The sequence below is a fragment of the Citrobacter sp. CtB7.12 genome, assembly GCF_001297795.1.
Classification (GTDB): Bacteria; Pseudomonadota; Gammaproteobacteria; order Enterobacterales; family Enterobacteriaceae; genus Citrobacter_A; species Citrobacter_A amalonaticus.
Genome location: NZ_LIFT01000003.1, coordinates 56952 through 172294 on the forward strand (window position 1 = coordinate 56952; position 115343 = coordinate 172294).

109 protein-coding genes and 5 pseudogenes (2 of these 114 cut by a window edge) are annotated in these 115343 nt (G+C 53.4%); 46 read left to right on the top strand and 68 right to left on the bottom strand.

Annotated features, from left to right (window positions below; genetic code table 11):
* A protein-coding gene (locus AOY24_RS04270) for a VOC family protein (protein WP_044257856.1) crosses the window boundary here: on the bottom strand, positions 1 to 661 show its start. 683 nt of this gene lie to the left of the window's left edge; 661 of the gene's 1344 nt are visible here — the first part of the coding sequence; the start codon lies at positions 659 to 661; its stop codon lies beyond the left edge, outside the window.
* A 237-nt stretch (positions 662 to 898) separates the two neighbouring features.
* Here AOY24_RS04270 and pcaH point away from each other — a divergent pair, with 237 nt between their 5' ends.
* Both pcaH and pcaG read left to right on the top strand, forming a co-directional pair.
* The gene (gene pcaH / locus AOY24_RS04275; protein ID WP_043000624.1) at positions 899 to 1639 is read left to right on the top strand and encodes a protocatechuate 3,4-dioxygenase subunit beta; all 741 of its coding nucleotides are present in this window, start codon (positions 899 to 901) and stop codon (positions 1637 to 1639) included.
* On the top strand, positions 1636 to 2256 hold the full coding sequence (pcaG, locus tag AOY24_RS04280; protein WP_054176211.1) for a protocatechuate 3,4-dioxygenase subunit alpha: 621 nt from the start codon (positions 1636 to 1638) through the stop codon (positions 2254 to 2256). The genes pcaH and pcaG overlap by 4 nt, the downstream gene beginning before the upstream one ends.
* A 35-nt stretch (positions 2257 to 2291) precedes the next feature.
* On the opposite strand, the gene AOY24_RS04285 is transcribed toward pcaG, so the two are convergent.
* Entirely contained in the window at positions 2292 to 3200 is a 909-nt protein-coding gene (locus tag AOY24_RS04285) for a manganese-dependent inorganic pyrophosphatase (RefSeq protein ID WP_054176212.1), read from the bottom strand.
* A 125-nt stretch (positions 3201 to 3325) separates the two neighbouring features.
* Between AOY24_RS04285 and AOY24_RS04290 the strand changes: the two genes are divergently transcribed.
* A complete protein-coding gene (locus tag AOY24_RS04290) occupies positions 3326 to 4249 on the top strand; it encodes a LysR substrate-binding domain-containing protein (RefSeq protein ID WP_043000621.1) in 924 nt (307 codons plus the stop codon).
* Between the two features lie 44 nt (positions 4250 to 4293).
* Here AOY24_RS04290 and AOY24_RS04295 read toward each other — a convergent pair whose 3' ends face one another.
* From AOY24_RS04295 to AOY24_RS04310, 4 genes are all read right to left on the bottom strand, one after another.
* A complete protein-coding gene (locus AOY24_RS04295) occupies positions 4294 to 5982 on the bottom strand; it encodes a methyl-accepting chemotaxis protein (RefSeq protein WP_054176213.1) in 1689 nt (562 codons plus the stop codon).
* 166 nt (positions 5983 to 6148) lie between these two features.
* Positions 6149 to 7267, bottom strand: coding sequence for an S-(hydroxymethyl)glutathione dehydrogenase/class III alcohol dehydrogenase (locus AOY24_RS04300; protein ID WP_043000619.1), 1119 nt, complete (start codon positions 7265 to 7267; stop codon positions 6149 to 6151).
* A 32-nt stretch (positions 7268 to 7299) separates the two neighbouring features.
* A complete protein-coding gene (locus tag AOY24_RS04305) occupies positions 7300 to 7575 on the bottom strand; it encodes a metal/formaldehyde-sensitive transcriptional repressor (protein ID WP_003833178.1) in 276 nt (91 codons plus the stop codon).
* A gap of 225 nt (positions 7576 to 7800) precedes the next feature.
* Positions 7801 to 8382: a helix-turn-helix domain-containing protein gene (locus AOY24_RS04310; RefSeq protein WP_161804577.1), complete on the bottom strand. Its 582-nt coding sequence runs from the start codon at positions 8380 to 8382 to the stop codon at positions 7801 to 7803.
* Positions 8383 to 8680: 298 nt separating this feature from the next.
* Here AOY24_RS04310 and AOY24_RS25165 point away from each other — a divergent pair, with 298 nt between their 5' ends.
* Entirely contained in the window at positions 8681 to 8827 is a 147-nt protein-coding gene (locus AOY24_RS25165) for a hypothetical protein (RefSeq protein WP_155273634.1), read from the top strand.
* Positions 8828 to 8891: 64 nt separating this feature from the next.
* Here the strand turns inward: AOY24_RS25165 and cybB are convergent, their stop codons facing one another.
* Entirely contained in the window at positions 8892 to 9419 is a 528-nt protein-coding gene (cybB, locus tag AOY24_RS04315; protein ID WP_043000618.1) for a cytochrome b561, read from the bottom strand.
* 189 nt (positions 9420 to 9608) lie between these two features.
* Here cybB and gap point away from each other — a divergent pair, with 189 nt between their 5' ends.
* Entirely contained in the window at positions 9609 to 10610 is a 1002-nt protein-coding gene (gap, locus tag AOY24_RS04320) for a type I glyceraldehyde-3-phosphate dehydrogenase (RefSeq protein ID WP_054176214.1), read from the top strand.
* A gap of 39 nt (positions 10611 to 10649) precedes the next feature.
* Here the strand turns inward: gap and aldA are convergent, their stop codons facing one another.
* Positions 10650 to 12089: an aldehyde dehydrogenase gene (gene aldA, locus AOY24_RS04325; protein WP_044257845.1), complete on the bottom strand. Its 1440-nt coding sequence runs from the start codon at positions 12087 to 12089 to the stop codon at positions 10650 to 10652.
* Positions 12090 to 12286: 197 nt separating this feature from the next.
* Positions 12287 to 13081: a YdcF family protein gene (locus AOY24_RS04330; RefSeq protein ID WP_054176346.1), complete on the bottom strand. Its 795-nt coding sequence runs from the start codon at positions 13079 to 13081 to the stop codon at positions 12287 to 12289.
* Positions 13082 to 13472: 391 nt separating this feature from the next.
* Between AOY24_RS04330 and AOY24_RS04335 the strand changes: the two genes are divergently transcribed.
* The gene (locus AOY24_RS04335) at positions 13473 to 14792 is read left to right on the top strand and encodes an MFS transporter (protein ID WP_043000615.1); all 1320 of its coding nucleotides are present in this window, start codon (positions 13473 to 13475) and stop codon (positions 14790 to 14792) included.
* A 126-nt stretch (positions 14793 to 14918) separates the two neighbouring features.
* On the opposite strand, the gene hrpA is transcribed toward AOY24_RS04335, so the two are convergent.
* Positions 14919 to 18821 (bottom strand): ATP-dependent RNA helicase HrpA, encoded by a 3903-nt coding sequence (gene hrpA, locus AOY24_RS04340; RefSeq protein WP_054176215.1) that lies wholly within the window; start codon positions 18819 to 18821, stop codon positions 14919 to 14921.
* A gap of 201 nt (positions 18822 to 19022) precedes the next feature.
* On the opposite strand from hrpA, the gene azoR reads away from it, so the two are divergent.
* Entirely contained in the window at positions 19023 to 19628 is a 606-nt protein-coding gene (gene azoR, locus AOY24_RS04345) for an FMN-dependent NADH-azoreductase (RefSeq protein WP_043000613.1), read from the top strand.
* Here azoR and AOY24_RS04350 read toward each other — a convergent pair.
* The 5 genes and pseudogenes from AOY24_RS04350 to AOY24_RS04370 form a co-directional block, all read right to left on the bottom strand.
* Positions 19626 to 20074: pseudogene (locus AOY24_RS04350) on the bottom strand (GFA family protein); the annotation flags it as partial. The gene azoR and the pseudogene AOY24_RS04350 sit on opposite strands and share 3 nt — an antisense overlap.
* A gap of 14 nt (positions 20075 to 20088) precedes the next feature.
* The gene (locus AOY24_RS04355) at positions 20089 to 20964 is read right to left on the bottom strand and encodes an aldo/keto reductase family oxidoreductase (RefSeq protein WP_054176216.1); all 876 of its coding nucleotides are present in this window, start codon (positions 20962 to 20964) and stop codon (positions 20089 to 20091) included.
* A gap of 114 nt (positions 20965 to 21078) precedes the next feature.
* Positions 21079 to 21402 carry a YdbL family protein gene (locus AOY24_RS04360; protein ID WP_043000610.1) on the bottom strand — a complete coding sequence of 108 codons (324 nt, stop codon included), beginning with the start codon at positions 21400 to 21402 and terminating at the stop codon, positions 21079 to 21081.
* A 7-nt stretch (positions 21403 to 21409) separates the two neighbouring features.
* Positions 21410 to 21601 carry a YnbE family lipoprotein gene (locus AOY24_RS04365; protein WP_054176217.1) on the bottom strand — a complete coding sequence of 64 codons (192 nt, stop codon included), beginning with the start codon at positions 21599 to 21601 and terminating at the stop codon, positions 21410 to 21412.
* Positions 21601 to 24237, bottom strand: a complete 2637-nt coding sequence (locus AOY24_RS04370; RefSeq protein WP_054176218.1) for a YdbH family protein — start codon at positions 24235 to 24237, stop codon at positions 21601 to 21603. The genes AOY24_RS04365 and AOY24_RS04370 overlap by 1 nt, the downstream gene beginning before the upstream one ends.
* Positions 24238 to 24792: 555 nt before the next feature.
* Here AOY24_RS04370 and AOY24_RS04375 point away from each other — a divergent pair.
* Entirely contained in the window at positions 24793 to 25782 is a 990-nt protein-coding gene (locus tag AOY24_RS04375) for a 2-hydroxyacid dehydrogenase (protein ID WP_042318863.1), read from the top strand.
* 109 nt (positions 25783 to 25891) lie between these two features.
* Positions 25892 to 26311 carry a heat shock protein HslJ gene (gene hslJ / locus AOY24_RS04380; RefSeq protein WP_054176219.1) on the top strand — a complete coding sequence of 140 codons (420 nt, stop codon included), beginning with the start codon at positions 25892 to 25894 and terminating at the stop codon, positions 26309 to 26311.
* Between the two features lie 10 nt (positions 26312 to 26321).
* On the opposite strand, the gene AOY24_RS23495 is transcribed toward hslJ, so the two are convergent.
* Positions 26322 to 26594, bottom strand: coding sequence for a DUF333 domain-containing protein (locus tag AOY24_RS23495; RefSeq protein ID WP_043000605.1), 273 nt, complete (start codon positions 26592 to 26594; stop codon positions 26322 to 26324).
* 156 nt (positions 26595 to 26750) lie between these two features.
* Complete coding sequence (locus tag AOY24_RS04385; RefSeq protein WP_141227535.1) at positions 26751 to 27101, bottom strand: C40 family peptidase; 351 nt, start codon at positions 27099 to 27101, stop codon at positions 26751 to 26753.
* Between the two features lie 738 nt (positions 27102 to 27839).
* On the opposite strand from AOY24_RS04385, the gene nifJ reads away from it, so the two are divergent.
* The 4 genes from nifJ (at position 27840) to uspF (ending at position 33731) form a co-directional block, all read left to right on the top strand.
* Positions 27840 to 31364: a pyruvate:ferredoxin (flavodoxin) oxidoreductase gene (nifJ, locus tag AOY24_RS04390; RefSeq protein WP_054176220.1), complete on the top strand. Its 3525-nt coding sequence runs from the start codon at positions 27840 to 27842 to the stop codon at positions 31362 to 31364.
* 357 nt (positions 31365 to 31721) lie between these two features.
* Positions 31722 to 32846, top strand: coding sequence for a porin OmpC (gene ompC / locus AOY24_RS04395; RefSeq protein ID WP_043000602.1), 1125 nt, complete (start codon positions 31722 to 31724; stop codon positions 32844 to 32846).
* A 156-nt stretch (positions 32847 to 33002) separates the two neighbouring features.
* Positions 33003 to 33215 (top strand): KTSC domain-containing protein, encoded by a 213-nt coding sequence (locus AOY24_RS04400; protein WP_043000601.1) that lies wholly within the window; start codon positions 33003 to 33005, stop codon positions 33213 to 33215.
* A gap of 81 nt (positions 33216 to 33296) precedes the next feature.
* Positions 33297 to 33731, top strand: a complete 435-nt coding sequence (uspF, locus tag AOY24_RS04405) for a universal stress protein UspF (protein ID WP_043000600.1) — start codon at positions 33297 to 33299, stop codon at positions 33729 to 33731.
* Between the two features lie 70 nt (positions 33732 to 33801).
* On the opposite strand, the gene AOY24_RS04410 is transcribed toward uspF, so the two are convergent.
* Both AOY24_RS04410 and AOY24_RS04415 read right to left on the bottom strand, forming a co-directional pair.
* Complete coding sequence (locus AOY24_RS04410; protein ID WP_054176221.1) at positions 33802 to 34995, bottom strand: zinc-dependent alcohol dehydrogenase; 1194 nt, start codon at positions 34993 to 34995, stop codon at positions 33802 to 33804.
* 33 nt (positions 34996 to 35028) lie between these two features.
* Entirely contained in the window at positions 35029 to 35937 is a 909-nt protein-coding gene (locus tag AOY24_RS04415; RefSeq protein ID WP_043000598.1) for an SDR family oxidoreductase, read from the bottom strand.
* A gap of 378 nt (positions 35938 to 36315) precedes the next feature.
* Between AOY24_RS04415 and AOY24_RS04420 the strand changes: the two genes are divergently transcribed.
* The 4 genes from AOY24_RS04420 (at position 36316) to cydB (ending at position 39593) form a co-directional block, all read left to right on the top strand.
* Positions 36316 to 36501 carry a general stress protein gene (locus tag AOY24_RS04420; protein WP_054176222.1) on the top strand — a complete coding sequence of 62 codons (186 nt, stop codon included), beginning with the start codon at positions 36316 to 36318 and terminating at the stop codon, positions 36499 to 36501.
* Between the two features lie 92 nt (positions 36502 to 36593).
* Complete coding sequence (locus AOY24_RS04425) at positions 36594 to 37091, top strand: ferritin-like domain-containing protein (RefSeq protein WP_054176223.1); 498 nt, start codon at positions 36594 to 36596, stop codon at positions 37089 to 37091.
* Between the two features lie 85 nt (positions 37092 to 37176).
* Positions 37177 to 38583 carry a cytochrome ubiquinol oxidase subunit I gene (locus AOY24_RS04430; protein ID WP_044257789.1) on the top strand — a complete coding sequence of 469 codons (1407 nt, stop codon included), beginning with the start codon at positions 37177 to 37179 and terminating at the stop codon, positions 38581 to 38583.
* A complete protein-coding gene (gene cydB, locus AOY24_RS04435; protein WP_043000594.1) occupies positions 38583 to 39593 on the top strand; it encodes a cytochrome d ubiquinol oxidase subunit II in 1011 nt (336 codons plus the stop codon). The genes AOY24_RS04430 and cydB overlap by 1 nt, the downstream gene beginning before the upstream one ends.
* A gap of 33 nt (positions 39594 to 39626) precedes the next feature.
* On the opposite strand, the gene AOY24_RS04440 is transcribed toward cydB, so the two are convergent.
* Positions 39627 to 40145, bottom strand: a complete 519-nt coding sequence (locus AOY24_RS04440) for a 2-oxo-tetronate isomerase (protein ID WP_044267134.1) — start codon at positions 40143 to 40145, stop codon at positions 39627 to 39629.
* A gap of 11 nt (positions 40146 to 40156) precedes the next feature.
* Positions 40157 to 40261: pseudogene (locus tag AOY24_RS25600) on the bottom strand (DUF421 domain-containing protein); the annotation flags it as partial.
* A gap of 89 nt (positions 40262 to 40350) precedes the next feature.
* Between AOY24_RS25600 and AOY24_RS25605 the strand changes: the two are divergent.
* Both AOY24_RS25605 and ttcA read left to right on the top strand, forming a co-directional pair.
* Positions 40351 to 40560 (top strand): annotated as a pseudogene (locus AOY24_RS25605) (site-specific integrase); the annotation flags it as partial.
* Positions 40561 to 40607: 47 nt separating this feature from the next.
* Positions 40608 to 41543 (top strand): tRNA 2-thiocytidine(32) synthetase TtcA, encoded by a 936-nt coding sequence (gene ttcA / locus AOY24_RS04445; RefSeq protein ID WP_043000592.1) that lies wholly within the window; start codon positions 40608 to 40610, stop codon positions 41541 to 41543.
* 43 nt (positions 41544 to 41586) lie between these two features.
* Here ttcA and dbpA read toward each other — a convergent pair whose 3' ends face one another.
* The 4 genes from dbpA to AOY24_RS04460 all read right to left on the bottom strand — a co-directional run bounded on the left by dbpA (position 41587) and on the right by AOY24_RS04460 (position 45654).
* Positions 41587 to 42960: an ATP-dependent RNA helicase DbpA gene (gene dbpA / locus AOY24_RS04450; RefSeq protein WP_054176224.1), complete on the bottom strand. Its 1374-nt coding sequence runs from the start codon at positions 42958 to 42960 to the stop codon at positions 41587 to 41589.
* Positions 42961 to 42983: 23 nt separating this feature from the next.
* A complete protein-coding gene (locus tag AOY24_RS25570) occupies positions 42984 to 43163 on the bottom strand; it encodes a hypothetical protein (protein WP_309295137.1) in 180 nt (59 codons plus the stop codon).
* A gap of 284 nt (positions 43164 to 43447) precedes the next feature.
* Positions 43448 to 44431: a zinc transporter ZntB gene (gene zntB / locus AOY24_RS04455; protein WP_043000590.1), complete on the bottom strand. Its 984-nt coding sequence runs from the start codon at positions 44429 to 44431 to the stop codon at positions 43448 to 43450.
* 89 nt (positions 44432 to 44520) lie between these two features.
* Positions 44521 to 45654: a methyl-accepting chemotaxis protein gene (locus tag AOY24_RS04460; protein WP_043000589.1), complete on the bottom strand. Its 1134-nt coding sequence runs from the start codon at positions 45652 to 45654 to the stop codon at positions 44521 to 44523.
* A 645-nt stretch (positions 45655 to 46299) separates the two neighbouring features.
* On the opposite strand from AOY24_RS04460, the gene AOY24_RS04465 reads away from it, so the two are divergent.
* On the top strand, positions 46300 to 47532 hold the full coding sequence (locus AOY24_RS04465; RefSeq protein WP_043000588.1) for a sensor domain-containing diguanylate cyclase: 1233 nt from the start codon (positions 46300 to 46302) through the stop codon (positions 47530 to 47532).
* A 44-nt stretch (positions 47533 to 47576) separates the two neighbouring features.
* Here AOY24_RS04465 and pcaC read toward each other — a convergent pair whose 3' ends face one another.
* Genes pcaC through AOY24_RS04495 form a run of 6 tightly spaced genes read right to left on the bottom strand, consistent with a single transcriptional unit; the run spans position 47577 to position 52640 of the window.
* Positions 47577 to 47966, bottom strand: coding sequence for a 4-carboxymuconolactone decarboxylase (gene pcaC, locus AOY24_RS04470; protein ID WP_043000587.1), 390 nt, complete (start codon positions 47964 to 47966; stop codon positions 47577 to 47579).
* Positions 47956 to 48720 carry a 3-oxoadipate enol-lactonase gene (pcaD, locus tag AOY24_RS04475; RefSeq protein ID WP_054176225.1) on the bottom strand — a complete coding sequence of 255 codons (765 nt, stop codon included), beginning with the start codon at positions 48718 to 48720 and terminating at the stop codon, positions 47956 to 47958. Before pcaD ends, pcaC begins: the two co-directional genes overlap by 11 nt.
* Complete coding sequence (locus tag AOY24_RS04480; protein WP_054176226.1) at positions 48698 to 50062, bottom strand: 3-carboxy-cis,cis-muconate cycloisomerase; 1365 nt, start codon at positions 50060 to 50062, stop codon at positions 48698 to 48700. The genes pcaD and AOY24_RS04480 overlap by 23 nt, the downstream gene beginning before the upstream one ends.
* Positions 50063 to 50071: 9 nt before the next feature.
* On the bottom strand, positions 50072 to 51274 hold the full coding sequence (pcaF, locus tag AOY24_RS04485) for a 3-oxoadipyl-CoA thiolase (protein ID WP_044267149.1): 1203 nt from the start codon (positions 51272 to 51274) through the stop codon (positions 50072 to 50074).
* A 9-nt stretch (positions 51275 to 51283) separates the two neighbouring features.
* On the bottom strand, positions 51284 to 51940 hold the full coding sequence (locus AOY24_RS04490) for a 3-oxoacid CoA-transferase subunit B (RefSeq protein WP_054176227.1): 657 nt from the start codon (positions 51938 to 51940) through the stop codon (positions 51284 to 51286).
* A gap of 10 nt (positions 51941 to 51950) precedes the next feature.
* Positions 51951 to 52640, bottom strand: a complete 690-nt coding sequence (locus AOY24_RS04495) for a 3-oxoacid CoA-transferase subunit A (RefSeq protein ID WP_044257772.1) — start codon at positions 52638 to 52640, stop codon at positions 51951 to 51953.
* 170 nt (positions 52641 to 52810) lie between these two features.
* Here AOY24_RS04495 and AOY24_RS04500 point away from each other — a divergent pair, with 170 nt between their 5' ends.
* Positions 52811 to 53617, top strand: a complete 807-nt coding sequence (locus AOY24_RS04500) for an IclR family transcriptional regulator C-terminal domain-containing protein (protein WP_054176228.1) — start codon at positions 52811 to 52813, stop codon at positions 53615 to 53617.
* On the opposite strand, the gene smrA is transcribed toward AOY24_RS04500, so the two are convergent.
* Positions 53614 to 54177, bottom strand: a complete 564-nt coding sequence (smrA, locus tag AOY24_RS04505; protein WP_043000580.1) for a DNA endonuclease SmrA — start codon at positions 54175 to 54177, stop codon at positions 53614 to 53616. The two genes, AOY24_RS04500 and smrA, sit on opposite strands and share 4 nt — an antisense overlap.
* Positions 54178 to 54601: 424 nt before the next feature.
* Between smrA and ogt the strand changes: the two genes are divergently transcribed.
* The 3 genes from ogt (at position 54602) to uspE (ending at position 57165) form a co-directional block, all read left to right on the top strand.
* Positions 54602 to 55117 (top strand): methylated-DNA--[protein]-cysteine S-methyltransferase, encoded by a 516-nt coding sequence (ogt, locus tag AOY24_RS04510; protein WP_043000579.1) that lies wholly within the window; start codon positions 54602 to 54604, stop codon positions 55115 to 55117.
* Positions 55118 to 55311: 194 nt separating this feature from the next.
* Positions 55312 to 56064 carry a fumarate/nitrate reduction transcriptional regulator Fnr gene (fnr, locus tag AOY24_RS04515; protein WP_003020397.1) on the top strand — a complete coding sequence of 251 codons (753 nt, stop codon included), beginning with the start codon at positions 55312 to 55314 and terminating at the stop codon, positions 56062 to 56064.
* A gap of 150 nt (positions 56065 to 56214) precedes the next feature.
* Positions 56215 to 57165 (top strand): universal stress protein UspE, encoded by a 951-nt coding sequence (gene uspE / locus AOY24_RS04520; RefSeq protein WP_043000578.1) that lies wholly within the window; start codon positions 56215 to 56217, stop codon positions 57163 to 57165.
* A 46-nt stretch (positions 57166 to 57211) separates the two neighbouring features.
* Here the strand turns inward: uspE and AOY24_RS04525 are convergent, their stop codons facing one another.
* Positions 57212 to 57472 carry a DUF2534 family protein gene (locus AOY24_RS04525; protein WP_043001925.1) on the bottom strand — a complete coding sequence of 87 codons (261 nt, stop codon included), beginning with the start codon at positions 57470 to 57472 and terminating at the stop codon, positions 57212 to 57214.
* 243 nt (positions 57473 to 57715) lie between these two features.
* Here AOY24_RS04525 and AOY24_RS04530 point away from each other — a divergent pair, with 243 nt between their 5' ends.
* Positions 57716 to 58735, top strand: a complete 1020-nt coding sequence (locus tag AOY24_RS04530) for a mechanosensitive ion channel family protein (RefSeq protein ID WP_044257829.1) — start codon at positions 57716 to 57718, stop codon at positions 58733 to 58735.
* Positions 58736 to 58819: 84 nt separating this feature from the next.
* On the opposite strand, the gene AOY24_RS04535 is transcribed toward AOY24_RS04530, so the two are convergent.
* Entirely contained in the window at positions 58820 to 59203 is a 384-nt protein-coding gene (locus AOY24_RS04535) for a VOC family protein (protein ID WP_054176229.1), read from the bottom strand.
* Positions 59204 to 59301: 98 nt separating this feature from the next.
* Here AOY24_RS04535 and AOY24_RS04540 point away from each other — a divergent pair, with 98 nt between their 5' ends.
* Positions 59302 to 60072, top strand: coding sequence for a DeoR/GlpR family DNA-binding transcription regulator (locus tag AOY24_RS04540; protein ID WP_043000575.1), 771 nt, complete (start codon positions 59302 to 59304; stop codon positions 60070 to 60072).
* A 35-nt stretch (positions 60073 to 60107) separates the two neighbouring features.
* Here AOY24_RS04540 and AOY24_RS04545 read toward each other — a convergent pair whose 3' ends face one another.
* Positions 60108 to 61721, bottom strand: a complete 1614-nt coding sequence (locus AOY24_RS04545) for an ABC transporter substrate-binding protein (protein WP_054176230.1) — start codon at positions 61719 to 61721, stop codon at positions 60108 to 60110.
* 183 nt (positions 61722 to 61904) lie between these two features.
* On the opposite strand from AOY24_RS04545, the gene mpaA reads away from it, so the two are divergent.
* Positions 61905 to 62633 (top strand): murein tripeptide amidase MpaA, encoded by a 729-nt coding sequence (gene mpaA, locus AOY24_RS04550; protein WP_054176231.1) that lies wholly within the window; start codon positions 61905 to 61907, stop codon positions 62631 to 62633.
* Here the strand turns inward: mpaA and ycjG are convergent.
* Entirely contained in the window at positions 62608 to 63573 is a 966-nt protein-coding gene (ycjG, locus tag AOY24_RS04555; protein ID WP_054176232.1) for an L-Ala-D/L-Glu epimerase, read from the bottom strand. The two genes, mpaA and ycjG, sit on opposite strands and share 26 nt — an antisense overlap.
* Before the next feature lie 121 nt (positions 63574 to 63694).
* Here ycjG and tpx point away from each other — a divergent pair, with 121 nt between their 5' ends.
* Positions 63695 to 64201, top strand: a complete 507-nt coding sequence (tpx, locus tag AOY24_RS04560) for a thiol peroxidase (protein ID WP_043000571.1) — start codon at positions 63695 to 63697, stop codon at positions 64199 to 64201.
* Between the two features lie 43 nt (positions 64202 to 64244).
* Here tpx and tyrR read toward each other — a convergent pair whose 3' ends face one another.
* The 4 genes from tyrR to AOY24_RS04580 all read right to left on the bottom strand — a co-directional run bounded on the left by tyrR (position 64245) and on the right by AOY24_RS04580 (position 69343).
* Complete coding sequence (gene tyrR, locus AOY24_RS04565; protein WP_043000570.1) at positions 64245 to 65786, bottom strand: transcriptional regulator TyrR; 1542 nt, start codon at positions 65784 to 65786, stop codon at positions 64245 to 64247.
* 149 nt (positions 65787 to 65935) lie between these two features.
* Positions 65936 to 66997, bottom strand: a complete 1062-nt coding sequence (locus AOY24_RS04570) for a YcjF family protein (protein WP_044267155.1) — start codon at positions 66995 to 66997, stop codon at positions 65936 to 65938.
* The gene (locus AOY24_RS04575) at positions 66994 to 68391 is read right to left on the bottom strand and encodes a YcjX family protein (protein WP_043001924.1); all 1398 of its coding nucleotides are present in this window, start codon (positions 68389 to 68391) and stop codon (positions 66994 to 66996) included. The genes AOY24_RS04570 and AOY24_RS04575 overlap by 4 nt, the downstream gene beginning before the upstream one ends.
* Before the next feature lie 154 nt (positions 68392 to 68545).
* Complete coding sequence (locus AOY24_RS04580) at positions 68546 to 69343, bottom strand: alpha/beta fold hydrolase (protein WP_150547014.1); 798 nt, start codon at positions 69341 to 69343, stop codon at positions 68546 to 68548.
* 118 nt (positions 69344 to 69461) lie between these two features.
* On the opposite strand from AOY24_RS04580, the gene AOY24_RS04585 reads away from it, so the two are divergent.
* Positions 69462 to 70472 carry a LacI family DNA-binding transcriptional regulator gene (locus tag AOY24_RS04585; protein ID WP_043000568.1) on the top strand — a complete coding sequence of 337 codons (1011 nt, stop codon included), beginning with the start codon at positions 69462 to 69464 and terminating at the stop codon, positions 70470 to 70472.
* 38 nt (positions 70473 to 70510) lie between these two features.
* Here AOY24_RS04585 and AOY24_RS04590 read toward each other — a convergent pair whose 3' ends face one another.
* The 16 genes and pseudogenes from AOY24_RS04590 to pspA form a co-directional block, all read right to left on the bottom strand.
* Positions 70511 to 71416 carry an OmpG family monomeric porin gene (locus AOY24_RS04590; protein WP_043000567.1) on the bottom strand — a complete coding sequence of 302 codons (906 nt, stop codon included), beginning with the start codon at positions 71414 to 71416 and terminating at the stop codon, positions 70511 to 70513.
* 76 nt (positions 71417 to 71492) lie between these two features.
* Positions 71493 to 72572, bottom strand: coding sequence for an ABC transporter ATP-binding protein (locus AOY24_RS04595; protein ID WP_043000566.1), 1080 nt, complete (start codon positions 72570 to 72572; stop codon positions 71493 to 71495).
* 10 nt (positions 72573 to 72582) lie between these two features.
* Positions 72583 to 73245: a beta-phosphoglucomutase gene (gene pgmB / locus AOY24_RS04600; protein WP_054176234.1), complete on the bottom strand. Its 663-nt coding sequence runs from the start codon at positions 73243 to 73245 to the stop codon at positions 72583 to 72585.
* Positions 73242 to 74720, bottom strand: a pseudogene (locus tag AOY24_RS25610) (glycosyl hydrolase family 65 protein); the annotation flags it as partial. The pseudogene AOY24_RS25610 and the gene pgmB, both read right to left, overlap by 4 nt.
* A gap of 90 nt (positions 74721 to 74810) precedes the next feature.
* Positions 74811 to 75518: pseudogene (locus AOY24_RS25615) on the bottom strand (glycoside hydrolase family 65 protein); the annotation flags it as partial.
* Positions 75515 to 76570 carry a Gfo/Idh/MocA family protein gene (locus tag AOY24_RS04610; protein WP_044257753.1) on the bottom strand — a complete coding sequence of 352 codons (1056 nt, stop codon included), beginning with the start codon at positions 76568 to 76570 and terminating at the stop codon, positions 75515 to 75517. The pseudogene AOY24_RS25615 and the gene AOY24_RS04610, both read right to left, overlap by 4 nt.
* Before the next feature lie 9 nt (positions 76571 to 76579).
* Positions 76580 to 77368 (bottom strand): sugar phosphate isomerase/epimerase, encoded by a 789-nt coding sequence (locus AOY24_RS04615; RefSeq protein ID WP_054176235.1) that lies wholly within the window; start codon positions 77366 to 77368, stop codon positions 76580 to 76582.
* Positions 77369 to 77387: 19 nt separating this feature from the next.
* On the bottom strand, positions 77388 to 78440 hold the full coding sequence (locus AOY24_RS04620) for a zinc-binding alcohol dehydrogenase (RefSeq protein ID WP_044327764.1): 1053 nt from the start codon (positions 78438 to 78440) through the stop codon (positions 77388 to 77390).
* A gap of 28 nt (positions 78441 to 78468) precedes the next feature.
* On the bottom strand, positions 78469 to 79311 hold the full coding sequence (locus AOY24_RS04625; RefSeq protein WP_044267167.1) for a carbohydrate ABC transporter permease: 843 nt from the start codon (positions 79309 to 79311) through the stop codon (positions 78469 to 78471).
* Positions 79298 to 80179, bottom strand: coding sequence for a carbohydrate ABC transporter permease (locus tag AOY24_RS04630; RefSeq protein ID WP_054176236.1), 882 nt, complete (start codon positions 80177 to 80179; stop codon positions 79298 to 79300). The genes AOY24_RS04625 and AOY24_RS04630 overlap by 14 nt, the downstream gene beginning before the upstream one ends.
* A gap of 20 nt (positions 80180 to 80199) precedes the next feature.
* Positions 80200 to 81492, bottom strand: coding sequence for an ABC transporter substrate-binding protein (locus tag AOY24_RS04635; RefSeq protein ID WP_054176237.1), 1293 nt, complete (start codon positions 81490 to 81492; stop codon positions 80200 to 80202).
* A gap of 13 nt (positions 81493 to 81505) precedes the next feature.
* Complete coding sequence (locus AOY24_RS04640) at positions 81506 to 83215, bottom strand: sugar phosphorylase (RefSeq protein ID WP_054176238.1); 1710 nt, start codon at positions 83213 to 83215, stop codon at positions 81506 to 81508.
* A 159-nt stretch (positions 83216 to 83374) separates the two neighbouring features.
* Positions 83375 to 83599 carry a phage shock protein PspD gene (gene pspD / locus AOY24_RS04645; RefSeq protein ID WP_043000556.1) on the bottom strand — a complete coding sequence of 75 codons (225 nt, stop codon included), beginning with the start codon at positions 83597 to 83599 and terminating at the stop codon, positions 83375 to 83377.
* 18 nt (positions 83600 to 83617) lie between these two features.
* Positions 83618 to 83977, bottom strand: coding sequence for an envelope stress response membrane protein PspC (gene pspC, locus AOY24_RS04650; protein ID WP_043000555.1), 360 nt, complete (start codon positions 83975 to 83977; stop codon positions 83618 to 83620).
* Entirely contained in the window at positions 83977 to 84201 is a 225-nt protein-coding gene (pspB, locus tag AOY24_RS04655) for an envelope stress response membrane protein PspB (protein ID WP_042318763.1), read from the bottom strand. Before pspB ends, pspC begins: the two co-directional genes overlap by 1 nt.
* A 54-nt stretch (positions 84202 to 84255) precedes the next feature.
* A complete protein-coding gene (gene pspA, locus AOY24_RS04660; protein WP_043000554.1) occupies positions 84256 to 84924 on the bottom strand; it encodes a phage shock protein PspA in 669 nt (222 codons plus the stop codon).
* Between the two features lie 168 nt (positions 84925 to 85092).
* On the opposite strand from pspA, the gene pspF reads away from it, so the two are divergent.
* From pspF to osmB, 13 genes are all read left to right on the top strand, one after another.
* Positions 85093 to 86067, top strand: coding sequence for a phage shock protein operon transcriptional activator (gene pspF / locus AOY24_RS04665; RefSeq protein WP_044267222.1), 975 nt, complete (start codon positions 85093 to 85095; stop codon positions 86065 to 86067).
* A gap of 112 nt (positions 86068 to 86179) precedes the next feature.
* Positions 86180 to 87823 (top strand): ABC transporter substrate-binding protein SapA, encoded by a 1644-nt coding sequence (sapA, locus tag AOY24_RS04670; protein ID WP_044257738.1) that lies wholly within the window; start codon positions 86180 to 86182, stop codon positions 87821 to 87823.
* Positions 87820 to 88785, top strand: coding sequence for a peptide ABC transporter permease SapB (sapB, locus tag AOY24_RS04675; protein ID WP_043000551.1), 966 nt, complete (start codon positions 87820 to 87822; stop codon positions 88783 to 88785). The genes sapA and sapB overlap by 4 nt, the downstream gene beginning before the upstream one ends.
* Positions 88772 to 89662 carry a peptide ABC transporter permease SapC gene (gene sapC / locus AOY24_RS04680; protein WP_043000550.1) on the top strand — a complete coding sequence of 297 codons (891 nt, stop codon included), beginning with the start codon at positions 88772 to 88774 and terminating at the stop codon, positions 89660 to 89662. The genes sapB and sapC overlap by 14 nt, the downstream gene beginning before the upstream one ends.
* Positions 89662 to 90654 carry a peptide ABC transporter ATP-binding protein SapD gene (gene sapD / locus AOY24_RS04685; RefSeq protein WP_054176239.1) on the top strand — a complete coding sequence of 331 codons (993 nt, stop codon included), beginning with the start codon at positions 89662 to 89664 and terminating at the stop codon, positions 90652 to 90654. The genes sapC and sapD overlap by 1 nt, the downstream gene beginning before the upstream one ends.
* A gap of 1 nt (position 90655) precedes the next feature.
* Complete coding sequence (sapF, locus tag AOY24_RS04690; RefSeq protein ID WP_043000548.1) at positions 90656 to 91462, top strand: peptide ABC transporter ATP-binding protein SapF; 807 nt, start codon at positions 90656 to 90658, stop codon at positions 91460 to 91462.
* Positions 91463 to 91585: 123 nt separating this feature from the next.
* On the top strand, positions 91586 to 92374 hold the full coding sequence (gene fabI, locus AOY24_RS04695; RefSeq protein WP_043000547.1) for an enoyl-ACP reductase FabI: 789 nt from the start codon (positions 91586 to 91588) through the stop codon (positions 92372 to 92374).
* A 200-nt stretch (positions 92375 to 92574) separates the two neighbouring features.
* Positions 92575 to 93714, top strand: coding sequence for a carboxymuconolactone decarboxylase family protein (locus AOY24_RS04700; RefSeq protein ID WP_054176240.1), 1140 nt, complete (start codon positions 92575 to 92577; stop codon positions 93712 to 93714).
* Positions 93715 to 93803: 89 nt separating this feature from the next.
* Positions 93804 to 95738 (top strand): exoribonuclease II, encoded by a 1935-nt coding sequence (locus tag AOY24_RS04705; RefSeq protein ID WP_054176241.1) that lies wholly within the window; start codon positions 93804 to 93806, stop codon positions 95736 to 95738.
* 247 nt (positions 95739 to 95985) lie between these two features.
* Entirely contained in the window at positions 95986 to 97977 is a 1992-nt protein-coding gene (gene pdeR / locus AOY24_RS04710; RefSeq protein ID WP_054176348.1) for a cyclic di-GMP phosphodiesterase, read from the top strand.
* A 182-nt stretch (positions 97978 to 98159) separates the two neighbouring features.
* Entirely contained in the window at positions 98160 to 98342 is a 183-nt protein-coding gene (locus AOY24_RS04715) for a hypothetical protein (RefSeq protein ID WP_044257733.1), read from the top strand.
* A 90-nt stretch (positions 98343 to 98432) separates the two neighbouring features.
* Positions 98433 to 99182: a DNA-binding transcriptional regulator YciT gene (locus tag AOY24_RS04720; RefSeq protein ID WP_043000543.1), complete on the top strand. Its 750-nt coding sequence runs from the start codon at positions 98433 to 98435 to the stop codon at positions 99180 to 99182.
* A 258-nt stretch (positions 99183 to 99440) separates the two neighbouring features.
* On the top strand, positions 99441 to 99659 hold the full coding sequence (gene osmB / locus AOY24_RS04725) for an osmotically-inducible lipoprotein OsmB (RefSeq protein WP_042318738.1): 219 nt from the start codon (positions 99441 to 99443) through the stop codon (positions 99657 to 99659).
* Positions 99660 to 99782: 123 nt separating this feature from the next.
* Here osmB and yciH read toward each other — a convergent pair whose 3' ends face one another.
* From yciH to pgpB, 5 genes are all read right to left on the bottom strand, one after another.
* Positions 99783 to 100109 carry a stress response translation initiation inhibitor YciH gene (gene yciH, locus AOY24_RS04730; RefSeq protein WP_043000542.1) on the bottom strand — a complete coding sequence of 109 codons (327 nt, stop codon included), beginning with the start codon at positions 100107 to 100109 and terminating at the stop codon, positions 99783 to 99785.
* Positions 100109 to 100846: an orotidine-5'-phosphate decarboxylase gene (gene pyrF, locus AOY24_RS04735; protein ID WP_043000541.1), complete on the bottom strand. Its 738-nt coding sequence runs from the start codon at positions 100844 to 100846 to the stop codon at positions 100109 to 100111. The genes yciH and pyrF overlap by 1 nt, the downstream gene beginning before the upstream one ends.
* Positions 100847 to 101022: 176 nt before the next feature.
* Positions 101023 to 102192: a lipopolysaccharide assembly protein LapB gene (gene lapB / locus AOY24_RS04740; RefSeq protein ID WP_043000540.1), complete on the bottom strand. Its 1170-nt coding sequence runs from the start codon at positions 102190 to 102192 to the stop codon at positions 101023 to 101025.
* 6 nt (positions 102193 to 102198) lie between these two features.
* Positions 102199 to 102507: a LapA family protein gene (locus tag AOY24_RS04745; protein ID WP_042318731.1), complete on the bottom strand. Its 309-nt coding sequence runs from the start codon at positions 102505 to 102507 to the stop codon at positions 102199 to 102201.
* A 150-nt stretch (positions 102508 to 102657) separates the two neighbouring features.
* Positions 102658 to 103422, bottom strand: a complete 765-nt coding sequence (gene pgpB, locus AOY24_RS04750) for a phosphatidylglycerophosphatase B (protein ID WP_044257730.1) — start codon at positions 103420 to 103422, stop codon at positions 102658 to 102660.
* Between the two features lie 196 nt (positions 103423 to 103618).
* Between pgpB and ribA the strand changes: the two genes are divergently transcribed.
* Entirely contained in the window at positions 103619 to 104209 is a 591-nt protein-coding gene (gene ribA / locus AOY24_RS04755) for a GTP cyclohydrolase II (RefSeq protein ID WP_044257729.1), read from the top strand.
* 50 nt (positions 104210 to 104259) lie between these two features.
* Here ribA and acnA read toward each other — a convergent pair whose 3' ends face one another.
* The 5 genes from acnA to topA all read right to left on the bottom strand — a co-directional run bounded on the left by acnA (position 104260) and on the right by topA (position 111920).
* Positions 104260 to 106935, bottom strand: coding sequence for an aconitate hydratase AcnA (gene acnA, locus AOY24_RS04760; protein WP_043000537.1), 2676 nt, complete (start codon positions 106933 to 106935; stop codon positions 104260 to 104262).
* A gap of 333 nt (positions 106936 to 107268) precedes the next feature.
* Positions 107269 to 107364 (bottom strand): small membrane protein YmiC, encoded by a 96-nt coding sequence (gene ymiC, locus AOY24_RS25330; RefSeq protein WP_225738869.1) that lies wholly within the window; start codon positions 107362 to 107364, stop codon positions 107269 to 107271.
* A 305-nt stretch (positions 107365 to 107669) separates the two neighbouring features.
* Positions 107670 to 107810, bottom strand: coding sequence for a YmiA family putative membrane protein (locus tag AOY24_RS23510; RefSeq protein ID WP_212807457.1), 141 nt, complete (start codon positions 107808 to 107810; stop codon positions 107670 to 107672).
* A 321-nt stretch (positions 107811 to 108131) separates the two neighbouring features.
* Positions 108132 to 109106 (bottom strand): HTH-type transcriptional regulator CysB, encoded by a 975-nt coding sequence (gene cysB / locus AOY24_RS04765; protein WP_043000536.1) that lies wholly within the window; start codon positions 109104 to 109106, stop codon positions 108132 to 108134.
* Positions 109107 to 109322: 216 nt separating this feature from the next.
* A complete protein-coding gene (topA, locus tag AOY24_RS04770) occupies positions 109323 to 111920 on the bottom strand; it encodes a type I DNA topoisomerase (RefSeq protein WP_043000535.1) in 2598 nt (865 codons plus the stop codon).
* Between the two features lie 395 nt (positions 111921 to 112315).
* Between topA and AOY24_RS04775 the strand changes: the two genes are divergently transcribed.
* The gene (locus AOY24_RS04775) at positions 112316 to 112567 is read left to right on the top strand and encodes a YciN family protein (protein ID WP_042318668.1); all 252 of its coding nucleotides are present in this window, start codon (positions 112316 to 112318) and stop codon (positions 112565 to 112567) included.
* Positions 112568 to 112617: 50 nt separating this feature from the next.
* On the opposite strand, the gene sohB is transcribed toward AOY24_RS04775, so the two are convergent.
* Positions 112618 to 113664, bottom strand: coding sequence for a protease SohB (gene sohB / locus AOY24_RS04780; RefSeq protein ID WP_043000534.1), 1047 nt, complete (start codon positions 113662 to 113664; stop codon positions 112618 to 112620).
* Positions 113665 to 113878: 214 nt separating this feature from the next.
* On the opposite strand from sohB, the gene AOY24_RS04785 reads away from it, so the two are divergent.
* Together AOY24_RS04785 and cobO are read left to right on the top strand one after the other, a co-directional pair.
* Complete coding sequence (locus AOY24_RS04785; protein WP_054176242.1) at positions 113879 to 114640, top strand: YciK family oxidoreductase; 762 nt, start codon at positions 113879 to 113881, stop codon at positions 114638 to 114640.
* On the top strand, positions 114637 to 115227 hold the full coding sequence (gene cobO, locus AOY24_RS04790) for a cob(I)yrinic acid a,c-diamide adenosyltransferase (RefSeq protein ID WP_044257724.1): 591 nt from the start codon (positions 114637 to 114639) through the stop codon (positions 115225 to 115227). The genes AOY24_RS04785 and cobO overlap by 4 nt, the downstream gene beginning before the upstream one ends.
* A 42-nt stretch (positions 115228 to 115269) precedes the next feature.
* Here the strand turns inward: cobO and rluB are convergent, their stop codons facing one another.
* Positions 115270 to 115343 carry the end of a 23S rRNA pseudouridine(2605) synthase RluB gene (rluB, locus tag AOY24_RS04795; RefSeq protein WP_043000531.1) on the bottom strand. It continues 802 nt past the right edge of the window, so only the last 74 of its 876 coding nucleotides appear in the window; its start codon lies beyond the right edge, outside the window; its stop codon occupies positions 115270 to 115272.

The window sequence follows — 115343 nt, forward strand, 5'->3', positions numbered from 1 at the left end:
GACAGCCCGGGAAACAGACCACATCGGCGATCAGGCGATGTTCGTTATGCAGCGCATGATAGGTTTTTTCATCCACGGTGGCGTGGCGATGCCAGCGAAACGTTTCCAGCGCTTCTTTCACGAACTCGCGAGCCTGCGTCGCGTTAAACCCCTTCTGACTCTCCCAGACGTCGAGCAGTTCGCGACAGCGTGGCGTAAAGATATCGCGCTGCGCGAGGATCTCCGCCGCACGCTGGCGGAGCGACGCGTTTTCAATCAGTTCAAGTCGCAGTAAGGAGGTAAAGACGCGAAACGGATTTCGCGACAGCGATGCATCGTCAATGGGACGAAATGCCGTTGAATGTACCGGCACCCCGGCCTGAGAGAGATCGTAATAGCTGACCGGAAACATCCCCATGATCGCAAACATGCGTCGCAGCGTGGACAGTTCGTCTGCCGTTCCGACACGAATTGCGCCATGACGCTCCACGTTGAGGCGCGCCAGTTCATCTGCATTGGCCAGTTTTTCATGCAGCGTGGGGTTATTTTCGAGAACTGCCAGATTCACGTCAGCCACAAGTTCCAGTAACGTGCCGTATTGCGGAACTTCCTGCTGGTACATTGCTGACATTGCCTGCGAAAAATGTTCCCGAATCTCATCTGCCGTGATGGTGTTCGCCATAATGTCATGCCTCCAGTGAATGTTACCTGGAGTGTAGGAAACACCATTCACTCTGGGGAGAAGAATTTACAAAGTGTGATCTCACCTGAATTCGCTCTGCATCAGTCCTTGCGCCATGGTATAGCCACTGGTTATGAAATAATCGACATAAATTCACTTTTAATTAACAACGCATTTACACACACTGCCTCAGGTCATCATAAAACAATAAATCTCTTCCCTGTACCGGAGTCCGCTATGCGTGAAAAAGTGTCCTCTCGCGAGGTGATCCATCGCGACTATAACAGCCATCCGCCCGCCTTCGCCCCCGGCTATAAGACCAGCGTTCTGCGCTCGCCGCGCAACGCGCTGATCTCTTTGCAGAATTCATTGTCTGAAATCACCGGGCCGGTATTCAGCGACAACGATCTTGGCCCGCTGGATAACGACCTGATTATGAATTACGCCAAAGACGGCCTGCCGATTGGCGAACGGATTATCGTCCACGGTTACGTGCGCGACGGTTTTGGCCGCCCAATGAGAAATACGCTGGTCGAAGTCTGGCAGGCCAATGCCGGTGGTCGCTATCGTCATAAAAAAGACCAGTATCTCGCGCCGATTGATCCTAATTTTGGCGGCTGCGGACGGGTATTAACCGATGAGAACGGCTATTACTTTTTCCGTACCATCAAACCCGGCCCTTACCCGTGGCGCAATCAGGTCAGTGACTGGCGTCCCTCGCATATTCACTTTTCACTCTCCGGCGAGGCCTTTGCCCAACGGTTGATTACGCAAATGTATTTTGAAGGCGACCCGTTGATCAAACAGTGCCCAATTGTGAAAACTATCAATAACGATGATGCGATCCGCACATTGATTGCCGAACTGGATACCCACGCCGCCGTACCGCTCGACTGCCTGGCATATCGTTTTGACCTCGTACTTCGCGGACAGCGCGCTACGTTGTTTGAAAACCGCACTCAGGGAGGCGCGCAATGAAAGAGTATTTGCAGGAAACCGCCTCGCAGACGGCGGGACCGTATGTGCACATTGGGCTTGCGCCTGACGCCGCTGGAATTCACATCTTTGAGAAAAACTTCAGCTCCACGCTGACCAATAGCCATACCGAAGGCGAACGTATTGTGATCGAGGGGCGGGTAATTGATGGTTCCGGTACGCCGGTGCGCGATGTGCTGCTGGAGATCTGGCAGGCCAACGCCCATGGACGCTACAACCATCCGGCTGACCGTCAGGAAGATAAGCCGCTCGACGCGGACTTTCGCGGCTGGGGACGAACCTGTTCAGACTTCGACAGCGGCGTGTGGCGTTTCGATACCATTAAGCCGGGCTGTGTTGTGGGACGCGATGGCCGCCTGATGGCTCCCCACGTTAATCTGTGGATCGTCGCGCGCGGCATCAACATTGGCCTGAACACCCGTCTCTATTTTGCGGATGAGCAAGAAGCCAATCAGCGCGATCCGGTGCTCAATCTGATCGAATGGGAAGTTCGCCGTCAGACCCTGATTGCCCGCCGCGAACAGCGTGGTAGCGAGATCGTCTATATCTTCGATATTCACCTGCAAGGAGAAAACGAAACCGTCTTTTTCGACGTTTGATGAAGAGAACGGGCTGAATCTCTCAGCCCGTTTTGTCAGGCCTGGTCTATTTTCGCAACATGGCTTTCGAGCCACGGCAGCATCTGTTTCTTGCGGCTCAACATCCCCTCTACCGTCACCGGTTGTGCCAGTTCCAGTTGGCGCGGGCCGGCAAACCAGAGTTGCGAATTGCCAGCGTTGATATCCGTCAACATCAGCACCACCAAATCCGCCCCGCTGCGGGTCGCATAATCGGCCATTTCTTGCCGCAGGGCATCCATCACGTCGGCGACCTGGCTCAATGCATACAGTTCGATCTGCGCAACGCTCACCTGCTTACCCTTGATGGTGAAACGCTTGATATCTTTTTGCAGCAGTTCACTGGCACTTAATCCTTCGACGCTGGTTTTAGCACTCAGCAGGTCAGCGCTGAACGCCGCCAGCTCAACCCCGGCACGCGTTGTCAGTGCTTCAACGGCCTGACGGTCATCCGCCGTGGTGGTTGGCGAGCGAAGCGTGACAGTGTCACTCAATATTGCGCCCAATAGTAATAACGCCTGCGCAGACGTTATCTGCGCCCTGTCCTCCGGGCTCATCAGTTGCCATAGCAGCGTGGCGCTGCTGCCCACCGGCTTTATCCACACTTCTGGCGGCAAACGGGTCACCAGTCCACCCAGACGGTGATGATCGATAATACCCACGATATTGCTCGCCATAAGGGTTTCCGGTCCCTGCGCTGGCTCGGTGAAATCCACCAGCCAGACGTCGAGGTCTGTCAGCGGCATCGTCAGTAACGGCGGCATGTCCAGCCCCGCACGCTCAAACAGAAATTGGGTTTCGCGATTGGGTTCACCCAGGCGCCAGGCTGAGGCCTGACGTCCGCGCATGTTCAACCAGCGGGCAGCCATAAAAGCGGTGCAAATGGCGTCACTGTCCGGATTCAGGTGGCCTACGACATGGATCATTTTCGCCTCCGAAGAGAAAGTGCTGTTACTTAAATAAGTTAAATGTTAATAATATTTTGCAATCAAGTTATCAAAAACAAACAACTTTACTTGTCACCGGCATCGCTCTGTTCTTAACATCGCTTATGGAAAAAAATAGTCTGTTCAGTCAGCGCATCCGATTGCGCCATCTTCATACATTTGTCGCTGTCGCTCAACAAGGAACCCTGGGGCGCGCAGCCGAAACCCTTAACCTCAGCCAGCCTGCGCTTTCCAAAACGCTTAACGAACTGGAGCAACTGACCGGCACCCGCCTCTTTGAGCGCGGACGGCTCGGGGCGCAACTGACATTACCTGGCGAGCAGTTCTTAACCCATGCGGTGAAAGTGCTAGATGCGCTCAACACCGCCGGGCAGGCGCTGAACCGTAAAGAAGGTCTTAACAATGATGTGGTAAGAATAGGCGCGCTACCGACCGCCGCGCTGGGTATTCTTCCGTCGGTCATCGGTCAGTTTCATCAGCAGCAAAAAGAGACCACGCTGCAGGTGGCAACGATGAACAATACCATGCTGCTGGCGGGCCTGAAATCCGGCGAGCTCGACATCGGCATTGGCCGGATGTCCGATCCGGAATTGATGAGCGGCCTTAATTATGAGCTGCTGTTTCTCGAGTCATTAAAGCTGGTCGTGCGTCCGAATCACCCACTATTGCAGGAAAACGTGACGCTGAGTCGCGTGATGGAGTGGCCCGTGGTTGTTTCGCCCAAAGGCACAGTACCACGGCAAAATGCCGAGACGCTGTTGCAAAGCCAGGGTTGTAAGATGCCAACCGGCTGCATTGAGACGCTCTCCGCCTCGTTGTCGCGCCAGTTAACGGTTGATTATAACTACGTCTGGTTTGTGCCCTCTGGCGCGGTGAAAGAGGATTTGCGCCAGGCGACGCTGGTTTCGCTACCCGTGCCCACACAGGGCGCAGGCGAGCCGATCGGTATTCTCACCCGTGTGGATTCACCGCTCTCTTCTGGCGCGCAACGCTTAATTGCCGCTATCCGTAAATCGATGCCGTTATAACAGGCCGGATGAGGCGCCTTTGCGCCTTCACCCGGCAATGGCGCTTAGAAGGTTTCCCAGTTATCCCCGTGATCGGTAACCGGCTGTGTCAGAGGCTGAACGGGGGTGTTTGTTGTCGGTACGCGCTTGCTCGTGGGTCCACCCTGTAAGCGAAACGTCCCCACCGCCTCCGTCAGTCGTGCCGCCTGCTCTTCCAGCGACGCCGCTGCCGCAGAGGCCTCTTCCACCAGCGAAGCGTTCTGCTGAGTCACTTTGTCCATCTCAGAGATGGCCTGGCTGACCTGCACGATCCCGCGGCTCTGCTCGTCCGACGCCGCGGCGATTTCCAGCATGATATCGGTGACGCGTTTTACCGCCTCCACGATGTCGGTCATCGTGTTCCCCGCCGCGACCACTTCACCAGAACCTTGATCGATGAGACGGACGGATTCGCTGATAAGCCCTTCAATCTCTTTCGCTGCCTGGGCACTGCGGCTGGCCAGCGTGCGGACCTCACTGGCGACCACGGCGAATCCACGCCCTTGCTCACCGGCACGCGCGGCTTCAACCGCGGCGTTCAACGCCAGAATATTGGTCTGGAAAGCGATGCTGTTGATAACCGCCGTGATCTCAGAGATTTTCTTCGAACTGGTCGAAATATTGCCCATCGTCTGGACCACGCCGGAAACCATCTGCCCGCCACGACTGGCTTTGCCGGACGCATCTTCCGCCAGTTTGCTGGCGTGGTGTGCGTTATCGGCGTTTTGCTTCACCGTCGCGGTCAACTCTTCCATGCTGGCCGCCGTCTGTTCGATCGCCGCCGCCTGTTCTTCGGTGCGTGACGACAAGTCGGTATTGCCCGCCGAGATTTCGCTGGTACCGCGATAAATCTCTTCTGCCCCCTGACGCACCGAACCGACCGTTTGCACCAGCGAACGCTGCATTTGTTGCAGGTGGCGGCTCAGTCGCCCAATCTCGCTACGCCCGGTAGGTTCATCCTGCATGGTGAGATCACCGGCGGCAATTTGCTCAATACGCTGCGCGGCATGCTGCAACGGCTGAATGACGGTACGACGCAGAACAATAAACGTCATCAGCGTCAGCACCAGTGCCAGACCAAAAGCGCCAATCATGAATATCATGCCCAGTTGGGTGCGCTGATGAGCCTGTTCGCTTAACTGGTTAGCGCGCGCCATGCGCAGTTCAATCGCCTTCAGCAGGACCTTATTGTAACTGGCATCCAGTTGTCTTGCGTGTTCGCTTTCGTGGTTGATGATCGCTTCGAACATGCCGTTTCTGGCGTACTTGAGCATCGGTTGCATTCCCGCTATATAGGCTTTGAAACTGCTCTCCAGTTCGCCATCCAACGCTTCATCCGCAGGGGTTTTCACCTTGCGCGCCATGTAAATAGTAAACCCTTCTTCAGACTGCTTAATACGCTTTTCCGCCGCCGCAATGTTAGCTTTCATGTCATCCATTTCAGCAATTCGGCTCGCCGCGCCAGCATGAATCATGTTGATTCGCGCGGTACGCAGGTGGTTCGAACTGTTCGATAATCCCATGCGGACCTGGATCTCATCCGTCACATCCCGCTGATCGCGGTCAGCCTGCATGAGAAAGTAGCCCGCCAGACCGGAGCTCAGCGCGAACAGTAAAAGGATGCCACCGAGAATGGAGGAAAACAGCGGAACCAGCCTGATGTGATGCAGAAAGCCCAGCTTATGTGGTGCGTGCATCGATGATGTGTTGTCCATGACCGTCGACTCTCTTGTAGGATTAATGCGTAATACGCGCCCGTAAGATAGTCATCGGCATTCCGCGAATTTTACTTACCGGGAAAAGCGCCGTTTTCGTCACAGTTTGACAACATTTATGTTAAAAAATGGAAAGCGCCAGCGGTGATTTCCGCTGGCGGATGAATCAGTTATCGCCGAAATGGATAACGGTACGGATGGATTTACCTTCGTGCATCAGGTCAAACGCGTCGTTGATTTGCTCCAGCGGCAGACGATGGGTAATGAACGGATCCAACTGGATTTTCCCGGCCATTGCCTCTTCCACCATGCCCGGTAACTGGGTGCGCCCTTTGACGCCGCCAAACGCGGAACCACGCCAGACCCGGCCTGTCACCAGCTGGAACGGGCGAGTTTTAATTTCCTGGCCCGCCCCGGCAACACCAATGATGATGCTCTCGCCCCATCCTTTATGGCAGCATTCCAGCGCCGCACGCATCACGTCGACGTTACCGATACATTCGAAGCTAAAGTCGACACCACCGTCGGTGAGCTCAACAATCACCTCCTGGATCGGTTTGTCATAATCTTTCGGATTAATGAAGTCGGTTGCGCCCATTTCAGCCGCCAGTTTGAATTTTTCCGGGTTGGTATCGACAGCAATAATACGCCCCGCTTTCGCCTGTACAGCGCCCTGAATCACCGCCAGGCCGATCCCGCCAAGGCCAAACACGGCAACGGTATCGCCCTCTTTGACTTTCGCGGTGTTATGCACGGCACCTATGCCCGTAGTGACGCCACACCCCAGCAGACAAACCTTATCCAGCGGGGCTTGCGGGTTGACTTTCGCCAGTGAGATTTCCGCACATACGGTGTATTCGCTGAAGGTACTGGTACCCATGTAGTGATAGATTGGTTCGCCATTGTAAGAAAAACGAGTGGTGCCATCCGGCATCAGACCTTTTCCCTGAGTGGCGCGCACGGCCTGACAGAGGTTGGTCTTCCCGGATTTACAGAATTTGCACTCTCCGCATTCGGCGGTATACAGCGGGATAACATGGTCGCCCGGCTTCAGACTGGTCACGCCTTCGCCGACGTCGACCACTACACCGCCGCCTTCATGTCCCAGAACCGCCGGGAACACACCTTCCGGATCGTCACCAGACAGCGTAAACGCGTCAGTGTGGCAAACCCCGGTGTGGGTAATTTTAACCAGAACTTCGCCTTTTTTCGGCGCTGCGACGTCAATCTCAACAATTTTGAGCGGCTGACCGGGGCCAAACGCGACTGCTGCACGTGATTTCATCTGTCTCTTCCCTTTATTGCGAGGTGATAGGTTTATTTTAGATAAGCGCGAAGAAGGTGGCCGATTTCAGCCATACGCACGGCGCGCTGGTCAGGAGTGGTTTCACCACTCACCAGCTCATCTTTCAGGTGGATCTCAACCATTTCGCCCATTAAACCGTTGGACGCACCGCGGACCGCAGCGATTTGTTGCAGGATAGCCAGGCAAGGTTCGCCAGATTCCAGCGCACGCTCCAGGGCATCCACCTGCCCCCGAATGCGTCGGACGCGAGTCAGAATACGTTTTTTATCTTCAGGTGAATGCGGCATAGGCCCCCTTAATACTATAGGGGGGTATACTATCAGAGTTTTAATCGCAGGAGGAAAAAAAAGCGTTTTCTATTTAGTGAGCGTTAAATTTCACTGTTTCAGCCTTTAAAGGCGGGTTTACCTATGTGCCTTTCGTTTATCACCGGCGAAAACCATACTTTAGCCCTGTTTTAATTTGGGTTATGTAGATTTATCTCATGTCAGAAATATCAATTTTGCAGATATCTAAAACTGCGCTGGAATATGTTTTATTTCCTTCAGATGCCCATTCAGTATTGTAATGTAGCCTCCGGCTTTTAATGCCGAGAGCACGTTCATCACTGCGGAACGAGAAAGCCGGGTTTTCCCGCGGATATAATTCTCGGCGGTAATCGACTCTCTCAGTGTTTGCGGTTTGCTCATGAGCTCAAAAAGCTGATAGCGAACCTGCTCAAATACGGTGGGTGAGACGAGCTTAAACAGTACCTCTGCGGCCATGCTGGCGATCAGTTGCAGATGTCTGGCATAGGGTTCCCACAGGTTGTGTTCTGTCAGCAGCGCGTATAAATCCTCTTTATTCAACGTGGCGATTTCAGCCGGTTCAATAACGCGAAGGATATGTATTGATCGGGAGGACTCATGTACCGGGATGATCCCACGTAGTGTCGGGGCTTCGATAAGTTCGATAAGAATATCATCGGGCTGCCGGTAAAGTGAGAGCGCCCCCTTACGAATAATATAACAATTAGGCTGGTGAGCAGCGCTGATGGTAATGCGCTTACCAACAGGACACTGCTGATAGCGCAGGTGCGAATCAAGTGTATCCAACAATATCGTCAAATAGGGCGATTCAACGCGCGTGCTTATGGGCCCCGCCATCTCTACTGGATTGAATGTGCTCTTCATTTTTTATTTTTACCAACCTACGTACACATGCCACAAGGATAGCAGAGAAAGTCTATCGCGGTAAAAAGATGGTTGCAAAAGTGACACAGTAAAGTATCCAACTAAAAATAATTTCGTAAATATTGTTAATGCGGGGGGATTTTAATATAGATTATCCTCATGTTTAATATTGTAATGACATCGTTAAAAATTAATTCATTATACCTCTATTAATGAATAAATGAGACGATATTGGCAGGCTGACAAGAATAAAAGCAGGGAGTCTGGTAACAACATCGAAATGGCGGCGCGCGCTATTCGTACCTCCGGTGACGAAATTCCTGGGCCGATCAGTACCGTGATACAGGTCATTGCCTATTACCGCTAAACTTTGCAAAGTCGCCCGCAGAATACAGGCGCGGGAAGCGCTCCCCCGCGCCTGTATAGTCACTCTAGCGTTTACGCGGCATCATGCGCAGCAGCGTATTGTCCTTCCAGAAATAGTGGTGCAGTAGCGCGGCGGCGGCATGCAACGCAATCACAAAATAGCCCAGATTGGCCAGCGTGATGTGCCAGGATTTCAGCGTATCCACCAGGTCAAAGTTCCCTTCTGCCGCGTGCGGCATCACCAGACCAAAGGCCATCCACGGATTACCTCGGTTGTACATCATCACCATGCCGATCAATGGCAGCGCGATGAACAGCAGATAAATCACCAGGTGCCCAAGATGCGCCAGTCCGGTCATCATCGGCTTCGGTTTGGGCACGATGGGAGGAGCCGGATATTTCAGCCTGATCAGCAGACGCGCCACCATCAGCACCAGAATCGCTATCCCACTAGAAACGTGAATCATATTAATGAGGGGACGATCGCTGCGAGGAAAAAAGCCCCGAAACTCCATCGCACAGTAAGCGACAATCACCAGTAAAAAGACCAGCCAGTGGATGCCAATTTGCAGGCTTGAGTACTTATTGCCCATAACACTTCCTGAGTAAAAAACAATAAAGCGACAACATAGCGATCTTTCCTTAAAAATTCATTAACTTTTCTACGCCGCATTTCAGACAGTTAGGGTTAACGGCAAGATGTGCGATTGCTCACCCCGGCATCCTGGACTATGCCTGGTAGGGAAAAAAGAATGTCCGCTACATCCTCACAGGAGTTAATCATGAGTAAAATTGGCATTAACGGTTTTGGTCGTATTGGTCGCCTGGTGTTGCGTCGGTTACTCGAAGTCAAAAGCGATGTTGATGTGGTCGCGATCAACGACCTCACCTCCCCTAAAATCCTTGCCTATCTGCTAAAGCATGACTCTAACTATGGTCCGTTCCCCTGGAGCGTGGACTTTACCGAAGACGCGCTGATTGTTGACGGGAAAACGATCGCGGTTTATGCAGAAAAAGACGCCAAAAATATCCCGTGGAAAGCGAAAGGAGCGGAAGTCATTATTGAATGCACCGGCTTTTATACCTCAACTGAAAAGTCTCAGGCGCATATCGATGCTGGCGCGAAAAAAGTGCTGATCTCCGCGCCGGCTGGCGATATGAAGACCATTGTCTACAACGTTAACGATGACACGCTGAATGCCAGTGATGTGATTGTTTCGGTGGCTTCCTGCACCACCAACTGCCTGGCGCCGATGGCGAAAGCGCTGCACGACAATTTTGGTATTAAAGTGGGCACCATGACCACCATTCACGCCTACACCGGCACGCAGTCGCTGGTGGACGGTCCGCGTGGCAAAGATCTGCGCGCATCGCGTGCGGCCGCTGAAAACATCATTCCGCATACCACAGGCGCGGCAAAAGCAATTGGTCTCGTTATTCCGGATCTCAGCGGCAAGCTGAAAGGTCATGCTCAGCGCGTGCCGGTGAAAACCGGTTCTGTCACTGAACTGGTGTCGATTCTGGCTAAGAAAGTGACGGCGGAAGAGGTTAACAACGCGCTGAAGAAAGCCACGCACAACAATGAATCTTTCGGCTATACCGATGAAGAAATTGTCTCCTCAGACGTTATCGGTTCGCACTTTGGTTCTGTGTTTGATGCCACCCAGACCGAAATTACCGAGGTGGGTGATCTGCAACTGGTAAAAACAGTGGCCTGGTACGACAACGAATACGGATTCGTGACGCAACTGATCCGTACCCTTGATAAGTTCGTCAAACTTTAAGCGTAAAGGCGGAGTGAAACCTCCGCCCTGCTTTGCCGATCAGGACTGCAAATAAACCACCTGGGTTTGCAGATACTCGTTCAGCCCGTGCTTGCCGTCTGCGCCGCCAATCCCCGACTTACGCCATCCCGCGTGGAAGCCCTGCATTGCTTCAAAGTTCTCGCGATTAATATAAGTCTCACCAAACTTCAGCCCTTTAATGGCTTTCATCGCGACGTTGAGATTCTGCGTATAAATAGACGATGTCAGGCCGTAATCACTGTCATTAGCCATCGCGATAGCCTCCTCCAGCGTGTTGAAGACCACCACAGGCAGCACAGGGCCAAAGGTCTCTTCGTGCATGATGGCCATCTCCTGACGAACATCCAACAGCAATGTTGGCGGATAGAAGTAACCTTTGCCCTCAACGGCTTTGCCGCCGAGCGCCACCCGCGCCCCCTCCTGTACCGCCCTCGCCACTTTCTGCTCCACACGTTGCAGGGCCGCGGCATTGATAAGCGGCCCCATGGCGATATCGTTACGCTCGCCTGGATTCCCGAACTGTACCGCTTTCAGGGCTTCGCCCAGGCGGTTCACGAACAGGTCATAAATCCCTTTTTGTACGTAGACACGCTCCGCGCAGTTACAAACCTGTCCGGTATTGATGACCCGGGAATCCACAATCGCTTTGACCGCCAGTTCAAGATCGGCATCATCCATCACAATCGCTGGCGCCTTGCCACCCAACTCCAGGCACACTTTGGTGATATTTTTCGCCGCAGTCGCCATAATCTTTTCACCTGCTGCCACGCTGCCGGTCATGCTGACCATCGCCACTTTCGGGTTACCGGCCAGTTCCTGGCCGACGGTTTCACCACGCCCCAGCACCAGGTTAAACACACCACGCGGCAGACCAATCTCATCAACAATTTTGGCAAACGCAATCGCGTTATTGGGCGTGAATTCGCTGGGTTTAATCACGATGGTGTTCCCGGTCAACAGGGCCGGAGCCAGCTTACGGGCGATCAGGAAGAACGGAAAATTCCACGGCAGGATCCCGGTGGTGACCCCCAGCGCGCGCTTAAACAGCAAGATATTCTCGCCAGGGCGATCGCTTTGCAGAATTTCGCCTTCATAGCGACGAGCCCACTCCGCCATATAGTCGAGATAGTCGGCAGTAAAAGAGACTTCCACCTCGGCCAGTTGCTGAATTTTTCCTCCTTCAGCCACAATTAAGGCACTGATTTCGCCAGCACGTTCACGGATCCCGGCGGCAATTTTGCGCAGCCAGCCAGCACGAACGATCGCTGGCAGCGCTTCCCACTCAGCCTGCGCACGGTCCGCCGCTGCAATGGCTTTGCGCGCGTCTTCTGCACGACCATCAGGAATACGCGAAATCACCTCTTCCGTCGCCGGGTTGATGACATCAATCCAGGCATCCTCGTGCCAGGTCACAAACTGTCCATCGATATACATAGGATGTTGTACGGGTACTGACATGCGCTACTCCTGTGATTGAATTGTTTTTAACAAGTGAAACTATTGTTAAAAAATATCAATCATGCCTTAGCGATCCCGGCTGGTGTCGTAATTCTGTGAACTGCTTCATAAAAGAGAGGCGTCAGGCTGGGGAGAACGAAAACGCAGGCATTTTTGTTTTGCCCGTTTGAGAGAAAACACTCCCAAACGGGCAGGTGTTAGCGTAACGAACGGTGGTTCATCGCCTCATTCAACGCCGCATCCTGTTGCAGGATCTGCCACGCGGCCTCGACCTCCGGCGGAAAATCCACATGCACAATGAAGTCACGCCCCCGAGGTCCATAGCCGGTGTCATCATTGCGCAAGCGCGGGATTTCGCCCACCACCAGCGCTATATAGCGATCGATGCTCCACAGGCCGCCAGGGTCATTAGCAAATACAATATCGTCCTCCTGCTGACACAAGACAGGCGTAAATCCCGGATGGCTCAGCCAGCGCGGTGCGTCCGGATCGTCACGGGTTACCCGGCGAAAGGTCGCTACGGTACGCCGTTGCATCGTAGGATCCTGTACCACAATGGCCGTGTTAATCGGTGTTGCGGCCTGCGCGATCATTTGCGCGCTAAAACGGGCGTTCTCTCCGCAGTTAGTTGACTGATCTTCCAGCCAGATTTTGTCTGCGGGAATGTGCCAGAACTGCCGGGCAATATCCGCCAGGATGGCGGCTTCGGCGCGTCCGGTCGTCTGGATCGTGTTGTAACGGGGATGTTGGGCAACGGCGGCATACAGGAAGGTCGTGGAGTGACCAATCCCACCAGCGATCAGCAGCGTAACCTCTTGCTGTTGGGCTATCTGGCAGGCCGCGTCAATTGTCGGGATGACGGCATTGCCCGCCAGTACCACGCAGTCTGCCGGGTAAGCAGGCCCGCCGCAGAAATCATCCTGCGCCAGCCACTGCCCCACCGTGTTGATCGCCTCAAGGGTGGTGGTGGAAAGTCTCGGGAACGGTTGCATCATTAAGCTCCTCCTCTTACTTCAGCAGAGTACCGCACCCACGCTGAATAAACAGTAGATCTCTCTGAAAGGCTGATGATTGATATTTCGACGCTTTTTTTGTCATCTCAGTGAAATAACACAAAACGTCTAAAAATCGGGCGGTTGCACCTGCACATTATCCTGTTTAATTATCAGAATATGAATAATTAACGTCATTTATTCTGAAATTACAGAAATTAATCCTGGCAAAATGCTCTCTTTTTAGCCCATTACGGCGTGCCTCCTCTTGTTAAATGTTACTAACACACCTAGTTTGATTAACAATTTCACAACCTTTTAACGTAACAGGTTGCACCTGCCGCACTGCCAGGTGACACCTTTTTTGTTCTCTGGCGGAGGTTTACAGTTAATGACGACCCATGAAAGCAGTACGGTTATTCTGAAGAAAAATAAGAAGGTACTTGTCGCCAGTCTGACCGGCAGTGCGATTGAGTGGTTCGATTACTTTCTGTATGGCACCGCGGCTGCGCTGGTGTTTAACAAGATTTTCTTCCCGATGGTTGACCCGGTAATCGGTCTGATCCTCTCGTACCTCTCCTTCTCGTTGACCTTTTTTATTCGCCCGATTGGCGGGGTAATTTTCGCCCACATCGGCGATCGCATCGGGCGTAAGAAAACGCTGGTGCTGACGCTTTCCCTGATGGGCGGCGCGACGGTGATGATCGGTCTACTGCCCACCTATGAGATGATCGGTATCTGGGCCCCCATTCTGCTTATCCTGATGCGCATCATTCAGGGGATGGGCATTGGTGGCGAATGGGGTGGCGCACTCCTGCTGGCCTATGAATACGCGCCGGAAAAACGCAAAGGCTTCTTCGGCAGTATTCCGCAGGCGGGCGTGACTATTGGCATGCTGATGGCGACGTTTATCGTCTCGCTGATGACCCTGTTTAGCGAGGAAGATTTCCTCTCCTGGGGCTGGCGTATTCCCTTCCTGCTGAGCTCCGTGCTGGTGCTGTTAGGACTGTGGATCCGTCGGGATATCGATGAAACGCCAGACTTCAAAAAGGTCAAAGCGACGGGTCAGGTTGCCAAAGCACCGCTGCGCGATACGCTGACTCATCACTGGCGTGAAGTGCTGATTGCCGCAGGTTTGAAGGTGGTGGAAACCGCGCCGTTCTATATTTTCTCGACCTTTGTGGTCAGCTATGCCACCAGCACACTGAGTTATCAGAAGTCCCAGGTGCTGGAAGCCGTCACCGTGGGTGCACTGATTGCTACGGTGATGATCCCGCTGATGGGGCTGCTGTCGGACAAAATTGGCCGCAAACGGATGTATGCCATCAGCGTCGCCCTGCTTGGCCTGTTTATCGTGCCATGGTTCTTGCTGCTGAATACCGGCACCACCTGGGGCATTATGCTGGCGACCATCGTGATGTTCGGCGTGCTGTGGGCACCGGTCACCGCCGTGCTGGGGACGCTGTGCTCGGAAATTTTCAGCGCTAACGTTCGCTACACCGGCATCACTCTCGGTTACCAGATTGGCGCAGCGCTGGCGGGCGGTACCGCTCCCCTCATCGCTACCGGGTTGCTGGCGAAATATGACGGCGACTGGGTGCCCGTGGCGTGGTATCTGCTTACCACCGTGGCGATATCCCTGGTTGCCATTTTCTTTGCCAGTCGGGTGAAACGTAGCCCGGCGATCAACGCTCAGCCTAACGAATTGTAATCTCTTCGCGGCCAGATCCTCTGGCCGCTTCTGTAACAATACGGTACAGACTCGAACGTCTCACCTGCGTCCGATGGCGCTGCGCTTATCGGGCTTACGGACAATATATTGCCATCCGGTACTGAATTACCCGCTAATCTGTTCCATCGCCTGCAGGATACGTTTATCCGAAATGGGATACGGCGTTCCCAGCTGTTGAGCAAAATAGCTAACCCGTAGCTCCTCAATCATCCAGCGGATCGCTTTCACCTCCTCGTCTTCGCGTCGCGCCGGCGGCAGCTTGTTGAACCACTGCTGCCAGGCCTGCTGTACGCTTTCGACTTTCAGCATCTGCGCGCGATCGCGATGGGGATCAATCGCCAGTTTCTCAAGACGTTTTTCAATCGCCTGCAAGTAACGCAGCGTATCGCCAAGACGACGGAAGCCGTTGCCGGTGACAAATCCGCGATACACCAGTCCGCCCATCTGCGCTTTGATGTCGGAAAGCCCCAACGCCATCGTCATGTCCACGCGCCCCTTCAGGCGTTTATTGATGTTAAAGACGGCGGTCAGGATCTGTTCGACCTGCTTCGCAATCTCCACAACCGTCTCATTCAGCTCGGCGCGAACCTTCTCATGCAGCGCGGCAAAACCCTCTTCCGTCCAGACCGGACCACCGTTAGCATCAATCAGCTTATCCACGCCGCAGGAAATGCAGTCGTCAATCAGCTCCAGCACTTTGCCGTACGGGTTGAAGTACAGACCCAGCTTGGCTTTATTCGGCAGCTTCTCGTGCAGATATTTGATCGGCGACGGGATGTTCAACAGCAACAAACGGCGTAAGCCAGACCACATCGCCTGCTGTTGCTCCAGCGGATTATCAAACAGTTTGATCGCCACGCTGTCGCGCTCATCCACCAGCGCAGGCCACGCTTTGACTTTGTAATTGCCACGTTTTTGCTCGTAGCTTTCCGGCAGTTGCCCAAAACTCCAGATGTGCAACCCGCTCTGTTCAATGCCATCATCGGCCACCGCCGAGAGCGTCTCCTGCACTTTTCCTTTCAGCCGGTCTTTTAGCTCCTGTAGCGAGCGCCCTTCCTCCAGCTTCTTGTTTTTATCATCCACCACCCGGAAGGTGATTTTCAGATGATCGGGCACCTGATCCCAGTGCCAGTCCTCGCGGTCAACCGTCACGCCTGTCATCCGACGCAGCTCACGCTCCAGCGCGTCCAGTAGCGGCAGCTCCAGTGGCGTCACGCGGCCTAAAAACGCCTCGGCATAGTTCGGGGCCGGAACAAAGTTACGCCGCACCGGCTTCGGCAGCGATTTAATCAGCGCAATCACCAGTTCGCGACGTAAGCCCGGGATCTGCCATTCAAAACCATTTTCGTCGACCTGATTCAACAACGGCAGCGGAATATGTACCGTCACCCCGTCCGCATCCGCCCCCGGTTCAAACTGATAGCTCAACCGCAGTTTCAGCGAGCCCTGATGCCAGAAGTTCGGGTAATCCAGCTTGCTGACGTTGTCCGCGCCCTCTTTGATCAACATGCTCTTTTCAAAATTGAGCAGGTCCGGCGTCTCGCGACTGGTCTTCTTCCACCAGTTATCAAAGTGACGGGCAGAAATGACATCATGGCTGATGCGCTGGTCGTAGAACTCGAACAGCGTCTCGTCGTCCACCAGAATGTCACGGCGACGCGATTTATGCTCCAGTTCTTCCACTTCGGCACGCAGTTTGAGGTTTTCGCGGAAGAAAGCATGACGCGTCTGCCAGTCGCCCTCCACCAGCGCATGGCGGATAAACAGTTCACGGCACAGCGCAGGATCAATCTGGCTGTAGTTCACCTTACGCGCTGCGACGATCGGCAGACCGTAGACGGTCACTTTTTCCGTCGCCATCACCGCGCCCTGCGCCCGCTCCCAGTGCGGTTCACTGTACGAGCGTTTAATCAGATGCTGAGCGACCGGTTCCACCCACTCGGGATCGATGCGTGCCGCAATGCGCCCCCACAGACGGCTGGTTTCCACCAGCTCCGCAACCATTGCCCACTTCGGCGGCTTCTTGAACAAGCCGGAACCGGGGAAAATCGAAAAACGGGCATTACGCGCGCCGGTATATTCCTGCTTATCGGCATCTTTCATGCCAATATGCGACAACAGCCCGGTCAGTAGCGCAATATGGATCTCGCGGTATTCCGCCGGTTCGCTGTTCACCGGAATACCCAGCTCTTTTACCACCTGACGCAGTTGGGTGTAGATATCCTGCCACTCACGCACGCGCAGATAGTTCAGATAGTCGGTCCGGCACAGGCGACGAAACGCGTTGGACGACAGCGCTTTTTGCTGTTCGCCGAGGTAATTCCACAGATTCACAAAGGCAAGGAAATCGGACTCTTTATCGTGGAAGCGACGGTGTTTTTCATCAGACGCCTGCTGTTTGTCCATCGGGCGTTCGCGCGGATCCTGAATCGACAGCGCCGAGGTAATGATCATCGCCTCGCGCACGCAGCCATGTTTTTGCGCTTCCAGCACCATGCGTGCCAGGCGCGGATCCACCGGCAACTGGCTCAACTGGCGCCCCAACGGCGTCAGTTTATAGGCCGTCGCCTGTTCATCTGTGGTAATCGCACCCAACTCTTCCAGCAAACGCACGCCGTCCTGAATGTTGCGCTTATCCGGCGCTTCGACAAACGGGAACGCGGCGATATCGCCCAGCCCCAGCGCCGTCATCTGCAAAATGACCGACGCCAGGTTGGTGCGCAGAATCTCCGGGTCGGTAAACTCCGGACGCGACAGGAAATCATCTTCAGAATAAAGACGAATGCAGATGCCTTCGGATACACGACCGCAGCGCCCTTTACGCTGGTTGGCGGAGGCCTGCGATACGGGCTCGATCGGCAAACGCTGTACTTTGGTGCGGTAGCTGTAGCGGCTGATACGCGCCGTACCAGGGTCGATCACATATTTGATCCCCGGTACCGTCAGCGAGGTTTCCGCCACGTTGGTCGCCAGCACAATGCGCCGCCCGCTGTGCGACTGGAAGACACGGTTCTGTTCGCTATTCGACAGTCGCGCATACAGAGGCAACACTTCCGTATGGCGCAGGTTGAGTTTATTCAGTGCGTCGGCGGTATCGCGGATCTCGCGCTCACCGCTCATGAAGATCAGGATGTCGCCGGGGCTTTCACGCCCCAGCTCATCTACCGCATCGAAAATGGCCTGCAACTGGTCGCGTTCGGTGTCATCGGCCTCTTCGACGATCGGTCGATAGCGGACTTCCACCGGAAAGGTGCGCCCAGACACTTCAATAATCGGCGCATTGTTGAAATGCTTCGAAAAACGCTCCGGATCGATGGTCGCGGAGGTGATGATAATTTTCAGATCCGGACGGCGCGGCAGCAGTTCTTTCAGATAGCCGAGCAGAAAATCGATATTCAGGCTGCGTTCGTGCGCTTCATCGATAATGATGGTGTCATACTGCATCAGCAGACGGTCCTGCTGAATTTCCGCCAGCAGGATACCGTCGGTCATCAGCTTCACCATCGTGTTATCGCTGACGTGATCGTTAAAGCGCACCTTATAACCAATGCACCCGCCCGGCTCTGTCTGCAGCTCTTCCGCGATACGGTTCGCCACCGTTCGCGCCGCCAGACGACGCGGCTGGGTGTGGCCAATCAGCCCTTTCACCCCACGCCCCAGTTCCATACAGATTTTCGGGAGCTGAGTGGTTTTCCCCGAGCCGGTTTCCCCGGCCACGATCACCACCTGATGGTCGCGAACGGCGTCGAGGATCGCCTGTTTTTTCTGACTGACGGGCAGGTTTTCCGGGTAAGTAATCTCTGGTCGCGCCGCTTCACGTAGCACAACTTTACCTGCTGCCTGTTCAATCTCTTTCGCCATCTCCTGGTAAATGGCTTGTTGTGCATCAGGATTTTTAACCTTCTTCACACCGTGCAGGCGGCGCGAAAAGCGCTGCCGATCGCGCAGCATTAATGAATCTAACTGCTGCTGTAAGGCATGAAAGGATAATTTTTGTTGTTCTGTCATAGCGTTAAAAGGCAGAGCACTGCCTGGTTAAATCTCTTCTAAATGATAGGTATAGAGTACCACATCAGCACATTTTGTGTGTTGTTCAATAAATTCGAACATAGGATTCGATATATTGCGCTTTCTCTGCGACAGGATTGTGAATAAAGTGTCAACAAGCAACGGGGCACAGCCCATTCAAACACCTATAAGGAAACACCCATGAGCAAGGTATTAGTTCTCAAATCCAGTATTCTGGCAGGGTACTCTCAGTCTGGTCAGTTGTCTGATTATTTTGTTGAACAGTGGCGTGAAAAGCACTCTGCTGACGAAATCACCGTCCGTGACCTGGCTGCTAATCCGATCCCGGTACTGGATGGCGAACTGGTGGGTGCCCTGCGCCCGAGCGACGCGCCGTTGACGCCTCGTCAACAGGACGCACTGGCGCTCTCTGATGAGCTGATCGCTGAACTGAAAGCACACGACGTGATCGTTATCGCGGCGCCGATGTACAACTTTAACATCCCGACGCAGCTGAAAAACTATTTCGACCTGATTGCACGTGCTGGCGTGACGTTCCGCTACACCGAGAAAGGGCCGGAAGGTCTGGTGACCGGTAAACGTGCAGTGATCCTCTCCAGCCGTGGCGGTATCCACAAAGACACCCCAACTGACCTGATTGCGCCGTATCTGAAAGTCTTCCTCGGCTTTATCGGCATCACCGATGTGAACTTCGTGTTCGCAGAAGGGATTGCCTACGGCCCGGAAGTGGCGTCTAAAGCGCAGTCTGACGCCAAAGCCGCCATCGATAGCGTGGTTGCAGCGTAAGTTCTCCCCTCCCGCTCCGGCGGGAGGTTTTTTTATCACTTCGCCTGATAACGCAAATATCCCACCACGCCATTACTCGCACCATCACTCGGATGATTCACCCCGTCAGTGACTTCCACGCAGGCAAAATCAAACGGCGACACATTCTCAATGCATGCCACGTTCACGCCATACTGATCCGGACTGGAACGTCGCTGGTGGAAAGTGTAAATCCCACACACTGAACAGAAAAAGTGCCTTGCTGTGCCGGTATTGAAACGATACTCCGTCAGTTTATCCTGCCCTGAGAGAACCGTTATCCCCATCAACGGCGCAGAAACAACCACCGCACCGCGCATCCGACAAAATGAACAGTTACAACGCCGGATGGTATTAAACCCATCGCTAAGTTGAACGGTAAATTTGACAGCCCCGCAGTGACATTGTGCATTTCGTTTTTCAGTCATGGTCAACCTCCGCCTCATGCCTTTTGCGCAATACTGTCCAGGGTCGCCAGCACTTCCGCTGAAAGTGTCAGATCCCCTGCCGCCATGTTTTCATGCAGATGCGTCACTGAAGAGGTACCCGGTATCAGCAAAATATTCGGTGAGCGATGGAGCAACCATGCCAGCGCAACCTGCATTGGCGTTGCATTCAGGCTTGCGGCCACGTCGGAGAGCGTTGAAGACTGTAGCGGCGTAAACCCGCCCAGCGGAAAAAAGGGAACGTAAGCAATGCCGTCTTCCGCCAGCGCGTCGATCAGCGCATCATCCTGACGATGGGCGATATTGTACTCATTTTGCACACAGACCACCTCTGCGATACTGCGCGCTTGCGCCACCTGGCTGGCAGTCACATTGCTCAGACCGATGTGTCTGACCAGCCCCTGCTGCTGAAGCTCAGCCAGCACGCTGAAACTCTCTTCAATGGAACCTTCATGCGGGCCGTGACCCTCGCCCAGCATAATGCGTAAGTTAACGACATCCAGTACATCCAGACCCAGATTGCGCAGATTATCGTGAACCGCCTGCCTGAGTTCCGCTGGTGAGAATGCCGGTAGCCAGGAGGCATCGTCTCCACGGCGGGCACCGATTTTCGTGACAATCACCAGATCGTCCGGATAAGGATGCAACGCTTCGCGAATGATTTGATTGGTAACGTGCGGACCGTAAAAATCGCTGGTATCAATATGATTGACGCCCAGCGCGATCGCTTCCCGAAGCACCGTCAAGGCAACATGACGATCGCGCGGTGGACCAAAAACCCCAGGCCCCGCCAGTTGCATCGCCCCATACCCTATGCGTTTGACCTGCCGGGAACCGAGAGTAAACGTTTCTGTGATGCTGTGACTTGCCATAACTGCCCCTTCTGCTGAATAGCGCGTAAGAAAACAGAGTATAGAAACTTACCCTGCAAATTATTACGCGTCACCCAACAAAAAGGAAAAACCGCAGACGGCAATGTGAAATGATTATTTCCGCAACCACTTCCCGTTAATGCCCTGGACATATTCTCCTGGTTTCGCCCGCTCGACCAGTTTCTGTCCGGCCATTTTCGCCACTTCATCGACCGGGATGTTATGACTCTCGGCCAACTGTTGGTAGCTGGCGCTGCGTGCTTTGTTGATCTCACTGACCAGCGCCAGCGTCTGCGCATCCTGTTTCAGCGCCACCAGATAGCCATTGAACGTTTCACCGACCCGGCCCTGGGTTCTGGCCTCATTTAACGTCAGCGCAAAGGCACTGCCACTCAGCAAACTCAGAATGAGCGCCGCCAGAATAAAGGTTCTTTTCATCATCACCTCAGAACAAGTCGCTGCGGGATTTGAGCAGGCTTTCAACGTCCTTATCTACTTTGATATGAATCTCATGCTCAATTTTGACGTTCATATTAATGGTGATGGGCTCTTTTGGCGCCGCGACTTCAATGCGCGGCGTGCAGCCCGTTACGAACCACAGCGGGAAAAGCGCCAGCACGGCTATCATTGTTTTCATTAAGGTTCCTCACATTCCTTGCCTTGTTGACAGGTTTTTTCCGGCAGCGCCGCATTTTGTTCAAGCCATGCCTGGAGATTGTCGCCAAAGCGCAGACTGCGCCACAGCGTAAAGACATTCTCTTCGTGGGTATAGTTGAGATTCACCGTACCGACCTTGCCATCCACATGGCTGTTGCCACGAATTTGCGCCTGCATCGTCAATACGCCCAGATTGTCCAGATTGATTTTGGTCCATGAATGGGCAATCTCCATATACCGCAACCAGTTGATGGCCGCCCCTGCTGCCATGTTGTCTTTTACCACCGCATCGGCGGTGTCTTTATCGATGCGCAGCGTCATCGGACCCGGATTGGTTAACCAGCCATCTTTGATAATCCATTTCTCATCGTTCAGCCACAGAGGGAGCGCACCGCTCACCGGCCCGGACATGGCAAACTGTTTCGGATTTATTGCGCTGATAAGTTCGCTTGAGGAGATATTTTGCACCCGCACCAGCGCCGGATCGTGCTGCGGCATGCGCAGTTGTTGCATGGAAACCTTACCGCCCAACACATCCACATTCACGTCAGTCAGTAGCAGCGGATCGGCTTCACTCCACGGATAAGCGCCTTCCAGATCGGCGGTGATATTGGTAGCAGTCACCTGGTTGACAACTTCGGCAATGCGTAGCGACACCGGTCCGCGCGTGCCCAGTTGCCACGCGCCCTCACTAAAGCGGAACGGCAATACAAAATCGACGCCGTTGATCTGGTTATCCGGCATCCAGGCGCTGCCGCCTTTCAAGACGCCGTGACCACCGGCCTCGAATCCTTGTTCTGCCGCTGCCGAAAACGCCACCTGGGCATACAGTTCGCCCTCACGTAATTTCATTTTCCACTCTGGCGGCACCAGCGGCTGGAACACCTCCAGTGACTGTTTTGGCCACCAGGCCTGACCACGTAAACGTAAGCCATCCCAACGACCGTTTAACCGCACGGGGCCGATCGCCCCGGCATGCAAATCGCCTTTGAACTGGAAAAAAGTTGGATCGCGCCCCTCCACGCTGAACTTGAGCGTTGAGGGCGGCAAAACGCTGCCGCCGGAGAAATGGGTTTCTCCGGCATCGAACGAGAGCGCCCCACTGAACCGGGGATGTGCCGCATCACGCACCCATTCGACCGGTTTATCCATGATTAAACGGGGTGTTTCAACCTTCATGGTGCCGTACTGAAGCTGGTCAAATCCCGTAGACAAATCGGTCAGCGTGATGGTGTTGTCATGCCATTCACCTTTGCCTGCCACATCCCATTTCGCGTGCATCGGGGTGAAACTGCCCTCGCCCCAGTAGCGCCACTGCCAGCGCCCCGCATCGGGCAGAAAATCATTCGCCAGCCCGTCCAGATGCAGAACAAAATCCCCCATCTGATTCTCATGGGCGCGCAGAATCGCCTGCAATCGTCCGTCCACGCCACGCTGCGTGACCTTCACGCCCGCCAGCGGCCAGCGAATTTCGTCAATATCCAGTGAGTCGATGACCCGTCCGCGCGAGCGCAGCAGCGCGCCAGGTTCAAACGCCAGCTCCGGATCGGTCAGGCTGCCGGTCAACCGGGCAGGTAATCTGGCATAGAAAATCAGATCATCCTGCTTGGCTTCGCCAGTCAGTTGCAGCGGCATCGCGCTGTCGTCCATGCTCAGTTTTCCCGGCCCAAACGAAAGCACGGCGTTCCCTTTCCCCGCCTCCCCCTGGGTCAGCACATTAAACCGTCCGCTGATCACCGCGTTCTCGGTGCCTTCCTGCCAGTTCTCCACCTTCACACCCAGACGCCCGCTGAGGGGAAAACCCTGATAGGGCCACGACCAGCGTCCGTCGCTGATGGTTAACTGCTGACGCGTGAGTTCCCACGGCAGGTCAAGCAGCGGATCGGCATTATCCCGTGCCATTACGATGAGCTGCCCGGCATTCTCACGCCACTCCAGTTCCGCATCGACCAACGATGGCTCCTGCGGCAGACTGAGCGTGGCAACGGTGTGCCCGCTCACCGGCAGTCCATCCGGCACCAGCGGCATCGTGAACTCACCAACCAGTTTGACCGGCGGTTGGCCTTCAAACGCCATGACATCAAGCTCACTCACCGTCAGCGCCTGACCGCGCAACTGCCCCTGAAATTTCACTTTATCGCCCTGATAACGCAGTTGCTGGAGCGAAGGGGTCAGCGAAACGTTCAGTTTGCCCTGCCACACCTGCCAGGGTGAAAGAATAACGTTGTCGATGGTGATCCAGGTATTGGGCAGCATGGACTGCCATTCCGCGAGAGTGCGCGGCGCCGCGGGAGATTGTTCCGTTTGCGGCAGTTTTGCCAGACAGGCAGAATCGAGTTCCAGTGTGCCAATATCCAGTTGCCAACGGCTGGGATGCGACAACCAGGCCTGACTGACCCTGGCCAACTGGCAATCATCAACCAGATAGCGAAGTTCAGGAATATGTAAACCGTGGCGCGTGAATCGGGGACTATCATCCAGTGCAATGCGCGTTCCAACTGGCAGCCAGATGCCCGCCAGCGTCGGAACCCACCACCCCAGCGTCATCACCAGAGTCAACGGTACGAGGATCACGAGTAAGAGAAGCGCCAGAACGGCTTTATATTTACCCTTCATGGGCAGTTAATATCCTGATTTAGCGAAAAATTAAGCCGAATTAGGCCGTTATTGTGTCATGTTTAGTTAACCATGCCCAGATTAAGAATAGATGCTCCAGGGTGACACACAAACTTTTCACCATCGTTAAGATCAGAAAGTCAGATAAATTACAGAGACTTATCAGATAAATCTAAAGATTAATAGCGGGCAATAGCCGACAAACTATTGCCCTCTATTCTGCAATCTGGCCCGGATAATGTGAAAGTCAACGGCCGTAGAAAGTGAGTAAATCGTTCGGTTGAAATGCAGACTGTTGCACAGGAACATATTGATATTAATCGATGTTGACGCCATATCAGTCGTATCCTGACGAACAGCGGGCTGTTTGTGTCACCGAAACAGAGGTGTGGAGCAGCACTGTCACCTGCTGAAATCTGCAATCGATACACTGAACGAACAATCTATTGATGCTCTAGAATTATTCATTATAGGTATCACTTTCAATAATATTTTATGTTTTGTAAAATAATTTGAATTCGATAATTGTGATTCGATATCACTGGAGAAAGACTTATGAAACTCGCCGTCTACAGTACAAAACAGTACGACAAAAAGTACCTGCAGCAGGTTAACGAAGCCTTTGGTTTTGAACTTGAATTCTTTGATTTTCTGTTGACGGAGAAAACGGCTAAAACCGCTCATGGCTGCGAGGCGGTTTGTATTTTCGTGAACGATGATGGCAGTCGCCCGGTGCTCGAAGAATTGAAAAATCATGGCGTTAAGTACATTGCTTTGCGTTGCGCGGGGTTCAATAACGTCGATCTGGATGCGGCAAAAGAGTTAGGTCTGCAGGTCGTTCGTGTCCCGGCCTATTCTCCGGAAGCCGTCGCGGAACATGCGGTGGGCATGATGATGACGCTGAACCGCCGTATTCATCGCGCTTATCAGCGTACTCGTGATGCTAACTTCTCACTGGAAGGGTTAACCGGCTTCACGATGCACGGAAAAACGGCGGGGGTGATTGGTACCGGGAAGATCGGCATCGCGGCCCTGCGTATTCTGAAAGGCTTTGGAATGCGTCTGCTGGCGTTTGATCCGTACCCCAGCGCAGCTGCGCTCGAACTCGGCGTGGAGTATGTTGATTTGCCGACGCTGTTCGCCGAATCCGATGTAATTTCACTGCACTGCCCGTTAACGCCGGAAAACTATCATCTGCTGAACCATGCCGCGTTTGATCAGATGAAAAATGGCGTGATGGTCATCAACACCAGTCGTGGCGCCCTGATCGATTCTCAGGCGGCGATTGAAGCGCTGAAAAATCAGAAAATAGGTTCACTGGGGATGGACGTTTACGAAAACGAGCGCGATCTGTTCTTCGAAGATAAGTCGAACGACGTTATCCAGGATGATGTTTTCCGTCGCCTGTCGGCCTGTCATAACGTCCTGTTTACCGGGCATCAGGCTTTCCTCACCGCTGAAGCGTTGACCAGTATTTCTGAGACTACGCTGCAAAATTTACAGCAGTTAGCGAACGGAGAAACCTGCCCTAACGCCCTGTTCTGAACCGCCGCCTTCCTGTTCGCAGGAGGGCATTTCAGAATTTCCCCAAAGCCACTGGCGATGAAATAGGTATGCTGTCGGTGGCGATTACGTTTAAATGCAGAGAGTTAAGATGAAGAAGGTCATAGCGCTGGTTGCGCTGAGCCTGCTGGTTGCAGGTTGTGTAAGCAACGGAAAAGTATCGGTCAGCCGTGAGCAATTACAGCATCACCGCTTTGTGCTGGAGAGCGTAGACGGTAAACCGGTCAATGCAACGGGTCATCCGCTTGAACTGAGTTTTGGCGAAAAGATGATGATTTCGGGCAATATGTGTAATCGCTTCAACGGTCAGGCATCACTTTCTGACGGTGCATTGAAAGTAAAAGAGATGGCGATGACCCGAATGATGTGCGCCAATCCCCAGCTCAACGAGCTGGACAATACCCTCAGCACCATGCTGAAACAGGGCGCACAAGTAGACCTGACCGCCAACCAGCTCACCCTGGCCACAGCGGAACATACGTTAAGCTATAAGCTTGCCGATTTAATGTAGTAATGGGTGCTTAATAGCTACCACAGCTTCCCGCGGCGAGGGATTGTTCACTGCAACGTTTGCCGTTGGGAAGCGCGCACATACCAATTGCCGAACCGTCTAACTGACGGGCAACGGAAAGTGAACCGCCTATCATGGCGCAATTTGCCTCACCGGAACTGGTCATCGATGCTTTTAAACCCGGTGCGACATGCGCTGCTGTCGCCTGCTGAACAGGTTCATTGTCACTGCTGCAAGCCGACAACAATAACGCGGCACATCCTACCCAAAACGCTGCGCGCATTTGACTCCCCTCATATTCTGTAAGCGTAAACAAGCCGCACTAATAATAGGCATCCGAATCCGTCGCGTCGAGAGTCAAAACGCGCAATTATGCGGCCTCGCCGCATTTTATTGCGCTTTTTCCCCTGGATTGGGATCCCATAGGCCTGTTCTGTCGTTATGCGCTCACCCGGCGAGCGGTCAAATAGTGCGCCTGCCAGTACTGATTCGACAAATGTGACATTGTCACGCCTTGCGAGCTGGAGGCATGTATAAAGGAGTCATTGCCGATATAAACGCCAACGTGATGCACGTTCGGCTCCGTCTTAAAAAACACCAGATCGCCGACTTTCAGCTCACGCTGACTGACTTTCTGCCCCATACGACTTTGCTCCTGCGCGGTACGCGGCAAGCGTCTATGGATAACCGAGGCAATAATTCTGCGCGTGAACGCCGAACAATCAATACCATTGCGACTGTCACCTCCCCAGCGGTAATCGGTTCCTCTCCACTGCGCAAATTCACTCATAATGCGATGCTTAAGCTGCGCTTTCTTATTCTGAACAGGCGCTTGTGAAAAGTGCCCTTCAGAATAAGAGAGTGGCGAAAAGGTATTGGCTCCCCAGTTTTTGGTCTGAATTTTCACAAAGGCAAATGACGACGATGAGGCGGAAATAAGTAAAGTAAGTAATAAAATTCGTAACATAACCTAATCAAAACAATTAAATACCTGAACACATCCATACTTTTGGCGCACGAAAAAAGTTATCAATAATGATAAATAAAAGAGTTATTTTTGTTTTAACGTCTATTCACGATAACAAGAGTATCGACCTTCAATAACGCAAAGGTTTACAGGCTCTTCCCGTCCTGAATTGCGCTCAGTATAGGCGCGGGCGGCCTGACACCGAACTTAAAAAGTCTTATTAAGAAATTCACATCATGACGATAATGGCGAGGATAATAAATTCATTAAGGAAATCCTTAAAGAAAATCTCACTCCACTTTTGGACAATATGTTTTTAATATCGCCTGCCTCGCAGGCAATAACCAACTCATAACAAAAAAGCACAATTAAATATACAACCCGGTGTTACCTACCGGGCAATAAAATTGTCATTGTTTTTGCGAGCTTTGTGTCAATTTGTGCACTCGAAAGTGGCACAACTTCTAGGGAATACAGGAAAGTCCTATACTAGAGAAATAACTATCAGGACGCTAAGTGGTTTCCTGCGTCCCTCTTTTTTGCGCAATGTAAGGGTGTCATATGATTACTATTGACGGTAATGGTGCAGTCGCTTCGGTGGCGTTTCGTACCAGTGAAGTTATCGCCATCTACCCCATTACGCCCAGTTCAACGATGGCTGAACAGGCTGACGCCTGGGCAGGCAACGGGCTGAAAAACATCTGGGGAGATACGCCGCGCGTCGTCGAAATGCAGTCGGAAGGCGGTGCAATAGCGACCGTTCACGGTGCGCTGCAAACCGGCGCGCTTGCCACCTCCTTTACCTCTTCACAGGGGTTACTGCTGATGATCCCCACGCTGTACAAACTGGCGGGACAATTAACCCCCTTTGTACTGCATGTCGCCGCCCGTACCGTGGCAACCCACGCGTTGTCGATTTTTGGCGATCATTCAGACGTCATGGCGGTCCGCCAGACCGGCTGCGCCATGCTGTGCGCCGCAAGCGTACAGGAGGCGCAGGACTTCGCGCTGATCTCGCAAATCGCGACCCTGAAAAGCCGGGTTCCCTTTATTCACTTCTTTGATGGTTTCCGCACTTCGCATGAAATCAACAAAATCATCCCGCTGGCAGATGACACGATTCGCGGCCTGATGCCGCAGGCTGAAATTGATGCACATCGCGCCCGGGCGCTCAACCCAGAGCACCCGGTGATCCGCGGCACCTCAGCGAATCCCGATACGTATTTCCAGTCCCGCGAGGCGACCAACCCGTGGTATGACGCGGTATACGATCATGTCGAACAGGCGATGAATGATTTCGCTGCCGCAACCGGTCGTCAGTATCAGCCGTTCGAATATTACGGTCATCCGCAGGCCGAACGGGTCATCATTCTGATGGGTTCTGCTATCGGCACCAGCGAAGAAGTGGTTGACGAACTGCTGACGCGCGGCGAGAAAGTCGGGGTGCTGAAAGTCCGCCTGTTCCGCCCCTTCTCAGCTAAACATCTGCTGCGGGCCTTGCCTGAATCCGTCCGCGCGGTTGCCGTGCTCGATCGCACCAAAGAACCGGGTGCCCAGGCCGAACCCCTGTATCTCGATGTGATGACCGCGCTGGCGGAAGCATTCAACGGCGGTGAGCGTGAAACGTTGCCGCGCATGATTGGCGGCCGTTATGGTCTCTCGTCAAAAGAGTTTGGCCCGGACTGCGTGCTCGCGGTCTTTAATGAACTGTGCCAGGCAAAACCCAAACCGCGCTTCACCGTTGGTATCTACGATGATGTCACCAACCTGTCGTTGCCACTGCCTGATAACACCTTGCCGACGACGGCGAAGCTGGAAGCACTATTTTACGGTCTCGGCAGTGACGGCAGCGTTTCGGCGACCAAGAACAACATCAAGATCATCGGTAATTCAACGCCGTGGTATGCCCAGGGCTACTTCGTGTATGACTCCAAAAAGGCAGGCGGTCTGACGGTGTCTCACCTGCGCGTGAGTGAACAGCCGATCCGCTCTGCTTACCTGATCTCACAGGCCGATTTTGTCGGCTGTCACCAGCTGCAGTTTATCGATAAATACCAGATGGCTGAACGACTGAAGCCTGGTGGTATTTTCCTGCTGAATACGCCGTATCCCGCAGATGAGGTCTGGTCACGCTTGCCACAGGAAGTGCAGGCGGTACTGAACCAGAAGAAAGCGCGTTTCTACGTCATTAATGCGGCGAAAATCGCCCGTGAATGTGGCCTGGCGGCGCGGATTAACACCGTCATGCAGATGGCGTTTTTTCATCTGACTCAAATTCTGCCGGGCGATAGCGCGCTGGCTGAACTTCAGGGGGCAATCGCTAAAAGTTACAGCAGCAAAGGTCAGGACCTGGTGGAACGCAACTGGCAGGCACTGGCGCTGGCGCGCGAGTCTGTTGCTGAAGTGCCGCTGCAGGCGGTTGATCCGCACAGCGCCCACCGTCCTCCGGTGGTGTCTGACGCCGCGCCTGATTTTGTGAAGACGGTGACCGCGGCAATGCTCGCGGGGCTCGGCGATGCCCTTCCCGTCTCTGCGCTACCGCCCGACGGCACCTGGCCTATGGGTACCACCCGCTGGGAGAAACGCAACATCGCCGAAGCGATCCCCATCTGGAAAGAGGAGCTTTGCACTCAGTGTAACCACTGCGTTGCGGCCTGCCCGCACTCGGCTATTCGTGCCAAAGTGGTTTCGCCGGAAGCAATGGAGAATGCTCCCGCCAGCCTGCATTCGCTGGATGTGAAATCACGCGATATGCGCGGACAGAAATACGTTCTGCAGGTCGCGCCGGAAGACTGCACCGGCTGTAATCTGTGTGTGGAAGTGTGCCCGGCGAAAGACCGTCAGAATCCGGAAATCAAGGCCATCAATATGATGTCGCGCCTTGAGCACGTCGAAGAAGAGAAAGTGAATTATGACTTTTTCCTCAGTCTGCCGGAAATTGACCGCAATAAACTCGAACGCATTGATATTCGTACCTCTCAGTTGATTACGCCACTGTTTGAATATTCCGGTGCCTGTTCCGGCTGTGGCGAAACGCCGTATATCAAGTTACTGACCCAACTCTATGGCGACAGAATGCTGATTGCCAACGCCACGGGGTGTTCGTCAATTTACGGTGGGAACCTGCCTTCCACACCGTACACAACCGATGCCAATGGGCGCGGTCCCGCATGGGCAAACTCGCTGTTTGAGGATAACGCAGAGTTCGGTCTGGGCTTTCGTCTGACGGTCGATCAGCATCGCTTACGCGTGCTGCGTCTGCTCGAACAGTTTGCCGACCAGATCCCGGCTGAACTGAACGACGCATTACATACCGATGCGACCCCTGACGTTCGTCGTGAGCAAGTTGCCGCGCTGCGTCAGCATCTGAAGGATGTCGATGGCGCACGTGAACTGCTCACCGACGCCGATGCGCTGGTTGAAAAATCCATCTGGCTGATCGGCGGCGATGGCTGGGCCTACGATATTGGCTTCGGCGGGCTGGATCATGTAATGAGCCTGACTGAAAACGTCAATATTCTGGTGCTGGATACGCAGTGCTACTCCAACACGGGCGGTCAGGCCTCGAAAGCCACACCGCTTGGCGCGGTAACGAAATTTGGTGAGCACGGCAAACGGAAGGCGCGTAAAGATCTGGGCGTCAGCATGATGATGTACGGTCATGTCTATGTCGCACAGATTTCGCTCGGGGCGCAACTCAACCAGACCGTGAAGGCGATTCAGGAAGCGGAAGCGTATCCTGGTCCGTCGCTGATCATCGCCTACAGCCCGTGTGAAGAACACGGCTATGACCTCGCACTGAGTCACGATCAGATGCGTCAGTTGACGGCGACCGGCTTCTGGCCACTCTACCGCTTTGACCCACGTCGTGCGGATGAGGGCAAATTGCCGCTGGCGCTGGACTCTCGCCCGCCGTCAGATGCGCTGGCAGAGACATTACTCAACGAGCAGCGTTTCCGTCGCCTGAATGCGCAGCAACCAGAAGTGGCAGAGCAGTTATGGAAGGACGCCGCGGCCGATCTGCAAAAACGCTATGACTTCCTGGCGCAACTGGCCGGTAAAGCGGAGAAGACCAGTACTGACTGATCGGGGGGTTCGCGTCGGCCAAAAAAAAAGCCCGAACATCTGTTCGGGCTTGTCAATTTCTTTGTCGGCAAATCAGTACGCGTTGCATTGGACCAACAAAAAAGCAGTATGTGACAATAAAGGCATATAACGAACGAAGAATATCGCACTGGATTTATTTTGTATAATTTTTATTTTATATGCTTTATGCAATTATATTCACACCAATTATTGTCATTTCGATGGAATTATTTATTTAAGGTTTCACTTAAGACGTAACAATTGATACTTATCTCTTTACGGAACTTCTCCTTTAGCATGTTTTTACTCCCCAACAGAGGGAGTGAAAGCTAAATATAAAACTAAAGGATTACTGCGATGAAAAGAAAAGTACTGGCCCTTGTCATCCCTGCCCTGTTAGCAGCAGGCGCAGCACATGCTGCTGAAGTTTATAATAAAGACGGCAACAAATTAGATCTTTATGGCAAAGTTGATGGTCTGCATTATTTCTCTGATAATGCCAACAGTGATGGCGATCAAACTTATGTTCGTATGGGCTTTAAAGGTGAAACACAAATTAATGATCAACTGACCGGTTACGGTCAGTGGGAATATCAGGTTAACGCCAACACCACCGAAGGCGACCACGGCAACAGCTTCACGCGTCTTGCTTTTGCTGGCCTGAAATTTGGTGAATACGGTTCATTCGACTACGGTCGTAACTACGGCGTGATGTATGACGTGGAAGGCTGGACCGATATGCTGCCTGAATTCGGCGGCGACTCCTACACCTATTCCGATAACTTTATGGTAGGTCGCACCAACGGTGTTGCCACTTACCGTAACACGGACTTCTTCGGTCTGGTTAACGGTCTGAACTTCGCACTGCAGTATCAGGGTGCCAACGAAGATCAAATCACCAATGAGCAGGAAGGTACTGGCAACGGCGGCGATCGTACTGTCCAGAACTCCAACGGCGACGGTTTCGGTATCTCGTCGACCTATGACTTCGGAATGGGCGTTAGCTTCGGTGCAGCCTACACCACCTCCGACCGTACCAACGAGCAAGTCAATGCGGGTGGCCGCGTCGCGGGTGGCGATAAGGCAGATGCCTGGACAGCGGGTCTGAAATATGACGCTAACAACATTTATCTGGCTACCATGTACTCTGAAACCCGTAACATGACCCCGTACGGTGATGACGGCGTAGCAAACAAAACCCAGAACTTTGAAGTGACGGCGCAATACCAGTTCGACTTCGGTCTGCGTCCGGCGGTGTCCTTCCTGATGTCAAAAGGTAAAGATCTGACCGGTCAGGGCAATGACGACAGCAAAGATCTGGTGAAATACGCGGATGTTGGCGCGACTTACTACTTCAACAAAAACATGTCCACCTATGTTGATTATAAAATCAACCTGCTGGATAACGACGACAACTTCTATTCTCGTAACAATATTAATACCGATGACGTCGTCGCACTCGGTATGGTCTATCAGTTCTAAGCCCTTCTGCCCGCTGGTAACGGCGGGCTTCTGCCCTTTCCCTCACCGTCATAACCCATTCGTTTTGCCTATAACAAAATGCGATATCACGAAGACTAAAATCCCAGTAAGTTAAATGATATATTCATGGTATGACCTGCCGTCGAGGATGCCGCCATGAACCATCAGCCTGTAAAATCATCACGAATTGCCTCCGTCGGCTATGACGAGAAATCCTCTACGCTTGAAATTCGTTTCTACCAGACCGGTGTTCTGCAATATCGCGGAGTTCCTGCGCATATATACCGAAATTTTCTTTCTGTGGTCTCAAAAGGCCGATTTTATGACGGGGTTATTAAGGGAAAGTACCCGGAAATCAAAAGCAAATAATGTTGAATTGTGATCTTTGTCATTGTACTGAATCGGTGATAAGACGTTACACTTTATAGGGATACTCAAACAGGAGGTTTAATGAACAGAACAATTCTTGTACCTATCGATATTTCAGACTCAGAATTAACTCAACGTGTGATTAATCATGTCGAAGCCGAGGCGAAAATTGACGATGCTCAGGTTCATTTCCTGACCGTCATTCCGTCTCTGCCTTACTATTCTGCACTGGGCCTGGCCTACTCTGCGGAGTTGCCTGCCATGGACGATCTGAAAGCCGAAGCGAAATCTCAACTGGAAGAGATTATCAAGAAGTTCACTATCCCGTCGGACAGAGTGCAGATCCATGTCGTTGAAGGCTCGCCAAAAGATAAGATTCTGGAAATGGCGAAAACACTGCCTGCGGATATGGTGATTATCGCATCCCACCGTCCGGACATTACCACCTATCTGTTAGGGTCGAACGCCGCTGCCGTGGTACGCCATGCAGAGTGTTCCGTTCTGGTCGTACGCTAACATTTTCAGCCCGCACATCGCTGCGGGCTTTTCGTTGTGCCATAACCGGTGTTGCTGATCAATCCACGCCTCAGACGGTGGCCTTTTCTTGCGTCAGACCAGGCACCAGAATCACTTTTCGACACGCCTCTTCACGCTTTTCAAATATTTCGTAACCCCGCGCGGCCTCTTCGAGTGGCATATGGTGAGTCACGATTTCTTCCGGTGTCAGTAGCCCCTGTTCAATGAGACTAAGCAGATCCGGCAGATAAGCATGCACGTGGGTCTGACCCATTTTGAAGGTCAGTCCTTTGTCAAAGGCATCACCAAACATGAATCCATGAATAAAACCGGCATACACGCCAGGGACGCTGACGATCCCACCACGGCGCACAGCGGCGATACATTGCCGGAGCGCTTTACCGCTGCTGCCTTCAATTTTCAACGTGCTCAGCACGGTTTCTGTCAGACTGCCCTTCGCCTCAAAACCGACAGCATCAATCACCGCATCCACACCGCGATGTCCGGGCGTGTTATCAATGATCCATTCTGCCGGATCGTCGTTTTTATCAAAATTAATCGGGATCGCGCCGTAACGCTGATGCGCAAACTCGAGCCGGTAGTCGTTATGATCAATGATAAAAATATGCTCCGCACCGTTCAGCCGGGCACAGGCGGCGCAGAGTAAACCCACCGGGCCCGCGCCAAAGATAGCCACGCTTGAACCCTGCCTGATGTCGGCATTCTTCACCGCTTGCCACGCTGTTGGCAAAATATCTGACAGAAAAAGCACCTTTTCATCCGGCAATGTATCCGGCACTTTGAAGGGGCCGGCATTCGCCTTCGGGACGCGGACAAATTCTGCCTGCCCGCCAGGGATCCCGCCGTAGAGATCGCTGTAGCCAAACAGCGCGGCGGGCGGCGTGATGTTTTTACGGTTCAGGGCTGCACCTTTACCGCTGTTGGTATTTTCGCAGGCGGCATATTGATGCAGATGACAGAAAAAGCACTCACCACAGGCGATGACAAAAGGTATCACCACCCGATCGCCTTTACTGACTGCCGTCACCTCCGGACCGGTCTCCACCACTTCGCCCATAAACTCATGACCAAAAATATCGCCATGATGCGTACCAGGGATTTTGCCGCGGTAAAGATGCAAATCCGATCCGCAAATGGCGGTGGCGGTCACGCGAAGAATAATATCGTCCGGCGCCTCAAGGCCCGGATCGGGCACAGAATCAACGCTAACGTGATGCGGGCCATGATAAGTGAGTGCTTTCATTCACATTTCTCCTGTTGGCTGGCAAACCGCGCTTTATAAGGTCCCGGTGCCACCGTCTGAACACCAGACCTGACCGGACGTGTAGCTGTTCTCTGGTGCCGCCAGCGTGACATACAGCGGTGCGATCTCCGCCGGTTGACCGGGTCGACCAAGCGGGGACTGCGCGCCAAATTTCTCGATTTTTTCCTGTGGCTGACCTCCGCAGCACTGCAACACCGTCCAGTAGGGACCCGGCGCGACGGCGTTAACCCGAATCCCCTTCGGCGCCAGTTGTTTCGCCAGCGATTTGGTGAAGACGGCGATCGCCGCTTTGGTTTGCGCATAATCCAACAGGATATCGCTCGGTTCGTACGCCTGGACTGAGGTGGTGTTAATGATCACACTGCCCGATGAGAGATGACGAAGTGCAGCCTTCGTAATCCAGAATGTCGCGTAAACATTGGTCTTGAACGTGGCATCAAACGCTTCGGTAGTGAGATCGTCAATTGACTCACAGAATTGCTGGCGCCCCGCGTTATTCACCAGGATATCCAGCCCGCCTAACGCATCTACCGCCTGGTTAACCAGCGTCTGGCAGAAGGTTTCATCGCGGATATCACCCGGAATCGCGGCCACGTTCCTGCCTGCTTTTTTAATCAGTTCAACCACTTCACGGGCATCTTCTTCTTCATCAGGTAAATAATTAATTGCCACATCGGCACCTTCCCGCGCATAAGCAATCGCCACCGCGCGACCAATACCGGAATCGCCCCCGGTGATTAAGACTTTCTTGCCGTTAAGCCTGCCGCTCCCTTGATAGCTCTCTTCGCCATGATCGGGACGGGGCTGCATTTTACTGGCAAGTCCTGGAAAAGGTTGTTTTTGGTGCGGAAATGGCGGAGCCGGAAAATGCTCAGAATGCGTTTTATTGGTGATCTGCTTTTGATTATTCTGGTCAGCCATGCGTTTACCTCTCGTTATTTTTCCTACGGACTTTTAAGCGTAGAACAAAATTGGCGAGAAGGTTCTCAAAGCCGTCTGAGTGATTAATTTTCGGTCATTCAAACGCCGCCTCTTAATGAATACTGTTTTATTCTGAAGACTATTTTTTTAATCGCCCTGCGCTCAGACAGTTACATACCAACATTTACAAAACCCCCATAAAATAAGCGAGGCGGGTGTTTTCGATAATATATTGAAAAGTAACCCGTCAATTTTTTCTGATTTTTTGTGGAAATTTGACTCCTCGCGGATAGCCGCTAACTTTAAGCCCTGAACAACGACGGATACAAATTACATTTTTGTATCTGACTGACATAACCGATATACAAGAGGTGAGATATGGCAGAGCATCGTGGTGGTTCCGGTAATTTCGCAGAAGACCGTGATAAAGCATCTGAAGCGGGTAAAAAAGGCGGTCAGCACAGCGGCGGGAACTTCAAAAACGATCCGCAGCGTGCATCCGAGGCAGGAAAAAAAGGCGGTCAGAACAGCCATAGTTGTGGACGTAAGTCTGATAACTCCTGATTGTAAGACTGCTTTAGCCTTTAATAAATAAAGTGTCCTGCGGGTCTGTCTGTAGACTCGCAGTTATTTTTTCTGAACCGGGAGAGGATGTTATGAATATGAAAACGCTCGAGGATGTTTTCATCTATTTACTTTCAGACACCTATAGCGCGGAAAAACAATTAACCCGTGGTCTGGCGAAACTGGCCCGCGCGGCCTCTGACGAAAAACTCAGCGCCGCGTTTAATGCGCACCTGGAAGAAACTCAAGGGCAAATTGCGCGTATAGACCAGATAATCGAACAGGAACCGAAGATTAAGATTAAACGCATGAAATGCGTAGCGATGGAAGGCTTAATTGAAGAAGCCAATGAGGTCATCGAAAGTACAGAAAAAAATGAAGTTCGCGATGCTGCATTAATTGCGGCCGCCCAAAAAGTTGAGCACTATGAAATTGCCAGTTACGGCACGCTGGCAACCCTCGCCGAACAGTTGGGCTATCCCGCCGCGGTAAAACTTCTGGCGCAAACGCTTGAAGAAGAAAAAGAAACCGATTTGAAATTAACTGACCTGGCGGTCGGTAATATCAATAGAAGTGCGGAGAAACGATAACCGCGCCCGAGGTTATTGGTTGGTAAGAAAAAACAGTTTTGTTGCGCTCTGCTTATGGCAGCGCTTTGTCATGGGGTAGCATACCGTGCCTGAACTTGATGCTTTTCATCTGGCCCGTTTTCAGTTCGCCTTCACTGTCTCTTTTCACATTCTTTTCCCGGCGATTACCATTGGGCTGGCCAGCTATCTGGTGGTACTGGAAGGAATGTGGCTGCGCACGCACAACAACCTCTGGCGTTCGCTTTACAACTTCTGGCTAAAAATCTTTGCCGTCAATTTTGGCATGGGCGTCGTTTCCGGTCTGGTGATGGCCTACCAGTTCGGCACAAACTGGAGCGGCTTTTCCCAGTTTGCCGGCAGTATTACCGGCCCACTGCTGCTTTACGAAGTGCTCACCGCCTTCTTCCTGGAGGCGGGTTTTCTGGGCGTGATGCTGTTTGGCTGGAACAGAGTTTCTCCAGCGCTGCATTTTTTCACCACCTGCATGGTGGCACTGGGAACGCTGATGTCCACTTTCTGGATCCTCGCGTCAAACAGCTGGATGCAGACGCCGCAAGGTTTCAGCATTGAAAACGGTCATGTGATCCCGCAGGACTGGATGGCGATCATTTTCAACCCCTCCTTTCCGTATCGTCTGTTCCATATGTCGATCGCCGCCTTCCTGAGTAGCGCGATGTTTGTGGGAGCCTCTGCCGCCTGGCATTTACTTCGCGGCAACGACACGCCGGCCATCCGCAAAATGTTTTCCATGGCGATGTGGATGGCGTTAATCGTCGCGCCGATTCAGGCGGTGGTCGGCGATATGCACGGTCTCAATACCCTTGAGCATCAGCCGGTAAAAATTGCCGCTATCGAAGGCCACTGGGAAAACGCGCCCGGCGAGGCTACACCGCTCTTGCTGTTTGGGATGCCGGACATGGAAGAGGAGCGCACAAAATACGGTCTGGAGATCCCGGCGCTGGGTAGTTTAATCCTGACCCACAGTCTGGATAAACAGGTTCCTGCGCTGAAGGATTATCCCAAAGAAGATCGCCCTAACTCCCCTGTTGTCTTCTGGTCGTTTCGTATCATGGTAGGCATAGGTTTACTCATGATTGCGCTGGGTCTCTGTAGCGTCTGGCTGCGCTGGCGCCAGCGCCTGTATCAGTCTCGCCCGTTCCTGTGGTTTGCGCTGGGAATGGGCCCTGCCGGACTACTGGCGCTGTTGGCGGGTTGGGTCACGACGGAAGCAGGACGTCAACCGTGGGTGATCTACGGATTCTTACGCACCCGCGATGCGGTGTCATTACACAGCACGATGCAAATGGTCATCAGCTTGCTGGTCTTTATCATCGTCTACTGTGCTGTTTTTGGCGTGGGTTATTACTACATTTTCAGGCTCATTCGCAAAGGTCCGCAACCTGTCAGTGAACTGACGTCACAAACGGATGGCACCCCGGCTCGCCCCCTCTCGGCGGCAGAACCGGTGACGGATGAAGAGGAGAAGGCGTAATGGGTATCGATATCACCGTAATGTGGTTTGTCATCATTATCTTTGCCACGCTGATGTACATCGTGATGGATGGTTTCGATCTGGGTATTGGGATGTTGTTCAGCGTGGTTCACGACGCTGGTGAGCGTGACGTAATGGTAAACAGCGTGGCACCCGTCTGGGACGGTAATGAGACCTGGCTGGTGCTCGGCGGCGCGGGCCTCTTTGGCGCGTTCCCGCTGGCCTATGCAGTGATCACCGACGCACTGGCGATTCCGCTGACAATGATGCTCATCGGCCTGATTTTTCGTGGTGTGGCCTTTGAGTTTCGCTTTAAGGCGACACCTTCCCACCGACCATTCTGGGATTACGCCTTTGCCGGCGGTTCGCTGCTCGCGACATTCAGCCAGGGCATTGTGGTGGGCGCGGTGATTAACGGCTTTGCGGTGACAGAACGCCGTTTTGCCGGCTCAGCACTGGACTGGCTCACCCCCTTCAACCTCTTTTGCGGCGTCGGCCTGATCGTCGCCTATCTGCTGCTCGGCACCAGTTGGCTGATTATGAAAAGCGAGGGTTCGCTGCAAGCGCGAATGCGCGTCCTGACCCGTAAAGTCCTCCTCGCCCTGTTGGGGGTTATTGCGGTGGTGAGCGTCTGGACGCCGCTCGGCTGGCCCGCTATCGCCGAACGGTGGTTTACCCTGCCCAATTTCTTCTGGTTTGTCCCGGTGCCCATTCTTGTGCTGGTATTGAGCCTGTGGATTTGGCGACTGAGCGCAGAGATGAACAGCCATGCGCGCCCCTTTATTCTGACGCTGGGTTTGATTTTCCTCGGCTTCAGTGGGCTGGGCATCAGCTTATGGCCGCATATTATCCCACCGCATATCACGCTGTGGGAGGCGGCAGCACCGCCTGCCAGTCAACGGTTTATGCTGGTGGGGACCCTGCTGATTATCCCGGTCATTTTGATGTACACCGCCTGGAGCTACTTTGTTTTCCGTGGCAAGGTTTCCGGGGGTGAAGGCTATCATTGAGCGTCAGATCGCAGAGCGTATTGATCACTGGGGTCAACGCCCCTCCCAGGCAGAGATCTCTTCCAGGAGTACTGCAAGGCTGAAACGGACTGCTTTTTCGATAACATCCTGACACTCACCAGAAAAAAGCTCGCGCTTTGTGACAACCTCCCCGCGGAGATTCCACGCAAACCAGACCGTTCCGGCGGGCGTTCCGTCTTCCCCACCGTCCGGACCGGCGTACCCACTGATGGCAATGCTGATATCGGTCCCGGCACGCTCGCGTATGCCCGTGGACATCTCTTTGACCGTCTGTTCACTCACTGCGGTATATTTTTCCAGCGTACTGGCCTGTACGCCGAGCAGTGTCTGCTTCGCCCTGTCACTAAAGGTAATAACGCCAATATCATAAAAGGCGGCGGTATCGGATTCCGCACAGAGTGCCGTCGCCAGATTACCGCCGGTGCAGGACTCAGCGGTGGTTAACGATAATCCTCGGTCAATGAACACATTGGCTAGCTGTTTCGTGAGTTCGCCGGTGGTTTTCGCTTCGTTATAGGCTGCTTCATTCATCCTTCTTCTCCTTAGCTTTCATCAGGAATAACGGAAATATGATCATTACGCTCCAGAATGGCGTATTGACTTTTTGCGGGCTCCGTAATGCCCTGATTCTGTCGCACCGTGACCAGGCTAATCATCGTCAGCGTCGCACCAGTGACAGAAAATCATTGCCTGACCAGAATTCAGAAGTAAGTTTAAGCCGTTTACCGTCGGACGTGTAAAAGGTGCTGGTATTCGTCGCCGTAATCCGTACCATACGCGACATACTTTTGCCTGTAGGCTTCGCTCAACCGAAGCGTTCACGTCTTTTATTGCAAACCCGATGGGGCATGAAACGCACGCAGGTGGTATATGAAATTGACGTAGCCTGAATCGACGTATTGACGACGAGCAGACTGCCAGGCGAAACGCAAAACTGGCACGGTGATACGCGTGTCGTGACATGCCCCTTTCCGGTGTTCGAGACAGTAAATAATGTTAGAAAATCAACAAGCGACGAAGAAAGAACAGTACAACCTGAATAAATTGCAGAAACGTCTGCGCCGTAACGTCGGCGAAGCGATTGCCGATTTCAATATGATTGAAGATGGCGACCGGATCATGGTCTGCCTGTCCGGTGGTAAAGACAGCTACACCATGTTGGAAATTTTGCGCAATCTACAGCAAAGCGCCCCGATTAGCTTTTCGCTGGTTGCCGTTAACCTGGATCAGAAACAACCCGGTTTCCCTGAACACATTCTGCCTGAGTATCTTGAGCAACTGGGCGTTGAGTACAAAATAGTTGAAGAGAACACGTATGGGATCGTGAAAGATAAGATCCCGGAAGGCAAAACCACCTGCTCTCTTTGTTCACGCCTGCGTCGCGGTATTCTGTATCGCACGGCGACGGAGCTGGGTGCGACTAAAATTGCGCTGGGTCACCATCGCGACGACATTCTGCAAACCCTGTTCCTGAATATGTTCTACGGCGGGAAAATGAAAGGGATGCCGCCGAAACTGATGAGCGATGATGGTAAACATATCGTGATCCGCCCACTGGCTTACTGCCGTGAGAAGGATATCGAACGCTTTGCTGAAGCCAAAGGCTTCCCGATCATCCCTTGCAACCTGTGCGGTTCGCAACCAAACCTGCAACGTCAGGTGATTGCCGATATGCTGCGTGACTGGGATAAGCGTTATCCAGGCCGTATTGAAACCATGTTCAGCGCCATGCAGAACGTGGTGCCTTCACACCTGAGCGACATTAACCTGTTCGACTTCAAAGGGATTAAGCACGGTTCTGACGTTATTGATGGCGGCGATCTGGCATTTGATCGTGAAGAGATCCCGCTCCAGCCTGCAGGCTGGCAACCGGAAGAAGACGATAATCAGCTTGATGAACTTCGCCTGAACGTTGTCGAAGTGAAGTAATAGCCATGGGCCGGATCGTTTTCATCTCCGGCCCAACTCGGGTTTATTTCAGTAAACGCACCCGACAGGTTTTACCTTTAATCTTCCCATTCTGCAGTTGTTTCCACGCCTTATGCGCGACTGCCTGACGGACCGCCACATAGACATGCGCCGGATGCACGGTAATTTTGCCAATGTCCGCGCCATCCAGACCCATATCTCCGGTTAACGCCCCCAGCACATCGCCTGGTCGCATTTTGGCTTTCTTGCCACCGTCGATACACAATGTCGCCATTTCGGCGACCAGCGGCGCGATGCTGCGTTGCGTTGGCGCAGGGACCCAGTTAAGGCGGATCTGCAGCATTTCAGAGAGAATATTCGCCCGCTGCGCCTCTTCCGGAGCACAAAAACTGATAGCCAGACCGCTGTTCCCGGCGCGCGCGGTACGGCCAATCCGGTGGACGTGCACCTCCGGATCCCACGCCAGTTCGAAATTCACCACCAGCTCCAGAGATTTGATATCAAGCCCGCGGGCCGCAACATCCGTCGCCACCAGCACCCGCGCGCTGCCGTTGGCAAAACGCACCAGCGTCTGATCGCGGTCTCGCTGTTCCAGATCGCCATGAAGCGCCAGCGCGCTTTGCCCGGCCTCATTGAGCGCATCGCACACCGCCTGACAATCCTTTTTAGTATTACAGAACACCACGCAGGAAGCCGGCTGATGCTGACTGAGCAACGTTTGCAACAGCGGTATCTTACCGCGCGCAGAGGTTTCAAAGAATTGCTGTTCGACGGCGGGGAGCGCATCCACCGTGTCAATTTCGATAGCGAACGGATTTCGCTGCACGCGACCGCTGATTGCGGCAATCGCTTCCGGCCAGGTGGCCGAAAACAATAGCGTCTGACGCGACGCGGGCGCGAAACGGATCACCTCGTCGATTGCCTCACTGAATCCCATATCCAGCATCCGGTCTGCTTCATCCATCACCAGCGTGGTCAACGCGTCCAGCGAAACGGTGCCCTTTTGCAAATGGTCGAGCAAACGACCAGGCGTGGCGACGATAATATGCGGCGCGTGCTGAAGAGAATCGCGCTGTGCTCCGAAGGGTTGACCACCGCAAAGCGTCAGGATTTTGGTATTCGGTAAGAAACGCGCCAGACGACGTAGTTCACCGGCCACCTGATCCGCCAGTTCGCGCGTCGGGCACAGAACCAGCGACTGCGTCTGAAACAGAGTGGCATCAATATGCTGTAACAAACCGAGACCAAATGCTGCCGTTTTACCGCTGCCGGTTTTTGCCTGCACCCGCACATCCTGCCCGGCAAGGATCGCTGGCAGCGCCGCCGCCTGGACGGGGGTCATGGACAGATACCCCAACTCGTTCAGATTCTCGAGCTGGGCGGCGGGTAATACATTCAGGGTAGCAAAAGCAGTCACAATTTAATCTCACGGTAAACGACTCACAGTCGGCAGGCGCGTATCCTCGCAGATCTGCGGCTGTGATGCGACAACTTAATCGGTACTTCGTCGGGCGGCGGGTCGGGCATCGGCTGTGGACGTGGGATCGGATCGGGCACAGGAACGGGATCGTTGGGAACGGGATCCGAGAAATGAATGTCTTGTTGGCGGTGAGTTAACAGATGGAACATTTTTGCCTCCGGGATTTCATTGGCTCCCTTTCAGGGTAGTCGCTGAAAACGTACAGGCAAAAAAAAGCCGACTTATTTAAGTCGGCGTCGTACGAATCAATTGTGCTATGCAGTAATTCAAAAAAGGAAGTAAGACAATATGGAGCGCAACGCCCATCGCTTGACGTTGCATTCACCTGCAAGAGTGATATTGCCCCGAACAGGCGTGCTATTTATTGACTTCGCTCAATCTTAAAGCCGTTTTTAGGCAGAGAAATCTCTTAAAACACCCGTTTTTACAACCATTTACTACGATGCAACCATAAAGTAACACCACCAATCAGAACCACTAACAGAATACAAAAGAGTGAAAAGCCAAATTGCCACCCTCCACCGGGTATGCCGCCGAGATTGACGCCGAACAGTCCGGTCAGAAACGTGCTGGGAAGGAAAACCATCGCCATCAATGACATGGTATAGGTACGTCTTGCCAGCGACTCCTGCATTACCTGGGCAATTTCATCCGCCATAACGCCCGTGCGGGCGATACAGGCATCAATTTCATCCAGCCCCCTGCCCAGTCGGTCGGCAATATCTTGCATCCGGCGTCGCTGATCGTCCGTCATCCACGCCAGACGCTCGCTAGCCAGTCGCGAATAGACATCACGTTGCGGCGCCATATAGCGGCGCATCACAATCAATTGTTTTCGTAATAACGCGAGGAAGCCGCGCGGCGGGATTTGCTGATCGAGCAGATTGTCTTCAAGATCGATGATTTTATCGTGTAACTGTTCGATAAATTCACTGGCGTGATCGGTCAGCGCATCGCATACGTCCACCAGCCAACCGCCGCAGTCAACTGGCCCGGTGCCTTCCTGGAGATCGCTGACGACATCGTCGAGCGCCAGCACCTTCCGCTGACGCGTGGAGACAATCAGCCGTTCATCCATATACAGACGCATCGCCACCAGTTGGTCCGGGCGCTCATCCGTACTGCCATTGATGCAGCGTAGCGTAATAAGCGTCCCTTCACCCAGACGGCTGACGCGTGGACGAAGGCTTTCCCCCGCCAGCGCATCCCTGACATTATTCGGCAGTAGCGGCGTCGTCGCCAGCCATTGCGCGCTGTCCGGATGCGTGTAGTTCAGATGCAGCCAGCACGGATGCTCACGGCTGATCACATCATCATCTTCCAGCGGTTTCACACCGCCCTTGCCATCCAGCAACCAGGCAAATACTGCATCCGGCACACTAACTTGAGACCCTTTAATGGCTTCCATTTTGCCTCCCATACTTCGCGCTTTTCTGGTTAGTCTAGCTGTCGACGTATGTTAAGCAACCACTCATTCTCCCAATGTGTTATCAGGGCTTATGAAAACCCGCGAGCGTAGCGCTTGTGCGCTGAGGGAGAAATCGCTTCTGTTGCATCACTTAAACGGAACTGATGGGTTTTCGACTGGAGATCGACAACCTGTGATTTCAGTACATCCGACGATCCGGATAATTCATCCACCATCAACGCGTTACTTTGAGTAACTTTTTCCAGTTCATTCATTGCCTGGGTTATCTGATTTATTCCTTTTTCCTGTTCCGCCGTGGTGGTTGATATTTCATGCATCAACTGACTTAACTGCCCAGCGCCCTGGACGATTTCCTGCATATTCTTTTCTGTCTCGCCCACAACCGTTGCGCCTTGCTGCACATTTTGATGGGTGACGTCGATAAGCCCCCGAATATTTTTTGCGGCTTCGGCACTTCTGTGCGCCAGATTTCGCACCTCCGTCGCCACCACGGAAAATCCTTTTCCCTGCTCACCGGCGCGCGCCGCTTCGACTGCGGCATTCAGGGCCAGAATATTGGTCTGAAACGCAATATCATCAATCAGGGTAATTATTTCTGTCATTTGCTGGGTACAAGTCGTAATCGAATGCATGTTGCTGGCAACCTGAACCATTAATTCGCTGCCTTTGTATGCACATTGCATCGCGCTATTGGCCTGCTGGTTAGCAAGTCGCGTGTGGTCAGCGTTGTTACGCGTGCTGGCCGCCATCTGTTCCATGCTGGCCGCCGTCTGAATTAAAGAGGCAGACTGCTGCTCCGTTTTTACGGATAATTCAGCGCTACGGGCGGCCAGTTGCTCTGACAACAACAGCGCCGTCTTCGAGGAAAGTCGGATCTCACGTACCAGCGTCGCGATACTGCCGGATAAGCTGTTGATACCCGGAATCAGTCTCCCGGCACAGTTATTACCAAATTCGGGAATATAAACGGCGAGATTTCCCGCTGTCACCTGTTCAATACTTTTCTTTACGGTATTAATGGGCGTGACAAGATATATTGTCATGTAGCACCATAAGGCGAATAACGCCAACAAAAAAATCACGTTCATTGAAATAATAACCGGCAGCCTGACCGAGTACATTATTTGCACAGTGTTAATCAGGCCAAAGGTAAATAGCAGAAATACGATAATAAATGTTCTGACGCTAATGTGTTTTAACATTTTAAACCTGTTAGAGGTTAATATGGCAGGTCATATTTATATAGCATCAGAAAAGCATATATTCTTCTCGTTCCGCTCTCTGTACAAACTTCACGCAGAGATCCATAAAATTTACCTTAAAGAAGGATATTGCCGATTAAGTTTACCTTATGCTTATTGTTCATCATGAGGTGAGGCCGCTTTCCCCTACCCTCCCAAGCGATTCTACTGCTTAACAATTAAGTGATACGACACTCATCATTGATGAACGTTTAATCTGGCTTAAATGATTAGATTTCATAACGTGTTAATAAGCGCACTCGTGCTCTTGCCGCTTTTCGCCTCTGGACGTTAATGAGGTGGGCAAAAATTCCAGTAGCTGACCTTTCATTTCTCATGCGAATGGATGAATCCCTGCTAAATTTAACTGCACGACAGACATTCGATGGAAAGCCAGATGTTGCACGTATCATGGGCGCCCGTTTGAATCAGCATCTCGTTTCTTGTTGCGTTCATCGCTGCATTTGTCTCCCTCAGACAGCGCGCGCGGGTCGAGAATCGGCATTCTGGCGCTTATCGGGCGGTATTACGCTTGGTATGGGGATCTGGTCAATGCGTTTCATCGGCATAGTCGCACAATAATTAATAAAAAGAACAGGATTACTGATGATTGCGCACAACCTGAATGCACTGGATTTATTAACACAGCCGGTCTGGATCGTCTCACCCTGTACCGAAGAATTAGTTTTTGCCAATCGTATCGCCAGAGAGGTGATGCAAGGGTACACCTTCAGCCAGCTGCGTAAAGGGGTGTATTCCACCCATGCGCAGAATACGTTGCCGAACTATATTACCGATCTTCGCCGCCAGCGGGATATTGTCGAGATTCTGACGGTGCCCCGTGAAAATCATCAGGCCGCACTCACCTGTCGGTTATCGATTAACGATCTGCCAGGAACCGGTGAAGTCATTCTGTTCGAAGGCATTGATATCCCGGCGGTACAGGGGTTGAAAGCCAGCCGGTCTGCCACCTATCAGCGTAAAAAGCAGGGATTTTATGCCCGATTTTTTCTCACGAACTCCGCCCCTATGCTGCTGATCGATCCGTCAAGAGATGGTCTGATTGTCGACGCCAACCTGGCGGCGCTCAATTTCTACGGCTACAGCCTGGAGGCGATGTGCCAAAAACACACATGGGAAATCAATATGTTGGGTCGCCAGGTTCTGCCTGTTATGCATGAAATTGCGCGACTGCCGGGTGGGCATAAGCCGCTGAATTTTGTCCATAAAATTGCCGATGGCACCACCCGCCATGTGCAAACCTATGCCGGGCCGATTGAAATCTACGGCGACAGACTGATGTTGTGCATCATTCACGATATTACCGAGCAGAAACGTCTTGAACAGGAACTGGAGCGCGCCGCCCTGCATGACGCACTCACCGGACTGCTCAATCGCCGCCAGTTCTATCAACTGACCGAACAGGGGCAGATGCAGCATCTCACCCTTGCCCAGGACTACAGCCTGCTGCTCATTGATACCGATCGGTTTAAAAGCATTAATGACCTGTATGGTCACCTGAAAGGTGATGAGGTTCTCTGCGAGCTGGCGCGAAACCTGGAGTCCTGCGCACGCAAAGGGGATTTAGTGTTTCGCTGGGGCGGCGAGGAGTTTGTCCTGTTGTTACCGCGCACGCCGCTGGAGACCGCGTTGCAGTTAGCCGAATCCATCCGCGCGTCGGTCGCGAAAATCGGGCTTCCCGGCCTGCCGCGCTTTACCGTGAGCATTGGCGTGGCCCACCGCGAACCGAACGAAAGTATCGATGAACTGTTTAAGCGGATGGATGCTGCGCTTTACCGGGCCAAAAATGATGGCAGAAACCGGGTACTGGCCGCCTGAGAAACAGCGTCCCCGACGACACGCACCGCCGCCGGGGGCCTGATTTACTTCCCGTCGGCGTCGCGCTGGTCAAAAACTTGCTGTGCCAGATGCAATGTCGCATTGGCGGCGGGCAGACCGCAATAAAGTGCCGAATGCATGATCAGCTCTTTCAACTCCTCACGCGTCACGCCGTTGTTGAACGCGGCATTGAGATGCATTTTTAGCTCCGCTTCGCGGTTTAACGCAATCAGCATCGCAATGGTTATCATACTGCGCGTATGCCGATCCAGTCCGGGGCGGCTCCAGATATCGCCCCAGGCATAACGGGTAATAAAGTGTTGAAATTCTTCATTCAGCGGCGTCAGGTTTTCCACCGTCCTGTCAACATGCGCATCGCCCAGAACCGCCCTGCGTACGGCCATTCCCTGCTGATAACGTTCTTCATCCTGCATATTGTCCTCCCAGAAACGATAACAACGCCGCGTTCACCGCACCCGGCGCTTCAATAGTGGATAAATGGGATGCCTTCACCACGGCCAGTACAGAACCGGCAATACGCTGGTGCATAAACTGAGCGTCGTCCACCGTGGTGACGGGGTCATTTTCACCGGCAATCAGCAGCACTGGCCGTGTGATCCCGGCAATTTGCTCACGCAAATCGGCCGTTGCCAGCGCTTCACAGCAGGCGGCGTACCCTTCGGCTGACGACGCGGCGAGTTGCTCACACAATGCGGCGACCGTTTGCGGTGCCGACTGACGAAAAGCAGGGCTGAACCAGCGTTCCGGGGCGCTGGCGGCAATCTCGCGCAGTCCATTCTGACGAACGCTTTGCGCGCGGGCGCGCCAACTCGCCTCGTCGCCTATACGTGCAGCGCTGTTAATCACTGTTACGCTCAGCAATCGTTGCGGCTGATGACAGGCCAGCCACAGCCCGGTGAGTCCTCCCATTGAGATCCCGCAAAAATGCGCTGCCGGGATATCCAGGTGATCGAGTAACGCAATCACATCCTGCCCCAGCCGGGCGAGATCGGTTGGCCCCATATTGTTCGTCGCGCCATGTCCGTGGGTGTCATAACGCAGCACTCGATATTGCGCGCTCAGCGCCGCAAGCTGTGGCGCCCACATCGCAAGCGTCGTACCGAGAGAATTGGATAGCACTACCACCGGCGCGCCGTCCGGGCCATCAATCTGGTAATTCAGTTCCATGCTGTTGTTCCTCATAACGTGCAAGCACGCGTTGCACAAACTGCGCCGCGCAGCCCGTTGCCGTGCCTGGGTCCAGTAACGCCGCCAGTTGAGATTCATTAAGATGGGCCATCACCTGCGGCTCCTCAACGAGTACTGAATGCAGGGAATGACCGCTTGTCACCGCGCGATGGCACAGCCTTTCTATCAGATGATGGGCATCCTGCTTGCCGATAAACGCCGCCAATGCCAGCGTGACCGATTCCGCCATCATCAGGCCCTGAGTGATATCCAGGTTGTCACGCATCTTTTGCGGGAAGACCTGCATATTCAGGACGAGCGGTTGGGTTTCTTCAATTGCGTGCCCGACCAGCATGACGATCTCCGGCAGGACTTCCCATTCAGCCTGCCAGCCGCCGAGCGCACGTTCATGTTGCTGTAACTGACTGTTGTAGAGTGTGGCCATCAGTCCCGGCGTTTTCTGCATGGCAGTGAGGATCGCCGCGCAGCTCACCGGATTTCGCTTGTGCGGCATCTCCGACGATCCGCCCCGACCCGCGACGGCGGGTTCGCTCACTTCCGCCACTTCGGTCTGCATCAGCAGCGCGAAGTCCTGAGCAAACTTACCGAGAGTACCGCCGACACCGGCGTACCATGCCCCCACTTCCAGCAGCCGATCGCGCTGGGTATGCCAGGGCGTATCTGGCAACGTCAACGCCAGTTCCTGCGCGAGTCGCTCTGCCACCGGTAGCGCGTTCTGCCCAAGTGACGCCAGCGTTCCCGCCGCACCGCCAAACTGCAGCACCAGTACACGCGGCAACAGCGATTGCAGGCGTTCCTGCCAGCGCAGCAGCGCATCAAGCGTACCGGCCAGTTTCAGCCCCCAGGTCACCGGCAGCGCCTGCTGCATCCAGGTGCGACCCGGCATGACGGTATGCTGATAGCGATGCGCCTGCTGAGCAAAGACCGCCGTCAATTGACTCAGCGCACGTTGCGTGTGATTGAGCGCCGCTCGCAATTGCAGGACCAGTCCGGTATCGATCACATCCTGGCTGGTTACCCCCCAGTGTACGTAACGTGCGGCATCTGGAGCCTCGCGCTTCACCCGCGCGGTTAAGTGTTTCACCAACGGAATGGCCAGATTGCCCGCCGCCCGCGCCGATTCTGCCAGTGCTTGTCGATCAAACTCCTGCGCATGACAAGCCTGGGTGATAGGCCCGACAGCCGTTGCCGGTATCACGCCGCAGGCCGCCTGCGCACGGGCAAGCGCGGCCTCAAAATCGAGCATCCCCTGAAGAAGCTGGATGTCTGAAAATTCTGCCGTGAGCGCCGTTCCGCGCATCAACGGGGTTAGCAAGGTCATTCCTGCTCCTTACACACGTTCAATAATCAATGCGATCCCCTGGCCGACGCCAATGCACATGGTACAGAGTGCATAGCGTCCGCCGGTACGCTGCAACTGGTAAGCGGCGGTCATCGCCAGACGCCCACCTGATGCCCCCAACGGGTGACCGAGGGCAATCGCACCGCCGTTAGGATTCACCTGCGCGGCATCATCGGGTAACCCCAAATCACGCATCACCGCCAGTGCCTGCGCGGCAAACGCCTCGTTAAGCTCGATAACATCCATCTGGCCAAGCGTTAAGCCCGTCTGCGCCAGTACTTTACGGACCGCTGGCGCCGGGCCAAACCCCATAATTCGCGGGGCGACGCCGGCAGTTGCCACGCCGACAATCCGCGCCAGCGGGTGTAGACTTTGCTGTGCCATCGCCTGCTCGCTGGCGATGAGGAGCGCACAGGCACCGTCGTTAACGCCAGACGCATTGCCCGCCGACACGGTACCGTCAGGACGGACGACCCCTTTCAGCCTGGCGAGCGCCTCCAGCGATGTCGCACGCGGATGTTCATCTTTGCCAAAAAGCAGCGGCTCGCCTCTTTTTTGTGACACTGTCACTGAAATTAACTCTTGTGCAAATAGCCCCTGCTCCTGAGCGGCAGCGGTTCTCAACTGGCTGCGCAGCGCAAACGCATCCTGATCGGCGCGCGTTATGCCAAACTCCTGCGCCACGTTTTCTGCCGTTTCCGGCATAGAATCCACGCCATAGCGGGCTTTCATTTGCGCGTTGATAAAGCGCCAGCCAATCGTAGTGTCTTCGATTTTCATGTTGCGGCTGAACGCATTTTCCGCTTTGCCCATCACAAACGGCGCACGTGACATGCTCTCCACACCACCGGCGATCATCAGCTGTATTTCGCCGCTTTTAATCGCTCTCGCGGCAATACCAATGGCATCGAGGCTGGAACCACACAGACGGTTTACCGTACTGCCCGGAACGCTTTCCGGCAACCCGGCCAGCAGCAGCGCCATCCGCGCCACGTTGCGGTTATCTTCTCCCGCCTGATTCGCACAGCCGTAAATCACGTCATCGATCGCCGCAGGATCAAGGCCTGGGTTGCGTTCAAGCAGTGCTTTCAGTGGAATAGCGGCCAGATCGTCGGCCCTGATGTTCGCCAGCGTTCCGCCGAATCGACCAAACGGTGTGCGCACTGCATCGCAGATAAATGCCTGATTCATCATAGTTCCTTATGCGCTTTGCGCCAGCGGTTCACAGCTCAGAGTCACCGGCGTCAGACGTTGCAGTTCCTCAAAAGACAGACCATTGAAAATTTCCCGGACAACCGGTCCCGAATCGGTAATGTCGATCACCGCCAGGTCGGTATAAATGCGGCTGACGCAGCCCATGCCGGTTAAGGGATAGGTACAGTGTTCAACCAGTTTGCACTCGCCGTCGCGGGTCAGATGGTCCATCATCACAAATACCTGACGCGCGCCGATCGCCAGATCCATCGCGCCGCCCACGGCGGGAATGGCGTCCGGCGCGCCGGTGCTCCAGTTGGCGAGATCCCCGGAGACTGAGACCTGATACGCCCCCAGCACGCAGATATCCAGGTGCCCGCCGCGCATCATGGCGAAGGAGTCACCATGGTGGAAATAGCAACCGCCCTGCAACAGCGTGACGTACTCTTTCCCGGCATTAATCAGCTCCGGATCTTCTTCCCCTTCCGCCGGTTTTGGCCCCATCCCGAGCAGGCCATTTTCACTGTGCAGGAAAATCTCTTTTTCCGCAGGCAGGTAGTTGGCGATACGGGTTGGTAAACCAATCCCCAGATTGACGTATGCCCCTTCCGGGATATCCTGCGCTACGCGTCTGGCCATTTCGTCACGGGATAATTTCTTCATCGTTTACTCCTTAGGCCCGCAGCGCGGCGTGGGTGAGGTTTTCCAGAGAAAATACGCGCTGGACAAAAATCCCCGGCGTGATGACGTGCTCGGGATCAAGCTCGCCGAGAGGGACAATCTGATTCACCTCCACCACCGTGGTTTGCGCGGCGGTCGCCATGATCGGACCAAAGTTTCGTGCCGCTTTGCGGTACACCAGATTCCCCCAGCGATCGGCCTGATGCGCCTTTATCAGGGCAAAATCGGCGTTAATCGGGTATTCGAGCACATAGTTTTTCCCTTCGATGTGGCGGGTTTCTTTGCCTTCAGCCAGCGGCGTACCGTAGCCTGTTGGCGTATAGATAGCCCCCAGGCCAGCACCGGCAGCCTGAATGCGCGCCGCCAGATTCCCCTGAGGTACCAGCTCCAGTTCAACCTCGCCACGGCGATACAGGTCATCGAAAATCTGTGAATCCACCTGACGCGGAAAAGAGCAGATCATTTTGCGTACGCGTCTGGCCTTCAACAGTGCCGCCAGACCGACTTCACCGTTACCCGCATTGTTATTGATGATGGTAAGGTCGCGAGCCCCCTGCGCGATGAGCGCATCAATCAATGTGGTGGGTTGTCCGGCCGTACCAAAACCACCAATCATGATGGTCGCACCGTCCGGGATCCCGGCGATGGCCTCCTCCAGCGAAGGCACACTTTTATCAATCATCAGCTCGCTCCTTGTGGTGCGGATTTCGCACATTTTTGCGTTGTTCGCACAAAATGTGACCCACTTAACGAAGTCAGGCAAGGGCGATAATCGAAATATGGTGCGATAATCGAACATCGTTTATGTTTGTACGAAGAATGTGATCCGTGGCGAACAACGAGAGGAAAACAGTGGAAAAACATCCTGATGACCGTCTGAACAATGAGACCGATCCGTTTAAGGGCGATCCAAACTATATGGCATCACTGGCACGCGGGCTGGAGGTGATTCAGGCGTTCACGCCGCAGCGACGGGTTATGTCGATATCGCAGATTAGCCAGAAAACCGGGATCCCGCGCGCGGCAGTCAGACGCTGTCTGTATACGCTGGGAAAACTGGGTTTCGTTTATGCCGAAGATGGGAAAAATTTCGAACTGCGTCCGCGGATCCTGGCACTGGGACATGCCTATCTGGCCTCCACTCCGCTGGCTCGCGCCACTCAACCGGTTCTGAAACATCTGAGCGAAATGCTCAATGAATCCTGTTCCATCGCCACCCTCGACGGTGACGATATTTTGTATATCGCCCGCGCCTCCAGCTCACGCATTATGACCATCGATCTGGACATCGGCAGTCGGCTGCCCGCGTGGTCCACCTCAATGGGACGCGTTTTGCTTAGCCATCTTTCTGAGGAAAAGCTGAACGACATGCTCGGGCGCATCACCATGATCCGCTACACCTCGCAGACTGTGGATTCCGTCCCCGCCCTGCGCGCCGAACTGAAGAGAGTCCGGCAGCAGGGCTATGCGCTCAACGATCAGGAACTGGAAATGGGGCTGCGGTCCATTGCTGTGCCACTGATGAACAGCCAGGGTCAGGTCCAGGCGGCGCTGAATGTGGGTGTACATGCCGGACAGGTGACGGCGGACGAGCTGCGCAGCCGCGTACTGCCCGAGCTGCAAAAAGCCGCGCAGGAGTTGTCGCTTTTACTGCATTAACGGCTGCGCTTGGCGTGACGTTCCCAGTTTTCCTGCTTCGCCTGTGCGGATTTACGCAACGCCACATAGCACGCTCCGCTGCCGCCGTGATGTGGCAGCGCCGTGCAGTAGGCCTGAACCTCGTCGAATTCGGTCAACCAGCGTGCCAGATAGCTGCGCACGATGTTGGCATGTGAGTTATCGTCTCGCCCTTTACCGTGAATGATCAGCACATTGCGCAGTCCATCGCGTAACGACTGGAGCAGAAAGCTGTACAGCTGTTGACGACAGGCTTCCACTGGCTGACGCAACAGATTGAGGCTCGCCTGCTGGCTGTATTTCCCCGTACGCAGCTTATCGAGTACGCCCTGTTGCAGCCCCTCACGGCGAAACTCTAAAGGTTGCGCCAGCGGGACGATCTCCAGAAAACCGGTGGTGAGAAAATTATCAAGCTGGAGTGTATCAATACGTTGCGGGGTCCGCACATTGCGCACGGGCTGCCAGTGTACGTCGGCGCAACGTTTCAGCGGCTGAACATCCTCCATGGCGTCAAGAAATAACGATTTGTCGTCAAGATTCATGCTGTGTCCTCCCGCTTTTTAAAGGCAGCTACTATCATAGCCGTCCCCCTGGAGGGCGACAACGGTTTACAGATGCTTCCAGTAAACATCCACGTGTCACATACCTTTGCTTTACTAATTAACGCTGGTTTTACTCAGAGTAAAACAGTGCAGCAGTGCCGTTTAATCTGGTTGATTTACCTTAGATTTTCGTGAAATCAATCACTCCAGTTTGCTGGCATAGTTAAACGGTTCTTGCTATAAGACATTACCCGCCACCAGGAAAAATAACGGGCATAGATGAAGGATAAACTGCTGTGTGTACTGTAGAGTCTGGCGGATGTCGACAGGCTCTATTTTTTTATCCCAAATCAGGGGTATAGCACTGCTGGCAGTGACCATGATACGTTGATGCCCCACCGACTGCATGCCAACGAGGCAACCGATGCTGACACTACTGGAAGAGAAAATGATGACCCCGCTGGGCCCACTTTGGGTCATTTGCGACGAGCAGTTCAGACTTCGCGCTATCGAGTGGGAACAGTACAGTGAGCGCATGGTGCAACTGCTGGATATTCATTACCGCGCACAAGGTTATACCCGTATTAGTGCGACCAATCCGGGCGGTCTGTGCGACAAACTTGCCGACTATTTTGCCGGTAACCTCAGCGCGATCGATACGCTGCCAACCGCCACCGGCGGCACTCCTTTTCAGCGGGAAGTCTGGCAAACCTTACGCACTATTCCTTGTGGTCAGGTGATGCACTACGGTCAGTTGGCTGAGCAACTGGGACGCCCTGGTGCGGCGCGAGCGGTTGGCGCGGCGAACGGTTCAAATCCGATCAGCATCGTGGTGCCCTGCCACCGCGTGATCGGACGTAACGGCACCATGACCGGTTACGCCGGTGGCGTGCAGCGGAAAGAGTGGTTGTTGCGCCATGAAGGTTACCTGTTGCTGTAGTATCCAGGCAATTCGTGCCTTCTTGCTCACACTTTTACGTAAAGACGCCACAGGGAAAGTAAGGTTTTTCAAAGGGATAGAAATATTTTATTCACACATGTCGGAATTATCCGCTATTGGGGTGACCTCAGACTTACGTGCTCACCAAAAAGATGTTAAAATTGACAAATATCAATTACGGCTTGAGCAGACCTATGATCCCGGAAAAGCGAATTATACGGCGCATTCAGTCTGGCGGTTGTGCTATCCATTGCCAGGATTGCAGTATCAGCCAGCTTTGCATCCCGTTCACACTTAACGAGCATGAGCTTGATCAGCTTGATAATATTATCGAGCGTAAAAAGCCGATCCAGAAAGGCCAGACGCTGTTTAAAGCGGGTGATGAGCTGAAATCGCTCTATGCCATTCGTTCCGGTACGATCAAGAGCTATACCATTACTGAACAAGGCGATGAGCAAATCACCGGCTTCCATCTCGCGGGCGACCTGGTCGGTTTCGACGCGATTGGTAGCGGCCATCATCCGAGTTTTGCGCAGGCACTGGAAACCTCAATGGTCTGTGAAATCCCGTTTGAGACTCTTGATGATCTGTCCGGCAAAATGCCTAATCTGCGTCAGCAGATGATGCGTCTGATGAGTGGTGAGATCAAAGGTGACCAGGATATGATCCTGTTGCTGTCGAAGAAAAACGCGGAAGAGCGTCTGGCGGCATTTATCTATAACCTGTCTCGTCGCTTTGCGCAGCGTGGCTTCTCTCCACGTGAATTCCGTCTGACCATGACCCGTGGCGATATCGGTAACTACCTGGGCCTGACCGTTGAAACAATCAGCCGTTTGTTGGGTCGTTTCCAGAAAAGCGGAATGCTGGCGGTGAAAGGGAAATACATCACTATCGAAAACAGTGATGCGCTGGCGGTTCTCGCCGGACACACCCGCAACGTTGCTTAATCTTTCCGCAACCCTTCTGAAACCCTTCTGTCGAATCGTTAAATTTTCCTGATTTATTGATCTGACAGAAGGTTCTTCCCTGTTTCAATTCACATTCTTGGGTTACTCTTTTAGTTACAAACTGCGATGACAGTTGTAAGGAGACCCTGTATGGCTATGTATCAAAACATGCTGGTGGTTATCGATCCGAATCAGGACGATCAACCTGCGTTACGGCGTGCGGTTTATTTGCATCAACGGATTGGTGGCAAAATTAAAGCCTTTTTGCCGATCTATGACTTTTCCTACGAGATGACCACCCTGCTGTCGCCTGATGAGCGTACGGCAATGCGTCAGGGCGTCATTAGTCAGCGGACGGCGTGGATACGCGAACAAGCAAAATACTACATTGAAGCAGGCGTTCCTGTTGAAATTAAAGTGGTCTGGCACAACCGTCCTTTTGAAGCCATTATTCAGGAAGTGATCAGCGGCGGACACGATCTGGTGCTGAAAATGGCGCACCAGCATGACCGACTGGAAGCGGTGATCTTCACTCCTACCGACTGGCATCTGCTGCGTAAATGCCCAAGTCCGGTGTGGATGGTGAAAGATCAACCCTGGCCGGAAGGCGGTAAAGCGCTGGTGGCGGTAAACCTGGCCAGTGAAGAACCCTACCATAATGCGCTGAATGAGAAGCTGGTAAAAGAGACGCTGCAACTCGCCGAACAGGTCAACCATACTGAGGTGCATCTGGTCGGGGCCTACCCTGTCACGCCGATCAACATCGCGATTGAACTGCCGGAATTTGATCCCAGCGTCTACAACGATGCGATTCGCGGTCAGCACCTGCTGGCAATGAAAGCGCTGCGGCAAAAATTCAGTATCGACGAGAAAGTCACACACGTTGAGAAAGGATTACCGGAAGAGGTAATCCCCGATTTAGCGGAACATCTGCAGGCGGGGATTGTGGTTCTGGGTACAGTGGGCCGCACGGGCATTTCCGCTGCCTTCCTGGGGAATACAGCAGAACAGGTCATCGATCATCTGCGTTGTGACCTGCTGGTCATCAAACCCGACCAGTACCAGACGCCCGTTGAGCTTGACGACGAGGAAGACGACTAACGCGTTGTGTAAAAAACGAAAGGCCCAATGATTTGGGCCTTTTCTTTTAATGCTTGTCCTCACCGCCGAGGAAATAAATTCCCAACGGGATGGCCAGCAGCACGGTGAAAACCAGGCTATAGACGAAAATCATTGATGACTGAATGACATACATCGACGTCGTCCAGTCAGAAAGCGGAATATCATACTGTTCAATCACCCCACCGATCGTGGCGCGCGTGACAACCGATGCGGCAATAATAAACACACCCAGCAGACAGAGCAGAAACTTTTTGCCCTTCGCCGTCTTCAGCTTTTCCATTATCATCATAGTGTCCTTCTGTCACCAAATTTTTGTTACCTTAGCGCAACAATACCATGACAATATGAAAAAGTCTGCATCAGTTCCCCTGACAAATCCGTCACATTGAAAGCGCCTTTGCGTAAAAACGCTAAAAGCGCTATTTATTCCCCCTTTTTATTGATGACTTGAATGTTTATCCTGAGTACCATTAATGAGTTGCAGTTTATTTTTTGTTATGTCAGTGGCAGCGGAAAGCCGGGGATAAATATGTTTGCAGAGCTGTTCGTAAAAAACGTCTTCAATCTGACGGTTATTTTGAGTAGCGTCTTTAGCTTGATTCTGATGAATGTTTTCTTTCGTCATGCACATAAACGCAAGAAAGGGTTTGTCTTCCATACGGCTCAGTTTCTTATTTATGCGCTGATTATCGGTACATTAGGGCGAATCGCTAACACCGTTATTAGCCATTATAACATCAGCGCGGTTTCATCCAGTATTATCGACTTTGTCTGTACGTCGTTGATCGCCTTGATTCTGACTATTAAATTGTTTCTGGTGATTAATCAGTTTGAAAAATCGCAAATTAAAAAAGGGCGAGACGTCACCAGCGCGCGAATTTTATCGCGGATTATCAAAATCACCCTCATTGTCGTCATTATTTTGCTTTATGGTGAACACTTCGGCATGAGCCTGTCGGGGTTACTCACCTTTGGCGGCATCGGCGGCATCGCCGTGGGCATGGCAGGGAAAGATATCCTCAGTAACTTCTTTTCCGGCATTATGCTTTATTTCGATCGCCCCTTCAGTATCGGCGACTGGGTACGTTCCCCGGATCGCAATATCGAAGGCACCGTGGCGGAAATTGGCTGGCGGATGACCAAAATCACCACCTTTGATCACCGTCCGTTATACGTTCCAAACTCTGTGTTTTCCTCGATTAGCGTAGAGAATCCCGGTCGGATGAGTAACCGTCGAATCAACACGGTTGTCGGGTTACGTTACGAAGATGCCAGCAAAGTGGGCACGATCGTCAATGCTATTCGACAAATGCTACAAACCCATGCCGATATCGATCAGCAACAAACGCTGCTGGTCTATTTTAACGGCTTTGGTGACTCTTCATTAAATATTATGGTGTATTGTTTTACCCGAACAACGGTCTGGGAAGAGTGGTTAGCGGTTCAACAACAGGTTTATCTTAACATTATTGATATCGTGCAGAGCCATGGCGCTGATTTCGCCTTCCCGAGCCAGACACTCTATCTCAATAATAGCAGTCAGGGTTAATGTAAAACGCCCCTGCCCGACTCGTGATAGCCTCAGGACATATTTACCTGAGGCTCCTTACTCAGACAATGCGTTATTTTATGTTCATTCAACAATTTCGATGAAATTCCCGTCCGGGTCTTTGATGACCGCTTCATAATAACCGTCCCCGGTCATGCGCGGTGGTGAAACCAGGATCCCCTGCGCCCGTGCTTTTTTTGCCAGCGCATCCACTTTTTTAGCACTGCCAACCGCGATTGCCAGATGCACCCACCCGGTCGTCTGGTTATCCGGGCGCAGGGCTCGCAGGGCGGGTTTCGTCATCAGTTCAATCGCAATATCATCACCGATGCGCACAAAATAAGACTCAAATCCGGGGTTGTTCTTGCTGATGTATTTCTCATTAAGCGTCCCGCCAAAAAAACCGGTCCAGAAGCGCGCCTGCGCTTCCAGTTCTGTGGTCCATAACGCCATATGTGCGATTTTCATGTTTCACCTCGTTTCAACCCGTCAGAATGTTGACAGCACTGACCGTTTTGCCCGATCATGCGCTATATTGCTCGATGATATGGTTTTCAGGATTTATCATGCTCGATTATGCAGCTTTCCCGGAACAACGACAAGCCCTGATTCAGCAGATCCTGCAGGAGAATGGGCGCGTGGTATGCAGTGACCTCGCCTCCCGGCTGAACGTCTCGGAGCACACGATTCGCCGCGATCTCCATGAACTCAGCAAGGAAGGCATCTGCAAGAAGGTGTATGGCGGCGCGGTCATGATGCTGCCGGAAGCGGGTGACTATTCCATTCGCAAAACGAAGAAGCCCGACCAAAAGAGCAGCATCGCGCAAAAATGTGCACGACTGGTCAAATCCGGTAGCTGTATTTTTATCGATACCGGTACGACCAACCTGGCGATGGCGGAGGCGCTTCCGGCAGAACTTTCTCTGACCGTGGTGACCAACTCGCCGGAAATCGCTGCCGTACTGTTAAAAAAGCCCCTGTATGACGTCATCATGCTCGGCGGTCAGCTGCAGCGCTCTTCTGGTGGTTGCGTCGGCGCTTCGGCGATTGCGCAGGTTCAGGGGATGTTATTCGACCAGGGGTTTATCGGCGGCTGTGCGATGGCGCCGGAATCCGGTCTGACCGGGTTTGATTACGCCGATTGTGAATTCAAACGCGCAGTGATCCGACAGTGTAATGAGACCATTGTCGCGCTGACGGCGGACAAGATCCCGGCGGTGGCTCGCTATGTCGTCGCCCAGAGCAGTGAGATCGATGTCATGGTAGTTGAAGCGAATATCAGCAAGGCGTATTGCGAGGCGTTTCGCGAACATGATATCCGCATTTATACGGTGTGAACGGCAGGCGCGTTTCCGCGCCCGCTGACGGAGGGTTAGTGCTTGATGATATACATGGTCCGGCTGTAGGCCACATCTTCCGGGTTCATGATCGGGTACCCTTTCAGCCACGGTTTGATTAAGCGCCCGTTGGTGTACTGATAAATTGGCGCAATGGGTGCCTGCTCCATGAGGATTTTTTCCGCCGCATTGTAGTCCGCATTACGCGCTTTATCCGTGTTTTCCATCGTCGCCTGAGTGATGATTTTGTCATACGCCGGGTTGTTAAAACGGGAAATATTGCCTGAGTGCGTCGACGTCAGCAGCGACAGGAAGGTCGAAGGCTCGTTGTAATCCCCCACCCAGGAAGCACGAATCACATCGAAATTCCCGGTATTACGGCTGTCGATGTAAGTTTTCCATTCCTGGTTTTGCAGCTTCACATCCACACCTAAGTTTTTCTTCCACATCGAGGCCACCGCGATGGCGATTTTCTGGTGGTTCTCAGAGGTGTTGTATAACAGCGTCAGGTTAAGCGGTTTCTGCGGACCGTATCCCGCCGCACGCAACAGCGTTTTCGCCTGGGCATTCAGCTCTTCCTGGCTCATCTGTTCGAACGGAGACGGTTCAGGCGTAAAACCGGCAGTGACGTCCGGCGTAAAGTGCCAGGCCGGTTTTTCCCCGGTTCCCAACACTTTCTCCGCCATAATGCGACGGTCAATGGTCATGCTCAGCGCCAGACGCACGCGGGAATCCGCCGTTGGCCCTTTTTGTGTGTTAAAGGCGTAGTAATAGGTTCCCAACTGCGGTGGCGTATAAACCTGCCCTGGAATGTCCTTTAACAGCTTCTGGTACATATTTTTCGGGAATGATTCGGTGATATCAATATCACCCGCCAGGTAACGTTTAGTGGCCGATGACTCTTGATTAATCGGCAGGAAAGTCACTTTTTGCAGCACCGTTTTTCCGTTATCCCAGTACTGCGTATTCGGCACCACCACCAGCTTTTCATTCACCACGCGATCCTGCAACACGTAGGCGCCATTCCCCACCAGGTTGCCCGGTTTGGTCCAGTCTTTACCGCTTGCCACGTTGGCATTTTGCACCGGATAGAACGCAAAACTGGCGGTGAGGTTGGCGAACCACGGCAGCGGCTTATCCAGTTGCACTCTCAGGGTGCGGGCATCAATGGCGGTCACACCGAGCTTATCGGGCATCACTTTGCCATCAATGATCGCCTGGGCGTTATTGACCCCTGCCAGCGCGGCAAACCATGCAAAGGGCGACAGCGTTTTCGGATCCACCAGGCGTTGCCAGCTATAGACAAAATCCTGGGCGGTCACCGGCGTACCATCTGACCAACGCGCATTATCCCGCAGGGTAAACGTCCAGATGCGATTGTCGTGGCTTTTCCATTGCGTGGCGACGCCAGGTACGATTTCACCCTTCTCGTTCTGGTTCACCAGTCCTTCAAACAGATCGCGAATAACCTGAATTTCCGGCAGGCCAACCGCTTTTGCCGGATCAAGCGTCGCCGGTTCATCTTTTATATGGCGAACCAGCTCCTGCTTCTCTGCCAGTACCGTTCCGCTGGGAACATCCGCAGCATATGACAGAGAAATGCTGCTAACCAACAGCGCACAACAGGTTACTGAAACAGCGTGCTTCATAGAGTCCCCTCAATCCGGCTTATTCACGATGGCGTAATTATTTGTTTCGCCTGAAGGAAATGCAAACATCTTCCTGCAGAAAATTGATATTACGACTAAAAATCCGTCCATGCGAAAACGATTTGATTATCGACCCAATTTGCACAACACTGCGAGTAATAATCCCTGAATTCAGAGACGCTTATGACCGTTACCCGCCCTCGCGCCGAACGCGGCGCCTTCCCGCCAGGAACTGAACATTATGGTCGTTCACTGTTGGGCGCACCGCTGATCTGGTTTCCGGCAGCCGTCGCCAGTCGTGACAGTGGCTTGATTATCGCGGGAACGCATGGTGACGAAAATGCATCGGTGGTCACGCTCTCCTGCGCACTGCGCACGCTGACGCCTTCACTGCGCCGCCACCATGTGATCCTCGCAGTGAACCCGGACGGCTGTCAGCTCGGTTTGCGTGCGAACGCTAACGGCGTCGACCTTAATCGCAATTTTCCGTCAGCAAACTGGAAAGCCGGCGAGACGGTTTATCGCTGGAACAGCGTTGCGGAAACGCGTGACGTGGTGCTGTTGACAGGGGATCATCCGGGTTCGGAACCGGAAACTCAGGCGTTATGTCAGCTCATTCACCGCATTCACCCCGCGTGGGTGGTCTCTTTCCATGACCCACTGGCCTGTATTGAAGATCCCAAAAGCAGCGAGCTCGGTGAATGGCTGGCGCAAGCGTTCGAACTACCGCTGGTGACAAGCGTTGGTTACGAAACGCCCGGCTCTTTCGGCAGTTGGTGTGCGGATCTGAATTTACACTGCATCACAGCGGAATTCCCGCCGATCTCATCAGATGAGGCCAGCGAGAAATATCTCCAGGCGATGTCGACGCTTCTGCGCTGGCATCCTAAAGATGCAGTTGTCCGGTCGTAAAGTGCAATGCGGGCTCCACATCGACCGCCAGCCAGGTGGGACCATCAAGATCGGCAAAGCTGACCTGCGGCGTCAGCGGTAATGCGGCAGAAATGGCCCGTGACGTGCAAAGCATGCAGCCCAGCATCAGGGCAAATCCTTGTTCGCGGGCATCGGTAGCCAGCGCCAGCGCCTCGGTCAGTCCGCCGGTTTTGTCCAGCTTGATATTGACCATTTCATAACGCCCATGCAGCGCTTTCAGGCTGCTACGGGTATGACAGCTCTCATCGGCGCAGATCGGCAGCGGATGGATAAAATTTTCCAGCGCGGCATCATCCTGCGCCGGAAGCGGTTGTTCCAGCATCGCGACACCCAAATCTGCTAACAGCTGGCAGCGCGCCGCCAGCCCTTCCGCCCGCCAGGACTCATTGGCATCGACAATTAAGGTCGCCTCCGGTACTGCCGACCGAATCGCCACCATACGTTCGCTGATCAGGCGATCGTCCAGCTTCACCTTCAGCAGCCTGGCTCCAGCTTCCCATAGCGCCGCTGCGCTGGCCGCCATTTGTTCCGGGCTACCAATCACGACGGTCTGTGCGGTGGCAATTGTCGTCGGCAGCGCCACGTTAAGGGTTTCCGTCAGCGTTTGTTGCTGCTGGCGTGCCTGGAGATCCCACAGCGCACAGTCAACCGCGTTGCGTGCCGCACCTGCCGGGAGCTGTTTTTGCAGCGCTTCCCGGGTCAACCCCTTTTCCAGTTGCGGGACAATGCTCATGATCTGTGCCATTACGGAGGCATCGCTTTCCCCGTAACGCGGATAGGGCGTGCACTCACCAATCCCTTTCACACCCTCTTCTTCCAGTTCAACCACCACGACACGCGCCTCACTGCGGCTGCCTCGGGCAATCACAAAAGGGGTATGTAACGGCCAGGCTTCCTCGTATACCTTCACAGAACGCATTTTTTCTCCTTAAGCAATGACGTGGTGGTTTGTGCGCTTCACCGAAATAGCGTTTGCCGTGTTATCGGCTGTTGGCATAAACTAGCTGTGACGTTAACTATATGTAAACAGGAAGATAACCATGTCACAAACCGTTCATTTCCAGGGCAACCCGGTTGCAGTCGCCAACTCCATTCCTCAAGCGGGTAGCAAAGCGCAGCCTTTTACCCTCGTGGCAAAAGATCTGTCTGACGTCGCACTGAGCCAGTTTGCTGGCAAACGCAAAGTCCTGAACATTTTCCCGAGCATCGATACCGGCGTTTGCGCCGCATCGGTACGTAAGTTTAACCAACTGGCCACCGAAATCGACAATACCGTGGTGCTGTGTGTTTCTGCCGATCTGCCGTTTGCCCAGTCCCGCTTCTGCGGCGCTGAAGGTCTGAGCAACGTTATCACGCTGTCCACGCTGCGTAACGCTGAATTCCTGAAAAACTACGGCGTTGAAATCACCGAAGGCCCGCTGAAAGGTCTGGCTGCGCGTGCGGTCGTCGTTCTGGATGAAAATGACAACGTCATCTTCAGTCAACTGGTGAATGAAATTACCAACGAACCTGACTATGCCGCTGCGCTGGAAGTCCTGAAAGCGTAAGGTCCCCGTCATACAAAAATGCCTCCATTTCGGAGGCATTTTTTTACTCTTCGCCCTTCTTCTGATTCAGGCCATATTCACGCAGCTTATTCGCAATCGCGGTATGGGATACCCCCAGGCGTTTCGCCAGCTTGCGGGTACTGGGATAACTGCGGTAAAGCTGGGTTAACACTGAGCGCTCAAAACGGCTGGTGATATCATCCAGCGACCCCTCCATCGCATCTTCACCTACCGCAACCGTCGTCGCATCGTAGTCAGGCAGCAAAATATCCTGCGGTCGCAGTTCGTAACCTTCAAGCTGCGTCAGCGCCCGGTAGATGGCGTTTTTCAGTTGACGCACATTGCCGGGCCAGCCGTAACGGGTCAATACCGTACTGAGATCGGCAGCCAGTTTAGGACGCGGCACGCCCTGCTCATCGGCGAAACGCGCCACAAACAGTTCAGTCAGCGGCATGATGTCCTGCGGACAATCGCGCAGCGGCGGCAGATTCAGCGTCAGCACGTTAAGGCGATAATAGAGATCTTCGCGAAACAGCCCTTTCTGCACCAGTTCAACGAGATTCTTTTGCGTCGCACAGATCACGCGCACATCGACATGTACCTCATGATCTTCCCCCACCCGACGAAACGTACCGTCATTGAGGAACCGCAGTAGCTTGGTCTGCATGCGCGGCGACATTTCACCAATCTCATCAAGCAGCACCGAACCGCCGTTTGCCTGCTCGAAGAAGCCTTTTTTGCCTTCTGGCGCATGACCAAACAGTTCGCTTTCCACCGCATCTTCAGGGATCGACGCGCAGTTGAGCGCCAGATACGGTTTGCCCGCGCGCGGGCTGGCCTGGTGACAGGCATACGCAAACAGATCTTTACCGGTGCCGGTATCGCCGGTAATCAACAGCGGCGCACTCAGCATCGCCAGTTTGCGCGCCTGTTCGACAACATGCTTCATTTTGCCGCTGACGGCGATGATTTGGCTAAAAGCGCTGACATCCTGGGTTGCCAGATTCTGCAACTGACGTCCCATCCGGAGTGTTGAACGCAACATGACCACCGCACCGGTGAGCATGGTTTCGTCAGTTTCCCCTTGCAGATAAACCGGCGTGATTTCCATCAGGAAATTCTGCCCGTTGATCACCACATGTTCGTTATGGGACGTCTGCGGATTGCCTTCCAGCCAGCGCTGGAAGTTAAAACCGTTGATCAGTTGTGCAGCGGTATGGTTGCGCATCCGCTCCGGGTTAAGCGCAAACAGCTGGCAGCTTGCCGGGTTCGCTATCTCAATCTTGCTTTTCAGATCCAGCGACAGAACAGGTTCAGGCAGTGCCTCAAGCAGCGCGCTAAGCGCGAGGTGCTCCCGCTCTGATGGCATCCATGGCACAGTGCGTACATCGGTGACGCCTGCAATGCGGCGAATTTCCGCCATTAAACTGCTGAAGTTAGTGAACTCCAGTTCAGCAAAGTTAAGGTAGATTCGCCCGATGGGGTCAATCTCGATACCGCGCAAATCGATGCTGCGTAGCACCAGTAAATCAAGTAATTCGCGAGTCAGACCAAGTCGGTCTTCACAAAAGACTTCCAGACGCATGGGGGAACCTTCAACTGAATAATGAGCTATAGATATGATGATAAGCCAGGAATGGGGAACCAGGAAGGATTCTGTCAACAAATATTGACAGCATGACGGAAAAACAGGCGTTTCGGCGTAAAGTTACGCGGTCAACGCCTGTGATTAGATTACTTTTCTCGCGGGGAGCCGTTTTTCTGCAACGTCTCTTTGAGCTGCCCGATCAATTGACGCCGGAAATCACCCAGGCGCGGTTTGTCATCGTCCAGCCACGGCAACGGGCGGCAAAGCTCCATCGCTTTGATCCCCAGTCGTGCGGTTAACAACCCCGCGCCGATCCCCTGCGCGGCTCGGGTCGACAGGCGCGCCGCGAGATCCTGCGACATCCAGTCCATCCCCACTTCCCGTACCAGTTCGCTGGCTCCGGCAAAAGCGATGTTGAGCAACACCAGTCGGAACAGACGCAAACGGCTGTAATAGCCCAGCTCTATCCCGTACAGCGTGGCGATGCGGTTAATCAGTCGCAAATTGCGCCAGGCAATAAATGCCATATCCACCAGCGCCAGCGGACTGACTGCGATCATCAGCGTCGACTCCGCCGCCGAACGGCTGATTTCTCGCCGCGCCTGAGCATCCAGCACCGGCTGAACCAGATGGGCGTAAAGGCTGACCACTTCGCGATCGTTCTGCGTTTCGTGGATCGAGGCATACCAGCGCTGCAACGCCGGATGCGACTGGTCGATTCCGGCCTGCTGGGCCAGTTTCTCGCAGAAGGCCCGTCCTTTGCCGGCACCGTGGCTGTGCAGCAGGTCACGCGCTTCATCGCGCTCGTGAGCACGCTGACGCAAACGCCACAGACGTCGCCATTCGGTTGCCACCGATCCGACTCCCGCCCCAATAATCAGCGCCCCGGCCGCGCAACCGCCGAGCGCCACCCAGTCCTGGGTTTGCCAGGCGTTCATTGTCCACTGAACACCTTGTCCCACCACGCTTACGCCGAACAGCGCCAGGCCGCCCATCACCATCTTGCGCCACAGACTGCGCTTCGGGCGTAGCGCCGCGTCAATCACCGCTTCGGCTTGTCCCTCTTCTTCCAGCGGTTCATCAACGGTGGCCGGGGCAAAGGACTGAGCTTGCGTCTCGCTAAACGTTTGTTGCGCTTTAAAAGCCGGGCTCTGCTCGACGTCAAGCGGACCAGCGAAATCAATCCGCGGTTTTATCGGTTCGCTCATCGCAATTTATCTCCTATTAAAAACTCCAGCGCGGCATCCAGGCGAATGTGCGGCAGCGGCTTATCGACGTCCATTTTTTGCGGTCGAAACGCTTCAAACTGAAATCCCTGGCGGTCCCAGAACGCCTGTCCCGGCAGACGTGCCGGCACTTCACCGGGGTAGACCGTCAGCGGAGAGCCATCGCTTAAGCGATTCCCGCGTAGCGCCGGGATCTTCTCACCGTTCACGTCAATCAGCCCGCTGGTGGTAGCCTGAACGGAGGCCAACCCCAGACAATCCATGCTGATCCCTTCAAACGCGGCGTTCTGCCAGGCATCCTGAATCAACTGTTGCAGCAGCGACACCATATTGGCGTGCTGATCGATCGTCACATGATCCGCTTTGGTGGCAGCAAACAGCAGTTTGTCGATCACCGGTGAAAACAGCCGACGGAACAGCGTACGCTGACCGTAATGGAAACTTTGCATCAGTTGAGTTAAGGCAAGACGCATGTCGTTGAACGCCTGCGGCCCGCTGTTGAGCGGTTGCAGGCAATCCACCAGCACAATCTGGCGGTCGAAACGCAGAAAATGGTTCTTATAGAACCCCTTCACCACCTTTTCGCAGTAATAGTTAAAGCGTTCACGCAGCATCCCGGCGTTAGTCTGCTTGTCTGCCTGAGCCAGTTTTGATTCACCCCACGCGTCCACATCCGGCCAGGGGAAAAACTGCAACGCTGGCGCGCCGGCCATATCACCAGGCAGGACGAACCGCCCCGGCTGGATGAAATGCAGTCCCTGCTGTTTACATTGATGCAAATAGTCCGTCCACGCTGCCGCAATGTCGGCCAGGCGGTTCTCATCGGCGGGTGCCAGCGGATCCAGCCCTTGCGTCAGCTGTCGCCATTTCGCCGACCATTCCGCTCGCTGCCCGGTAAGCAGACCGGTCATTTGCCGTGACCAGCTCAGGTAATCCTGCGCCAGCATCGGTAGATCGAGCAGCCATTCGCCGGGATAATCGACAATTTCCAGGTACAGCGTCGACGTCTCTTTGAAGTGACGTAGCAGAGAGTCATTGGATTTATAGCGCAGCGCCAGGCGAATTTCGCTGACCCCACGGGTGGGCGTCGGCCACGTCGGCGGATCGCCATACAGCTGTGCCAGCCCTTCATCGTAGGTAAAGCGAGGAATGCCAAAATCTCGCTGGGGGACACGTTTCACCCCGAGCAGGCGCTCCTCGCGTACTGCGCTAAGCAGCGGCAGCCGCGCACCGGCATGGATATTGAGCAACTGATTAACCATCGCCGTGATAAATGCGGTTTTTCCGCTCCGGCTCAGCCCGGTGACCGCGAGGCGCAAATGCCGGTCTACACCGCGATTAACCAGCGCATTGAGTTCATTGGTGAGTCTCTTCATCGCCATCCCGTTATGCCTGAAGACCAGAAAAAAGTATAACGCATCCCTCTAATATAGGGGCAGGTCGTTGATTTTCAATCGGGTTGTGTCGAGTGGGATGTTCACCCGACTGACCCCGTTAAGGGAAAACAGGACAGGCTGAAATAAAAGTATGCTAATGAGCTAAGCAGCGTTCAAAAGCCGAGCGAACACTTTCATAGCATGCTCTTGAACGCATCAACTGCTCCCAGATCGAGTTATGACCCGCCCCATCGATCGTGAGTAGTGTCTTTTGGCAGGCCTGCGCTGCCGACGAGACCAGTTTTTTCGGTATATCGGCAGGGATGATGGTGTCATTTTCGGCAGCGATAACCAACAAATCACCGGTAAATTCAGCGGTGATGGCCCACGCATCCGTCGCGTCCCAACTGCGATCCTGGCGTATGATGGCCGAAAAATCGGGGCCAAATTTAACCGGATACGCGGGCGTGGCATAGACACCTGGCACCATCAGAATCAACGAGCGCAGCGGAACCATTTTACTGAGTTGAAGCGCATTGTACGCCCCCATGCTGACGCCCACACAACCGGTAAAAATCTGCCCCTGAAAATCCATCACCGCCGTTGCCTGTTGGGTGCGGCTCAACAACGAGGAATCGCGAATGTCGCCGCCGGTTTCTCCATGACCTAAAAAATCGAATATCGTCGTTCCAAAACCTGACTCATCCAACATAACGCGATACTTGTGGAAAATGGTTCTGTCTTTCCCGCCGCCGTGTAGCATCAGGACATGTCCATTGCGGCCAAACGTACTTTCAGCGTAAAGCGTTTTGCCCTGAAAAGGGACCAGGAAAGAGTGGCTTTGCATCATGAGCGTCGCATTATTAAAGGATGGGATATCAGGTTTTATCAAACCCGATAACTTCATGCAATGGTCTGCAATCAATCTGCCGCGCCAGGTTCGGGCTGCCACAGAAATGCTGATTCATGAAGTTCATTGCTACACGGCACAATCCACCGCGCTGTGTTGTCAACCGCAGACTAACTCCCTAAGATGTATGGTATTAACTCTCCGATGGAGTTGCAGGAGTATGACCCCCACTATTTATGATATCGCTCGCGTGGCGGGTGTGTCGAAGTCGACGGTCTCGCGCGTATTAAACAAGCAAACCAATATCTCACCGGAAGCGCTGGAAAAAGTGCAGCGCGCTATTGATGAACTGCAGTATCAGCCGAATAAACTGGCCCGCGCCCTGACCTCATCCGGGTTTGACGCCATCATGGTGATTTCAACACGCTCGACCAAAACAACTGCTGGTAACCCCTTCTTCTCTGAAGTTTTGCACGCCATTACCGCAAAAGCAGAGGAGGAAGGTTTCGACGTGATCCTACAAACGTCACGTAGTACTGAAGACGATCTGCAAAAGTGCGAGAGCAAGATTAAGCAGAAGATGATCAAAGGCATTATCATGCTTAGTTCGCCCGCAGATGAGACTTTTTTCGAGCGTCTGGATAAATATGATATTCCAGTGGTGGTCATCGGTAAGGTAGAAGGTCAATACACTCACGTTTACTCGGTCGATACCGATAATTATCGTGACAGTATTGCACTGACTGATGCCCTGATTGACAGCGGCCATCAGAATATTGCCTGTTTGCATGCGCCGCTGGAATACCATGTTTCTGTTGATCGCGTAAATGGCTATAAGCGCAGTCTGGCGACGCATCAACTGGCAGAGAATAAACGCTGGATTATTGATGGTGGCTATACGCACGAAAGTGCGCTGGAAGCGGCGAGAGCATTATTAAACCAGCACCCCTTACCGGATGCTGTTTTTGCCACCGACAGCATTAAGATCCTCAGTTTATATCGCGCAGCGTCGGAGAGAAAAATTGCCATTCCGCAGCAGTTGGCGGTCGTCGGTTACAGCAACGAAATGCTCTCTTTTATTCTCACCCCTCCGCCCGGCGGCATTGACGTCCCGACACGTGAACTCGGCGAGCAAAGCTGCGATCTGTTGTTTAAGCATATTGCCGGGAAAACCGACGCTCGCTCCATCACCGTCGAAACCCGTATCTCTCTGACCGCATCTCTGGCCTGAGCGAATGGCTACCCGTAATTGACGGGCAGCCAGGGCTATCAGAAGGCGTAGTTAACGCCTATGCCCGCATAATGGAACCGGTCACTGTCACCTTCATCGTGATCTTCCCACTCATAGGCATATTCCAGCGTCATCGACAAACCATTCTGGAAATCATAGGCATACTGTAATCCGAGACGGTTGAAGTCATGACCTTCATGCTCCGGATCGTCTCGCCAGTCCCAGTTTGACCACCGATCCAGACCTATACGGGTATAGGGTGTCAGCGTGGTATTGCCCAGCGAAATCGGTAAATAGGCGCGAATTTCCTGAGTAGAAAACTCGCCATTATTACGATGTTCAGCAAGGTTGAAACCGCGCTCCAGATAGTAATTTACCGTCAGTCCCACCGTTTCATTAAAGGTATAATTCACGCCCGTTTCGCTTTCGACACGACTGTCTGAATAGCCGGTGGTCGTCAGATCGTTGACGAATTGATACATCGCCAGCCATCCGCTAAAGCGCAAATCATCCGTGAGCTTCACATTCCAGTCCGGCGCCACTTTCCAGCGCTGCATATTTGCGGTGTCTTTGCCCGCTTCATTCACATAGTGATAGCCGTAGTTACGAAAGCCACCCGTCAAACCAAAACTGAAATCATCACTTTCCAGGATCTGATAGTGAACTTCCAGTTCCGGGCGATCAAACCAGGTACCGCGTTTGCCAGCACTATAGTCAACCGGGCCTTCCTGATAATAGGCCAGGGATATTCTCCACGGACCGTTCGAGGCATTAAAATAGACAGACGGTTCAGCAAGTCCGTCCATATCTTCGCCGTAACCTTCAACGTTTTCAATTTCGTACATGGCACCAATATTAAAATGCCAGTCTTTATTATCGGCAGCCTGCGCGCAGGCCATCCCAGCGCATATCAGCAGCGCTGAAGAGGACAGTAAGGTTTTCATTTTTATTCCTTGTTAAAGTACAGATAAATAAAATATCGCGAAAGCCAGGGGGCCACGCCCCTGGAGATATTTATTGTTAAATAGCGAATTCCGTCTCTACGTCAAAGAAATGGCATTTCGCCATATCAAAATGGATGGTGATATTGTCTCCTGCATAATAGTCATTAACAGACCCGGCACGGACCACCAGCTCGTGCCCCCCAATCGTGCTGTACAACATAAATTCTGCGCCGGTCAGTTCCGCCACGCTTATTTTTGCTGTCACGCTATTCTCTTCTTGTATTCCAGGGTGAATATCCTCCGGGCGGATCCCCAGCACGACAGCTTTATGTTCATAACCCTTCGCTTTTAATATCCGTAATTTGTCTTCCGGAAGGGTTAATTTAAGGGTTTCCGTAACAAATTTATTTCCGTCAATCGCGCCACGGATAAAATTCATTGCCGGAGAACCGATAAAACCTGCAACAAACATATTTGCGGGATGGTTATAAACCATTTTGGGCGCTCCAACCTGCTGGACGATCCCATCTTTCATGATCACAATCCGCGTCGCCATGGTCATGGCTTCTGTCTGGTCGTGCGTGACGTAAATCATGGTGGTATTCAGCTTCTGGTGTAGTTTGCTGATCTCTGCGCGCATCTGGACACGGAGTTTGGCGTCGAGATTAGAGAGCGGCTCATCCATCAGAAACACGCCCGCTTCACGCACAATGGCCCGGCCCAGCGCAACACGCTGGCGTTGCCCGCCCGACAATGCGCCAGGTTTGCGCTTGAGGTACTCCCGTAAACCGAGGATCTGCGCTGCCCAGTTGACGCGTTCGTCAATAACGCCGGGATCAATCTTTTGCATCTTCAGACCGAACGCCATGTTGTCATAGACACTCATGTGCGGATACAGCGCGTAGTTCTGGAAGACCATTGCAATATTGCGCGCCTTTGCGGGCACATCATTCATCCGCTTGCCGTCGATCAACAGTTCGCCCGCGCTGATCTCCTCAAGTCCCGCAATCATTCGTAGCGTGGTTGATTTTCCGCATCCCGACGGGCCGACAAAAACGATGAACTCTTTGTCTTCAATTTCCAGATTGAAGTCTTTAACCACATGCACCTGGTTGTCATAAATTTTTTGTATATGCTGCAACGAAAGCTGTGCCATGTTGATTCCTTTACTTGTCGAGTTGCCAGAAAGCCGATAAGCGCGGCCACGTCAAAAATTCCGTTGTCGGAAGTAGCAAATCTGCGCCGGTTAAGGTGGATCCAATACCCACCGAACGCATTCCGCTGGCGTTAATCGCCTCAATCCCCGCCTGCGCATCCTCTATTCCAATACATGCCCGTGGATTAACGTGCAGACCGTTGCACGCCGCGAGAAAAATCTCCGGATCCGGTTTAGAACGGCGGATCAGCGCGGCATTGGCGCAAAAATCGAATAACGATGTCATTTGCAACGCCTGTAAGATCGCGGGCGCATTCAGTGACACTGACGCCAGTCCGGTTTTTATCTGTTCCGTACGCAGCGTAGTCAGCAGTTCCTTAATTCCCGGCAGTACCGCCTCCGGCGTCAGTGAGCGCAGCGAGTCAACATAAAGCGCATTTTTACGCGCGGCGATCTGCTCCCGTTCCGCCTGGGTGAATACCCCTTCTTTTCCACCGTGACGCAAAATACGCAGCAGCGACTCACCACGACTGATGCCTTTCAGGCGATCGTTGAACACCTCGTCAATCACGATTCCCAATTCAGCAGCCACCTGTCGCCAGGCAAGAAAATGCAGATGTGCCGTATCGGTAATGACCCCATCAAGATCAAACACTATTGCCTGTGGTTTCATTCTTTCCCCCTTCCTGTGGTAGCGGTCCCAAAAACAGGCAAAATCATGTCAGGAAATGCGAGTTTGTATTCACCATCAATAACGATTGGTTTTGCATTAAGCCACAGCGTAACCGGTCGTGAACTGCTTATCGTCACGTGACTTTTGCTGAGCGAAATCATCATCTCGCTTCCCTGCCAGTACAGAGGGAACGTCAGTTTTTTCCATCCCTCTGGCAGCGCCGGGTCGAGGTGCAGTGCACCGTTACGTACGCTCAGCCCCGCAAATCCCTGAATCGCCCCCAGCCAGATGGCCCCCGTTGCCGCCGCGTGGATGCCGTCGTCGCAACTGTGCGGATCGTCGCCAAGATCGATCTGCGCGCCTTCATGCCAGAACTGATAACCCTGTTCTGGGTTGCCACAGCGTGCCGCTACGATCCCGTGAATCGCTTTACTTAAAGAGGAGTCATGTATGGTGCGCGCTTCGTAGAAATGGAGATTGTTGAGGCAAACTTCCGCTGTGAACAACTCCGGGAGCATATAGGTCAGTATGACCACATCCGCTTGCTTCAGAATTTGCAGTTCATTGACTTCCGCCCGCGAATAATCCAACAGGATCGTCTGCTTGCCCGCCGTTGTCTTGTACGCGCTCAGATCAATAGCCGGTTTGCTGAGAAACGTATCATCCTGCGGTAAAATGCCATCTGCCAGAACCTCTGGTCGCCATAAGAACTGGAGAAAATGCTCGGCACGATGAATAAACGCGTCGTCCGTGCAACCATAGCGACGGGCAAAATGCAGTGCCTGCTCGACGTTGTAATACGCCATATAGTTAGTGAAGGCGTTATTATTCACGTGTTCGGTGTATTCATCCGGGCCAATGACATCATGGATCTCAAGTCGCCCCTTCACTTCCGTTGTACGACTCAGCCAGAACCGTGCCGTTTCCAGTAGAAGCGTTAGTCCTTCATGGGACATAAATTGCTCATCGCCTGTGACCTGCCAGTACGCCACAACGGCCCAGGCAATATCGGCCACCAGATGATGTTCCGCCTGCGCAGAGGCCACCTTCTGACGTAATCCGGTTCGAATGTTGATCGCCGCGAACTCCGGCGTCTCTTCATCACCGCTGCGCGCGCTTTCCCATGGAAACAGCGCCCCCTGCCAGCCGTTTATTCGCGCTTTTTCCCGCGCCCCGGCCAGATTATGCCAACGGTAGCGCAACAAATTCCGCGCGACGTCAGGGTAAGTGAGCAGATGAAAAGGAAGCAGAAAGACTTCGGTATCCCAGAAAACGTGTCCTTTATAACCTTCACCGGTCATCCCCTTCGCGCCGATGCTACAACGCTCATCATGGGCAGGTGTCATAATCCGTAAATGATACAGGGCGAAGTCCAGCGCACGCTGATCGTCTGCGTTTACGCTATTCACTTCTACTCGACAATGCTGCCACCAGCGCTGCCAGTTGGCGGCGGATTGCGCCAGTAACGCGTCATAACCCAGCCCCACGCAGGCATTCAGGTGCAGAATCCCCTTTTGCCCCCAGCTTTCCAGTGAGACATCGCACTCTGTGGTCCAGTCCACCTACGTGAGTTTTTCCAGCGTCAGGCATTCCCCTGCTTTCATCAACGAGCTGGTGTGCTGCATCAGCCGCCGTTCTTTTGCTGTAAAGCAGGACTGCGCATCACCGTTGACGCGGCAATGTGTGGAAACAGCGACATGACTTCGACCATCCTGAGTGGTGTAAATCCCTTGCAGGAGATGTTGTCCGAACACCCGCAACTGCGTTTCATCCAGATGCTGGCGACCATGGTTGGTGATTGTCGCGTCAATGCCGGTCGATAACGCAATTAAGGCATCGCTGTCGAGCGGGGTAATCGACAACGTCATCGCCAGGAGTGGCAATTGCTCTGCTGATACAAAGCGTCGACTCTCAATGGCAAAACGCGCCCCGTCAGGCGCACGCCAGATCAGCGAACGCGTTAACTCGCCGGTAGCGAAGTCGATCTGTCGCTGCCAGCTTTCGAGAGTTCCGCTGAGCAACGAGAAAAGCTCACCATTCAGGAAGATGTCGACGCCAATAACGTCCGGAAGGTTCACCCGTTCATTGATTTCCCCCTTCCCGGACCGGTGATACAACCCGGCCAGATACATCCCACGCGTTTGATGAGTATAAGCTTCTTCGTGGCTGGCGCGACACCCTAGGTAACCATTGCCTGTCGCCAGTAGTGAGGCATATTTATTCAGGCTGTGCGGACAAAAACCCGATTCGGATAACGTAACTGGCTTGCTCATAATTCAACACACATCCCTGTTTCTGCAGACTGATACAGCGCCGCCACCAGTTGCTGGATCAGCCATCCCTGTTCGGCGTCCGCGATAGTGACCGGCTCACCGCGAACATGATTCACGAAAGCTTCCATACTGCGAAAATGACGCTGATCGTCTGCACATTCGCGGGCAAATAGCGTCTCCAGTTCGCCGCCCTTATCGGTATAGACCTGCGCCGGGAACAGCGTTGCCCCCGCTTTGTCACCACAAAAATTCACATTCATGATGGATTGTTCGGGGATATTCAACGCAAAGGAGGTTTCAAGACGCAGAATGCTGCCGTTGTGGAACTCGACGGTGCCAAACAGAGAATCCTCTACGGTATAGGTCGTCGGATCCCACTCACCGAACTGGCCACAATTTTTCTGTGTGCCAATTTTCTGAAAACTGTGGGCCCAGACCCGTTTCACCATTGGGAACCCCAGCACATACATCGCGGCATCCAGCATGTGAATACCAAGATCGATCAGCGGCCCGCCGCCCTGCAGCGCTTTATTGGTAAAAACCCCCCATCCGGGAACGCCGCAGCGACGCAGCGCTCTGGCGTTGGTCACGTAGATTTCACCGAGAACGCCCGCCATGACCTGCTCACGCAGTAACTGCGTATCCAGCGCGAACCGATGATGGAAATCATAGGCCAGTACTTTACCCATACGACGCGCGGTATTACGCATCTCCAGCGCCTGATCCGGGGTCATCGCTGGCGGTTTCTCACACATCACGTGACAACCGGCCTCCAGTGCCAGCAAAGTATGCTGGTAATGAAAACGATTCGGTGAACAGATGCTGACGATATCGGGCTTTACCTTCTGAAGCATCGCCTGCGGATCGTCCCAGACCTGCGCATTGCCGTATTTATCTGCCAGCGTTTGCGCCTGAGAACGGCGGCTGTCACAGACAGCCACCAGTTCCAGATCCTCGCGGGTGCAGTAGTACGAAGCATGAACTTTATCCGCTACCTGTCCGGCGCCAATGATGGCAACACGAAGCGGAGAACGAGTCATTGCACTTTTCACGGCAACCTCTTAGCAGGTACGCAACCAGGCCAATGACTGACGGTAGGCTTCCGGCAGATTTTCTGCCCGCACCCGCCCTTCATACACCACGTAGCCCTGATAGTTACCTTCGCGCAACTGATCAAACAGCATGCTGAAGTTCAGGCTGCCGCTGCCCGGTTGATAGCGATGATTATCCGCGATATGCACATGTCCCAGCAGATCGCGGTTATCGTGCAGCGCCTTCGCCATATCATCTTCTTCGATATTCATGTGGTAGAAATCGCCGATGATCTGTACGTGCTTCAGATTGTTTTCCACAATGTACCGACGCGCATCCGCCAGCGTGTTGATCATATGATCCTGATAACGGTTAAGCGGCTCGAGATATACGGTGGTACCGGTACGTGCTGCCACACTGTCAAGGTAACGTAGCGAGTCGCTGACTGCTTTGCGATCGCCAGCCAGACTGCGCGGCGAGGTCATTGGCGGTAGACGGAAGGTAAACATTCCCCATGCCGCAGGCACAATGATGCCCTGCCCACCCACTTCCGCCAGCGCTTCAAGAATGCGTTCGATCTGCTGTAATCCGTTCAGACGACGCTCTTCGATGAAATCGCCGATCCAGCCATCATAACCACCACAGGCGGTCGTGACTGGCAGACCCGTTTTTTTAATGGCAGCCTTGACTTCATCAAGGTGATTAACCAGCAATTTGCCGTCGATCTCAAAGCCATCAAAACCCATCTCTTTGATATAGCGAAACTTCTCCAGAATATTTTCCGGGAAAAATGCCTGATTCTGTGTGCCGATTTTCATTGCTCGTCTTCCTTTACGCTTAAAATGTGACGCCCATTTTGATGCTCTGTTCCGGATGTCTGTCGACATACTGCATATAGCTTTCCGGACTAGCCGCAAAGGTCACCACCGGGTCGATAAGATCCTCACAGTTAAGATAACCATTCATCAGCAGTTCCCAGCAGGTCTCCTCAATACGTTTGCGACTCCAGCGCGGATAGTCCGGGTTCGGCTCGCTGCACGCGCGCGAGAAGACAATTCTGGCGTTATTGAAATGGGCTTCGCGCCCGAGATTGAAACCTTCGGCAAAGGGTTTGGCAAACGCGACATAAGAGATAGTGCCGCCATAAGCCAGACCACGTAGCGCGGACTGCAACGCGTCGGCATAGCCGCTGGTTTCGATGATGACATCCGCCCCCTGCTTACCGGTCAGCATTTTGATCTCTTTACCGACATCAGTACCCATCGGATTCAGGCAGAAATCCGCGCCGTGGCGGCGAGCGATATCACAACGATGGGCGATCGGATCGATGCCGATGACTACCGACGCGCCAGCTTTCTTTGCCAACTGGACAGCTATCTGCCCAATCGCGCCAAGACCAACGATGACGACGAAATCACCTACCCGCACGTTGGCATCACGCACGCCGCTCATCGCAAACTGAGCCGGGTCGTAGCACACCGCGTTTTTCCAGCTCGCCCCCTGCGGCATCTTGCGGAGTTTGTAGTTATTGACGCCGTTAATAATGACCGTTTCGGCTAAAGGGGCGTAACCACAGACGCTATCACCAATGGCATAGTCAGTGACGTCGCTCCCGCACTCGATAATGTCGCCAACGACCATATTGCCGAGCTGGAACTTGCCAAACTCAATACCGCGCGGCGCGTCTTTCGCACGTGGCGTAAACATTTGCCATTCGCTATTAAAATCTTCATCAATAAACGGACTGGCGGCGCGAAAATCCACCACTTCCGTACCGTGTTTCGGTGCGCCAAACCGCACGCGAATTTTCACCTCATTCGCCATGACAGCGCGATCGTCATACTCTACCAGCGCCGCGACGCGCGGTTCTGTTGCGACTAACTTCTTCATTTACCACTCCTTGTTTAAACTGGCCGCTTTAGCCCTTCACGCCACCCGCGGTCAAACCACTCTTAATAAACCGTTCCGAAAGTGCATACATAATGACAACGGGTAATGCCGTCACCAGCGACGCCGCCATCATCCGCCCCCAGATATAATCCGGCGTACTGAACAGGGTGTTCAGGCCCACTGGCAACGTGAAATTGCTGGCGCTGGAAAGAAAGATCGAGGCGAACAGATAATCGTTCCAGGCCACCATAAAGCAGTAGACAAAAACCGATACCAGTCCGGACATCGCCAGCGGCACGGTAATGCGAAAGATGATTTGCAGGCGATTCAGCCCATCCATCATCGCTGCTTCTTCAATCTCATCCGGAATCGTGTCGAAATAACTTTTCAGCATGAATACCGCGGTCGGCAACGTCTGGGTGACCATGGTGACAATCAACGCCATTTCTGTGTCGTAAATGCCCAGCGCGGTAATGATTTTGAACAGCGGGACCACCAGCAAAATGCCGGAGAACATGTAGACGGTGTAAAAACTGGCATTGATGGTCATCCGCCCTTTAAAACGCAGTCGGGACAGCGCGTAGGCACCGAGCGTGCCCAGGAATACCGCCACCACTGATGACACAACGGAGACCAGCAGGCTGTTACGAAAGTAATCAATAAACGGAAAAATCAGTGGATTAAAAATGTCGATGTAATGCTCAAGCGTCCACTCTTGCGGCAGCAATGTCGGGTGCAATGAAATCGCTTCTTTCGCGCTTTTGAACGACGTCATTAACATCACAAAAAAGGGAAACAATGTGATGATCAAAAACACAATCAGGCCACAATAAAAGCCCACGCGTCCGAGTCTGCGTTTATTTGTTGCCATTGAGGTTCACCCTATTTCTGGTCAGTAAAATGACGGCGAAAATAATGATAAAAAGCACGACGGAAATGGCTGCAGCTTTACCTAAATCATTAAAAGCAAACGCTGTTTTGTAGAGATACACCCCGAGAATGTCGACCTTTGTCGTCAGCAGATACACATCGGCAAACATATAAAACATCCAGATGGTACGCAGGGTAACCACCGTCGCCAGGACCGGCATAATGGCGGGCAGCGTGACGATACGAAAACGCTGCCAGGCATTCGCGCCATCCATTTCGGCTGCTTCATAGAGCGATTTATCGATGGTCTGCAAAATTGCCAGAAACGAAATAAAGGCGTACGGGAAATAGCGCCAGATGGCAAACAGCACCACCAGCACGAAACTGCTACCGGGATTGTCGAACCACAAGGGGGCCTGATCGTACAAATGCAGCAGATCGACTCCCAGATAGTTCACGATGCCGTATCCGCTGTTGAACATGTACTTCCGGGCAAAGACCAGCGAGATAGACGGCGTGACATAAGAGAGAATCACCAGTGAGCGCGCCGTCTTGCGTAACCGGAACTCGCGATTAAAGAACATCGCCACCCCGAGTCCGAGCACGGTACTGCCCGTCACCACCAGCGCGGTATACCAGACCGTCATCCACAACGAATGCCAGAAATCCGGATCGGAAAGGATGCGAACGTAATTCGCGACCCCAACAAATGTGGCGTTGATACGCGGATTCAGCGGCAGGCGCAGAAAGCTGATTTCAATATTCGATAGCATCGGCCATGCCACGAGGCCACCCAACAGAATCAAACTGGGTGCCAGCAATAGCATCGCAAAGGGCATATCGGAGCGACCGGAGAATAATCGGGCCATAACGACGTTCCTCTTACCCATCAACGCTGCCCTACCAAGGCATCCAGTTTTTGCTGGCTTTTCTGAAGCGTTGTCGGGAGATCGGCTTTGCCTACCGTCACGTTATGTACCGTCGTGCTTATCACGCCAGAACCGGTGACGTCCCCCATACGGGTGAAGTTCTTATCCCCTACCGCGCCAAAAACCTGAATATTCGGTAGCTCAGCAATGAGTTGTGCCGGGAGCTCACCTAACGCTTTAATCACGCTGTTGTTTTGCCAGGTTTGGGTTTTTACGACCTCCTTATTGACCGGCAACGCAGCGCCCGGCGACATCATTACCCAGTCAGCGATGTTGTCTGCCTGTTCCATAAACGCGACAAACTTCTCGGCTGCCGCCGTCTCCTCTTCTTTTTGCCCATTCGTGATCGTCAGTGAGGTCAACATGCCATAAACGGCCGCTGTCTTTTCGGTCGGAACCACAAAGCCCACGTTCTGGGGATCCCCTTCTTTAATTATCGCGGGGAGAATGTAGGTGGAATAAATCGCCATCGGCGCAGTACCATTCATAAAGGCATCTTTCACCTCCATGATGTCGTTAGAGCCCGGCATCGTGGTGGCGGCCAGATCGCGGTAATATCCCAACGCCTGATTCATTTCAGGCGTGTTGAACGTGATGTGGCCCTGGGCATTAAAGACGTTGGCATTATTGGATAAGGCAAACTGCGAGAAAGATTGCTCCGTCAGCACGCTTTCTGCGGTCGGCAGGGCAATGCCATATTTTTTATGCGCCGGATCATAGAGTTTTTGCGCAGCGGCAAGCAACGTTTCCCAGTTTTTCGGTTCATCCAGTCCCGCCTGAGCAAGGATGTCTTTGCGATACCAGATACCGCCGATCCAGGCGCTCACCGGAACCCCTGTCCACGCGCTGCCATCTTCGGTACGAACGATGCGCAATACGCCATCGTAGAAGATATCTTCCCCGACCTTCTGAATGACGTTCGCCACCGCATCCCGATCGATTAACTGCTCTTTATCCATGACCTTGGCATAGTCATGACTGGTTTCGATCACTTCCGGTAGCGACCCGCTTCTCGCCAGCGTAATAACTTTGGTGTTATAGGCATCTTCTTCAACCGGAACCTGTTTAACACTGATATCCGGGTTCGCTTTTTCAAAGCGTTTAATCAGCGTGGTAATAACGGCCTGGCGCTCCTGTTCCACAGAAGAGTGCATAAACTCAATTGAAACATGGGCGGGTTTATCATCCTTACAACCAGAAATCAGGGCGCAGGAAACCAGTGCTGATAACAGCACCATTTTAGTTTTGATCATCAGATATTCCTTTTTATTTTTTAATCCACATAACCTGCCAGGGTTGCAGTGTTAATGTCTCTCCGGAAACACTCACTCCGCTAATTAAATCAACGCCTGTATAAATACCGGCATCAATGATTTGTTGGCGATCGCTAAAATTAAAAAGTGCATTGATTTTTTCATGTTCATCGGCCGAGCGAATAATCCGCAGAACAGAAGGTGTCAAACAGCGAATATCAAACATGCTCTCGGGATGAAACGCCTTATTACCCCTGCGAATAACAATTAATCGGGACAATGCCTGATAAATCTCATGACGAAGAGAACCTTCAGTCATCAATTCCTGTTCAATTGATTTTTGCTCATATTTTTTTCGGTTAATAGCCCGGTTATAACCGTGTTTTTCGACGCCTTCGTAGTCATTGCGCGACCCCAGAATGCTCTGAATATAAATCGCAGGAACGCCAGGGAAGGTTAATAGCAGAACATGGGTGAGAATAAATTTGGCAAGGCGTTCTTCATCGCTGTCATCCTGATGGCCTAACGCATCCATCCAGGTCACATTTAATTCATACGGACTCCGGGTGCCATCTGGATTATTTTTCCAGTTCACTAAGGCCCCTTCTTTCTGCAGATCCGTCACCAGTGTCAGAATATCGTCTTCCGCTAACAGCCCGCGCAGTGGATTCAATCCAATGCCATCATGCGAAGCCAGAAAGTTGAACCAGGTGGTCTCTGTCGAAGGCAATGATAACGACTGCGCCCATTGGCACAGCACCCGGCAATCCTGGCGATGCAGGGAGTGCAGGACAAGTGGCGGCAAAGAGAACTGATAAACCATATGTGCTTCGTCATGCCCGTTACCCAGATAGGAAACATTGTCTTTGTGCGGGACATTGGTCTCAGTAATGATGACCGTGCCGGGGGCGACCTCATCTGCTATCGCGCGAAATAACTTGATCAGTTGATGCGTTTTTTCCAGATGAATGCAGGTCGTACCCGGCGTTTTCCACATGTAGCCAACGGCGTCCAGACGTACATAATCGGCTCCGTGTTCCAGGTAGGTCAGCAGTACGTCAATCATGGCAAGTAGCACGTCCGGGTTACTGTAGTTGAGATCAACCTGGTCTTCGCTAAATGTCGTCCATAAATAACGAACGGATTTATCCTGCATGGTAAACGGTGTTAATAACGGCAATGCCCGTGGACGCGTTACGGCATGTAAATCAGTCTCTGGGTCCATCTCAATAAAAAAGTTTTCGTATCCAGGAGCTTGCCGCAAATAACGTTCAAACCAGTCACTTTTTGCTGACATATGATTGCAAACAAAATCAAACATCAAACAACAGGAGCGATTTAACTCACGAATATCATTCCACTCGCCGGCTTCGGGAGACACCTGATAGTAATCAATAACCGAAAAACCATCATCTGATGACCAGGGGTAAAATGGCAAAAGGTGAACATGTGAGAATACCGAGGAAAACCAGCGCGTCCAGAACTGATTAAAGGTTGGCAGCGGTTTTTCTTTCTCGCTATGAAATTGATCGGCATACGTAATGAGCACCACATCACTTTCATCCCAATGAGGTTTACGCTTTTTATTAATAATCTTACGCGCCCTTTCCATGCGCATTTTTAATGATCCATCGTGAAGCCCTGTCCATGTATCGCCATAGACGGCGCTGAGGCATTCCTTAATTTTTCGGTTCACTTTGTTTTTCCGTGGTAGCGGTCCCATGACAAAAAAGACTACTCTCGAGGAAATTAACTGTCAATGCAGTGAAAGAGGTTAAAAGCAGGAATTAATAGAATTTTAGCAGCTCAACAATCGATTTGTGAGCTGCCGCAAATTAATAACCAGGATGTGATTTAATTGTTAAAAAGAAGGCAATGGAAATTAACTTCCAGAATAATGTTTTGAAATTTTCGCCGCCATACGGCTTAAAAACGGTTCCAGAGCCAGCGCCAGCAACATTTTTAGCGGACGACGGGCGACGGATTTTACTGCCCACCCTGCGACACCCGCGGGGCCGTAGCGTAGCGCAGTCAGAAGCACCAGCTTACCTGCTATTTTCATACCGGGTTTTACCTTTTGCCCGGCGCGTTGCCAGCGATTATTCATCTCAGCTCTCTTAATGACTTACAATTGACGGAAACGGCTACGCAAAGTAAACGTGTCCGAGGTGACATAACGCTCCATTTCACGTAAGCGTTTCTCCCCCGCCGCCAGTTCTTTATCGACGATATCCAATAGCTCACCGCTGGACGGTTGCTGCTCGCCTGCGGCAAGGTTATCCGGCATTGGATCAAGCACAAATGCCAGAATGATGTAGACGACCAGGGTAAAAAAGGCCAGCCCGAAGAAGATCGACAACACCACTAAAATACGCACCAGTTTTACCGGCACATCCAGATACTGCGCGATCCCTGCGCACACGCCTCGCAGCATGCCCTGCTGCGGAATACGCCATAATTTTTTGTTCAGATCAATGCCGCCCATTAGCGATCCCTCCAGTTCGGATGTTCCGCATCGAGAATATCTTCCAGCGCCTGAATACGTTCACGCATGCGCTGCGCGTCATCGGTCAACTGAACTAAACGTTGCTGTTCGCTTTGCGATAATTCTCCGCGACTGGAACGGTTGCTGTAATGCAGCCATAGCCAAATCGGTAACACAAACAGCACGAAGATGGTTAACGGAATGGCCAGAAATAGCGCGCTCATGAGGTCTCCTTACAGGTGATGAGCGGCGGCGCGTTCGAGCGCCGCCAGGTATTATTATTGCTTGTCTTGCTGCATTTTGGCTTTCAGTTGCGCCAGTTGTTCGCTGATTTCATCATCCGCTTTCAGGTCGGCAAACTGCTGATCCAACGTTTTCTGTTTGCCAAAGTTGTGGCTTTCAGCTTCCGCTTCCATGTGGTCGATGCGACGCTCGAAAGATTCAAAGCGCGCCATCGCTTCATCCAGCTTACCGCTGTCCAGTTGACGACGCACGTCACGGGATGAGCTGGCGGCCTGATGGCGCAACGTCAGAGCCTGCTGACGGGCACGGGTTTCGCTGAGTTTGTTCTCCAGCTCGCCAATCTCTTTCTTCATGCGCGTGAGCGTATCGTCCACCAGCGTCACTTCATGCTCCAGATTGCCAATCAGATCGGTCAACTTCTGTTTTTCGATCAGCGCGGCGCGGGCCAGATCGTCTTTCTCTTTACGCAGCGCAAGCTCCGCTTTCTCCTGCCACTCTGCCTGCTGAGCCGTCGCCTGTTCGATGCGGCGTGATAACTGTTTCTTTTCCGCCAGCGCACGTGCCGAGTTGGAACGCACTTCAACCAGCGTATCTTCCATTTCCTGAATCATCAGACGAACCAGCTTCTGCGGATCTTCCGCTTTCTCGAGTAGTGCGTTGATGTTGGCATTCACGATGTCGGCGAAACGAGAAAAAATACCCATAATTCTATCCTCACATTTTTCTGATGTCGGGCGATGCCCTGCTGATTCTCTAATACAATCCGCGTGCCAACTTTTTAATTTATTGATTTATATTGAGATGTACAGTTTTACCTCGACGAGAAAACAGAGTAAAGTGGTGAAATACACTAACATGTGGCGAAATTCATCATGGCAGAATACAAAGATAATTTGTTAGGGGAAGCCAACAGCTTTCTGGAGGTACTGGAGCAGGTTTCCCGCCTCGCGCCGCTGGACAAACCGGTACTGATTATCGGCGAGCGCGGTACCGGTAAGGAACTGATTGCCAACCGTCTGCATTATCTCTCCTCTCGTTGGCAGGGGCCGTTTATTTCGCTTAACTGCGCGGCGCTGAATGAAAACCTGCTCGACAGTGAACTGTTCGGTCATGAAGCCGGGGCGTTTACCGGTGCGCAAAAGCGCCATCCCGGACGTTTTGAACGGGCCGACGGCGGCACGCTGTTCCTAGATGAACTCGCCACCGCCCCAATGCTGGTACAGGAAAAGCTGCTCAGAGTGATTGAGTACGGCGAGCTCGAGCGCGTCGGCGGCAGTCAGCCATTACAGGTAAACGTCCGTCTGGTTTGTGCGACCAATGCGGATCTTCCGTCGATGGTTAACGAAGGATCCTTCCGGGCAGATTTGCTTGACCGACTGGCGTTCGACGTGGTGCAACTGCCGCCGCTGCGCGAACGTCAGGCGGATATCATGCTCATGGCAGAACACTTTGCTATTCAGATGTGCCGGGAAATTCGTCTGCCGCTGTTCCCCGGATTTACAGCGTATGCCAGAGAGACGCTGCTTAACTACGCCTGGCCGGGAAATATCCGCGAATTAAAAAACGTGGTCGAACGTTCGGTATACCGGCATGGCACCAGCGAAACGCCGCTGGATGAGATTGTGATCGACCCATTTAAACGCCACGCGCCAACGCCCCCTGCCGCTGAAACCGCAGCAACGGGTCCTTCGCTGCCCCTCGATTTACGTGCGTTTCAGCAGCAACAGGAGAAAGAGCTGCTGCAAACCAGTCTGGAACAGGCAAAATTTAATCAGAAACGGGCGGCGGAATTACTCGGGCTGACCTATCACCAGTTGCGCGCATTGCTCAAAAAACATCAGATTTAGCGCGTCCCACCCCCTGATTGCGCATATTTACGCCAGTTACCCGCAGACATTTGTACCTCGCGGGCGATAGTGCGATACACTTTGCAAATCGTACCTAAAAACCTTAAAAATTATGCGCCTGGTTTTATCGTCTCTGATCGTGATGGCTGGACTTCTGAGTGGGCAGGCTACTGCTGCGCCTGAAACCGCCCCACGTGAAGATATTCGTGACAGCGGTTTTGTCTATTGCGTGAATGGGCAGGTTAACACCTTCAATCCGCAAAAAGTGAGCAGCGGGCTGATTGTCGACACGCTCGCCGCCCAGCTCTATGATCGGTTGCTGGATGTCGACCCCTATACTTATCGTCTGGTCCCGGAACTGGCGGAAAGCTGGGAAGTGCTGGATAACGGCGCCACTTACCGCTTCCATCTGCGCCGCGACGTGGCGTTTCAGAAAACGGACTGGTTTACGCCTACGCGTAAACTGAATGCCGACGACGTGGTTTTTACCTTTCAGCGCATCTTTGATCGCAACCATCCGTGGCATAACGTCAACGGCGGCAATTTCCCCTATTTCGACAGTCTGCAGTTCGCCGATAACGTGCAGAGCGTGCGTAAGCTCGACAGTCACACCGTGGAATTTCGCCTGACGAAACCGGACGCCTCTTTCTTATGGCACCTCGCAACCCACTATGCGTCCGTGATGTCGGCGGAGTATGCTGATCAACTGACAAAACAGGATCGCCAGGAACAGCTTGACCGCCAGCCGGTTGGCACCGGCCCGTTCCAGCTTTCCGAGTATCGCGCCGGACAATACATCCGCCTGCAACGTCATGACAAATTCTGGCGGGGCAAGCCGCTGATGCCGCAGGTGGTGGTGGATCTGGGATCCGGCGGAACCGGACGTTTATCGAAACTGCTTACCGGCGAATGTGACGTGCTGGCCTGGCCCGCCGCCAGCCAGTTGACGATCCTGCGTGACGATCCACGCCTGCGCCTGACCTTGCGTCCGGGGATGAACATCGCCTACCTGGCGTTTAATACCGACAAGCCTCCGCTGAATAATCCGGCGGTTCGCCACGCGCTGGCGCTGTCCATCAATAACCAGCGTCTGATGCAATCTATCTATTACGGCACGGCAGAAACGGCGGCCTCTATTTTACCTCGCGCCTCGTGGGCCTATGATAACGAGGCTAAAATAACAGAATACAATCCGGCCAAATCTCGTGAGCAACTCAAAGCGCTGGGGCTGGAGAATCTGACGCTGCGCCTGTGGGTGCCGACCAGTTCACAGGCGTGGAACCCGAGCCCGCTGAAAACCGCTGAACTTATCCAGGCGGATATGGCGCAGGTTGGGGTGAACGTGGTGATTGTACCGGTTGAAGGTCGTTTCCAGGAGGCGCGGTTGATGGACATGAACCATGATCTGACGTTGTCCGGCTGGGCAACCGACAGTAACGATCCGGACAGTTTCTTCCGCCCGTTGCTCAGCTGCGCGGCCATCAATTCACAGACTAACTTCGCCCACTGGTGCAACCCGGAGTTCGACAACGTGCTGCGCAAAGCGCTCTCTTCTCAGCAGCTTTCTGCGCGTATTGATGCGTATGATGAAGCGCAAAACATTCTCGCTAAAGAGTTGCCCATCCTGCCGCTCGCCTCGTCACTGCGCCTGCAGGCCTATCGGTATGACATTAAAGGCCTGGTGTTGAGCCCATTTGGTAATGCCTCTTTCGCCGGCGTGTCGCGCGAAAAAAACGATGAGGTGAAAAAACCATGATTATCTTCACCTTGCGTCGTTTGCTGTTGCTGATGGTCACGCTGTTTTTTCTGACCTTTATCGGCTTCAGTCTGAGCTATTTTACGCCGCATGCGCCGCTACAAGGCGCATCGTTGTGGAATGCCTGGGTGTTCTGGTTCAATGGCCTCATCCACTGGGACTTTGGCGTCTCCAGCATCAACGGACAGCTTATCACTGAACAGCTCAAAGAGGTGTTCCCGGCCACGATGGAACTCTGCACCCTGGCGTTCGGCTTTGCGCTAATGGTGGGGATTCCGGTGGGTATGCTGGCGGGCATTACCCGCAACAAGTGGCAGGACCGCTTGATCAGCGCCCTCGCCCTGCTCGGCTTTTCAATCCCAGTGTTCTGGCTGGCACTGCTGCTGACCCTTTTCTTTTCCCTGACTCTCGGCTGGCTGCCGGTGTCGGGCCGATTCGATCTGCTTTACGAAGTGAAACCGGTCACCGGTCTGGCTATTGTCGATGCGTGGATCTCTGACTCTCCCTGGCGGGATGAGATGGTGATGAGCGCCGTGCGCCATATGGTGTTGCCGGTGCTGACGCTGGCGGTTGCGCCGACCACCGAAGTGATTCGCCTGATGCGTATCAGTACCATTGAGGTGTTTGATCAGAACTACGTGAAGGCTGCGGCCACGCGCGGTTTGTCACGATTTACGATCCTGCGCCGCCATGTACTGCATAACGCCTTACCGCCGGTGATCCCCCGCCTGGGCCTGCAATTCTCAACGATGCTGACGCTGGCAATGATCACCGAGATGGTCTTTAGCTGGCCTGGTCTCGGTCGTTGGTTGATTAACGCCATCCGTCAGCAGGACTACGCGGCGATATCCGCAGGCGTGATGGTGATTGGTTCGCTGGTCATCATCGTCAACGTGATTTCCGATATTTTGGGTGCTATGGCTAACCCTCTGAAACATAAGGAATGGTATGCCTTACGATAGCGTTTATAGCGAAAAGCGCCCGCCAGGTACGCTGCGCACCGCATGGCGCAAATTTTATGGCGATACTACGGCAATGGTTGGCTTGTACGGCTGTGCAGGGCTGGTGGTACTGTGCCTGTTCGGCAACTGGTTTGCGCCGTATGGCATCGATCAGCAGTTCCTCGGCTATCAGTTGTTGCCGCCCTCCTGGTCACGCTATGGCGAAGTCTCTTTCTTCCTCGGTACTGACGATCTGGGACGCGACGTCCTGAGCCGACTGCTCAGCGGCGCAGCCCCCACCGTGGGCGGCGCGTTTGTCGTTACGCTCGCCGCAACGCTGTGCGGGCTGTTTCTCGGCGTGGTCGCCGGAGCAACGCACGGTCTGCGTTCTGCCGTGCTGAATCATATTCTCGATACGCTGCTGTCGATTCCGTCTCTGCTGCTGGCGATTATCGTTGTCGCCTTCGCCGGGCCGCATTTAACCCATGCCATGTTTGCCGTCTGGCTGGCGCTGTTGCCACGCATGGTCCGTTCGGTCTACAGCATGGTGCATGACGAACTGGAAAAAGAGTACGTCATCGCGGCGCGTCTTGATGGCGCCTCGACGCTGAACATCCTCTGGTTCGCCATATTGCCCAACATTACCGCAGGACTGATCACCGAAATCACCCGCGCGCTGTCGATGGCGATACTGGATATTGCCGCGCTCGGTTTTCTCGATCTTGGCGCGCAGCTCCCCTCTCCCGAATGGGGTGCGATGCTGGGCGATGCGCTGGAGCTGATTTACGTTGCGCCATGGACGGTGATGCTGCCCGGTGCAGCCATCATGATCAGCGTCCTGCTGGTCAACCTGCTGGGTGACGGCGTTCGCCGCGCTATCATTGCGGGGGTGGAATAATGCCATTACTGGATATCCGCAACCTGACCATTGAATTTAAGGCCGGTGAAGAGTGGGTCAAAGCCGTCGACCGCGTCAGCATGACCTTAAGCGAAGGGGAAATTCGTGGGTTGGTGGGTGAATCCGGCTCCGGTAAGAGCCTGATTGCCAAAGCCATCTGCGGCGTTGCCAAAGATAACTGGCGCGTCACCGCCGACCGGATGCGTTTTGACGATATCGACCTGCTGCGCCTTTCGCCGCGTGAGCGACGTAAACTGGTGGGACATAACGTTTCGATGATTTTCCAGGAGCCGCAGTCGTGTCTGGATCCGTCCGAGCGCGTGGGTCGCCAGTTGATGCAAAACATTCCGGCATGGACGTACAAAGGCCGCTGGTGGCAACGTATTGGCTGGCGGAAACGTCGCGCCATTGAACTGCTGCACCGCGTCGGGATTAAAGATCATAAAGACGCCATGCGCAGCTTCCCGTATGAACTGACCGACGGTGAATGTCAGAAAGTCATGATTGCCATTGCGCTGGCGAATCAACCGCGACTGTTGATTGCGGATGAGCCGACCAACGCGATGGAGCCGACCACTCAGGCGCAGATCTTCCGCCTGCTGACGCGCCTGAATCAGAACAGCAATACTACCATTTTGCTGATCAGCCATGACCTGCAGATGCTCAGCCAGTGGGCGGACAAGATTAACGTGCTGTACTGTGGTCAGACGGTGGAAACCGCGCCGAGTAAAGAGCTGGTGACGTCGCCCCATCACCCATACACCCAGGCACTGATCCGCGCTATTCCTGACTTTGGTAGCGCCATGCCGCACAAAAGTCGTCTGAACACCATGCCCGGAGCCATCCCTTTGCTGGAACAATTGCCCATCGGTTGCCGTCTTGGGCCACGCTGTCCCTACGCACAGCGCGAATGTATAGAAACGCCGCGTTTGACCGGGGCGAAAAATCATCTCTACGCCTGTCATTTCCCCCTCAACATGGAGAGAGAGTGAGATGGTTGAGACCTTACTTGAAGTTCGCAATCTGAGTAAAACCTTCCGCTACCGGACAGGCTGGTTTCGCCGTCAGACCGTAGAAGCCGTGAAACCGCTGAGCTTTACCCTCCGTGAGCGACAGACGCTGGCCATCATCGGCGAGAACGGTTCCGGCAAATCCACGCTGGCCAAAATGCTGGCAGGAATGGTCGAGCCAACCAGCGGCGAGTTACTGATTGACGATCATCCGCTCGAATTTGGTGATTATTCGTTTCGCAGTCAGCGCATTCGCATGATTTTCCAGGACCCGTCGACCTCGTTGAACCCGCGTCAGCGTATTTCGCAAATCCTCGATTTTCCGTTGCGCCTGAATACCGACCTTGAGCCGGAACAGCGACGCAAGCAGATTATTGAGACCATGCGGATGGTAGGACTGCTGCCCGATCATGTCAGCTATTATCCGCATATGCTGGCGCCAGGACAAAAACAGCGTCTGGGACTCGCCCGCGCGATGATCCTGCGCCCGAAAGTCATTATTGCCGATGAAGCGCTGGCGTCGCTCGATATGTCGATGCGCTCGCAGTTAATCAACCTTATGCTGGAATTGCAGGAGAAACAGGGTATCTCTTATATCTACGTCACCCAGCATCTTGGCATGATGAAACACATTAGCGATCAGGTTCTGGTGATGCATCAGGGGGAAGTCGTTGAACGCGGCAGTACCGCCGATGTACTGGCCTCTCCGCTGCATGAACTGACAAAACGATTAATCGCCGGTCATTTTGGCGAAGCGCTGACGGCCGATGCCTGGCGAAAAGACCGTTAACCGCTCTCCTGTTGTGGTCGGACTCGATCGCCCGATGTCACATGTTAGAATGACCGCGCTTTAACGGCATCTGGCCCCCTAACCGCGGCCGGTCGCCACAACATTCACATAAGGATTTAAGCTATGGGTTTTCTTTCCGGTAAGCGTATTCTGGTAACCGGTCTTGCCAGCAAACTGTCCATCGCCTGGGGTATCGCTCAGGCGATGCACCGCGAAGGTGCGGAACTGGCATTCACCTACCAGAACGACAAACTGAAAGGCCGTGTGGAAGAATTTGCTGCTCAACTGGGTTCAGACATCGTTCTGCAATGCGATGTCGCAGAAGATGAAAGCATCGACACCCTGTTCGCAGAGCTGGCCAAAGCCTGGCCGAAATTTGACGGTTTCGTTCACTCGATCGGTTTTGCCCCTGGCGATCAGCTGGACGGCGACTACGTGAACGCGGTCACCCGCGAAGGCTTTAAAATCGCTCACGACATCAGCTCCTACAGCTTTGTGGCAATGGCGAAAGCCTGCCGTTCTATGCTGAATCCGGGTTCTGCCCTGCTGACGCTCTCCTACCTGGGCGCTGAGCGCGCGATCCCGAACTACAACGTAATGGGGCTGGCAAAAGCGTCTCTGGAAGCGAACGTTCGGTATATGGCGAACGCGATGGGCCCGGAAGGTGTACGTGTTAACGCCATCTCTGCCGGTCCGATCCGGACTCTGGCCGCCTCCGGCATCAAAGATTTCCGTAAAATGCTGGCGCATTGCGAAGCGGTGACCCCGATTCGTCGTACCGTGACTATTGAAGATGTGGGCAACTCTGCAGCCTTCCTGTGCTCCGATCTGTCCGGCGGCATCTCTGGCGAAGTGGTTCACGTTGACGGCGGATTCAGTATCGCTGCAATGAACGAACTGGAACTGAAATAATCGTGCCGACTTCCCCCGTGGGCGGTGCCCTGCCGCCCATGCTCTTAACTCTTCCCAGCAATATAGCTTTTTGATCTTTGTTATCACGCAACAATCTTTCATCCCTTCCCCCGCTTACGCCAGGATAAAGCAGCGAGAACGATCCGGCGTGATTTGACGACGACGTGTCCGGGTCGCCACATACAGACCAAGGAACGCCCATGGAACAACGCCGATTCAACGGCAAAAGCCACTGGTATCATGAAACCCAGTCCAGCACCGGTCCGCAGGACGTGTTGCCGCTGGTGCCCGAAGCCGCACACGTTGAAGACCGCTTTCTGTTGGATTTGGTGATCCCTGAAGATGCGCTTTTACCCTTTCAGTCCTGGCTGCAACCGGCCCGCCAGCTTGCTCATGAACTGTTCCCTGACACCGTTTTATTGAACCGCCTACATACCTTCAGCGCCTATGAACGCATGAGTACCGCGTTGACGGTCGCCCAGGTGTATGGTGTTCAGCGGCTTTGCAACCACTATGCCGCCCGTTTGACGCCGCTTCCCGGCCCGGATTCGTCGCGTGAAAGTAATCACCGGCTGGCACAGATTACTCAGTACGCGCGCCAGCTCGCCAGTTCACCCTCAGTGATTGATAACCGCGCGCGCCAGCATTTATGCGATGTTGGCCTTTCTGCGTGGGATATCGCATTGATGAACCAAATCATCGGCTATGTCGGTTTTCAGGCGCGTGTCGTCGCTACGTTTCAGGCATGGCTGGGGCAACCGGTACGCTGGGTGCCAGGTCTGGACACACAATCATTCGCCGACGTATCCCTGTTTCAGCAACCCGATGCCACCTGGCATTCGGCGCACGAGCAGGTCGAACTGCGCTACGCAACGGCGGAACAGTTGGAGTGTCTGTCGTGTTATCAGCCAATCGCCGCCCTTCAGCCCATCGCTCCTAATCTGGTTCATCAACCGACGCTGCTTACGCTGCTCGGTACCCTGCTTAAAAGCACATTGTCCATTGAGTCCCCCGCGCACAATTTCACCACACTACTGACATCGCGAATTAACGGCAGTGCAAGCTGCTTTAACCAACTGGCGACGTCAGTGGAAATCGCCGACTTATTGCGCCAGAGCGAACACGAAATAGAACGCCGGGAACAACAGCAGCCGGTTGAGCGTCCGCTGTTCCAGGCGATACAATTGCTGACGCGTGCCCCCGATCGTTTCAGTGCCGCGCAGTTCAACCCGTTCAACGAGTCCTGTACCTCCGTTGAACAGGCAATCAACCTGCTGGCCTGGTCGGGGTTATGCGGATGGCTGAATCGTCTGAAAATCGCACTGGGCGAGACACATTAACCCTTTCATTGCCATAAAGAGCGCTTGCCGCATCAGGTACTTTCGCGTAAAACTGTCAGCCGCTCTTATGGCCACGAAAATAGACAAATATGTTTCAGGACAACCCGCTGCTAGCGCAGCTTAAACAGCAACTGCATTCCCAGACGCCACGTGCTGAAGGGGTGGTAAAAGCCACGGAAAAAGGCTTTGGCTTCCTGGAAGTCGATGCGCAAAAAAGTTATTTCATTCCACCGCCGCAGATGAAAAAAGTGATGCATGGCGACCGTATCATCGCCGTCATCCACACTGAAAAAGATCGCGAATCTGCGGAGCCGGAAGAGCTGGTTGAGCCGTTCCTGACCCGCTTTGTCGGTAAAGTACAGGGTAAGAACGATCGCCTGTCCATCGTGCCGGATCACCCGCTGTTGAAAGACGCCATTCCCTGCCGCGCCGCTCGCGGTGTGGAGCATGAATTTAAAGAGGGTGACTGGGCCGTTGCTGAAATGCGCCGTCATCCGCTCAAAGGCGATCGCACCTTCTTCGCCGAATTAACCCAGTTCATCACGTTTGCCGACGACCACTTCGTCCCCTGGTGGGTCACCCTGGCGCGGCATAATCTTGAAAAAGAAGCGCCGGATGGCGTAGCGACGGAAATGCTGGATGAAGGGCTGGAACGTCAGGATCTGACAGCGCTGAATTTCGTTACTATCGATAGCGCCAGCACGGAAGATATGGACGATGCGCTGTATGCCGAAGAACTGGCTGACGGCAAATTGCAACTGACCGTGGCGATTGCCGACCCTACTGCCTGGATCGCCGAAGGCAGCAAACTGGATAACGCCGCGAAAATCCGGGCGTTCACTAACTATCTGCCGGGCTTCAACATTCCAATGTTGCCACGCGAACTGTCTGACGACCTCTGCTCACTGCGCGCCAATGAAGTGCGCCCGGTACTCGCCTGTCGCATGACCATTGCCGCAGATGGCACCATTGAAGATGACATCACGTTCTTCGCTGCCACCATTGAGTCAAAAGCAAAACTGGCTTATGACAACGTCTCTGACTGGCTGGAAAACCGCGGTCGCTGGCAGCCTGAAAGTGAAGACATCGCCCAGCAGATTCGTCTGCTGCAGCGTATTTGCCTGAGCCGTGGTGAGTGGCGTCATCAGCATGCGCTGGTGTTTAAAGATCGCCCAGACTACCGCTTCATTCTCGGCGAAAAAGGTGAAGTGCTCGATATCGTCGCAGAACCGCGTCGCATCGCGAACCGGATTGTCGAGGAATCCATGATTGCGGCCAACATCTGTGCCGCACGCGTGCTGCGCGACAAACTCGGCTTTGGCATTTACAACGTTCACCTGGGCTTTGACCCGGCCAATGCCGATGCGCTGGCCGCGCTGCTGCAATCTCACGGAATGCATGTGAACGCCGAAGAAGTATTAACTCTGGAAGGCTTCTGCAAGCTGCGTCGTGAACTGGATGCGCAACCGTCGGGTTTCCTCGACAGCCGTATTCGTCGCTTCCAGTCTTTTGCGGAAATCAGCATTGAGCCGGGTCCGCACTATGGGCTGGGTCTGGAGGCTTACGCCACCTGGACGTCACCGATTCGTAAGTATGGCGATATGATCAACCATCGCCTGCTGAAAGCCGTCATCAAAGGTGAAACCATTAACCGTCCGCAGGAAGAGATCACCGTACAGATGGCTGAGCGTCGTCGCCTGAACCGCATGGCGGAACGCGATGTTGGCGACTGGTTATATGCCCGCTTCCTGAGTGATAAAGCGGGCACGGATACCCGCTTCTCGGCGGAAATCATTGATGTCAGCCGTGGCGGGATGCGTGTACGTCTGGTGGATAACGGCGCGGTAGCTTTTATCCCTGCGCCATTCCTGCATGCGGTGCGCGATGAACTGGTTTGCAGCCAGGAGAGCGGCACCATCCAGATCAAAGGTGAAACCGTCTATAAAGTGACGGATGTGATTGATGTCACCATCGCCGAAGTGCGGATGGAAACCCGCAGCATCATCGCCCGTCCTGCCGCCTGACGACCTGCCCAGTAACGGCCTTTCTTTTCAGGAAAGGCCGTTTTCTTTCCCCCAAATCGCCATTCTCTCACTACACTCTGACTGTCAGCCGGATATATTTTCTACAGCGCCTATGCTTTTTCCCGGTTCTGAATTACAAATAAATACATAAACAAAACAAGATGTTCAGCTACCGTAATTTTTAATTAACGCTGGCTAATCCCTTCCATTCAGGGTTGTTTGTGCTTTAAGCGGGAGGGTGTTCATGATGAAAGACAGTCTGGAGACCACAACGTTGTATAGCTTTTTGGGTACTCACGCGCCTTACTGGCGTTTGTCAGAAGATTCCAACACCCTGCATTTGTCCGTCACCGAAGCGACCGACCGAGTGGAGAGCGTTGAGCTTGCGCCCGAGCAAGCCGAACGGATCCGTGAAATGACCGTCATCACCTCCGGTCTCATGATGACACTCCCCTTTGAAGACAACGATGTCCCGGTGCACCTGGTGGGCCGCAAAATTAACAAACATGAATGGGCTGGCAGTGCGTCGGCCTGGCACGACACCCCTTCTGTTGCGCGTGACCTGGTCAAGGGGCTCTCGTTTGCTGAACAAGTAGTGACAGAAGCCAACTCGGCGATTGTGATCCTCGACAGTCGGGGTAACATTCAGCGCTTCAATCGCCTGTGTGAAGAGTACACCGGGTTGAAAGAGCAGGAAGTGATTGGACAGAGCGTCTTTAAACTCTTCATGAGCCGCCGGGAAGCCGCCGCTTCGCGTCGCAACATCAGCGGCTTCTTTCGCAACGGCAACTCGTATGAAGTGGAACGCTGGGTAAAGACCCGCAAGGGACAGCGTCTGTTCCTGTTCCGCAATAAATTTGTCCACAGCGGCAGCGGTAAAAACGAAATCTACTTGATCTGTTCCGGTACGGACATCACGGAAGAACGACGTGCGCAGGAAAGGTTGCGCGTGCTGGCGAATACCGACACGATTACCGGGTTGCCAAACCGCAACGCTATCCATGAACTGATCAACGAGGCCATCGAACAGGCTGGCGACAGTCAGGTGGGTATTGTTTATCTCGACCTGGATAACTTCAAGAAGGTGAACGATGCCTATGGTCATATGTTTGGCGATCAGCTTTTGCAGGCGGTATCGTTAGCCCTCCTGAGCTGTCTGGAAGAGAATCAACTGCTGGCACGTCTCGGTGGTGACGAGTTTATTGTACTGGCCAGCCAGACGTCTCAGAGCTCGCTTGAGGCGGTCGCCTCGCGGATCCTCACCCGATTGCGCCAGCCCTTTCGTATCGGCCTCATAGAAGTCTATACCGGCTGTTCTGTCGGTATCGCGATGGCACCTCAGCACGGCGAGGACAGCAGCAACCTGATCCGCAATGCGGATACTGCAATGTACACCGCCAAAGAAGGCGGACGTGGTCAGTTCTGCGTCTTCTCGCCGGAAATGAACGAGCGGGTATTCGAATACCTGTGGCTGGACACCAACCTGCGCAAAGCGCTGGAAAACGATCAGTTACTGATTCACTATCAGCCGAAAGTGACCTGGCGAGGTGAAGTCCGCGGCCTTGAGGCGCTGGTGCGTTGGCAGTCCCCTGAACGTGGGCTTATCCCTCCGCTGGAGTTCATCTCATACGCTGAAGAGTCCGGGCTGATTGTGCCGCTCGGCCGCTGGGTGATCCTCGATGTTATACGCCAGGTCGCGAAATGGCGGGATAAAGGCATAAACCTGCGCGTGGCGGTTAACATCTCTGCCCGGCAACTGGCTGATCAAACGATTTTCACCGATCTGAAGCGCGTATTGCGCGAGCTCAATTTCGAATATTGCCCTATTGATGTCGAGCTGACGGAGCGTTGCCTGATTGAGAACGAAGAACTTGCGCTATCCGTCATTCAGCAGTTTAGCCAGCTTGGCGCGCAGGTGCACCTGGATGACTTTGGTACCGGTTATTCCTCGCTTTCGCAACTGACGCGTTTCCCAATTGATGCCATTAAGCTGGATCAGATTTTTGTCCGCGACATTCACAAAAAGTCGGTGTCACAATCGATGGTGCGCGCGATCGTCGCCGTGGCACAGGCTTTGAATCTCCAGGTGATTGCCGAAGGTGTGGAGAGCGCCAAAGAGGATGCTTTTCTGACGAAAAACGGCGTCAATGAGCGACAAGGTTTTTTATTTGCCAAACCGATGCCTGCCGTTGCGTTTGAGCGCTGGTACAAACGTTACCTCAACAAGAAAAAGCGCTAAGCCAGCAATATGATCATCCGGGCGAAACGGGAAGTTTCGCTTTTCGCCCTATTCATATCTGTCTGTAATCGCGGAATATATAATATTCCCCAAAGGTTCAGGTCTGGCGGAATTTTCCCTTCTCTTTTGCCGCCATTTTTTGCATCATTAAATTCTTTCATACTTTGACCAAGGATCCCCCCATGTCTGATATCGATGCTAAACGGGTTGCCGAGCGTATTGATACCGTGCTTGATATCCTGGTGGCCGGTGATGTCCACTCCGCCATCCATAATCTCGAAATTCTGAAGGCGGAATTGTTGAGTAAGGTGCAGGATGACGCCATATCAGCGGCGAACAAACCCCGGGCACCGTGGGAGATCTAAATTTTTCGCGCGCGGCTTGTGTCGCCTGGATGCCACACCGCCGCATGTGTTTAATCTCGCGGTATCATTACCGCTATAAAAACTAACGCTATGAACTCCCGACAACAAAAAATTTTGCAAATGGTCATTGATAAAGGCCAGATGAGCGTCTCTGAACTGGCCAAAATCACTGGCGTTTCTGAAGTTACCATTCGACAGGATCTAAATACCCTCGAGAAGCAGAGCTTTCTGCGGCGCGCGCACGGTTTCGCCGTTTCGCTGGATAGCGAAGATGTGGAAACCAGGATGATGACCAACTACACCCTGAAGCGTCAGCTTGCCGAATTTGCGGCGTCGCTGGTCAGCCCTGGCGAGTCGGTATTCATTGAAAATGGCAGTAGCAATGCCCTGCTGGCAAGAACGCTGGCGGAACAAAAGGACGTCACCATCATCACGGTCAGCAGTTACATTGCGCACCTGCTAAAAGAGACGCCCTGCGAAGTGATCCTGCTTGGCGGTATTTACCAGAAAAAAAGCGAAAGCATGGTGGGACCGCTGACTCGCCAGTTTATTCAGCAGGTCCACTTCAGTAAGGCGTTTATCGGCATTGATGGCTGGCAGACCGAAACGGGATTCACGGGGCGCGACATGATGCGTGCTGATGTGGTCAATGCCGTGCTGGAGAAAGGTTCGGAAGCCATTGTCCTGACCGACAGTTCAAAATTCGGTGCGGTCCATCCCTACACCCTTGGCCCTATCGAGCGGTTTAGCCGTGTGATCACCGATGCCAGAATTAGCGCCAGTGACCGGGCGCTGATGGAACAGCGTGGTCTGACCGTTAATATCGTCGACGCCGAGTAAAATATCCGCAAATGATTTGCTCATCGCAGATCATTTGCGCTCTGAGACTATTCTGACTCCCGAATTAAGACTATTTACCTGTTGTTCACAGGCGAAAGTCGTAAAATTACTATTAGCGATATAACAGGAAGTGACTATCACCTGCGTGATATTACCCTGCGCACTAAGGTTTCACGGATGCCCTCTTTAATGACCGATATTTTAACTATAGTTAAAGAGAGCTTACTTCCGTGAATCATTAATTCAGGAGAAAGTATTATGTTTGTAACGAGCAAAAAAATGACCGCCGCCGTGCTGGCGATTGCCCTGGCAATGTCCCTGAGCGCCTGTTCTAACTGGTCTAAACGTGATCGTAACACCGCTATTGGTGCGGGTGCGGGTGCATTAGGTGGCGCTGTCTTAACGGATGGTAGCACACTGGGTACGCTGGGTGGTGCCGCTGTCGGTGGTATTATCGGCCACCAGGTAGGTAAATAATCATAAATAATCTACGGTTGTCCGGCTCGATATAATAATACGATTATTTTTTTCTGGTCTGCACTACACAGTTTATTTAGCAGTAACAATAAAAGCCACGATATTTATATCGTGGCTTTTTCGTTAACCACCTGCCAGTTTCACTTTCAGGCCGCGAGCTTCCAGTAGCGACTTAATTAAATCGCGCTTATCACCCTGAATTTCAATTACGCCATCTTTGACTGCTCCACCGCAGCCACATTTTTTCTTCAGTTCCGCAGCCAGTTTGCTGAGTTCGCCGTCATCCAGATCAATACCAGTAATCAGGCACACGCCTTTCCCCTTGCGCCCGCTGGTCTGGCGCTGGATACGGACAATCCCGTCGCCCTTCGGACGTTCGGGCGCGGCTTTAGGTTCATCAATCCGCCCACTCTCCGTCGAATAAACCAGACGGCTGTTGGAATCGCTCATTACGCCTCCCGCTTCAATGACGCATTGATGGCCTTCAGCGTCTGCGCCGGATCGTCAGACTGCGTCACCGGACGGCCAATGACCATATAATCAACACCCGCCGCCAGTGCCTGTTCAGGGGTCATAATCCGCCGCTGATCGCCAGCGGCGCTCCCCTGCGGTCGGATACCCGGGGTAACCAGTTTGAAATCGCGACCAAATGCCTGCTTAAAGCGCACCGCTTCCTGAGCTGAACAGACCACGCCATCCAGACCACATTTTTGCGTCAATGCCGCCAGGCGCTCGGCGTGCTCCGCCGGTGACAGTGTCACGCCGATATCCGCCAGATCGCTGGCTTCCATACTGGTCAACACGGTGACCGCGATTAACAGCGGCGCATCTTTACCAAACGGCACCAGCGCTTCACGGGCGGCGGTCATCATTCTCGCCCCACCCGACGCATGGACGTTGACCATCCAGACGCCAAGATCCGCTGCAGCAGCCACCGCATGAGCGGCGGTATTTGGGATATCATGGAATTTCAGATCCAGAAAGATATCAAAGCCACGCTGCTGGAGATCGCGTACCAGTTGAGGTCCGAACAGCGTGAACATCTCTTTGCCAACTTTCAGACGACAGTCGCGCGGGTCGATTCGATCGACAAACGCCAGGGCGCTATCACGGTTATTATAATCGAGAGCAACGACGACGGGAGAATCGGTAGCAGCGCGGGGAGAAGATGAAGCAGTTAACGTCATAACCAGGCCTTCTTGCTAAGGGGGCAAATGGGTAAACGGCGTGCATTCTACCTGTCAGGCGCAAAAATTAACAGACGCGATTACACCACTGCCAGGCGATGTGGCGCCGATGCCAACGTGAGGAAGTGGACTAAACTATGAGTATGTTGTAACTAAAGCGGAATTTTTTTTAAAAATTACAATCCATCAAGTCCACGAATTGGCTTAATCGTTGACCAGGCGCGGCAGGATGGACAGTGCCAGTACAGGGTATACGCGGTAAAACCGCATTTAGAGCAGCGGTAGCGCGGCTTGCTACGCACCTGCTCGCCCACCATATCACGCAGCACCATCAGGCTCTCTTTTGCACGACCCTCTTCGGCTTCGTTAAGGTGATAATCCATCAGCTTATGGAATACGCGCATCGTCGGATGACGCTGGAGCTGACGGGTAATATACACCTGCGCGGTCTCCGTCCCTTCGCGCGCTTCGAGAATATCGGCCAGCATCAGTTCTGCGGCCGCGCCGGTATTTTCTTCTACCGCACGGCGCAGGAATTCCGCCCATTCATCATTTTTACCTAGCTGTTGATAGCAGGTCTGGAGCATTTCCAGCGTTTCGCTGACCAGTTCTTTATCCTGGGAAATCACCCGCTGGAGACATTCAACGGCCTTCGCGTAATCGCCCTTCGCCATCCAGACGCGGCCCATCATGATAGAAACCCTGGCGCTATTTTTATCCGCCGCTGCCCCTTTTTTCAGCAGCGCCATGGCGCGATCCATATCGTCGCTGCCCATCTGTTGCAACGCCAGTTCGCAGTAAAAATGGGCGATTTCGATACGCTGTTTATCTTTACCCAGTTTGACCAGTCGCTCGGCAACCTCAATGGCCTTCTGCCAGTCACTGGTCGCCTGATAGATCTGCAACAGTTGCTGCAACGCACCTACGCGAAATTCCGTTTCATCAGTAAGCTGATTAAACATATCCTCCGCCCGGTCATACAGCCCGGCGGCCATGTAATCACGGCCTAACTGCTGAACCGCCAGCAGCCGCTGTTCATAGGTCAGCGAGGCGCTTTCCATGAGAGTCTGGTGAATACGGATGGCGCGGTCGACTTCGCCGCGAGAGCGGAACAGGTTTCCGAGGGTGAGATGAGCCTCAACGGTGCCGGTATCCTCTTTCAACATATCGAGGAACAGATCCACCGCTTTATCTTGTTGGTTGCTCAGGAGGAAGTTAACCCCCGCGACGTAATCGCGGGACAGGCGGTTAGCTTCATCCTGTTTTGTTTGTTGCGCACTTCTGCGACCCATATACCAGCCATAGGCGGCAGCAACAGGTAAAAGCAGAAACAACAACTCCAGCATAAACGATTATTCCTTCGCGACCGACGTACCAGACGTCACCACAACGTCTGTCGCAGGCGAGAGTTGGTTTTCCAGTCGTTTAATTTTACGTTCAGCACGCACCAGAGAAACACGAACCCGCAGCCAGAAAAGACCGCAGATCAACCAACCAATGGCGAAACCCGCTGCGAACAAAACGGCCAACAAGGTTGAGATACGATACTCGCCCTGAGCCAACAGGTAATTAAAGGTCACCTGTTGATCGTTCTGCGCACCCAATGTTACCGAGATAACAAATATCGCCAACACCAGTAAGAAAATGAGTAAATATTTCACATTACTTCCCGTTATGTGGTTTAAGCGAATAAATCGTGTTCAACTTACCGCATTTAGCCTTTTAAATTACCATTTTCACGGCGTGTGCGAAATGGGAAAGCAGTCAGCTATTGGATGATTTAAGGGTAAACCAGTCAAAATCAACCCTGGTCAGCGGTTTTGCTCACGTTCAGCAATCTCCTGCCTTTCTTCTGGCGGCGGCGTCAAAGGCCCGCAGAACCGCTGTGCAAGCCAAGTCGCCAGCGTCACCAGCGCCCATGAAATCAGCGTCGCGACCACCAGATCACGCGGCCAGTGCATGCCGAGCAGCAAACGACTGCCCATCACGCCCGTCGCCCACACCAGTAAAATGGCAATCGTCACCGTCCGGCGTCGCGGCCACAATAAGCCGACAGCGAGCAGCGCCCAGCTTGCCGCAAACATCGTGTGACCTGACGGAAACGCAAACCCGGTCTCTTTTTGCCAGTGTTGGCGTAAAAAGTGTGGAATAGCCTGCTGGGTGGTAAGTTGCTCCTTCACCAGGTCGCTGCGATCCTTACGTTTTAAAGTGTAGAACTCATCAACCGGAATATGATGCGTTTTTTCCAGCCATATCACGAAAGGACGCGGTTCCTGTACCCGCTCTTTCACCCACGACTTGACGCCCTGACCTAGCAGGATTGCCCCCGCCAGAATAGTAAAAAGCATTACCGCCGCTTTAAGACGAAAGCGCAAACACCAGAAGAACCAGCCACAGAGAATAACATGTGTGATGATACCCCACGGCTGAGTGACCGTTTCGGTTATCCAGTACATCGCTTTTAGCCATCCGGTATCCTGCCCCGGTTGCCAGCTCCAGCCGGACACCCACACGGTAACGGGCATAATCAACAACAATCCCGCGCCAGCCGCAGTACGCTTTGCAATCGACAGCATGAACACCTCTTTAACGGATAAGTGTCACAATCATAACCGAAAAATCCCCTGTTCGGGGAAATTGACAGATTTGTGCCATTCGCAGGATGATTGCGCGGCGGCGATTAGGTGAAGTCCGTCGCCTTATGGCAAAATAAGAAGATAAGCCAACAGGCAACGGCACAACATCGCGTGCCGGCATTATCTGGAGAAACACATGCAGCTTAAACGAGTGGCAGAAGCCAAACTGCCAACCCCATGGGGCGATTTCCTGATGGTGGGATTTGAAGAACTGGCAACCGGACACGATCACGTCGCGTTAGTATATGGTGATATTTCAGGTCAGACGCCGGTTCTGGCCCGTGTCCATTCAGAATGTCTGACGGGCGATGCCTTGTTCAGCCTGCGCTGCGACTGTGGTTTTCAACTGGAAGCCGCCCTGACGCATATTGCGGAAGAAGGACGCGGTATTCTGCTTTATCATCGTCAGGAAGGACGTAACATCGGCCTGCTCAATAAGATTCGCGCCTACGCGTTGCAGGACCAGGGCTACGACACCGTAGAGGCCAATCACCAGTTAGGGTTTGCCGCGGATGAGCGCGATTTCACCCTCTGCGCAGATATGTTCAAGCTGCTGGGCGTTGACGAAGTACGTCTGCTCACCAATAACCCGAAGAAAGTTGAGATTCTCACTGAAGCCGGGATCAATATCGTGGAGCGGGTCCCGCTGATTGTGGGCCGTAATCCCAATAATGAACATTATCTGGATACCAAAGCGGCCAAGATGGGTCACTTGTTGAGTAAGTAAGCCATGCGTTAAAAAAAGCCTGCATCGTGTCATGCAGGCTTTTTTACGACTTACTTCAGCATGTTACGAATCACGTAATGTAAAATGCCATCGTTCTGGTAGTAAGTTAACTCGGTCGCGGTATCGATGCGGCAACGGCACTGCACCACCTCTTTGTTCCCGTCGGTCCGGGTTAACGTCACCGGCACCGTCGCGCCAGGTTTCAGTTGTTGCAGATCGGCAATATCGATAGTCTCTTCCCCGGTTAGCCCCAGCGTTTTGCGCGTAACACCCTGTGGGAACTCCAGAGGCAGGATCCCCATCCCAATCAGGTTGGAGCGGTGGATACGTTCGAACGACTCTGCAATGACGACGCGAATTCCCAGCAATCGCGGCCCTTTCGCCGCCCAGTCACGACTGGAACCCGACCCATACTCTTTACCAGCAATCACCGCCAGCGGGATGTTCTCCTGCTGATACTGCATAGCCGCATCATAGATAGACAACACCTCGGTGCCAGGCAGATGTCGCGTCATTCCGCCTTCCACACCCGGCACCATTTCGTTGCGAATACGGATGTTAGCGAAGGTCCCGCGCATCATCACTTCGTGGTTACCGCGTCGCGAACCGTAGGAGTTGAAGTCTTTGCGCTCCACGCCGTGGTTTTGCAGATACCGCCCTGCAGGACTGTCAGCTTTAATACTCCCGGCCGGAGAAATGTGGTCAGTGGTCACCGAATCCCCCAACATCGCCAGAATGCGCGCGCCGTGAATATCGGTCACCGGTGCTGGCTGCGCCAGCATCTCGTCAAAGAACGGCGACAGGCGAATGTAGGTCGAGTCATTTTGCCAGCCGTAAGTGTCTGAGCGGTCAACATTGATCGCTTTCCACTCAGGCGTCCCTTCGAACACTTCCGCATATTCTTTGCGGAACATTTCTGAAGAGACCAGATCGACGGCGCGGGCAATTTCCTGCGCCGACGGCCAGATATCTTTCAGATAGACCGGATCGCCTTTGCGATCGTGGCCGAGCGGATCTTTCTCCAGGTTGATGTTCATATTGCCCGCGAGCGCGTAGGCAACGACAAGCGGCGGTGACGCCAGCCAGTTGGTTTTCACCAGCGGGTGAATACGACCTTCAAAGTTACGGTTGCCTGACAGCACCGCGCCTACGGTCAGATCGCCCTTCTTAATCGCGGTTTCGATAGGCTCCGGCAGCGGTCCAGAGTTACCAATACAGGTCGTACAGCCATATCCCACCAGATTAAAGCCCAGTTCATCGAGATACGGTGTCAGTTTCGCCTTTGCCAGATAATCTGACACCACTTTCGACCCTGGCGCCAGCGACGCTTTCACCCACGGCTGACGCTTCAGTCCCAGCGTAACGGCTTTTTTCGCCAGCAAACCCGCCGCCATTAGCACGCTGGGGTTAGAGGTGTTGGTACAGGAGGTGATGGCCGAGATGACCACCGCACCGTCGGGAAGCTGATATGACTGTCCGTTTAGCACATACTCTACTGGCCGACGGTCTTTCTGCGCAGTGTTCAGTTCCAGTTCGCTGCTGGCAGCAAAGGCTTTCGGCACATCGCCGAGTGCAACGCGATCCTGCGGACGTTTCGGTCCGGCGAGGCTTGCCTCGACATCATTCATATCCAGTGCCAGGGTACTGGTGAAGATCGGTTCATCACCGGTGTTGCGCCACATCCCCTGCGCCTTCGCGTATTTCTCCACCAGTTCGATTTGGTCTTCACTGCGTCCGCTCAACCGCATATAGTCCAGCGTCACGCCGTCGATCGGAAAGAAACCACAGGTCGCACCATATTCCGGCGACATATTGGCAATGGTGGCCCGGTCAGCCAGCGGTAAGGAATCCAGCCCGTCGCCATAAAATTCGACAAATTTGCCGACTACACCGTGCTTACGCAGCATCTGGGTGACGGTTAACACGAGATCCGTTGCAGTGATCCCCTCACGCAGTTTTCCGGTCAGTTTGAAACCCACCACATCCGGGATCAACATTGAGACAGGTTGCCCCAACATTGCCGCTTCAGCCTCGATACCACCCACGCCCCAGCCCAGAACACCCAGACCGTTAATCATGGTGGTGTGTGAATCTGTGCCGACCAGCGTGTCCGGATAAGCCACCCATTCACCGTCCTGCAATTCGCTCCACACCGCTTTGCCAAGATATTCCAGGTTAACCTGGTGGCAAATACCGGTTCCCGGCGGCACGACGCTGAAGCGACTGAAGGCCTGTTGGCCCCATTTCAGAAACACATAGCGCTCATGGTTACGTTCCATTTCAAGGCGCACGTTCTCTTCGAATGCATCGTCATCGCCAAAATGGTCAACGGTGACGGAGTGGTCGATCACCAGATCCACTGGCGAGAGAGGATTCACTTTCGCCGTATCGCCGCCCAGGCGTTTTACCGCTTCGCGCATTGCGGCGAGGTCCACCACCGCCGGGACGCCGGTAAAGTCCTGCATCAGTACGCGTGCTGGACGGTAGGCAATTTCGCGATCGGCATGGGCATTTTTTAGCCACCCTGCCAGCGCCTGGATATCGTCCTGGGTAACCGAATCGCCGTCCTGCCAGCGCAGCAGGTTTTCCAGTAAGACTTTCAGTGATTTGGGCAGACGGGTGAGATCGCCCAAAGATTTCGCAGCCAGCGGCAGACTGTAATAGTGGTAGGTTTTGTCTTTGGCCTGCAGTGTGTCCTTACTGGCTTCTCGTAGGGTTGACGACATAGCTCCTCCTTAATGACAGGGTTGCGATGCCCTGATTCTCCTCAGGGTGAATATTAAAGATAACACAAACAGAATGTAACGTTTTGATAACAACCCAAATTGATAAAAGAGGAAAAACCGAACGGCGAAGATACAAGTGAAGACGAGCGCGTGTATGAAGGGGAAGAAAACCTCGCCGTAGCGAGGTTTCAGATTGCTGGCAACCTGTAGATTTGTGTTTATGCCGGGTGGCGGCTAAGGCTTACCTGTTCTACAGACTTTTCGATATCAATGTGTTGCTCAGGCCACATATGAGCCTGCTAAGCGTAGCGCCATCAGGCGGAAGGGTTGAGATTAATTCATCACGATCCAGAGCAGTTCAGCCCAAAAGAGCAGCGAGACGGAAAATGCGCCCATCCAGGACCAGTATTTCATATTTGCAGTCATCATCGGCTATACCCGTTTTGTTTAATACATTGTGTTGAGACTTTCTCAACGCTTTATTGCTGCGGTGTATAGGTAAAAGCGCACCGTGATAATTTATCGGTACAAAAGAAACGGTAATAAGAATGGTGACGATTATTGTTTCTGTTGATCGTCTTCGTCGAATAACTCAATAAACTTTTGCTGTTGCTGAGTCAGCTTCCAGGATTTGGGAACAGTTTTCACGCACGCGCCTTTTTTCGTTTCTCGTACGGTGTCACCAGAGTGACATGTAGGTAACGACGTCTGTTGTGGGTCGTGAACCTCCATTTTTACCCCCAGGCATTCCAGATCAACAGTGCGATCACGACCCAAAACAGCGCTGAGCCCAGGAAAACCGCAAGCCAGGCTTTGCGTTTCATCTCAGGGTCCCGACGTGGCTCCTGGTTTTCAGACGGCATTGCTAACCTCATACAATCGGCATCACTTATCATTTAAGCACCAACAATCGGTACAATTAATCATCAGATGAGACAAATCCTAATGAAACTTTAGTCAAAAATCCAGTGAATTTACGAATCGTTTCCAGTGAATAAATCAATCTTTTGATCGAAAATAAATATTTGAAAAGGGAAATTTGCGAGGCGGGGAATAAGACACTACTTTACGGTCGATTATCCATAATCATCATGTGGACATTATTATTACGCCAGCCTTAATAAAACCAATAGCGATTTAATTAAAACTTTCGGTATCTCCTGCGAACAAAAGATACCGACCGTTTTCTGTGACGATTACTTTTCAGGTAATTTGATATCTTTAAACATCTCTTCTATTTCTTCGTTCGAGCGCAACGCCACGGCGGTATCCACCACGTCACGCGTCAAATGCGGGGCGAAACGTTGAATGAAATCATACATGTAACTGCGCAGGAACGTGCTGCGACGAAAACCGATCTTTGTCGTGCTGTGGCTGAAGACGTCGTGGGCGTCCACGCGAACCAGATCCGGGTCGGACAGCGGATCGACGGCCATGCTGGCAATCACCCCCACTCCTAAGCCTAAACGCACGTAAGTTTTGATCACATCGGCGTCAGTCGCCGTAAAGACGATACGTGGCGTCAAACCTGCGCGGTTAAACGCGGTATCCAGTTCAGAGCGCCCCGTAAAGCCAAAGGTGTACGTCACCAGTGGATACTGTGCCAGTTCTTCAATGGTCACCGACCCTTTATTGGCCAGCGGATGCTCAGGCGTGACCACAATCGAACGATTCCAGTGATAGCATGGCAACATGACCAGATCGTCATACAGATGCAGCGCTTCCGTGGCAATGGCAAAGTCGGCATTTCCTTTTGAAACCGCTTCGGCAATCTGTGTGGGTGACCCCTGGTGCATATGCAGCGACACACGCGGATAGCGCTCAATAAAACCTTTAATCACATTCGGTAGCGCATAACGCGCCTGGGTATGCGTCGTCGCAATATAGAGAGAGCCTTTATCCGGCCAGGTATGCTCACCGGCAACGGACTTTATCGCATCCACTTTGGAGAGCACTTCGCGCGCAATGCGGATAATCTCCTGACCAGCCGGCGTCACCTGAGTCAGATGCTTACCGCTACGGGCAAAGATCTGGATGCCAAGTTCGTCTTCCAGCATGCGAACCTGCTTACTGATACCCGGTTGCGAGGTATAAAGGCCTTCCGCGGTGGAGGAGACGTTAAGGTTGTGATTCACCACCTCAACAATGTAGCGAAGCTGCTGTAATTTCATGTTAAACCATCCAGATTAGCGCCATCAGGTCATCGTTTCAGAGCAGGCAGTGATGCGCTGCTAATACGATTTAATAATAAAAAAGCCGTTAACTATAACCACTATATCATTAATAAACAGGCTGTATAGCGGTGAGTAAAAAATAATAAGTCCGCTATAAAAACAAAAAAAGGGCCGCTTACGCGACCCTCTTCAGCACAACTGCACCGTGGGCGGTTACTTCTTGCCTTCGACCCATTTGCCATCAACAAAGAAGGCAGACCAGCCGGTCGCTTTCCCGTCTTTTTCAGCGGCAACATACTGCTGTTTGGTCTTACGGCTAAAACGCACCAGCGTTTTATTGCCTTCCGGATCCTGTTGCGGCGCATCGGCCAGATAACGCAGTTTTTCTGGCAGACGATCGCGGAAGCGGTATAACTCTTCCACCAACGGCGCGCGCGTCTCACGGGATTTCGGGAAAGTATTGGCAGCCAGGAAGACCCCGGCAGCGCCATCACGCAGCACGAAATACGCATCCGATTTTTCACACGGCAACTCGGGCAGCGGAACCGGATCTTCTTTCGGCGGTGCAACTTCACCGTTACGCAGGATCTTACGGGTGTTTTTACACTCGTCGTTAGTGCATGCCATGTACTTACCGAAACGCCCCATCTTCAGGTGCATCTCAGAGCCACATTTTTCGCACTCGACGATCGGACCGTCATACCCTTTGATACGGAATTCGCCTTCTTCGATCTCGTAGCCGTCGCAGGTCGGGTTATTACCACAAACATGCAGCTTGCGCTTCGGATCGATCAGGTAGCTGTCCATCGCCGTACCGCACTTCTGACAACGACGTTTGGCGCGCAGGGCGTTGGTTTCCGCGTCATCACCTTCCAGCACGTTCAGGACTTCGTTTTCCGGCACCAGGTTAATGGTGGTTTTGCAGCGCTCTTTCGGCGACAACGCATAACCCGAGCAGCCAAGGAACACGCCAGTACTGGCGGTGCGAATTCCCATTTTGCGTCCGCAGGTGGGGCAGTCGATGCTGGTCAACACCATCTGGTTCGGACGCATCCCGCCCTCTTCCGGATCTTTCTCCGCTTTGTCGAGTTGCTGAGTAAAATCACTGAAGAAGTTGTCGAGCACGCCTTTCCATTCGATTTCGTGATTCGCGACCTGGTCGAGGCTGTTTTCCATCTGCGCGGTGAAATCGTAGTTCATCAGCTCGCGGAAATTCTCTTCCAGACGATCGGTGACAATCTCACCCATTTTTTCCGCATAGAAGCGACGGTTTTCCACCCGCACGTAGCCACGATCCTGAATGGTCGAAATGATCGACGCATAGGTCGACGGACGGCCAATTCCGCGTTTTTCCAGCTCTTTCACCAGCGAGGCTTCGCTGAAGCGCGCCGGTGGCTTGGTGAAGTGTTGAGCCGGGATCAGTTCAACCAGAGACAGCGCATCACCTTTATTCACCGCCGGCAGCGTCCGGTCTTCATCACCTTTACGCAACGCGGGCATCACTTTCGTCCAGCCGTCGAAGCGCAGAATACGACCGCGCGCCTTCAGACGAAAATCACCCGCACCCACGGTTAGGGTGGTGGAATCGTACTGCGCTGGGGTCATCTGACAGGCGACAAACTGACGCCAGATCAGCTGATACAGTTTTTGCGCGTCGGCTTCCATATCCTTCAGCGTTTCCGCCAGCACGGAGACGTCGGAAGGACGAATCGCTTCGTGTGCTTCCTGCGAATTTTCTTTGCTGGCGTACTGATTCGGACTTTCCGGCAGATATTTCTTGCCGAAATTGTCGCCGATGTAACCGCGCACCATATTCACGGCATCCTGACTCAGGTTGGTCGAGTCGGTACGCATATAGGTGATGTAGCCCGCTTCGTACAAACGCTGCGCCATCATCATGGTCTTTTTCACGCCAAAACCGAGACGCGTGCTGGCCGCCTGTTGCAGCGTGGAGGTGATAAACGGCGCGCCCGGCTTGCTGCTGGTCGGCTTGTCTTCACGTTCCAGAACGCTGTAGCGCGCTTTCTCCAGCAGGCTTACCGCCGCAAGCGTCTGCTCACGGTTTTCCGGACGAAACGGCTTGTCGTTCTGATGGGTCACCTGCAAAGGCAGCGCATCGCCGGAAGGCGTGGTGGTATTGGCATCAATTTCCCAGAACTCTTCCGGTACAAACGCTTTAATCTCGCGCTCACGCTCAACGACCAGACGCACCGCCACGGACTGAACGCGACCGGCTGACAGACCGCGAGCAATTTTTTTCCACAACAGCGGCGAGACCATATAGCCCACCACGCGATCCATAAAGCGACGTGCCTGCTGAGCGTTAACCCGGTCAATGTTCAGTTCGCCCGGCTTTTCAAACGCCTGACGAATCGCATTCTTGGTAATTTCGTTAAACACCACGCGACTGTAACGCGTGTCATCACCCCCGATCACTTCCCGCAGGTGCCATGCAATGGCTTCCCCTTCGCGGTCAAGGTCGGTTGCGAGATAGATGTGGTCGGCCTTTTCAGCCAGTTGTTTCAGTTCAGAGACGACCTTCTCTTTACCGGGCAGCACTTCATAGTGCGCATCCCAGTTGTGCCACGGGTCAACGCCCATACGGTTGACGAGCGCGCCACGTTCATCCTTTTTGGGCTTTTTAGCCGTTTTGGTGGAGGTAGAGTCGGCGCTCTTTTTAGCTGCTGAGCCACTGGTCGGCAAGTCACGGATATGACCGACGCTGGACTTAACCACGTAGTCATTACCCAGATACTTGTTGATCGTTTTGGCTTTTGCCGGGGACTCAACGATGACAAGAGCTTTACCCATATTCACCTTTACCTAAATTGATTCTTCCAGGAATGCGTCGCACGTTGATACACCATCCACTGGCGACGAGCCACGGATATGGTCCCTGCGTCTGCGGATATCAACCCCTTGTACTGACTCTGTACACTAAATAGCCAGGTGACTGAGTTGACAGGTTTTTTCGCACAGAGGCGCTATAGCACGACGGAATTTCGGTCGAATGTCAAGCAAATCTGTTGCCTGGTTGACGAAAGCGTCACACTGTACCTGATAAAATTCGTTACGCAACTTTATTAGCATGCAAAACTAAATCCTGCCAGTCAGCAAAGGTTGACAACCCCTTGTACACACTGAGGGAATATTTGCCCAAAAGAGTTGGTCGGCGTAGACTAATGCCCTTGTTTAAGGAGTAAAAAATGCGCAAAGAGACACAACCTATCGATCGCGAAACGCTGTTGATTGAAGCCAACAAAATCATTCGTGAGCATGAAGATACGCTGGCGGGCATTGTTGCCACCGGTGTGACCCAGCGAAATGGGGTGTTGGTCTTCAGTGGGGATTACTTTTTAGACGAGCAAGGTTTACCCACGCCAAAGAGCACTGCCGTGTTCAATATGTTTAAACATCTGGCGCATGTACTTTCTGAAAAGTATCACCTGATTGATTAAAGCAAAAACGCGAGGCCTTGGAGCCTCGCGTTTTTCATTAATACCGTCTCTTACATCAACGGTTTTTGTCCGCGCTGCCACCAGCGCAGGAGCAGCCGATCGGCACTTTCCGCGGCGCTGCCTGTCACCCGATCGACCAGTTTCTTCCGTTGCAGATAGCGAACGTTCAGCACCTCTCGTCCTTCCATCAGCCCAAGGATCACCTCGTCGCTGGTATTTATCTCATCAATGAGCCCTTTCTCCAGCGCCTGCTGTCCGTACCAGTGTTCACCCGTCGCAACCTGTTCAATGTCCAGAGTCGGACGCATACGATGGACAAAATCTTTAAACAGGTGATGGGTTTCGTTTAAATCCTCACGAAACTTCTGCCGCCCTTCTTCGGTGTTCTCACCCAGCAGCGTCAGCGTCCGTTTGTACTGTCCGGCGGTATGCAACTCGATATCGATATCCTTGCCTTTCAGGAAACGGTTGAAGTTGGGGATCTGCGCAACCACGCCAATCGAACCGACAATCGCGAAGGGTGCGGAGACAATTTTGTCCGCCACACAGGCCATCATGTAACCGCCACTCGCCGCGACTTTATCCACGGTCACGGTCAACGGGATCTTTTTATCGCGTAAGCGTTGCAGTTGTGATGCGGCAAGGCCGTAACCGTGCACAACGCCACCAGGGCTTTCCAGACGCACCACCACCTGGTCCTGCGGTTTCACCACCGCCAGTACGGCCGTCACCTCTTCACGCAGTGAACTGACCTCGTGGGCATCCATACTGCCTTTGAAATCCAGCACCCAGACGCGCGGTTTATCCGACGTGTCGCTGTCGCCCCGTTTGGCTTTTACTTTGGCGGCTTTCACTTCCTGCTTATGCTTTTTCTTTTGCGCTTTATGCCAGAGTTTCTGTTGATGGCTATCGAGCAGCGCCATCGCCAGTTCATCCTTCATTTCTTTATATTGTTCGCTGAGGTTGGTAACCCGCAGTTCGCCACGCTGGCGCTTACGTTGGGCAACATTCACGATAATGGTGGCAATCGCCGCGATAGCCAGCACAACGGTCACGATTTTTGCTAAAAACAAGCCATATTCAGACAACAATTCCACACGTCCCACCTTGGTTAAACAACTTAGCGTCGGCTCAGTGTACATCAGGTGTAATGCGTCGTCTCGCGGGATATGCGGATGGATAAAAGTATGACAAAGTGTTCATTTTAGGGCGTTATCGCCGTTGGCTGATTGAAATTGAGTCCTGTTTCAGGCATAAACCCGACACACCAACGAGAAGCAGAGCGACCAGGCATGTCGCCGAGGAGTCCCCATGCATTATCAACCGAAACAAGACCTTCTGCAGGATCGCATTATTCTGGTGACCGGCGCCAGCGACGGCATTGGCCGTGAAGCGGCCCTGACCTACGCTCGCTACGGCGCCAACGTCATTTTGCTCGGCCGTAATGATGAGAAATTGCGCCACGTCGCCGACAGCATTACCCAGCAAACGGACCGCCAGCCGCAGAGGTTTACACTCGATCTGTTAACCTGCACCGCTGATGACTGTCATCAACTGGCGCAGCGCATCGGCGGACAGTATCCGCGACTGGACGGCGTCTTACACAATGCCGGTTTACTGGGTGACGTCTGTCCGATGATCGAGCAGGACCCGCAGGTCTGGCAACAGGTTATGCAGGTCAACGTCAATGCAACGTTTATGCTGACCCAGGCATTGCTTCCTTTATTACTTAAGTCAGATTCCGGATCGTTAGTCTTCACCTCCTCCAGCGTGGGCCAGCAGGGTCGTGCTAACTGGGGCGCCTACGCGGCCTCTAAATTTGCTACCGAAGGCATGATGCAGGTGCTGGCAGATGAGTACCAAAACCGTCCGCTACGCGTGAATTGCATCAATCCGGGCGGCACCCGTACCGGGATGCGCGCCAACGCCTTTCCAACGGAAGATCCGCAAAAACTCAAAACACCCGCCGATATTATGCCGTTGTACCTGTGGCTAATGGGCGACGACAGCCGCCGCAAGACCGGCATGACCTTCGACGCCCAACCGGGCCGCAAACCAGGAATCGCCCAATGAGTGAAGAACGCTATCAACAGCGCCAGCAGCGCGTGAAGGACCGGGTTGACGCCCGGGTAGCCCAGGCCCAGGACGAACGCGGCATCGTGATTGTCTTCACCGGCAACGGGAAAGGAAAAACCACCGCCGCCTTCGGCACCGCCACTCGCGCAGTGGGACACGGTAAAAAGGTCGGCGTGGTGCAGTTTATCAAGGGGACCTGGCCCAACGGCGAGCGTAACCTGCTGGAGCCGCACGGCGTTGAATTTCAGGTGATGGCGACCGGGTTTACCTGGGAGACGCAAAACCGCGAAGCTGACACCGCAGCCTGTCTGGCTGTATGGGATCACGGCAAACGCATGCTTGCCGATCCGCAACTGGATATGGTGGTGCTGGACGAACTGACTTATATGGTGGCATACGACTATCTGCCGCTTGAAGAGGTGATTAACGCGCTGAATGCGCGCCCGTCTCACCAGACGGTGATCATCACCGGTCGCGGCTGCCATCGGGATATTCTCGAACTGGCCGATACCGTCAGTGAACTGCGTCCGGTTAAACATGCCTTTGAGGCAGGGGTCAAAGCCCAGATGGGGATTGATTATTAAAAAAGGCCCCTCGGGGCCTTTTAGCAATTACGGGATAGCGAATTAACCGTTGTTATTACGACCGCCTGCACGGCGACCGCCGCTCACCTGGCTGTGACGCTTCACGGCACGGCGAA

Excerpts from the sequence above, each read along its gene's own strand:
- acnA (WP_043000537.1), bottom strand. The coding sequence starts at position 106,935 with ATGTCGTCAACCCTACGAGAAGCCAGTAAGGACACACTGCAGGCCAAA.
- pcaD (WP_054176225.1), bottom strand. The coding sequence starts at position 48,720 with ATGGAACTGAATTACCAGATTGATGGCCCGGACGGCGCGCCGGTGGTA.
- AOY24_RS04295 (WP_054176213.1), bottom strand. The coding sequence starts at position 5,982 with ATGGACAACACATCATCGATGCACGCACCACATAAGCTGGGCTTTCTG.
- ycjG (WP_054176232.1), bottom strand. The coding sequence starts at position 63,573 with ATGCGTTCTGTGAAGGTATACGAGGAAGCCTGGCCGTTACATACCCCT.
- AOY24_RS04410 (WP_054176221.1), bottom strand. The coding sequence starts at position 34,995 with ATGAAAGCACTCACTTATCATGGCCCGCATCACGTTAGCGTTGATTCT.
- nifJ (WP_054176220.1), top strand. The coding sequence starts at position 27,840 with ATGATTACTATTGACGGTAATGGTGCAGTCGCTTCGGTGGCGTTTCGT.
- pcaF (WP_044267149.1), bottom strand. The coding sequence starts at position 51,274 with ATGAATCAGGCATTTATCTGCGATGCAGTGCGCACACCGTTTGGTCGA.
- AOY24_RS04385 (WP_141227535.1), bottom strand. The coding sequence starts at position 27,101 with ATGAGTGAATTTGCGCAGTGGAGAGGAACCGATTACCGCTGGGGAGGT.
- pdeR (WP_054176348.1), top strand. The coding sequence starts at position 95,986 with ATGAAAGACAGTCTGGAGACCACAACGTTGTATAGCTTTTTGGGTACT.
- aldA (WP_044257845.1), bottom strand. The coding sequence starts at position 12,089 with ATGTCAGTACCCGTACAACATCCTATGTATATCGATGGACAGTTTGTG.
- sapB (WP_043000551.1), top strand. The coding sequence starts at position 87,820 with ATGATTATCTTCACCTTGCGTCGTTTGCTGTTGCTGATGGTCACGCTG.
- AOY24_RS04480 (WP_054176226.1), bottom strand. The coding sequence starts at position 50,062 with ATGACCTTGCTAACCCCGTTGATGCGCGGAACGGCGCTCACGGCAGAA.
- AOY24_RS04360 (WP_043000610.1), bottom strand. The coding sequence starts at position 21,402 with ATGAAAAGAACCTTTATTCTGGCGGCGCTCATTCTGAGTTTGCTGAGT.
- ogt (WP_043000579.1), top strand. The coding sequence starts at position 54,602 with ATGCTGACACTACTGGAAGAGAAAATGATGACCCCGCTGGGCCCACTT.
- AOY24_RS04625 (WP_044267167.1), bottom strand. The coding sequence starts at position 79,311 with ATGGCAACAAATAAACGCAGACTCGGACGCGTGGGCTTTTATTGTGGC.
- AOY24_RS04440 (WP_044267134.1), bottom strand. The coding sequence starts at position 40,145 with ATGAATGAAGCAGCCTATAACGAAGCGAAAACCACCGGCGAACTCACG.
- pspA (WP_043000554.1), bottom strand. The coding sequence starts at position 84,924 with ATGGGTATTTTTTCTCGTTTCGCCGACATCGTGAATGCCAACATCAAC.
- AOY24_RS04570 (WP_044267155.1), bottom strand. The coding sequence starts at position 66,997 with ATGAGCGAACCGATAAAACCGCGGATTGATTTCGCTGGTCCGCTTGAC.
- AOY24_RS04420 (WP_054176222.1), top strand. The coding sequence starts at position 36,316 with ATGGCAGAGCATCGTGGTGGTTCCGGTAATTTCGCAGAAGACCGTGAT.
- AOY24_RS04375 (WP_042318863.1), top strand. The coding sequence starts at position 24,793 with ATGAAACTCGCCGTCTACAGTACAAAACAGTACGACAAAAAGTACCTG.
- pgpB (WP_044257730.1), bottom strand. The coding sequence starts at position 103,422 with ATGCTGTCGATTGCAAAGCGTACTGCGGCTGGCGCGGGATTGTTGTTG.
- pspB (WP_042318763.1), bottom strand. The coding sequence starts at position 84,201 with ATGAGCGCGCTATTTCTGGCCATTCCGTTAACCATCTTCGTGCTGTTT.
- pspF (WP_044267222.1), top strand. The coding sequence starts at position 85,093 with ATGGCAGAATACAAAGATAATTTGTTAGGGGAAGCCAACAGCTTTCTG.
- AOY24_RS04630 (WP_054176236.1), bottom strand. The coding sequence starts at position 80,179 with ATGGCCCGATTATTCTCCGGTCGCTCCGATATGCCCTTTGCGATGCTA.
- fnr (WP_003020397.1), top strand. The coding sequence starts at position 55,312 with ATGATCCCGGAAAAGCGAATTATACGGCGCATTCAGTCTGGCGGTTGT.
- uspE (WP_043000578.1), top strand. The coding sequence starts at position 56,215 with ATGGCTATGTATCAAAACATGCTGGTGGTTATCGATCCGAATCAGGAC.
- AOY24_RS04495 (WP_044257772.1), bottom strand. The coding sequence starts at position 52,640 with ATGATTGATAAAAGTGTGCCTTCGCTGGAGGAGGCCATCGCCGGGATC.
- pcaH (WP_043000624.1), top strand. The coding sequence starts at position 899 with ATGCGTGAAAAAGTGTCCTCTCGCGAGGTGATCCATCGCGACTATAAC.
- AOY24_RS04300 (WP_043000619.1), bottom strand. The coding sequence starts at position 7,267 with ATGAAATCACGTGCAGCAGTCGCGTTTGGCCCCGGTCAGCCGCTCAAA.
- AOY24_RS04640 (WP_054176238.1), bottom strand. The coding sequence starts at position 83,215 with ATGGGACCGCTACCACGGAAAAACAAAGTGAACCGAAAAATTAAGGAA.
- AOY24_RS04525 (WP_043001925.1), bottom strand. The coding sequence starts at position 57,472 with ATGATAATGGAAAAGCTGAAGACGGCGAAGGGCAAAAAGTTTCTGCTC.
- AOY24_RS04465 (WP_043000588.1), top strand. The coding sequence starts at position 46,300 with ATGATTGCGCACAACCTGAATGCACTGGATTTATTAACACAGCCGGTC.
- AOY24_RS04620 (WP_044327764.1), bottom strand. The coding sequence starts at position 78,440 with ATGAAGAAGTTAGTCGCAACAGAACCGCGCGTCGCGGCGCTGGTAGAG.
- sapD (WP_054176239.1), top strand. The coding sequence starts at position 89,662 with ATGCCATTACTGGATATCCGCAACCTGACCATTGAATTTAAGGCCGGT.
- AOY24_RS23510 (WP_212807457.1), bottom strand. The coding sequence starts at position 107,810 with ATGAGGTTAGCAATGCCGTCTGAAAACCAGGAGCCACGTCGGGACCCT.
- cydB (WP_043000594.1), top strand. The coding sequence starts at position 38,583 with ATGGGTATCGATATCACCGTAATGTGGTTTGTCATCATTATCTTTGCC.
- AOY24_RS04615 (WP_054176235.1), bottom strand. The coding sequence starts at position 77,368 with ATGAAAATCGGCACACAGAATCAGGCATTTTTCCCGGAAAATATTCTG.
- AOY24_RS04705 (WP_054176241.1), top strand. The coding sequence starts at position 93,804 with ATGTTTCAGGACAACCCGCTGCTAGCGCAGCTTAAACAGCAACTGCAT.
- zntB (WP_043000590.1), bottom strand. The coding sequence starts at position 44,431 with ATGGAAGCCATTAAAGGGTCTCAAGTTAGTGTGCCGGATGCAGTATTT.
- AOY24_RS04425 (WP_054176223.1), top strand. The coding sequence starts at position 36,594 with ATGAATATGAAAACGCTCGAGGATGTTTTCATCTATTTACTTTCAGAC.
- azoR (WP_043000613.1), top strand. The coding sequence starts at position 19,023 with ATGAGCAAGGTATTAGTTCTCAAATCCAGTATTCTGGCAGGGTACTCT.
- pgmB (WP_054176234.1), bottom strand. The coding sequence starts at position 73,245 with ATGAAACCACAGGCAATAGTGTTTGATCTTGATGGGGTCATTACCGAT.
- AOY24_RS04370 (WP_054176218.1), bottom strand. The coding sequence starts at position 24,237 with ATGAAGGGTAAATATAAAGCCGTTCTGGCGCTTCTCTTACTCGTGATC.
- sapC (WP_043000550.1), top strand. The coding sequence starts at position 88,772 with ATGCCTTACGATAGCGTTTATAGCGAAAAGCGCCCGCCAGGTACGCTG.
- fabI (WP_043000547.1), top strand. The coding sequence starts at position 91,586 with ATGGGTTTTCTTTCCGGTAAGCGTATTCTGGTAACCGGTCTTGCCAGC.
- AOY24_RS04785 (WP_054176242.1), top strand. The coding sequence starts at position 113,879 with ATGCATTATCAACCGAAACAAGACCTTCTGCAGGATCGCATTATTCTG.
- ttcA (WP_043000592.1), top strand. The coding sequence starts at position 40,608 with ATGTTAGAAAATCAACAAGCGACGAAGAAAGAACAGTACAACCTGAAT.
- uspF (WP_043000600.1), top strand. The coding sequence starts at position 33,297 with ATGAACAGAACAATTCTTGTACCTATCGATATTTCAGACTCAGAATTA.
- AOY24_RS04285 (WP_054176212.1), bottom strand. The coding sequence starts at position 3,200 with ATGATCCATGTCGTAGGCCACCTGAATCCGGACAGTGACGCCATTTGC.
- AOY24_RS04545 (WP_054176230.1), bottom strand. The coding sequence starts at position 61,721 with ATGAAGCACGCTGTTTCAGTAACCTGTTGTGCGCTGTTGGTTAGCAGC.
- topA (WP_043000535.1), bottom strand. The coding sequence starts at position 111,920 with ATGGGTAAAGCTCTTGTCATCGTTGAGTCCCCGGCAAAAGCCAAAACG.
- AOY24_RS04400 (WP_043000601.1), top strand. The coding sequence starts at position 33,003 with ATGAACCATCAGCCTGTAAAATCATCACGAATTGCCTCCGTCGGCTAT.
- AOY24_RS04460 (WP_043000589.1), bottom strand. The coding sequence starts at position 45,654 with ATGTTAAAACACATTAGCGTCAGAACATTTATTATCGTATTTCTGCTA.
- AOY24_RS04595 (WP_043000566.1), bottom strand. The coding sequence starts at position 72,572 with ATGGCACAGCTTTCGTTGCAGCATATACAAAAAATTTATGACAACCAG.
- pcaC (WP_043000587.1), bottom strand. The coding sequence starts at position 47,966 with ATGCAGGATGAAGAACGTTATCAGCAGGGAATGGCCGTACGCAGGGCG.
- hrpA (WP_054176215.1), bottom strand. The coding sequence starts at position 18,821 with ATGACAGAACAACAAAAATTATCCTTTCATGCCTTACAGCAGCAGTTA.
- AOY24_RS04355 (WP_054176216.1), bottom strand. The coding sequence starts at position 20,964 with ATGGCAAGTCACAGCATCACAGAAACGTTTACTCTCGGTTCCCGGCAG.
- hslJ (WP_054176219.1), top strand. The coding sequence starts at position 25,892 with ATGAAGAAGGTCATAGCGCTGGTTGCGCTGAGCCTGCTGGTTGCAGGT.
- smrA (WP_043000580.1), bottom strand. The coding sequence starts at position 54,177 with ATGAATCTTGACGACAAATCGTTATTTCTTGACGCCATGGAGGATGTT.
- AOY24_RS04535 (WP_054176229.1), bottom strand. The coding sequence starts at position 59,203 with ATGAAAATCGCACATATGGCGTTATGGACCACAGAACTGGAAGCGCAG.
- AOY24_RS04305 (WP_003833178.1), bottom strand. The coding sequence starts at position 7,575 with ATGCCGCATTCACCTGAAGATAAAAAACGTATTCTGACTCGCGTCCGA.
- gap (WP_054176214.1), top strand. The coding sequence starts at position 9,609 with ATGAGTAAAATTGGCATTAACGGTTTTGGTCGTATTGGTCGCCTGGTG.
- ompC (WP_043000602.1), top strand. The coding sequence starts at position 31,722 with ATGAAAAGAAAAGTACTGGCCCTTGTCATCCCTGCCCTGTTAGCAGCA.
- cobO (WP_044257724.1), top strand. The coding sequence starts at position 114,637 with ATGAGTGAAGAACGCTATCAACAGCGCCAGCAGCGCGTGAAGGACCGG.
- AOY24_RS04575 (WP_043001924.1), bottom strand. The coding sequence starts at position 68,391 with ATGAAGAGACTCACCAATGAACTCAATGCGCTGGTTAATCGCGGTGTA.
- ribA (WP_044257729.1), top strand. The coding sequence starts at position 103,619 with ATGCAGCTTAAACGAGTGGCAGAAGCCAAACTGCCAACCCCATGGGGC.
- AOY24_RS04540 (WP_043000575.1), top strand. The coding sequence starts at position 59,302 with ATGCTCGATTATGCAGCTTTCCCGGAACAACGACAAGCCCTGATTCAG.
- mpaA (WP_054176231.1), top strand. The coding sequence starts at position 61,905 with ATGACCGTTACCCGCCCTCGCGCCGAACGCGGCGCCTTCCCGCCAGGA.
- AOY24_RS04330 (WP_054176346.1), bottom strand. The coding sequence starts at position 13,081 with ATGCAACCGTTCCCGAGACTTTCCACCACCACCCTTGAGGCGATCAAC.
- pyrF (WP_043000541.1), bottom strand. The coding sequence starts at position 100,846 with ATGACGTTAACTGCTTCATCTTCTCCCCGCGCTGCTACCGATTCTCCC.
- AOY24_RS04715 (WP_044257733.1), top strand. The coding sequence starts at position 98,160 with ATGTCTGATATCGATGCTAAACGGGTTGCCGAGCGTATTGATACCGTG.
- AOY24_RS04700 (WP_054176240.1), top strand. The coding sequence starts at position 92,575 with ATGGAACAACGCCGATTCAACGGCAAAAGCCACTGGTATCATGAAACC.
- osmB (WP_042318738.1), top strand. The coding sequence starts at position 99,441 with ATGTTTGTAACGAGCAAAAAAATGACCGCCGCCGTGCTGGCGATTGCC.
- yciH (WP_043000542.1), bottom strand. The coding sequence starts at position 100,109 with ATGAGCGATTCCAACAGCCGTCTGGTTTATTCGACGGAGAGTGGGCGG.
- AOY24_RS04530 (WP_044257829.1), top strand. The coding sequence starts at position 57,716 with ATGTTTGCAGAGCTGTTCGTAAAAAACGTCTTCAATCTGACGGTTATT.
- cysB (WP_043000536.1), bottom strand. The coding sequence starts at position 109,106 with ATGAAATTACAGCAGCTTCGCTACATTGTTGAGGTGGTGAATCACAAC.
- AOY24_RS04290 (WP_043000621.1), top strand. The coding sequence starts at position 3,326 with ATGGAAAAAAATAGTCTGTTCAGTCAGCGCATCCGATTGCGCCATCTT.
- sapA (WP_044257738.1), top strand. The coding sequence starts at position 86,180 with ATGCGCCTGGTTTTATCGTCTCTGATCGTGATGGCTGGACTTCTGAGT.
- AOY24_RS04415 (WP_043000598.1), bottom strand. The coding sequence starts at position 35,937 with ATGGCTGACCAGAATAATCAAAAGCAGATCACCAATAAAACGCATTCT.
- AOY24_RS04720 (WP_043000543.1), top strand. The coding sequence starts at position 98,433 with ATGAACTCCCGACAACAAAAAATTTTGCAAATGGTCATTGATAAAGGC.
- cybB (WP_043000618.1), bottom strand. The coding sequence starts at position 9,419 with ATGGGCAATAAGTACTCAAGCCTGCAAATTGGCATCCACTGGCTGGTC.
- AOY24_RS23495 (WP_043000605.1), bottom strand. The coding sequence starts at position 26,594 with ATGCGCGCAGCGTTTTGGGTAGGATGTGCCGCGTTATTGTTGTCGGCT.
- AOY24_RS04365 (WP_054176217.1), bottom strand. The coding sequence starts at position 21,601 with ATGAAAACAATGATAGCCGTGCTGGCGCTTTTCCCGCTGTGGTTCGTA.
- AOY24_RS04635 (WP_054176237.1), bottom strand. The coding sequence starts at position 81,492 with ATGATCAAAACTAAAATGGTGCTGTTATCAGCACTGGTTTCCTGCGCC.
- lapB (WP_043000540.1), bottom strand. The coding sequence starts at position 102,192 with ATGCTGGAGTTGTTGTTTCTGCTTTTACCTGTTGCTGCCGCCTATGGC.
- AOY24_RS04585 (WP_043000568.1), top strand. The coding sequence starts at position 69,462 with ATGACCCCCACTATTTATGATATCGCTCGCGTGGCGGGTGTGTCGAAG.
- AOY24_RS04775 (WP_042318668.1), top strand. The coding sequence starts at position 112,316 with ATGCGCAAAGAGACACAACCTATCGATCGCGAAACGCTGTTGATTGAA.
- pspC (WP_043000555.1), bottom strand. The coding sequence starts at position 83,977 with ATGGGCGGCATTGATCTGAACAAAAAATTATGGCGTATTCCGCAGCAG.
- AOY24_RS04490 (WP_054176227.1), bottom strand. The coding sequence starts at position 51,940 with ATGAAGAAATTATCCCGTGACGAAATGGCCAGACGCGTAGCGCAGGAT.
- ymiC (WP_225738869.1), bottom strand. The coding sequence starts at position 107,364 with ATGATGACTGCAAATATGAAATACTGGTCCTGGATGGGCGCATTTTCC.
- AOY24_RS04590 (WP_043000567.1), bottom strand. The coding sequence starts at position 71,416 with ATGAAAACCTTACTGTCCTCTTCAGCGCTGCTGATATGCGCTGGGATG.
- AOY24_RS25165 (WP_155273634.1), top strand. The coding sequence starts at position 8,681 with ATGAGACGATATTGGCAGGCTGACAAGAATAAAAGCAGGGAGTCTGGT.
- AOY24_RS04335 (WP_043000615.1), top strand. The coding sequence starts at position 13,473 with ATGACGACCCATGAAAGCAGTACGGTTATTCTGAAGAAAAATAAGAAG.
- pcaG (WP_054176211.1), top strand. The coding sequence starts at position 1,636 with ATGAAAGAGTATTTGCAGGAAACCGCCTCGCAGACGGCGGGACCGTAT.
- sapF (WP_043000548.1), top strand. The coding sequence starts at position 90,656 with ATGGTTGAGACCTTACTTGAAGTTCGCAATCTGAGTAAAACCTTCCGC.
- tpx (WP_043000571.1), top strand. The coding sequence starts at position 63,695 with ATGTCACAAACCGTTCATTTCCAGGGCAACCCGGTTGCAGTCGCCAAC.
- tyrR (WP_043000570.1), bottom strand. The coding sequence starts at position 65,786 with ATGCGTCTGGAAGTCTTTTGTGAAGACCGACTTGGTCTGACTCGCGAA.
- pspD (WP_043000556.1), bottom strand. The coding sequence starts at position 83,599 with ATGAATAATCGCTGGCAACGCGCCGGGCAAAAGGTAAAACCCGGTATG.